Origin of the sequence: Actinomadura alba (assembly GCF_014323705.1) — a bacterium.
Taxonomy (GTDB): domain Bacteria; phylum Actinomycetota; class Actinomycetes; order Streptosporangiales; family Streptosporangiaceae; genus Actinomadura_C; species Actinomadura_C alba.
Genome location: NZ_JABVEC010000010.1, coordinates 1 through 112,766 on the forward strand (window position 1 = coordinate 1; position 112,766 = coordinate 112,766).

General features: G+C 69.0%; 113 protein-coding genes and 2 tRNA genes. 55 read left to right on the forward strand and 60 right to left on the reverse strand.

Annotated elements, in window-relative coordinates:
• Positions 1-164 precede the first annotated feature (164 nt).
• The 6 genes from HKK74_RS14855 (at position 165) to HKK74_RS14880 (ending at position 7,116) form a co-directional block, all read left to right on the forward strand.
• Positions 165-542, forward strand: a complete 378-nt coding sequence (locus HKK74_RS14855; protein ID WP_187243801.1) for a hypothetical protein — start codon at positions 165-167, stop codon at positions 540-542.
• A gap of 20 nt (positions 543-562) precedes the next feature.
• Positions 563-2,533, forward strand: coding sequence for a WD40 repeat domain-containing serine/threonine protein kinase (locus tag HKK74_RS14860; RefSeq protein ID WP_187243802.1), 1,971 nt, complete (start codon positions 563-565; stop codon positions 2,531-2,533).
• A 507-nt stretch (positions 2,534-3,040) separates the two neighbouring features.
• On the forward strand, positions 3,041-3,862 hold the full coding sequence (locus HKK74_RS14865) for a DUF4232 domain-containing protein (RefSeq protein ID WP_187243803.1): 822 nt from the start codon (positions 3,041-3,043) through the stop codon (positions 3,860-3,862).
• 276 nt (positions 3,863-4,138) lie between these two features.
• Positions 4,139-5,749 carry an IS21 family transposase gene (istA, locus tag HKK74_RS14870; RefSeq protein WP_222722284.1) on the forward strand — a complete coding sequence of 537 codons (1,611 nt, stop codon included), beginning with the start codon at positions 4,139-4,141 and terminating at the stop codon, positions 5,747-5,749.
• Positions 5,749-6,591, forward strand: coding sequence for an ATP-binding protein (locus tag HKK74_RS14875; RefSeq protein ID WP_187243805.1), 843 nt, complete (start codon positions 5,749-5,751; stop codon positions 6,589-6,591). The genes istA and HKK74_RS14875 overlap by 1 nt, the downstream gene beginning before the upstream one ends.
• Positions 6,592-6,876: 285 nt before the next feature.
• On the forward strand, positions 6,877-7,116 hold the full coding sequence (locus tag HKK74_RS14880; protein WP_187243806.1) for a hypothetical protein: 240 nt from the start codon (positions 6,877-6,879) through the stop codon (positions 7,114-7,116).
• 21 nt (positions 7,117-7,137) lie between these two features.
• Here HKK74_RS14880 and HKK74_RS14885 read toward each other — a convergent pair whose 3' ends face one another.
• The 4 genes from HKK74_RS14885 to HKK74_RS14900 form a co-directional block, all read right to left on the reverse strand.
• Positions 7,138-7,443 carry a hypothetical protein gene (locus HKK74_RS14885; protein ID WP_187243807.1) on the reverse strand — a complete coding sequence of 102 codons (306 nt, stop codon included), beginning with the start codon at positions 7,441-7,443 and terminating at the stop codon, positions 7,138-7,140.
• 105 nt (positions 7,444-7,548) lie between these two features.
• Positions 7,549-8,121: a hypothetical protein gene (locus HKK74_RS14890; protein ID WP_187243808.1), complete on the reverse strand. Its 573-nt coding sequence runs from the start codon at positions 8,119-8,121 to the stop codon at positions 7,549-7,551.
• Between the two features lie 197 nt (positions 8,122-8,318).
• Positions 8,319-8,561, reverse strand: a complete 243-nt coding sequence (locus tag HKK74_RS14895) for a hypothetical protein (RefSeq protein WP_187243809.1) — start codon at positions 8,559-8,561, stop codon at positions 8,319-8,321.
• Complete coding sequence (locus HKK74_RS14900; RefSeq protein ID WP_187243810.1) at positions 8,558-8,848, reverse strand: hypothetical protein; 291 nt, start codon at positions 8,846-8,848, stop codon at positions 8,558-8,560. Before HKK74_RS14900 ends, HKK74_RS14895 begins: the two co-directional genes overlap by 4 nt.
• Before the next feature lie 146 nt (positions 8,849-8,994).
• On the opposite strand from HKK74_RS14900, the gene HKK74_RS14905 reads away from it, so the two are divergent.
• The 3 genes from HKK74_RS14905 to HKK74_RS14915 are packed head-to-tail and all read left to right on the forward strand — an operon-like array spanning position 8,995 to position 10,875.
• Complete coding sequence (locus tag HKK74_RS14905) at positions 8,995-9,822, forward strand: helix-turn-helix domain-containing protein (RefSeq protein ID WP_187243811.1); 828 nt, start codon at positions 8,995-8,997, stop codon at positions 9,820-9,822.
• The gene (locus tag HKK74_RS14910) at positions 9,819-10,091 is read left to right on the forward strand and encodes a DUF397 domain-containing protein (protein WP_187243812.1); all 273 of its coding nucleotides are present in this window, start codon (positions 9,819-9,821) and stop codon (positions 10,089-10,091) included. Before HKK74_RS14905 ends, HKK74_RS14910 begins: the two co-directional genes overlap by 4 nt.
• 22 nt (positions 10,092-10,113) lie before the next feature.
• Positions 10,114-10,875, forward strand: a complete 762-nt coding sequence (locus tag HKK74_RS14915) for an arginase family protein (protein ID WP_312881491.1) — start codon at positions 10,114-10,116, stop codon at positions 10,873-10,875.
• Between the two features lie 117 nt (positions 10,876-10,992).
• On the opposite strand, the gene HKK74_RS14920 is transcribed toward HKK74_RS14915, so the two are convergent.
• The 3 genes from HKK74_RS14920 to HKK74_RS14930 form a co-directional block, all read right to left on the reverse strand.
• A complete protein-coding gene (locus HKK74_RS14920; protein ID WP_187243813.1) occupies positions 10,993-11,841 on the reverse strand; it encodes an NAD(P)H-binding protein in 849 nt (282 codons plus the stop codon).
• 118 nt (positions 11,842-11,959) lie between these two features.
• Positions 11,960-12,883 (reverse strand): hypothetical protein, encoded by a 924-nt coding sequence (locus HKK74_RS14925; RefSeq protein WP_187243814.1) that lies wholly within the window; start codon positions 12,881-12,883, stop codon positions 11,960-11,962.
• Positions 12,883-13,464, reverse strand: a complete 582-nt coding sequence (locus tag HKK74_RS14930; RefSeq protein WP_187243815.1) for an RNA polymerase sigma factor — start codon at positions 13,462-13,464, stop codon at positions 12,883-12,885. The genes HKK74_RS14925 and HKK74_RS14930 overlap by 1 nt, the downstream gene beginning before the upstream one ends.
• A 253-nt stretch (positions 13,465-13,717) precedes the next feature.
• Here HKK74_RS14930 and HKK74_RS14935 point away from each other — a divergent pair, with 253 nt between their 5' ends.
• Both HKK74_RS14935 and HKK74_RS14940 read left to right on the forward strand, forming a co-directional pair.
• Entirely contained in the window at positions 13,718-13,906 is a 189-nt protein-coding gene (locus HKK74_RS14935) for a hypothetical protein (protein WP_187243816.1), read from the forward strand.
• A gap of 85 nt (positions 13,907-13,991) precedes the next feature.
• Positions 13,992-14,162 (forward strand): hypothetical protein, encoded by a 171-nt coding sequence (locus tag HKK74_RS14940; RefSeq protein WP_187243817.1) that lies wholly within the window; start codon positions 13,992-13,994, stop codon positions 14,160-14,162.
• A 76-nt stretch (positions 14,163-14,238) separates the two neighbouring features.
• Here the strand turns inward: HKK74_RS14940 and HKK74_RS14945 are convergent, their stop codons facing one another.
• On the reverse strand, positions 14,239-14,997 hold the full coding sequence (locus tag HKK74_RS14945; RefSeq protein WP_246491594.1) for a M15 family metallopeptidase: 759 nt from the start codon (positions 14,995-14,997) through the stop codon (positions 14,239-14,241).
• A gap of 105 nt (positions 14,998-15,102) precedes the next feature.
• Here HKK74_RS14945 and HKK74_RS14950 point away from each other — a divergent pair, with 105 nt between their 5' ends.
• The gene (locus HKK74_RS14950) at positions 15,103-15,618 is read left to right on the forward strand and encodes a hypothetical protein (RefSeq protein ID WP_246491595.1); all 516 of its coding nucleotides are present in this window, start codon (positions 15,103-15,105) and stop codon (positions 15,616-15,618) included.
• 15 nt (positions 15,619-15,633) lie between these two features.
• Here the strand turns inward: HKK74_RS14950 and HKK74_RS14955 are convergent, their stop codons facing one another.
• Complete coding sequence (locus tag HKK74_RS14955) at positions 15,634-16,095, reverse strand: MarR family winged helix-turn-helix transcriptional regulator (RefSeq protein ID WP_187243818.1); 462 nt, start codon at positions 16,093-16,095, stop codon at positions 15,634-15,636.
• 402 nt (positions 16,096-16,497) lie between these two features.
• Here HKK74_RS14955 and HKK74_RS14960 point away from each other — a divergent pair, with 402 nt between their 5' ends.
• Positions 16,498-17,682, forward strand: a complete 1,185-nt coding sequence (locus HKK74_RS14960) for a DUF8462 domain-containing protein (protein ID WP_425544367.1) — start codon at positions 16,498-16,500, stop codon at positions 17,680-17,682.
• A gap of 264 nt (positions 17,683-17,946) precedes the next feature.
• Here HKK74_RS14960 and HKK74_RS14965 read toward each other — a convergent pair whose 3' ends face one another.
• Both HKK74_RS14965 and HKK74_RS14970 read right to left on the reverse strand, forming a co-directional pair.
• Positions 17,947-18,978 carry a MauE/DoxX family redox-associated membrane protein gene (locus HKK74_RS14965; protein WP_187243820.1) on the reverse strand — a complete coding sequence of 344 codons (1,032 nt, stop codon included), beginning with the start codon at positions 18,976-18,978 and terminating at the stop codon, positions 17,947-17,949.
• Between the two features lie 3 nt (positions 18,979-18,981).
• Positions 18,982-19,956, reverse strand: coding sequence for a hypothetical protein (locus tag HKK74_RS14970; RefSeq protein WP_246491596.1), 975 nt, complete (start codon positions 19,954-19,956; stop codon positions 18,982-18,984).
• Between the two features lie 329 nt (positions 19,957-20,285).
• Between HKK74_RS14970 and HKK74_RS14975 the strand changes: the two genes are divergently transcribed.
• Together HKK74_RS14975 and HKK74_RS14980 are read left to right on the forward strand one after the other, a co-directional pair.
• Positions 20,286-20,834, forward strand: coding sequence for a SigE family RNA polymerase sigma factor (locus HKK74_RS14975; RefSeq protein WP_312881492.1), 549 nt, complete (start codon positions 20,286-20,288; stop codon positions 20,832-20,834).
• A 226-nt stretch (positions 20,835-21,060) separates the two neighbouring features.
• Positions 21,061-22,785 (forward strand): RNA polymerase sigma factor, encoded by a 1,725-nt coding sequence (locus tag HKK74_RS14980; RefSeq protein ID WP_187243822.1) that lies wholly within the window; start codon positions 21,061-21,063, stop codon positions 22,783-22,785.
• 27 nt (positions 22,786-22,812) lie between these two features.
• On the opposite strand, the gene HKK74_RS14985 is transcribed toward HKK74_RS14980, so the two are convergent.
• A complete protein-coding gene (locus HKK74_RS14985) occupies positions 22,813-24,489 on the reverse strand; it encodes a long-chain fatty acid--CoA ligase (protein WP_222722285.1) in 1,677 nt (558 codons plus the stop codon).
• 235 nt (positions 24,490-24,724) lie between these two features.
• Between HKK74_RS14985 and HKK74_RS14990 the strand changes: the two genes are divergently transcribed.
• Genes HKK74_RS14990 through HKK74_RS15005 form a run of 4 tightly spaced genes read left to right on the forward strand, consistent with a single transcriptional unit; the run spans position 24,725 to position 28,422 of the window.
• On the forward strand, positions 24,725-25,681 hold the full coding sequence (locus HKK74_RS14990) for an ABC transporter ATP-binding protein (protein WP_187243824.1): 957 nt from the start codon (positions 24,725-24,727) through the stop codon (positions 25,679-25,681).
• Positions 25,678-26,532: an ABC transporter permease gene (locus HKK74_RS14995; protein WP_187243825.1), complete on the forward strand. Its 855-nt coding sequence runs from the start codon at positions 25,678-25,680 to the stop codon at positions 26,530-26,532. Before HKK74_RS14990 ends, HKK74_RS14995 begins: the two co-directional genes overlap by 4 nt.
• Positions 26,533-26,569: 37 nt before the next feature.
• The gene (locus tag HKK74_RS41420; RefSeq protein ID WP_187243826.1) at positions 26,570-27,820 is read left to right on the forward strand and encodes a sensor histidine kinase; all 1,251 of its coding nucleotides are present in this window, start codon (positions 26,570-26,572) and stop codon (positions 27,818-27,820) included.
• The gene (locus HKK74_RS15005; protein ID WP_187243827.1) at positions 27,817-28,422 is read left to right on the forward strand and encodes a response regulator transcription factor; all 606 of its coding nucleotides are present in this window, start codon (positions 27,817-27,819) and stop codon (positions 28,420-28,422) included. The genes HKK74_RS41420 and HKK74_RS15005 overlap by 4 nt, the downstream gene beginning before the upstream one ends.
• A 27-nt stretch (positions 28,423-28,449) precedes the next feature.
• On the opposite strand, the gene HKK74_RS15010 is transcribed toward HKK74_RS15005, so the two are convergent.
• From HKK74_RS15010 to HKK74_RS42120, 3 genes are all read right to left on the reverse strand, one after another.
• Positions 28,450-29,394, reverse strand: a complete 945-nt coding sequence (locus HKK74_RS15010) for an asparaginase (protein WP_187243828.1) — start codon at positions 29,392-29,394, stop codon at positions 28,450-28,452.
• A gap of 136 nt (positions 29,395-29,530) precedes the next feature.
• Positions 29,531-30,385 carry an LLM class F420-dependent oxidoreductase gene (locus HKK74_RS15015; RefSeq protein WP_187243829.1) on the reverse strand — a complete coding sequence of 285 codons (855 nt, stop codon included), beginning with the start codon at positions 30,383-30,385 and terminating at the stop codon, positions 29,531-29,533.
• A 59-nt stretch (positions 30,386-30,444) separates the two neighbouring features.
• A complete protein-coding gene (locus tag HKK74_RS42120; RefSeq protein ID WP_246491597.1) occupies positions 30,445-31,416 on the reverse strand; it encodes an ADP-ribosylglycohydrolase family protein in 972 nt (323 codons plus the stop codon).
• A 186-nt stretch (positions 31,417-31,602) separates the two neighbouring features.
• Between HKK74_RS42120 and HKK74_RS15025 the strand changes: the two genes are divergently transcribed.
• Together HKK74_RS15025 and HKK74_RS15030 are read left to right on the forward strand one after the other, a co-directional pair.
• Entirely contained in the window at positions 31,603-32,169 is a 567-nt protein-coding gene (locus HKK74_RS15025) for a hypothetical protein (protein WP_187243830.1), read from the forward strand.
• A gap of 87 nt (positions 32,170-32,256) precedes the next feature.
• Positions 32,257-32,499, forward strand: coding sequence for a tyrosine-type recombinase/integrase (locus tag HKK74_RS15030; RefSeq protein ID WP_281397781.1), 243 nt, complete (start codon positions 32,257-32,259; stop codon positions 32,497-32,499).
• A gap of 52 nt (positions 32,500-32,551) precedes the next feature.
• Here HKK74_RS15030 and HKK74_RS15035 read toward each other — a convergent pair.
• Positions 32,552-32,641: transfer RNA gene (locus HKK74_RS15035), tRNA-Ser, on the reverse strand.
• A 261-nt stretch (positions 32,642-32,902) separates the two neighbouring features.
• A complete protein-coding gene (locus HKK74_RS15040; protein WP_187243832.1) occupies positions 32,903-34,018 on the reverse strand; it encodes a glycerophosphodiester phosphodiesterase in 1,116 nt (371 codons plus the stop codon).
• A 316-nt stretch (positions 34,019-34,334) separates the two neighbouring features.
• On the opposite strand from HKK74_RS15040, the gene HKK74_RS15045 reads away from it, so the two are divergent.
• Entirely contained in the window at positions 34,335-34,988 is a 654-nt protein-coding gene (locus HKK74_RS15045) for a TetR/AcrR family transcriptional regulator (protein ID WP_187243833.1), read from the forward strand.
• A gap of 115 nt (positions 34,989-35,103) precedes the next feature.
• Positions 35,104-35,179 (forward strand) — tRNA-Arg (locus HKK74_RS15050).
• A 90-nt stretch (positions 35,180-35,269) separates the two neighbouring features.
• On the opposite strand, the gene HKK74_RS15055 is transcribed toward HKK74_RS15050, so the two are convergent.
• The 3 genes from HKK74_RS15055 to HKK74_RS15065 form a co-directional block, all read right to left on the reverse strand.
• The gene (locus HKK74_RS15055; RefSeq protein WP_187243834.1) at positions 35,270-35,479 is read right to left on the reverse strand and encodes a site-specific integrase; all 210 of its coding nucleotides are present in this window, start codon (positions 35,477-35,479) and stop codon (positions 35,270-35,272) included.
• Between the two features lie 84 nt (positions 35,480-35,563).
• A complete protein-coding gene (locus HKK74_RS15060) occupies positions 35,564-37,072 on the reverse strand; it encodes a PQQ-binding-like beta-propeller repeat protein (RefSeq protein ID WP_187243835.1) in 1,509 nt (502 codons plus the stop codon).
• Positions 37,073-37,680: 608 nt separating this feature from the next.
• Positions 37,681-38,346 carry a TetR/AcrR family transcriptional regulator gene (locus HKK74_RS15065; RefSeq protein ID WP_312881494.1) on the reverse strand — a complete coding sequence of 222 codons (666 nt, stop codon included), beginning with the start codon at positions 38,344-38,346 and terminating at the stop codon, positions 37,681-37,683.
• Between the two features lie 164 nt (positions 38,347-38,510).
• Between HKK74_RS15065 and HKK74_RS15070 the strand changes: the two genes are divergently transcribed.
• The 3 genes from HKK74_RS15070 to HKK74_RS39925 all read left to right on the forward strand — a co-directional run bounded on the left by HKK74_RS15070 (position 38,511) and on the right by HKK74_RS39925 (position 41,397).
• The gene (locus HKK74_RS15070; RefSeq protein WP_187243836.1) at positions 38,511-38,885 is read left to right on the forward strand and encodes a nitroreductase family deazaflavin-dependent oxidoreductase; all 375 of its coding nucleotides are present in this window, start codon (positions 38,511-38,513) and stop codon (positions 38,883-38,885) included.
• A gap of 90 nt (positions 38,886-38,975) precedes the next feature.
• Positions 38,976-39,560, forward strand: a complete 585-nt coding sequence (locus HKK74_RS15075; protein WP_187243837.1) for a hypothetical protein — start codon at positions 38,976-38,978, stop codon at positions 39,558-39,560.
• A 4-nt stretch (positions 39,561-39,564) separates the two neighbouring features.
• Positions 39,565-41,397 carry a pentapeptide repeat-containing protein gene (locus HKK74_RS39925; protein ID WP_187243838.1) on the forward strand — a complete coding sequence of 611 codons (1,833 nt, stop codon included), beginning with the start codon at positions 39,565-39,567 and terminating at the stop codon, positions 41,395-41,397.
• A gap of 349 nt (positions 41,398-41,746) precedes the next feature.
• Here HKK74_RS39925 and HKK74_RS15085 read toward each other — a convergent pair whose 3' ends face one another.
• Positions 41,747-42,178 carry a hypothetical protein gene (locus HKK74_RS15085; protein ID WP_187243839.1) on the reverse strand — a complete coding sequence of 144 codons (432 nt, stop codon included), beginning with the start codon at positions 42,176-42,178 and terminating at the stop codon, positions 41,747-41,749.
• Between the two features lie 144 nt (positions 42,179-42,322).
• Between HKK74_RS15085 and HKK74_RS15090 the strand changes: the two genes are divergently transcribed.
• The 3 genes from HKK74_RS15090 (at position 42,323) to HKK74_RS15100 (ending at position 45,678) form a co-directional block, all read left to right on the forward strand.
• Entirely contained in the window at positions 42,323-43,528 is a 1,206-nt protein-coding gene (locus tag HKK74_RS15090) for a helix-turn-helix transcriptional regulator (RefSeq protein WP_187243840.1), read from the forward strand.
• Positions 43,529-44,019: 491 nt separating this feature from the next.
• Complete coding sequence (locus HKK74_RS15095; RefSeq protein WP_187243841.1) at positions 44,020-44,751, forward strand: NYN domain-containing protein; 732 nt, start codon at positions 44,020-44,022, stop codon at positions 44,749-44,751.
• Positions 44,752-45,006: 255 nt separating this feature from the next.
• Positions 45,007-45,678, forward strand: a complete 672-nt coding sequence (locus HKK74_RS15100; protein ID WP_187243842.1) for an SDR family NAD(P)-dependent oxidoreductase — start codon at positions 45,007-45,009, stop codon at positions 45,676-45,678.
• 3 nt (positions 45,679-45,681) lie between these two features.
• Here HKK74_RS15100 and HKK74_RS15105 read toward each other — a convergent pair whose 3' ends face one another.
• Entirely contained in the window at positions 45,682-46,176 is a 495-nt protein-coding gene (locus HKK74_RS15105; RefSeq protein ID WP_187243843.1) for an SMI1/KNR4 family protein, read from the reverse strand.
• 294 nt (positions 46,177-46,470) lie between these two features.
• Here HKK74_RS15105 and HKK74_RS15110 point away from each other — a divergent pair, with 294 nt between their 5' ends.
• Together HKK74_RS15110 and ssuE are read left to right on the forward strand one after the other, a co-directional pair.
• Positions 46,471-47,700 carry an SfnB family sulfur acquisition oxidoreductase gene (locus HKK74_RS15110; protein WP_187243844.1) on the forward strand — a complete coding sequence of 410 codons (1,230 nt, stop codon included), beginning with the start codon at positions 46,471-46,473 and terminating at the stop codon, positions 47,698-47,700.
• A gap of 237 nt (positions 47,701-47,937) precedes the next feature.
• Positions 47,938-48,492 carry an NADPH-dependent FMN reductase gene (ssuE, locus tag HKK74_RS15115; protein ID WP_187243845.1) on the forward strand — a complete coding sequence of 185 codons (555 nt, stop codon included), beginning with the start codon at positions 47,938-47,940 and terminating at the stop codon, positions 48,490-48,492.
• 37 nt (positions 48,493-48,529) lie between these two features.
• On the opposite strand, the gene HKK74_RS15120 is transcribed toward ssuE, so the two are convergent.
• Both HKK74_RS15120 and HKK74_RS15125 read right to left on the reverse strand, forming a co-directional pair.
• Positions 48,530-48,823 carry a VOC family protein gene (locus HKK74_RS15120; RefSeq protein WP_187244001.1) on the reverse strand — a complete coding sequence of 98 codons (294 nt, stop codon included), beginning with the start codon at positions 48,821-48,823 and terminating at the stop codon, positions 48,530-48,532.
• Entirely contained in the window at positions 48,751-49,269 is a 519-nt protein-coding gene (locus HKK74_RS15125) for a YbaK/EbsC family protein (RefSeq protein WP_187243846.1), read from the reverse strand. Before HKK74_RS15125 ends, HKK74_RS15120 begins: the two co-directional genes overlap by 73 nt.
• Before the next feature lie 380 nt (positions 49,270-49,649).
• On the opposite strand from HKK74_RS15125, the gene corA reads away from it, so the two are divergent.
• The 3 genes from corA (at position 49,650) to HKK74_RS15140 (ending at position 54,255) form a co-directional block, all read left to right on the forward strand.
• Entirely contained in the window at positions 49,650-50,792 is a 1,143-nt protein-coding gene (gene corA / locus HKK74_RS15130) for a magnesium/cobalt transporter CorA (RefSeq protein WP_187243847.1), read from the forward strand.
• 574 nt (positions 50,793-51,366) lie between these two features.
• A complete protein-coding gene (locus HKK74_RS15135; protein WP_187243848.1) occupies positions 51,367-52,131 on the forward strand; it encodes a chaplin in 765 nt (254 codons plus the stop codon).
• 240 nt (positions 52,132-52,371) lie between these two features.
• Positions 52,372-54,255 (forward strand): CASTOR/POLLUX-related putative ion channel, encoded by a 1,884-nt coding sequence (locus HKK74_RS15140; protein ID WP_222722286.1) that lies wholly within the window; start codon positions 52,372-52,374, stop codon positions 54,253-54,255.
• A 102-nt stretch (positions 54,256-54,357) separates the two neighbouring features.
• On the opposite strand, the gene HKK74_RS15145 is transcribed toward HKK74_RS15140, so the two are convergent.
• From HKK74_RS15145 to HKK74_RS15170, 6 genes are all read right to left on the reverse strand, one after another.
• Positions 54,358-54,729, reverse strand: a complete 372-nt coding sequence (locus HKK74_RS15145; protein WP_187243850.1) for a phage holin family protein — start codon at positions 54,727-54,729, stop codon at positions 54,358-54,360.
• Between the two features lie 193 nt (positions 54,730-54,922).
• Positions 54,923-56,314: a flotillin family protein gene (locus HKK74_RS15150; protein WP_187243851.1), complete on the reverse strand. Its 1,392-nt coding sequence runs from the start codon at positions 56,312-56,314 to the stop codon at positions 54,923-54,925.
• A gap of 35 nt (positions 56,315-56,349) precedes the next feature.
• Positions 56,350-56,550, reverse strand: coding sequence for an NfeD C-terminal domain-containing protein (locus tag HKK74_RS15155; protein WP_187243852.1), 201 nt, complete (start codon positions 56,548-56,550; stop codon positions 56,350-56,352).
• A 162-nt stretch (positions 56,551-56,712) separates the two neighbouring features.
• A complete protein-coding gene (locus HKK74_RS15160; RefSeq protein WP_187243853.1) occupies positions 56,713-57,384 on the reverse strand; it encodes a hypothetical protein in 672 nt (223 codons plus the stop codon).
• Positions 57,363-57,548 (reverse strand): hypothetical protein, encoded by a 186-nt coding sequence (locus tag HKK74_RS15165; RefSeq protein ID WP_187243854.1) that lies wholly within the window; start codon positions 57,546-57,548, stop codon positions 57,363-57,365. Before HKK74_RS15165 ends, HKK74_RS15160 begins: the two co-directional genes overlap by 22 nt.
• Positions 57,549-57,601: 53 nt before the next feature.
• Positions 57,602-58,270, reverse strand: coding sequence for a lysophospholipid acyltransferase family protein (locus tag HKK74_RS15170; protein ID WP_187243855.1), 669 nt, complete (start codon positions 58,268-58,270; stop codon positions 57,602-57,604).
• A 198-nt stretch (positions 58,271-58,468) separates the two neighbouring features.
• Here HKK74_RS15170 and HKK74_RS15175 point away from each other — a divergent pair, with 198 nt between their 5' ends.
• Positions 58,469-60,103 (forward strand): CocE/NonD family hydrolase, encoded by a 1,635-nt coding sequence (locus HKK74_RS15175; RefSeq protein ID WP_187243856.1) that lies wholly within the window; start codon positions 58,469-58,471, stop codon positions 60,101-60,103.
• Here the strand turns inward: HKK74_RS15175 and HKK74_RS15180 are convergent.
• From HKK74_RS15180 to HKK74_RS15195, 4 genes are all read right to left on the reverse strand, one after another.
• A complete protein-coding gene (locus HKK74_RS15180) occupies positions 60,071-60,982 on the reverse strand; it encodes a 5-oxoprolinase subunit C family protein (protein ID WP_187243857.1) in 912 nt (303 codons plus the stop codon). The two genes, HKK74_RS15175 and HKK74_RS15180, sit on opposite strands and share 33 nt — an antisense overlap.
• Positions 60,979-61,596: a 5-oxoprolinase subunit B family protein gene (locus tag HKK74_RS15185; protein WP_187243858.1), complete on the reverse strand. Its 618-nt coding sequence runs from the start codon at positions 61,594-61,596 to the stop codon at positions 60,979-60,981. The genes HKK74_RS15180 and HKK74_RS15185 overlap by 4 nt, the downstream gene beginning before the upstream one ends.
• Positions 61,593-62,342: a LamB/YcsF family protein gene (locus HKK74_RS15190; protein WP_222722318.1), complete on the reverse strand. Its 750-nt coding sequence runs from the start codon at positions 62,340-62,342 to the stop codon at positions 61,593-61,595. The genes HKK74_RS15185 and HKK74_RS15190 overlap by 4 nt, the downstream gene beginning before the upstream one ends.
• A gap of 80 nt (positions 62,343-62,422) precedes the next feature.
• On the reverse strand, positions 62,423-63,115 hold the full coding sequence (locus HKK74_RS15195; RefSeq protein ID WP_312881495.1) for a GntR family transcriptional regulator: 693 nt from the start codon (positions 63,113-63,115) through the stop codon (positions 62,423-62,425).
• A gap of 282 nt (positions 63,116-63,397) precedes the next feature.
• Between HKK74_RS15195 and HKK74_RS15200 the strand changes: the two genes are divergently transcribed.
• Both HKK74_RS15200 and hisC read left to right on the forward strand, forming a co-directional pair.
• Positions 63,398-64,099, forward strand: a complete 702-nt coding sequence (locus HKK74_RS15200; RefSeq protein ID WP_187243860.1) for an NUDIX hydrolase — start codon at positions 63,398-63,400, stop codon at positions 64,097-64,099.
• Positions 64,100-64,141: 42 nt separating this feature from the next.
• Positions 64,142-65,221 carry a histidinol-phosphate transaminase gene (gene hisC, locus HKK74_RS15205; RefSeq protein ID WP_187243861.1) on the forward strand — a complete coding sequence of 360 codons (1,080 nt, stop codon included), beginning with the start codon at positions 64,142-64,144 and terminating at the stop codon, positions 65,219-65,221.
• 48 nt (positions 65,222-65,269) lie between these two features.
• Here the strand turns inward: hisC and HKK74_RS15210 are convergent, their stop codons facing one another.
• The 7 genes from HKK74_RS15210 to purB form a co-directional block, all read right to left on the reverse strand.
• A complete protein-coding gene (locus HKK74_RS15210) occupies positions 65,270-66,193 on the reverse strand; it encodes an EamA family transporter (RefSeq protein WP_187243862.1) in 924 nt (307 codons plus the stop codon).
• 226 nt (positions 66,194-66,419) lie between these two features.
• The gene (locus HKK74_RS15215) at positions 66,420-68,441 is read right to left on the reverse strand and encodes a serine/threonine-protein kinase (RefSeq protein WP_187243863.1); all 2,022 of its coding nucleotides are present in this window, start codon (positions 68,439-68,441) and stop codon (positions 66,420-66,422) included.
• 233 nt (positions 68,442-68,674) lie between these two features.
• Positions 68,675-69,256 carry a hypothetical protein gene (locus tag HKK74_RS15220; protein ID WP_187243864.1) on the reverse strand — a complete coding sequence of 194 codons (582 nt, stop codon included), beginning with the start codon at positions 69,254-69,256 and terminating at the stop codon, positions 68,675-68,677.
• Positions 69,253-70,908: a serine/threonine-protein kinase gene (locus HKK74_RS15225; RefSeq protein WP_187243865.1), complete on the reverse strand. Its 1,656-nt coding sequence runs from the start codon at positions 70,906-70,908 to the stop codon at positions 69,253-69,255. Before HKK74_RS15225 ends, HKK74_RS15220 begins: the two co-directional genes overlap by 4 nt.
• A 197-nt stretch (positions 70,909-71,105) precedes the next feature.
• Positions 71,106-72,434 (reverse strand): transcriptional regulator, encoded by a 1,329-nt coding sequence (locus tag HKK74_RS15230; RefSeq protein WP_187243866.1) that lies wholly within the window; start codon positions 72,432-72,434, stop codon positions 71,106-71,108.
• A 367-nt stretch (positions 72,435-72,801) separates the two neighbouring features.
• Positions 72,802-74,091, reverse strand: coding sequence for a UDP-N-acetylglucosamine 1-carboxyvinyltransferase (gene murA, locus HKK74_RS15235; RefSeq protein ID WP_187243867.1), 1,290 nt, complete (start codon positions 74,089-74,091; stop codon positions 72,802-72,804).
• 447 nt (positions 74,092-74,538) lie between these two features.
• Positions 74,539-75,849, reverse strand: coding sequence for an adenylosuccinate lyase (gene purB, locus HKK74_RS15240; RefSeq protein ID WP_187243868.1), 1,311 nt, complete (start codon positions 75,847-75,849; stop codon positions 74,539-74,541).
• Positions 75,850-76,129: 280 nt separating this feature from the next.
• Between purB and HKK74_RS15245 the strand changes: the two genes are divergently transcribed.
• Positions 76,130-76,579, forward strand: a complete 450-nt coding sequence (locus HKK74_RS15245) for an LppU/SCO3897 family protein (RefSeq protein ID WP_187243869.1) — start codon at positions 76,130-76,132, stop codon at positions 76,577-76,579.
• Between the two features lie 64 nt (positions 76,580-76,643).
• On the opposite strand, the gene purD is transcribed toward HKK74_RS15245, so the two are convergent.
• The gene (gene purD / locus HKK74_RS15250) at positions 76,644-77,894 is read right to left on the reverse strand and encodes a phosphoribosylamine--glycine ligase (RefSeq protein WP_187243870.1); all 1,251 of its coding nucleotides are present in this window, start codon (positions 77,892-77,894) and stop codon (positions 76,644-76,646) included.
• A gap of 360 nt (positions 77,895-78,254) precedes the next feature.
• Here purD and HKK74_RS15255 point away from each other — a divergent pair, with 360 nt between their 5' ends.
• Positions 78,255-79,355 (forward strand): magnesium and cobalt transport protein CorA, encoded by a 1,101-nt coding sequence (locus tag HKK74_RS15255; protein ID WP_187243871.1) that lies wholly within the window; start codon positions 78,255-78,257, stop codon positions 79,353-79,355.
• 18 nt (positions 79,356-79,373) lie between these two features.
• Here HKK74_RS15255 and HKK74_RS15260 read toward each other — a convergent pair whose 3' ends face one another.
• From HKK74_RS15260 to fbaA, 6 genes are all read right to left on the reverse strand, one after another.
• The gene (locus HKK74_RS15260; protein ID WP_187243872.1) at positions 79,374-80,354 is read right to left on the reverse strand and encodes a glycerophosphodiester phosphodiesterase family protein; all 981 of its coding nucleotides are present in this window, start codon (positions 80,352-80,354) and stop codon (positions 79,374-79,376) included.
• A gap of 215 nt (positions 80,355-80,569) precedes the next feature.
• Positions 80,570-81,853 (reverse strand): adenylosuccinate synthase, encoded by a 1,284-nt coding sequence (locus HKK74_RS15265; RefSeq protein WP_187243873.1) that lies wholly within the window; start codon positions 81,851-81,853, stop codon positions 80,570-80,572.
• Positions 81,854-81,962: 109 nt separating this feature from the next.
• A complete protein-coding gene (locus HKK74_RS15270; RefSeq protein ID WP_187243874.1) occupies positions 81,963-82,379 on the reverse strand; it encodes a DUF3151 domain-containing protein in 417 nt (138 codons plus the stop codon).
• 25 nt (positions 82,380-82,404) lie between these two features.
• Positions 82,405-83,025 carry a GNAT family N-acetyltransferase gene (locus tag HKK74_RS15275; protein WP_187243875.1) on the reverse strand — a complete coding sequence of 207 codons (621 nt, stop codon included), beginning with the start codon at positions 83,023-83,025 and terminating at the stop codon, positions 82,405-82,407.
• A gap of 46 nt (positions 83,026-83,071) precedes the next feature.
• Entirely contained in the window at positions 83,072-83,518 is a 447-nt protein-coding gene (locus tag HKK74_RS15280; RefSeq protein ID WP_312881496.1) for a winged helix-turn-helix transcriptional regulator, read from the reverse strand.
• Between the two features lie 183 nt (positions 83,519-83,701).
• Positions 83,702-84,724, reverse strand: a complete 1,023-nt coding sequence (gene fbaA, locus HKK74_RS15285; protein ID WP_187243877.1) for a class II fructose-bisphosphate aldolase — start codon at positions 84,722-84,724, stop codon at positions 83,702-83,704.
• 250 nt (positions 84,725-84,974) lie between these two features.
• On the opposite strand from fbaA, the gene HKK74_RS15290 reads away from it, so the two are divergent.
• Positions 84,975-85,607 carry a DedA family protein gene (locus HKK74_RS15290; RefSeq protein WP_246491598.1) on the forward strand — a complete coding sequence of 211 codons (633 nt, stop codon included), beginning with the start codon at positions 84,975-84,977 and terminating at the stop codon, positions 85,605-85,607.
• A 60-nt stretch (positions 85,608-85,667) separates the two neighbouring features.
• On the forward strand, positions 85,668-86,090 hold the full coding sequence (locus HKK74_RS15295) for a superantigen-like protein SSL4 (RefSeq protein WP_187243879.1): 423 nt from the start codon (positions 85,668-85,670) through the stop codon (positions 86,088-86,090).
• Positions 86,091-86,120: 30 nt separating this feature from the next.
• Here the strand turns inward: HKK74_RS15295 and pyrE are convergent, their stop codons facing one another.
• Entirely contained in the window at positions 86,121-86,657 is a 537-nt protein-coding gene (pyrE, locus tag HKK74_RS15300; RefSeq protein WP_187243880.1) for an orotate phosphoribosyltransferase, read from the reverse strand.
• Positions 86,658-86,708: 51 nt separating this feature from the next.
• Between pyrE and HKK74_RS15305 the strand changes: the two genes are divergently transcribed.
• Positions 86,709-87,242 (forward strand): alpha/beta fold hydrolase, encoded by a 534-nt coding sequence (locus HKK74_RS15305; protein ID WP_187243881.1) that lies wholly within the window; start codon positions 86,709-86,711, stop codon positions 87,240-87,242.
• A gap of 124 nt (positions 87,243-87,366) precedes the next feature.
• Here HKK74_RS15305 and HKK74_RS15310 read toward each other — a convergent pair whose 3' ends face one another.
• The 4 genes from HKK74_RS15310 to HKK74_RS15325 form a co-directional block, all read right to left on the reverse strand.
• The gene (locus HKK74_RS15310; protein ID WP_187243882.1) at positions 87,367-87,936 is read right to left on the reverse strand and encodes a tetratricopeptide repeat protein; all 570 of its coding nucleotides are present in this window, start codon (positions 87,934-87,936) and stop codon (positions 87,367-87,369) included.
• A gap of 67 nt (positions 87,937-88,003) precedes the next feature.
• The gene (locus tag HKK74_RS15315) at positions 88,004-89,167 is read right to left on the reverse strand and encodes an NYN domain-containing protein (RefSeq protein ID WP_187243883.1); all 1,164 of its coding nucleotides are present in this window, start codon (positions 89,165-89,167) and stop codon (positions 88,004-88,006) included.
• Between the two features lie 186 nt (positions 89,168-89,353).
• Positions 89,354-90,940, reverse strand: a complete 1,587-nt coding sequence (locus HKK74_RS15320; protein WP_187243884.1) for an alkaline phosphatase D family protein — start codon at positions 90,938-90,940, stop codon at positions 89,354-89,356.
• Between the two features lie 192 nt (positions 90,941-91,132).
• Complete coding sequence (locus tag HKK74_RS15325) at positions 91,133-92,248, reverse strand: RNA ligase (ATP) (protein WP_187243885.1); 1,116 nt, start codon at positions 92,246-92,248, stop codon at positions 91,133-91,135.
• A 412-nt stretch (positions 92,249-92,660) separates the two neighbouring features.
• Here HKK74_RS15325 and HKK74_RS15330 point away from each other — a divergent pair, with 412 nt between their 5' ends.
• From HKK74_RS15330 to HKK74_RS15355, 7 genes are all read left to right on the forward strand, one after another.
• Positions 92,661-93,497 (forward strand): undecaprenyl-diphosphate phosphatase, encoded by an 837-nt coding sequence (locus tag HKK74_RS15330; protein ID WP_187243886.1) that lies wholly within the window; start codon positions 92,661-92,663, stop codon positions 93,495-93,497.
• A 115-nt stretch (positions 93,498-93,612) separates the two neighbouring features.
• Positions 93,613-93,864: a type II toxin-antitoxin system Phd/YefM family antitoxin gene (locus HKK74_RS15335; protein WP_187243887.1), complete on the forward strand. Its 252-nt coding sequence runs from the start codon at positions 93,613-93,615 to the stop codon at positions 93,862-93,864.
• The gene (locus tag HKK74_RS15340) at positions 93,861-94,232 is read left to right on the forward strand and encodes a type II toxin-antitoxin system VapC family toxin (RefSeq protein ID WP_187243888.1); all 372 of its coding nucleotides are present in this window, start codon (positions 93,861-93,863) and stop codon (positions 94,230-94,232) included. Before HKK74_RS15335 ends, HKK74_RS15340 begins: the two co-directional genes overlap by 4 nt.
• A 251-nt stretch (positions 94,233-94,483) precedes the next feature.
• Positions 94,484-94,825, forward strand: coding sequence for an NAD-dependent epimerase/dehydratase family protein (locus tag HKK74_RS40845; RefSeq protein WP_281397785.1), 342 nt, complete (start codon positions 94,484-94,486; stop codon positions 94,823-94,825).
• Positions 94,798-95,277 carry an NAD-dependent epimerase/dehydratase family protein gene (locus tag HKK74_RS40850; RefSeq protein ID WP_312881500.1) on the forward strand — a complete coding sequence of 160 codons (480 nt, stop codon included), beginning with the start codon at positions 94,798-94,800 and terminating at the stop codon, positions 95,275-95,277. The genes HKK74_RS40845 and HKK74_RS40850 overlap by 28 nt, the downstream gene beginning before the upstream one ends.
• 376 nt (positions 95,278-95,653) lie before the next feature.
• The gene (locus HKK74_RS15350) at positions 95,654-97,573 is read left to right on the forward strand and encodes an HNH endonuclease signature motif containing protein (RefSeq protein WP_187243889.1); all 1,920 of its coding nucleotides are present in this window, start codon (positions 95,654-95,656) and stop codon (positions 97,571-97,573) included.
• Between the two features lie 162 nt (positions 97,574-97,735).
• Positions 97,736-98,302, forward strand: coding sequence for a hypothetical protein (locus HKK74_RS15355; RefSeq protein WP_246491599.1), 567 nt, complete (start codon positions 97,736-97,738; stop codon positions 98,300-98,302).
• A 5-nt stretch (positions 98,303-98,307) separates the two neighbouring features.
• Here HKK74_RS15355 and clpB read toward each other — a convergent pair whose 3' ends face one another.
• The 7 genes from clpB to HKK74_RS15390 all read right to left on the reverse strand — a co-directional run bounded on the left by clpB (position 98,308) and on the right by HKK74_RS15390 (position 106,662).
• Positions 98,308-100,947 (reverse strand): ATP-dependent chaperone ClpB, encoded by a 2,640-nt coding sequence (clpB, locus tag HKK74_RS15360; RefSeq protein ID WP_187243890.1) that lies wholly within the window; start codon positions 100,945-100,947, stop codon positions 98,308-98,310.
• Positions 100,948-101,058: 111 nt separating this feature from the next.
• Complete coding sequence (locus HKK74_RS15365) at positions 101,059-101,499, reverse strand: heat shock protein transcriptional repressor HspR (protein WP_187243891.1); 441 nt, start codon at positions 101,497-101,499, stop codon at positions 101,059-101,061.
• 5 nt (positions 101,500-101,504) lie between these two features.
• Positions 101,505-102,665 (reverse strand): molecular chaperone DnaJ, encoded by a 1,161-nt coding sequence (gene dnaJ / locus HKK74_RS15370; protein ID WP_187243892.1) that lies wholly within the window; start codon positions 102,663-102,665, stop codon positions 101,505-101,507.
• A gap of 72 nt (positions 102,666-102,737) precedes the next feature.
• Entirely contained in the window at positions 102,738-103,457 is a 720-nt protein-coding gene (gene grpE / locus HKK74_RS15375; RefSeq protein WP_187243893.1) for a nucleotide exchange factor GrpE, read from the reverse strand.
• A gap of 91 nt (positions 103,458-103,548) precedes the next feature.
• Positions 103,549-105,414, reverse strand: coding sequence for a molecular chaperone DnaK (dnaK, locus tag HKK74_RS15380; protein WP_187243894.1), 1,866 nt, complete (start codon positions 105,412-105,414; stop codon positions 103,549-103,551).
• A 385-nt stretch (positions 105,415-105,799) separates the two neighbouring features.
• The gene (locus HKK74_RS15385) at positions 105,800-106,222 is read right to left on the reverse strand and encodes a hypothetical protein (RefSeq protein WP_187243895.1); all 423 of its coding nucleotides are present in this window, start codon (positions 106,220-106,222) and stop codon (positions 105,800-105,802) included.
• A 50-nt stretch (positions 106,223-106,272) separates the two neighbouring features.
• Positions 106,273-106,662: a hypothetical protein gene (locus HKK74_RS15390; protein WP_187243896.1), complete on the reverse strand. Its 390-nt coding sequence runs from the start codon at positions 106,660-106,662 to the stop codon at positions 106,273-106,275.
• Positions 106,663-106,867: 205 nt separating this feature from the next.
• Between HKK74_RS15390 and HKK74_RS15395 the strand changes: the two genes are divergently transcribed.
• From HKK74_RS15395 to HKK74_RS15420, 6 genes are all read left to right on the forward strand, one after another.
• Positions 106,868-108,148 carry a DUF418 domain-containing protein gene (locus HKK74_RS15395; protein WP_187243897.1) on the forward strand — a complete coding sequence of 427 codons (1,281 nt, stop codon included), beginning with the start codon at positions 106,868-106,870 and terminating at the stop codon, positions 108,146-108,148.
• Positions 108,149-108,298: 150 nt separating this feature from the next.
• On the forward strand, positions 108,299-108,871 hold the full coding sequence (locus HKK74_RS15400) for an RNA polymerase sigma factor (protein ID WP_187243898.1): 573 nt from the start codon (positions 108,299-108,301) through the stop codon (positions 108,869-108,871).
• Complete coding sequence (locus tag HKK74_RS15405) at positions 108,868-110,040, forward strand: CU044_5270 family protein (protein WP_187243899.1); 1,173 nt, start codon at positions 108,868-108,870, stop codon at positions 110,038-110,040. The genes HKK74_RS15400 and HKK74_RS15405 overlap by 4 nt, the downstream gene beginning before the upstream one ends.
• Before the next feature lie 232 nt (positions 110,041-110,272).
• Entirely contained in the window at positions 110,273-110,710 is a 438-nt protein-coding gene (locus HKK74_RS15410; protein WP_187244004.1) for a CU044_5270 family protein, read from the forward strand.
• Between the two features lie 237 nt (positions 110,711-110,947).
• Positions 110,948-111,622, forward strand: coding sequence for an RNA polymerase sigma factor (locus HKK74_RS15415; RefSeq protein ID WP_312881501.1), 675 nt, complete (start codon positions 110,948-110,950; stop codon positions 111,620-111,622).
• Complete coding sequence (locus tag HKK74_RS15420; RefSeq protein WP_187243900.1) at positions 111,615-112,736, forward strand: CU044_5270 family protein; 1,122 nt, start codon at positions 111,615-111,617, stop codon at positions 112,734-112,736. Before HKK74_RS15415 ends, HKK74_RS15420 begins: the two co-directional genes overlap by 8 nt.
• The last annotated feature ends 30 nt before the right edge of the window (positions 112,737-112,766 follow it).

Here is a 112,766-nt window from a genome sequence, read left to right on the forward strand (position 1 = left end):
CCAAATATGGCCCGGTGTCCTACTGTGGATCTCACCCACCGGCCACTGGTACCTCGTCGGCCCCGACCCCTGATCGGCCACCGGGGACGACCCCGGACCATGCTCCAGCGCAAGTGACCAGAGTGCCTCGGCGCACGCGGCACAATTTGGGCGTGGACCGAAGCGTGCGAGAGCACATCGCCGATCTCGATGGCGGGGGCCGGCGAGTTCGTGAGCTGGCAGCCGCCTATCTGGGTGATTGGCTCATAGGTGCGTGCCGAAGCCGGTCGGATACAGGCGGCGTCGTCAACGCTCTGGTCGGCGCTCTTCTACGAGAGGCCGACGCCGACGTTCAAGAAGAGATCGCTCACTCGCTGGGGTCTCTGGTCGAGTATGGGGTCGTTCCCGATCAAATCGTCGAGCCGTTGGCCACGCGTCTGCCCTCGCTCGGTGCTGGAGCAGCGGAACACATCGCAGGCGTTCTCGAAGCCGCCTCATGGCAGAAGGTGAAGAAGCCCGGACCGCTCGCTGCCGGTTTCTGGTGGAATGTAGCGACGTTGTGATTTTCCGTAGCGGGGGGCCGGTGGCGACGGTGCACAGTGGTTGGGAGTTGGCCGGCCGGTACCGGCTGGAGGCGCCGCTGGGCCGGGGTGGGATGGGCGAGGTGTGGAGGGGGGTCGATCTGCGGCTGCGGCGACCGGTTGCGGTGAAGATCCTGCCGTTGACGATCGCGGCTGAACGAATTGGCGTGGCCCGGTTCCGGCGGGAGGCCGAGATCGCCGCGGCGTTGAACCATCCGGGGGTCACTACGGTGTTCGACATTGACGAGCACCAGTACGGGGACCAGCATCTGCTGTTTCTGGTGATGGAGCTGATGCAGGGTCAGGATCTGTCTGTGGTGCTGGCCGGACATTCCGGCGGGATGCCCGTCGAGCGGGTGCTAGATGTGGCCGCGCAGATCCTCGACGCGCTGTCGGTCGCGCACAAGCAGGGCGTGGTGCATCGTGATATCAAACCGGCCAACCTATTCCTGGTGGCGGGCGGGCGGGTGAAGATCTGCGACTTCGGGATCGCCCGCCTCGCCGACGCCACGAAGATCACCGCCACCGGGTCTTCGGCGGGGACCCCGCTGTACATGGCGCCGGAGCAGATCCAGGGCCGGAAGGTGGACCAGCGCACCGACCTGTACGCCCTCGGCTGCGTCCTGTACGAACTGCTCACCGGGACCACCTGGGTCGAGACCGGCTCCGGTGTCGCCGCGATCCTCTACCAGCACCTCGACCAGCCCCCGGCGCCGCCGAAATCGTTGCGTCCGGAGATCCCCGACCATCTCAACGCGCTGGTGCTGGACCTGCTGGCCAAACAACCCGACGACCGGCCCCAGGACGCCGCGTCCGTCGCCGAACGCCTGCGCCGGTTCTCTGACGAGCCGCATCAGGTGCGGGGAAGCCAATCCGGTCCAGCAGAGGTGATCGACACCCCGGACACGCCTGCGGCAGACGGGACACCGCCCCTGCGTGTACAGCCGGTTGCGCCGCGACCAGAGCAAACCGCCCCTGCGCTGACGATGACAACTCCGCCCGCCCTGGGCCGGATCCGGCGCCGCACCGTTGTCTTCGGTGGTCTCGGGGCAGCCGCCCTCGCCGGCATCCCCGCAGCGTTGTTGCTGCTAGAAACCGAATCCGCCAGCCTCAACGGCCACACCGACAGCGTCAACTCGGTGGCGTTCAGTCCGGACGGCAAGACCCTCGCCACCGCCAGCGACGACAACAGTGCCCGATTGTGGGACGTGGCCACCGGCCGCAACACCGCCACCCTCAACGGCCACACCAGCGACGTCTTTTCGGTGGCGTTCAGCCTGGACGGCAAGACCCTCGCCACCGGCAGCTACGACAACACCGCCCGGGTGTGGGATGTGGTCACCGGCCGCAACACCGCCACCCTCAACGGCCACGCCGGCAGCGTCTTGTCGGTGGCGTTCAGTCCGGACGGCAAGACCCTCGCCACCGGCAGCGCCGACAACACCGCCCGATTGTGGGATGTGGCCGACGGCCGCACCACCGCCACCCTCACCAGCAACATCAACTGGGTGGTCTCTTCGGTGGCGTTCAGTCCGGACGGCAAGACCCTCGCCACCGGCAGCCGGGCCACCGCCTGGCTGTGGGATGTGGTCACCGGCCGCAACACCGCCACCTTCACCGGCCACACCGACCGGGTCTCTTCGGTGGCGTTCAGCCTGGACGGCAAGACCCTCGCCACCGGCAGTTGGGACAACACCGCCCGGGTGTGGGATGTGGTCACCGGCCGCACCACCGCCACATTCACCGGCCACACCGACTGGGTCTCTTCGGTGGCGTTCAGCCGGGACAGCAAGACCCTCGCCACCGGTAGCAACGACAACACCGCCCGGGTGTGGGATGTGGCCACCGGCCGCACCACCGCCACCCTCAACGGCCACACCGACCGGGTCTCCTCGGTGGCGTTCAGCCTGGACGGCAAGACCCTCGCCACCGGCGGTTGGGACAACACCGCCCGGCTGTGGGAGATCAGATGACCACCACCTCACCGTCTGCCCGGGTGCACTCGTGGCCTTTGGAGTCCCCGCAGATTCCATGAAGGCCGGTTTCTGTCCCACATGCCTCGGATCGGCCGGAGACGTAGACGATGCGGTTGCCGGCGGCCGCGAGGGCCTGGACCACGCTGATGACCGGCTGGTCCGGGGATGTCCTCGCCGACGTGGTCCCAGTCGTACGGGCCGCGGCAGCCCGGGGCGGTTTAGTCGCGGAGGGCGACGGGTCCATCGATGTCGACCAGGAACACGCCTGGGGCCGTGGCGTGGGGCGTCGGCTGGTCGAAGTGGGCGGCGCGGACCGCCAGGAGCCACCTCTCCACGGTGTCCTCGTCGGGCCGATCCGGTGCACCCGTTGGCGGCCGGGCTTCTTGGTGTCCGTCTCAGATGCCTGGTTGTATGCCGGTTATGAGGTCTTTGCGTGCGGCACTGATCCTGGCCCTTGGCGTGGCGGGCTGTGGTGACAAGCCGGCGACTGCCCCGTCTGCGACGATGCCCTCTGGTGGAGCGTCTCCCGCAGCGGCCTCCTGCCCCGAATCGGGAGTTGCGCTCTGGTCGCGTGAGCCGTCCACGATGAGGGATCTCAGGTCGCTGAGCATCGAGCTCTACAACTGCGGTCAACGTGTCCAGGTGCTGGCAGGCCATCCGAGGGTCAAGCTGCTGGATGCCCGGCTGAAGCCGATCAAGTTGGCCGTCGGACGCGGGGCGTCGTATGCGGCCACGGCAGAGCCCCACGATGGGCCTACGGCCGAACTGAGTTTGAGACCTGGTGAGGTGGCTGCCGCGCGGATCTTCTGGCGCGATCAGGTGAGACAGGGGCGGAAGGGCACCGCTACCGCTCAGGTCTTGGAGATCGCACCACGGCCGGGAGCACCGTTCGAGCGCCTCTCGGACGTCTCAATCGAATTGGGCACCATCCGTCGGCTCGGCATCGGCCCGTGGGAGAGGGTCCGTGAGGCCAACGGGGCCGAGGTGGGAGACAACGCCCCGCACTATGGCGACAACCACGCCTGGCAGCGGACCGTAGAGGTGGACGCGACCGGTCGGCTGGCAGGTGAGATGGCGGCCAGGAAGATCCGCCCCGCTTTGGAGCAGCTCCGCACCAAGGGAGGATTCACCGTCGACGCGGTGCGCACGACACTGCGGGGTCTGGGATTCTCGGGGAACTCCGATGGCGCGGCCGAGGCAGCGGACGGGGTCGCCTACGCGGTGTACCCGGGAGGAGGCTCCTGCGTCGCCGGTGTGCTCAAGCGAGACCGGTTGACGGTGAAGGTCGGGAGCGTGCGGCTGGAGGGTGGTTGTAGTGAGCCTTGATCGGCCAGGTCCATCAGGGTAGGACGCCTCGCCCTGGGCATCTGATCTCGCTGACCAATGCCATGATCGACGGCTGCCGTGTCGGCGACCCTGTCGCCCGCCAGCGTCATGGGACCACCCTGAGCGGTTTTCTGCCACGGGCATGGGACCACCCGGTTGCCAGTGATGGGACCAGGCGGCGTGTCACGCCTCGGGTCTTGATCACTTTCGGTTACCGATCTCTCCAGGTCGTTGGACGACGTGGGGGTTCGGGGGATGGCGTTCCGGGAGGTTGCCGTGATCGAAGTGCGTGAGGTGCTGCGGGCCTGGCTGTCGGGGGTCGGGTTGCGGAAGGTTGCCGAGCAGGCGGGGGTGGACCGCAAGACCGCCCGCCGGTATGTCGAGGCCGCCCAAGAGGCCGGGCTCGCCCGTGAGGGCGATGCTGGTCAGTTGACCGATGAGCTGATCGGCCAGGTCGTGGAGGCGGTCCGGCCGGCCCGGCCGGGCGGGCGCGGAGCAGCGTGGGAGTCCCTGTCGGTGCAGCATGCCCAGATCGAGGCGTGGGTGAAGAAGGACAAGCTGTCGGTGGTGAAGATCGGCATCTTGCTCGAGCGGCGGGGTGTGTTGGTGCCGTATCGGACGCTGCATCGGTTCTGCGTGGAACGCTGCGGGTTCGGCCGCACGGCTTCGACGGTCCGTGTCGCGGACGGGGAGCCGGGCGCCGAGTTGCAGATCGACTTCGCGCAGATGGGGTTGCTGTTGGATGCGTCGGCGGGACGCCGCCGGAGGGTGCACGCGCTGATCTTCACCGCTGTTTACTCCCGGCACATGTTCGTGTGGTTGACGTTCTCCCAGACGCTGGCCTGTGTGATCGCTGGGTGCGAGGCGGCGTGGCGGTTCTTCGGCGGGGTGTTCAAGGTGGTGATTCCCGACAACATGTCGGCGATCGTCGCCGACGCTGACGCGGTGAACCCGCGGTTCACGGTGGGGTGGCTGGACTACGCCCAGCACGCCGGGTTCGCCACGGACACCACGCGGATCCGCCATCCCAAGGACAAGCCGAGGGTCGAGCGGATGGTGCAGTACGTGCGCGGCAACTTCTTCGCCGGGGAGAAGTTCGCTGATCTGGCCGATGCCCAGGCCCGGGTGGAGGCGTGGTGCCGTGATATCGCCGGGCAGCGCGTCCATGGCACCATCCAGGCCCACCCTGCCGAGGTGTTCCTGGCCGCCGAGGCCGCAGCGCTGCTGGCGCTGCCCGGCCCCTATGACGTGCCGGTGTTCACGAAGGTGAAGGTGCACCGCGACTTCCACATCGAGGTCGGCAAGGCACTGTACTCGGCGCCGGCTGAGTTCCTCGGCCAGCAGGTCGATGCCCGCGCGGACTCGAGCCTGGTGAAACTGTTCCACCGCGGCAAGCTCATTAAGGTCCATCCCCGGCAAGCGCCCGGCGGCCGGTGGACCGACCCGTCCGACCTGCCGGCCGAGAAATCCGGGTATGCGATGCGGGACGTCGAGTCGCTGGTCCGCAACGCCTTCAGGCACGGAGACAACGTCGGGATCTATGCCGAACGGGTGCTGGACGACAAGCTTCCGTGGACCAAGATGCGGCAGGTCTACCGGCTGCTGGGGCTGGTGCGCCGTTACGGACCCGAACCGGTCGACGCCGCCTGCTCCCGAGCGCTGGAGCTCGACGTCGTCTCCGTCACCAAGATCGCCTCGATGCTGGAGAAGGCCACCGAGAACACCGCCCCGCTGCCACCACCGCGGCCGGCCGCTGCCGCCGGGGCCCGGTTCGCCCGCGATCCCGGCGAGTTCGCCGTCCGCGGCGGCACCCAGCTGACCCTCGTCCGCAGCACCCCCGTCAGCGACGGGGCCGGCAGCGGAATCGACGACGGGCAGGCGAGCTGATGGCCACGACCAACAAACCGGCCAAGTCCACAGTGACCGACCCCATCGGCCCGGAGCTCAAGCAGATCCTGCGGCACCTCAAGCTCGGCAAGATGCTCGACACCCTGCCCGAGCGGCTCGCCCTGGCCAAACAGCAGCACCTGGGGCACGCCGACTTCCTCGAGCTCGTCCTGGCCGACGAGCACTCCCGCCGCGAAGCCAAGTCCGCCCAACTGCGGTCCCGCACCGCCGGGCTGGACCCCGGCATGCGCCTCGATACCTGGGATGAGACCGCCGCCGTCCACTACGACCGGCAACTGTGGAACGAACTCACCTCATTGCGATTCCTCGACGGCCCACATGGGGCGCTCGTCCTGGGACCGGTCGGCGTCGGCAAGACACACCTGGCCAGTGCACTCGGGCACATCGCCATCCGGCGACGGCGGACCGTGCACGCCTCCCGGGCCGACAAGCTCTTCAAACGACTCAAGGCCGCCCGCCTCGACAACACCCTCGAAGCCGAGATGCGCCGCCTCGCCCACGTCGAGCTGCTGATCATCGACGACTTCGCGCTCCAAGGACTGGACTCCGTCGAGACCACCGACTTCTACGAGCTGGTAGTCGAGCGGCACCGCAAAGCCGCGACCGTGGTGACCTCCAACCGGGAACCGGCCGAGTGGCTGGCCATGATGGCCGACCCCCTACTCGCTCAGTCCGCCGTCGACCGGCTCACCTCCACCGCCCACGAACTCATCGTCGAAGGCGAGTCCTACCGGCAACGCCAACGACCCTCACACCACAACCAGCCCACCGACACCGGCGTGTTCGTTGACGCCAAGAACGGAGATCACCATGCTCGATGACAGCACCAGGTGGTCCCTTCCTCGTGGCAACCCGCTGGTCCCATCACGCTGGCAAGCGACACGACCCCTCGACAGTCACCTGCTCGGCTGCGAATTCGACGTACACCGGCCGGCCGAACTCACCGAGTATCTGCGCGCACTCGGCGCCCGCCTCACCCGCGCCGCGGGCGGCCGAGCCGGACCCGACGCGAAGCAGGGTTCGCGGAAAAGCCTGACCGGATCGGGCCGATTTGCATGCGCGTCAGGCGATTGTCTCCGCTGAAGTGGGCATCCATGATGTCGACCATGAGTCGAGAAGAACGCCGTCGACGCCTGCAAGCCCAGCGCGACGCGGGGGGAAGGACGTTCACCGACAACCTTCGCCACCTGTTCAGGACGCCGGTTCTGCTGCTCCAGCTCCTCGTGGTCATGGGTGTCATAAGCGCCGTGTGCGTGTTGCTGCTCCCCGCCGACTGGGAAGGCATTGCCATTTCCGCCATCGGCATCCCGGTCACGGCTCTTTTGATCGGACGGTCGGTCCGCTGAACGTACGGTCGTCAGAGTCGCTCAAGAGCCCGGCAGGTAGCGGTAGGCCACGCCATAGGCGATCCAGGTCCCCTCGGGCCGCGCGTTGAGTTCGTCGATCAGATCCGCGTCGATATCGACATCGAGCTCGTCCCGCCGCCCCAGGCGCAATGCCCATTGGGCCGGCGCGAACGCCCGTGCGAACCAGCCTTCGGAATAGGCCTTCACCTCGGCGGTCGTCCGGAATCTCGCCGGATCGATGAACAGCACCTCTCCCGAATCCCGGACGAGGCGCGCCGACGGCGGCAACCAGCCCTCTCCGCTGGTCAGGCTCTCCCTGAAACCCATCAGCTCTTCCTCAAAGCAACGGTGCGCCGTCAGGAACGCGATCCGTGACCCTCATGACGGTGTGTTCTCCGTTCGGCCGATTGAAGAACGCGGGTGCGTCGCCCATCAGCGCACCGAAGCCGCTGCCGCGTACTGCCTCAGCCGCGCCAGCAGTTCCGCGGGGTCACCGTGGACCTGGCGGATGTTGACGCAGAAAGGGGTTCCGGTCGCTTTCGCGGCGGCTCTCGTGTCGCGGACGACGCCGCGATCGGCGCCCGCCTCGGCGAGCTGCGACGGGGCGTACAGGCAGACGTGCCGTACCGAGAACACGCCTTTGGGCACATCGTGCAGTTCGACATGTTGGACCGCGTTCCACGGCAGCACGACCACGCGAGGCCGGCGGAGCCCACCGACCCGTAGCCATACCCGGTGCGCGTCCGCCGCGAGGTACGGGCCGGAGAAGGCGGTCGAGCGCAGCAGGTGCACGTACAGCAGCGTGTTGTAGAAGAGGAGTTGAGCGACGATCCCGATCGCCAATACATTGCCGATCAGGTCGAGATAGAGCACCGACAATACGACGATCGCCAGCGTCAGCAGCGCGGAGATGACGATGTTCGGGCCGAAGATGGCGACGAGGCGGCCGACGCGGGGCCGAACGACCAATGGGGCGCTGTCGGGCACACGATCGGTCACCATCATGGGGCCATGATGTCCGGCACAGGTGTGGCCGACAACCCGGTCCTCGGCCGTTCGCATGGTCGGTCTCGGCGTCGTCCACGCGTATTCGGTCAGTGCTGCGAGGTCGCCGAGGCGTGCTATCGGCTGAATCAGCTGCATGTTCTCGGCCATTGAGAAGAAGGGATGAGGAGCGGGGTCCACCCAGGAGATGCCCACGCTCAGCTCAACTCCGGCGTGCGCGCGGCCTCGATGCGGTGTTGTTCCGCGAGTGCGGCCGCGAGGCGGTCGGCGCAGTCCTCGGCGAGCGTGTGCGCCAGCCCGTCGTACATCTCGTCGGTGGTCAGCACGCGATGGCGCGTGGCCATCCACATTCCGGCGCCGCCGGTGGACGTACGGGCCCGCCAGATGTTCCAGTCCGGATGCGCCGTTCGCAGGGCGGCGATGCCCTCGGCGTCCGTCATCGAAACGACGCCTCCCTGCGGTGGCCGCCGGGGTCGGTCGTGGCCGGGGCCCTCCGCAGCGCGGCGTGCAGCAGGGCCGCGAGTTCGGTCGGCGACGTCGCCTCGACCAGCCGGCCGAGGTACGGGTGGAACGCCCACCAACTGCCCGTGTGCCGCCCCCACCAGACCGATGTCCCGGGGAACCTTCGGGTCAGGTCCGTCAGGAACGCGTATGCCGGGAACCGTCGTCCTGCCGGTTCGCTGGTACGCGGAGACGCGGGCGGCGCCGCTGTCGTGACCGTCGTCATGGGGGGTTTCCTCCTCGGGGTCCATTTCCATGACCAGGCTGGCCCGAGGGCAATACGCTCTGCTATCAACGGTCACCACTCGCAACGCAACCGGCTCGCGCCCGCATGTCAACGCGGTCCGCGAACGATCACGGGAGGCTTCCCCCATGCCTCGTCCCCAGCGGGAGCTCGATCCGAATTCCCTCGTCGGCCACTTCGGCGCCGAGTTAAGGACGCATCGCAACAAGGCGAATCTGTCGATGGCCCAGCTCGCCGCCGCGCTCGGCTGTTCGGCACAGTGGATCGGTCAGGTCGAGTTGGCGGAGAAGCCTCCGTCCGAGCTGTTCGCCCTCGACCTGGACACCTACTTCGAGACCGGCGGCAGTTTCCACAGGTTGTGGAAAGTCATCAAGCGCGCCGGCCGCAGCCAGGTCCTGCTCCCCGGCTTCCCGGCGTATATCGAACTGGAATCACAGGCGGTGCTCATCCGGTCGTTTGTGACACAGCTCGTACCGGGCCTGCTCCAGACCGAGGACTACGCCCGGGCGGTAATTAGTGCCTGGCCCGATCCGGCGCCGGTGGAAGAACGGGTCGCCACCCGCATGGAACAGCAGGCGATTCTTCGGGCTGAAACCCCGCCGTACGCATGGTTCGTGTTGGATGAAGCGGTCCTGCATCGTCCGTTCGGTGGAGCGGACGTGATGCGTGAACAGCTGAAACTGTTAGCGGGACTGGTCACGTCGCCGTACGTCCAGGTGCGTATCCTGCCGTTCGCGTCTATGACATACGCGGGTCTCGACGGGAAATTCACCCTCTTGCGGCTGGGCGACGGCACGGAGATCCTGTATCAGGAGGGGCCGGGCTTCAGCCAGTTGATCGAGGATCCGGGCACGGTAGGTGACTGTGCCGCACGCTTCGATCTCGTCATGGGAGAAGCGCTGCCTCGTGCCGCGTCCCACCAGATGCTCCTGAGAACGTTGGAGAACCTTAAGTGACAAGTCTCGATCTCGCCGCGATGCGGTGGCGGAAGAGCAGACGTAGTGCTCAAGGTGGGCAGGACTGCGTGGAGGTCGCTGCCGCGCGGTGGCGCAAGAGCAGCTATAGCGCTCAGGGTGGGGACGACTGCGTCGAACTCGCCGGGTTGCCGGGCGTGGTGGCCGTGCGCGACTCGAAGAATCCGGACGGTCCCGCGCTGGCGTTCGGGGCGGGTGAGTGGGCGGACTTCGTGGCCGCCGTGAAGACGCGCCGGTACGACCTCTCGTAGCCGACTGGATACGGTGCTGATCGTGTCGATCATTCTGGTGCCCTATCACCTCGACGAACACCTGCCCGACCTGGACATCCCTCTGCCGTCCGGCGACGACGTCACCACGGTGACCGCGACGCTGCCCGAGGCGGACACCTGGACCCGGCTCGGGCGGCTGTACGAGCCGGTGGCCGAAGCCGTCGCCGACGTCGTACGAAACGACAAGGTGCCCGTCGTCGTGTCGGGCGACTGCACGGCGTCGCTCGGTACCGTCACCGGTCTTCAGCGGGCGGCGGTCGACCCCTCGGTGGTCTGGTTCGACGCGCACGGTGATGTGCAGACCGTGGAGACCACCGCCTCGGGATATCTGGGCGGCATGCCGCTGCGCATCCTGGTCGGCTACCGGCCCGAGCTGATCTCCGAGCGGCTGGGGCTGCGCGTCGTACCCGAGGACCGGGTCATGCTGGTGGACGCCCGGGACCTCGACCCGCCGGAGGCCGACTATCTGGCCACCTCGGGCATCCGTCGATGCGGCGTCGAGGAGGTGTCCGCCGACGCGCTGCCGCCGGGGCCTCTGCTGCTGCACATGGACCTGGACGTGATCGATCCCGGCGAGCTCGCGGGCTTGCGATACCCGGCGGCGGGCGGGCCCACGGCGTCGTCGGTGCTCCGCGCCGCCCGCCGGGTGCTCGACACCGGCCGGGTCGTCGCCATGGACATCGGCTGCACGTGGCATCCCGGCCGCGAGGACCTCGGCGACACCCGATCCCGGGTGCTGTCCGCCCTTATCTCGGGTGGGTGAGTGATTCGCCCGCTCCCGTCGGTGGGGCGAACCGCCTGCGGCCTCGAACACGGAAGTCCACGTGGCGCCTTGGAGATCTGATGCCGTGCTCGTGGCCGCACCTGTCGGAACGGGCGGTCACCGGAAGTCGTCGGCGTGGTCGGCCGCCCATTCGGCATAGGTGCGGGCGGGCTTGCCGGTGACCTCTTCGACCGTACGGGTCACCGATTCTGGGTTGGACACCATCGCGGCATGACCGTCGAGGATCGCGTCGGCCATATCGAGCGGCATCCCCTGCTCCTGCATCTGCCGCCGCGCGGTGTCTGGTGACAGTTCCTCGAACCGCAGCGGCCGACCGATCGCCCGGCCGATGGCCTGGACCTGCTCGACCTGCGTGAGCGTCTCGGGCCCGGTGAGAACGTGCTTCGCGCTGCTGTGCCCGTCCTCGACGAGAACGCGGACCGCCACGGCCGCGATGTCCCGCTCATGGATCAGCGACCTGCCGGCCGCTCCGTGGACCCAGCGGACCACGTCGCCAGTGCGGATCTGCGGTGCCCACATGAGGGTGTTGGCCGCGAAGCCGCCGGGCCGCAGAAAGGTCCAGTCCATCCCGGACCGTTCGATGAGGCGCTCGATCATGGCATGGGACCCGAGGATCGACTCGGCCTTCTCCGCCGGATCGTCCGGTACCCCCCGCGCGGACAGGTAGACGACACGGCGCGCCCGCTCGGCGATGGTCTTGAGCGTCGCGGGCGCGGCGTGGTCGGCCGAGAGTGTGGGCCACACCAGGAACACCGACTCGACGCCGGCCAAGGCGGGGCCCAGGTCGCCCGGATCGGCCAGGTCGCCCTGGACCACCTCGACGCCGTCGGGCAGCCTGGCCGATTTCGGGTCGCGGCTCAGCGCGCGCACGGTGGCGCCCGCTTCGAGCAGTCCGGACACGACGTGGTGGCCGACCTTGCCGGTCGCCCCGGTGACGAGAATCATGGCGACGTCCTCCGCCTGTTGCCTGCGTCCGTCTCGAAGATGTCGGACAGATCGCTCAGACCAGCGTGTGACCTCGACCAAGGTTCAGGTCAAGTGGCGACCGGACAAGGATCGGTGGTCACGGAGTCCGGGTGGCCGCCGGGACGGCGGTCTTCTCCTCTTGCGCCTTCTTCACGACCTCCGGTGGCACCGGCCCGGCGCCGTCGATCATGAGCATGACGGTCCCTGGGGAGAACGGCTCGACCCCGCTGACGTTCCAACCGCCGTTCACCTTGGAGCGCGGTGCCTGAATCCCGTATCCGGGGTTCTTCCAGTACACGTTGTAGAACCCGACCTTGAGGCCCTTCCGGGCGAGCGCCGCCTCGGCCTGGGTCACCGTCTTGCCCTCGATCCCCTTGGGCGCATCGGCCGGGTTGGTGGAGACGTACTCCTCGCCCGGTGCCGCCGCCCGGCCGATCACCACGCTCGAGCGGCCCTTGAAACCATGTGGGATCCGCAGGCCGACCGGGCATGCGGCCCGGCTCGCGGTCCGGCAGGACGGGTCGGTGATGACCTTGAGCTTGCCCTGGTCCGGACCCTCGCTCTCCTCCTGGTAGACGATGGTGCCCACGACGCTCGGCGACACCGGTACCAGGGAGAGCTGGATGTCGAAGCCGCGCTGAGCGAAGGCCTCGCTCAATCGCTTCTTGTCCGCGGTTGGGTCGACGATCATCGCTGCGTAATAGTCGCTCTTGCGGTCGATCTGTACGGCCGCTGCGAGCCGCATGGTGCCCTTGGACTCGGGCGCCTTGGCGGTGGGGCTCGCGGGACCTTCGGCGCCGCCCGGTGCGGTCACGGCGATGGCCACCGCCGTTCCCAGCGCGGCGACCCCGACGGCACCGGCCACGAACCGGGGCCTGTGGTGCAATGCCCGGCGCGGCCGTGCCGAGGCCGCCGTGGCACCGGTCCCGTCGGCGGCGGCGAGCAGGCGAGCCCGTCCCTCGGTGACCGCCCGGTCGTCCGGTGGCGGCACGTCGGCGTACATGCGCTTCAGTTCGTTCATCAGTGATCGTTCCCCTCCAGCGGGTCGACCCCGCCCAGCACGTCACGCGTCTTCTTTCGAGCCCGGTTCAGCCGGGAATGGACCGTCCCCCTGGCGATGCCGAGGGCCGATGCGATCTCCCCGGGGGTGAGGTCGCCTGCGGCGGTCAGCAACAGCACGTCACGCTGACCGCGGGGGAGCTTCGCGAGCGCCGCCGCCAGCGCTCGCCGCGACGCCTGCGCGGTGACCCGGTCGGTCACCGGACCGGCCGGTGATTCGACCGCGGGGTCGGCTCCGGTCCGCTGGATGAGCCGCCAGAAGCGGACCTCCGCGCGGCGGTGCTGCCCGACCAGGTTGGTCGCGATGCCGTACAGCCATGGGCGGGCGTCCTCCCGGGCCGCGTCATAGCGGTCTCTCCGGTCGAACGCGATCAGAAAGGTCTCCGCCATCAGGTCGTCGGCGAGGTCCCGCCCGAGCCGGCGTGCGATGTAACGATGGATCACCTCGTGGTGCCGGTCGTACAACTCGGCGAAGCACTCCGGCTCGCGCAGGGACGCCTCGATCACCTCGGCGTCGGTGCGGGCTCGCACATCGCCCCTCACCCCGCGCTCGTTTCGCTCATCGCGACCTCTCAGCCGGCCACGACGCTGCGGTGCGTATCGGCACGTCCACGTGCCCCCTCTCGAATCGGTGGCTCACACCCGTTATTGGGAGAAGTCACCGGACCGCTTCCCCAGGGTCCACCGGCCGACGATGCCGAGCCGGCACCGGTGGGCGGTCGTATGTCAGTTGGCCGGGCAGGGGGCTTCGTGGTCCTGTGGCGCCACGCCGAGTACATCGACGCTCGCCCTGTACGTGGTAACGCGGGTGTTCGTGCTGCCGGGCCTGTTCACCGACGGTGGCTGCGCGCTGTCGGCGGGTGCGATGGGGCCGTGGCCGCGCCGCAGCGCGCGCTTCCTGCGTGGGGAGCGCTATGCGGCCGGCTGCACTTTCATCGGTCTTGGAGCGGCCGCCGCGTTGACCCCCGGGCACCAGAACCGCTGACTCGTTCGCGCGAAACGGTGTTGATCTTAGACATGTTGTCCGAAAGGCGACAGTGACCGTGGAATCCTTCGTTAAGGTCGTTCGCATGTCTGAATACCAGAATGAACCATCAGGGGACACCGAGCAGTTCCGAGCCTTCGCGCGCGGCGGCGAGGCCGAGAGCGCCGCAGGTGGTGGGCCCAACATCGGACTGATCCTCGGTGGCGCCGCCGTCGTCATCGTCCTCATCGCGTTGGTGGCCGTCTTCGCCCTCTGAGTGGCCGCTGCGACGGTCGTCGAGAGGCACAGGATGACGACCGTCCCGGCCCGGGGGCGGGCGGCCGCAGGTGAGGTCAGCGGCCGTTGGAGGAGAAGTGCTGGTAGTCCTTCGTCCCCGACCAGGCGCCGCCCCAGCCCCAGCCGATCGATCGGAACGCCCGGACGGTCTTGTCGCCGGCGCGGATCACGCCGGGGTTGCGCCGGGCGCGGTCGACGTGCTTCCGGCAGTGCTTGTGTGCCGTCTGGCCGCTCCCGGTGACGTACGGGTTTTCGCACGGATTGACGTCGATGGCCAGACCGTAGGCGTGCTGTGACCAGGAACTCGACCCGGTCGCCGCCCGGCAGTTGAACGCGGAGGTGTTGTCGGCGTCGATCGAGGCGAAGTCGCTGCCCTTGTAGACATCGACGAGCTGCATCCGGCGGACGGGGTAGCGCTGGTCGTACAGCCGCCGGAACACCTTGACCACATCGTCGGCGACCCTGGCGTTCACCACCATCTCGCCCGTGTGGGTCCGGCGGTCGAAGCCCCAGTAGGTCATCCGCAGCAGGCGCAACCGCGAGAGCGGAACCGGGCAGCCCGGGCGCCATGAGTACTTCACCGTGTTCCGCGATGGGATCTTGCCGATCGTGCCGCTGAACCTCTGGACGGCGGGGCGCTGTCCGGGTTCCTCGGCGGCCGGCTTCCTGGTCCCCTCAGGGGGCTGCTGAGGCGAGGTCTCGGACGGGGGCTTGCCGGCGGGCCCTCCCCGCTCGCCTTCCCGGCCACATCCGGCCAGCAGGACGGCGACCTCGATGACGAGCACCATGACGGCGAGTCCCGGCTTCCCCCGCATAGCGGCAGGATCGCACAGCGCACACAGATCACGTGCGGCCCCTGGGGGATTTCGCCGGTTTTGGCTACGGTGCGAGCAAACACTCCCGGTCCAGGGAGCCAGAGGATGCCGGACCGTAGAAAGCCGCGCTCGGGTGAGCCGAGCATGGAGCAGCCGGACCCGGGCGGCCGGCCGGGTTCTGACGACCGGCCGGATTCGCCCGAGCGGCAGGGCGCGGGGGAAGGCGGGGACCCCAGCCTCGAAGACGAGCTGTTCGCCATGAAGTCCGGGTCGGTGCCGGACCCGCCGGCCTTGACGTCGGCTCTGGAGCCGGTCCGGCGTGCCCGGCCGCCGTGGCAGAACGCGGACGGGCCGGGGTGCAGGGACCTCGCCGCGACGGTCGCGGGCTTCGGGACGTTCATCCTGGTCGACTGCGTGATGATGTACGCGCCGCTCCAGATGAAGGAGACGCCGAGCCTGCTGCCTCAGATGCTGACCCTGCTCCTGCTGGCCTTCGGCCTGGGCGGTCTGCTCGTATGGCAGATCCGGGGCGCCTGGCGGCCGTTCGGTGTCGGCATGATGCTGGGCTGGCTGTTCATGACCCTGATATCGGCGGGATTTCTCACCGGCCTCAATCCCTGACCGCGGCCCGCCCGGTCACTGTGTCTCGGCGATGCGGTCGGCCACCGCGCGAAAGGCCCGGCCCACCGCTTCGAGGTCGCCCGGCTCCATCACGTCGATGAAGAACTCCCGCACGGTGTTGACATGGTCGCGTGCGGCGAGGTCGAGCGTGGCGAAGCCCTCGTCGGTCAGCACGGCGAACACGCCCCGCTTGTCACCCGGGCAGGTCTCGCGGTGGACGAGCTTCTTGGCCTCCAGCCTGCCGCAGGTGTGCGACAGCCGGCTGCGCGACTGGCTGGCCGACTCGGCCAGCTCGGCCATGCGCATACGCCGCTCCGGCGCCTCGGACAGCTGTACGAGGATTTCGTACTCCGCTCCGGTCAGCCCGTGCTTGGCCTTGAGGTCACGGTCGATCACGTCCCACAACCGCACGCTGCCCTCGAGGAAGGCCCGCCAGTCACGCTGCTGACGAGCGTCGAGCCAACGTGGTTCACCCATATCGTTAGTATACGACATCCATTTAAGTTTCAACTATTCTTTTCGCGAAATTCGCCGCTTCTCGGTCAGGGCTCAAGTCAGGATCTTTTACCCCGGTCGACCCGGGTGTCAACCGGCCGCCGGCCGGACGGTCGACGGGGCGCAGCCGAAAAGATTTTCGAGTCGAACCTTCCGTTCGCGGTGACGCGGGCGCCGGTCGTGGGCTACTGTGTTCGAATTCCTCGAACAGAGATTCGACCTGCGGTTATCCCGCACGGGGAGGCGGGCATGGTGGCTGCCCTCACCACGCCGGAGGCGGTGCGCTGCACCACGCGACGGCGGCGCGCGACACGCCGTAGCACTTTCTATGGAAATCTACGGCCACAGCTATATCGGCTCATAGAGTCCGAGACCGTGGACCCAGTGCGGAATCCTTACGCGCCCGGCGCCGGACAGCGCCCGCCCGAGCTCGCCGGTCGTGACCGGGAGCTGCGGCAGTTCGAGGTCGTACTCGAGCGGGTGGCCCGTGAGCGGCCCGAACGCAGCATGATCATTACTGGCCTGCGTGGAGTCGGCAAGACCGTGCTGCTCAACGCCTTCCGATCCATGGCCATCCAGCACCTGTGGGGCACCGGCAAGATCGAGGCTCGGCCGGATCAGTCGATCCGCCGGCCGGTCGCCGCCGCGCTGCACATGGCGATTCGTGAGCTCGCCCCCCGGCACCGCGCACCCGACCGGATCGAGCAGTTCCTCGGAGTCCTCAAGGCGTTCGCGCAGGCCGGTGAGGACAGCGGCGCCAAGGGCAAGGCGCGGGTGCATCGCTGGCAACCCGGCATCGACGTACCCGCCGCCCGCGGCCGGGCCGACTCGGGCGATCTCGAGATCGATCTGACCGAACTGTTCGTCGACGCCGCTTCGGTCGCCACCGATCTCGGCGTCGGCATCGGGCTCTTCGTCGATGAGATGCAGGACATCCCGCCCGACGACGTCTCCGCGCTCTGCGCGGCCTGCCACGAGCTGTCGCAGACCGGCGGGCCGCTGATCGTGGTCGGCGCGGGGCTGCCGCATCTGCCGGCGGTCCTGTCGGCGAGCAAGTCCTACTCCGAGCGGCTGTTCCGCTACGCCCGCATCGATCGGCTCGACCGCGCGTCCGCCGACCTCGCGCTGCTCGCCCCGGCCGAGCGAGAGGACGTGACGTTCACCAAGGACGCCCTCGACGCGCTCTACGACGCGGCCGACGGATATCCGTACTTCGTGCAGGCCTACGCCAAGGTGGTCTGGGATCTCGCCCCCGAGACGCCCATCACCACAGAGGACATCAAGGTGGCCGCCCCAGAGGCCGAGACCGAGCTGGCCGTCGGCTTCTTCGGCAGCCGCTACGAGCGCGCCACCCCGGCCGAACGCGACTACATGCGGGCCATGGCGATGCTGGGCGACGATCCGGTGGCGACCGCGTCGGTCGCCGACGAGCTGGGCCGGAAGCCGTCGAGCGTGTCACCGGCCCGCGACGGACTGATCAAGAAGGGGCTGATCTACAGCGCCGAACGCGGTCTGGTGGCCTTCACCGTTCCGCACTTCGGCAAGTTCCTACGTGCCCAACCCGCCTAGGAGAGCTGGAAGCACAGGCACGCTGAGACCGCGCTGACCGGGCGACGGCGTGGCGATGTGGTCGCTACAGCTCTCTAAGGATGTCTAGTGCTGCCGCTAGAGAGGGACATAAAGGTACATCGAGTGCCGCGCCGATCGTTCTCTGAGGTTTTCTAGACATCCCTAGCGGCAGCGCTAGAGAGCCTTAGACAGTGCCAGAGAGCCCAATGTCAGAAGGACAGAAGGACAGAAGGACAGAAGGACAGAAGGGCTCAGAAGGACCGGTCAGCGGCTCCGTTCACTGACCCGCGCGGATCGCTGCGCCGTCTGGTTCCGCACGGGGGCGACGGCCAACCGACTCAGGCCGGTGTCCTCGCCCGTATCGCCCTCACCGCCGTCCCCGTCAGGGCCGGGTTCCTCATCCCCGCTCCCGCGTGGGACGCGGCCCTGGCACCCCTCGCCGGTCCTGTCGTGCTCTCCGCCCGCGGCGGAAGACAGCGTGCTCCCGGCCACGGTCGCGCCTGCCGAGCCATCGCGATCAGGGTTCGCCAACACCGCGCCGCGCACGACCGGATGGCGCTCCTCCATCGAGACCGCGAAAACGATCTCGACTTCCCGGCCGGCCACCCGGCCCTCATAGGCGACGAACCGCCAGCACAGTTCCCGCCAGACGTCGACGGGTTCGCGGCCGGCGAGGAGGTTCTCGTGCTCCCGCCAGGCGTCGCTCGCCCGCAGCATGCGGTAGGTCTCGCTGAGAGGAGCGGTGCGCAGTTCGCACGGCGCCGAAGATCGGAGGCGGCCCAGCAGCCCGTCCGCCTCCGGGGACAGGGCGACGAACATGAGGATCTCGGCGGCGAGCACGACGCCGCCCCAGCCGAGGCTCGCCCGGAGCACGTCGATCCCGGTGTACGGCACGCCGAGGGCGATGATCGCCGCTCCGGTGAACAGCGCGGTCCGTACGACACAGCGCATCCCGATCCGGCCGGCGCTCAGTGCGCCGAAACAGCCGCAGCCGTCCTCGGGCCGGTGCGTCCGTAGCTCACTGACCACCCAGGTCGCGGACGCGAATCCCATGATCGTGACCACCCGTACCGATGGATGCGGGGTCACGAGCAGGGCCACGCCCAGAGCACCCTCCGTCAGGGCCAGGCCGACCGCGATCGGCCGGCTGTCCCGCACCGCGAGGACGGGTGGGGACGCCGTGACCCCGTGGATCGTACGGGGACGTGTGCCCGGGTTCGCCAGCTTGGACAGGCAGGCGGTGATGAGCGCGGCGGAGATGAGCAGGAGCTGGCTGCTCTGGAACGCTTCGACCATGGGTCACCCCACCGTGACCGTGGCGTTGAAGCAGCCGTTCTCGAGCTCTCCGCCGAGATCGACGAAGCTCTTGGCGGTGAGCTCGACGATCCGCCCGCGTCTGGACGTACCGCACTCGACGCAACGGTCGCAGTAGAGCGCCGCCGTACAGCCGCATTCGGTCACCGTGACGGTGGCCGACCGCTTGGCGCACTCGTTGCCGACCAGCAGGTCGCTGCCGTGGGAGAGTAACGGCAGACCGGCGCAGCTGGTCGGTGCGTCCGGGCAGCCGCCCGCCTGACCTTCCGGATCGAGGGCGGGGTAGGCGGCTCCGTGGCCCTCCCCGCTGTACCAGGTGGCGGTGCCCCGAAGTTCACGAGACACCGTTCCGGTGGTCTTCGGCGAACCGCCTTCGCCGGCGCGATATCCCGGCTGCGATGTTCCGGGCTGCAGGGCGAGCGGCCCGCTCGATGACCGGATCCCGATCACATCGAGGAGATAGCCCGGCTCGAGGCGCGGATGCCGGACGAGCACCCGGCTCAGCGCCTGCGGGGGGATGGCGACGCGTACGCGTCCGCGATGCCGGCCGGCGTCGACCTCGACGAATCCCTTGGCCGCAACCATGATCGTGCCGGTCACCCGGACGATGTCGACCCAGATCCGGTCGGCCCCGAGGCCGTCGGCGGTGGTTCGTACGATCACCTCACGACCGGGGCGCACGGCGGCCATCCCGGCGGGCCCTCCGTACCAGGCTGTCGTGTCGGACGAGATCCACAGCCGCTTCTCCTGGTGGTCGTGGTCGTGATCACTGTCGTTCGTGCGCAGCACCAGCAACTCCGGCCCGGCCTCGACCACCGTGCCGGTCACGGAGCGTATTGGTGGCCGGTCGATGATCGGCGCCGCGGGGCTCGGGTCGCCCAGCACGGCCGCCCGGCGGCGACGGCGCACCTCACCGATATGACCTGGCACCACTTCGGAGTGACTGCGGGGTTGCGGCATGAGCACTCCCGGCGTGGGTGAGGCGGCCCATGGACACTGCGATCGTGACAACGCGTCAAGCGTTGCTCAAATGCACAAGCCTGTCGACGTTTCTGTCCACATTCGCCAGTGTTGGAGTAGAGGTTCTATGCACTTGGTGGGGAAGTTCCTCCACTGGTTGACCCGAATATGGCTTTTCTGTTGAGCCAGAATTACGATCTTCGTGCGATCGTCAGAGTCATCGGCATGTTGTGCGCAGTGTCCCCGGATGTCGCTCCGGAGGTCGCATGGACACCCGCACGGCACCGTTCGGACAGAACCTCCCTCAATCCCCTGGGGTCGGTGGTGACGTGAGCAAGGCTCAGCACGAGGAGTTCCGCGACTATGTGGCGGCTCGCGGGCCCACCCTGCTCCGGGCGGCGATGCTCCTCACCAGCGACCGGGCCGAGGCCGAGGACCTGCTGCAGTCCGCGCTGGCCAAGACCTACCTCGCCTGGGACCGGATCAACGACCGGGCCGCCGTGGACGGTTACGTGCGCCGCGCCATGGTCAACACACAGATCTCCTGGTGGCGGCGGCGAAAACTGGAGGTCTATCCGACCGACGAGCTCCCCGAGCAACCCGTCGACGATCACACCCGGCGCAGCGAGCTGCACGACGCGCTCGGCCGGGCGCTCGACAAGCTGCCGAAGCGGCAGCGTCTCGCGGTGATGCTCCGCTACTACGAGGACATGTCCGAGGCGGAGATCGCCGACATTCTCGGCATCAGCGTCGGAACCGTGAAGAGCACGGTGTCGCGGGCCATGGCCAAGCTCAGGGAGGACGCGGCGCTGGAGCACGATTTCGCCGGCGCGGTGCCGGCTCCGCACCCGCACGGCGATCACGCCGGAGACGACTGACGAGGTTCCGATCCGGCGTTGATCAACCGGCCCGTGACGCCTACGCTTCCTTTGTCGTCCGCATCGGGTGATATGTCCTGCCGCGAGAATGCGGGCAGGATATGGCGGGGCAACAGTGGCCAGTTGTGATGGTGTTTCGGTGATGCAGTCCAGTTCTGATGATCTAGTTGTGCCGCCAGGTGTGTCTGGTGTAAGCAAGTTGCGCCGCTAGGTGTCGGGAGCGCGCATGTCAAGGTGGTCACCCTTCGACCCCGACGCTGACCGCAGGTTGGTCAGGGGTTTGAACGAAGGCAACGAAGACACCCTTATCGCACTCTACGACACCTACGCAGAGCGACTATACGACTACTGTGTGTCGCTGATCTGCGATTCCAAGGTCGCGGCCGACACCGTCCACGATTGCCTCATCGACGCCTGCCGCCGTGCGCCGCGGCTGCGCGACCGGATGCGCCTGGGAGCCTGGCTGTACGGTGCCGCACGCCGGCGCTGCCTGCAACGCGGGCGCAGCGGCGGCCTGCACTGGGTGTGGACCTCCGACTCGGATTGCGACGCCACTCCCGCGCACGACCCCCTCGGCACCGGAGCGCCCGGTGACGAGGCCGCCGCCGAGGCCGAGGAGACCGACCGTTCCGGCCTCACCCTCGCCGAGCGTCGGGAACTGCTCGAACTGACACTCGCCAGACTGGACTTTCCGGAGCAGGAGGTGCTGCTCCTGGCGCTCCGCCATGACGTGACCGGCTATGACCTCGCCGCGACGCTCGGAGTGTCCGGCCGGCGGGCCGCCGCCCGGCTCGCCCGAGCACGCGCTCAGGCCGAGGCGGCGATGACCGCGGAACTGCGTGTGCTGTCCTGGCAGGGCGCGGGCGAGCGCAGGACCGGGACGCCCCCCACCGGGAAGGTCCAGGCCGAGGTCGCGGAGCAAGGTGACTCCGGCGAGTCAGACAAGACGATCATCGAGCCGGCGGGCAAGTCGCTGCCGGCCACGCCGTCCGCGGGCGAGGGGTCTCATCCGGGCGGCGCCGACCTGGCCGGCCTGGCGGGCCTTGCGGGGCGCCGCAAAGACACGGGCCGCCCGCACAGTTTCGGCCGATCGGGCCGCCGCGGTCACGATTTCCGTTCCTATCGCTCCGATCGTTCGGACCGCTCCGCCCGAGGGGCGGGGGAACGGCGTCACCAGGTGTCACTCACCGCCCTGCTCGACCTCGGGCAGGCACTCGCTCCACCGGCCGCGCTCCGCCGCCGGGTCGTCCACACCGGTACCGACCCGGAGCTGGCGGGCTATCGCGCGGACATCGCCGGCCGGGGCGGCAACCTCACCACGCAGGGGCTGCCTCGCCAGCCGGACGTCACGCCGCCGTTCGCCCGGCGGTGGATGTTCGCGGCGGGCGGCATGGCCGGAGCGTTGATCACGGCGACCGTCGCCGTACTGCTGATCGGCCCGGATCTGCCGGGTCCGCAGTTCTACTGGCCGACCGGGCCGAAGCCCAAGACACCGTCGCCGCCCGGTCCGACGCAGTCCATGCCCAACCGGATGCCGGCGTCCCCTCCCGGGTCGGCGGATCCCGGCGGACGTCCCCCCGTCGCGGCACCGCAGACCGAAGGCAGGTTGAAGACGCCTTCGCCAGGGCCGCGGACTCCGAGCACGCCGCCTCAACCGGGCCGCCTGCGGCTCAGCGCCACCCAGGTCATCCTTGGCCCCGGTGAGCGGGAGACCCACCTCGACCTGTTCGCGTCCATGGGGGCCGTGACCTGGAGCGCGCAGGCGTCCAGCCCGCAGCTCACGCTGTCCGCCACGAGCGGACGGATTTCCAAGAACGGCCGGGTACGGCTCGGCATCGAGTTCGACCGTGCGCTGATCCAGTTGCAGGGAGAGGCCACCGTCACGATCAACAGTACGGGCGGCCGCTCCTACTCTGTCGCGGTCAGCTGGGCGGGCTCCGTGCTCACCTGAGGCACGAGCCGGAAGCACCCGGTGTCGCTAGGGAACCGTTGGGATGTCCGGTCGAGTGATCGGCGCCCGGGGCCTGTCGGCCGGAGCATCGCTCCCCAGATGAATCACCTCGAACTCACCGTCGGCGTACATCCGCCGGAGAGTTGTTTTGGAGAACTTGCCGACGCTCGTCTTCGGTACCTCGCTGATGAAGGTCCACCGCTCCGGTATCTGCCATTTGGCGACCCGTCCCGCGATGAACCCGCTGAGCTCGTCCGCCGTCACGGTCGACCCGGAGCGCAGCACCACGGATGCGAGCGGACGCTCCTGCCAGCGGTCGTCGGGGACGCCCACGACGGCGGCCTCGATGACATCGGGGTGTGCCATCAGCTGGTTCTCGAGATCCACCGACGAGATCCACTCGCCACCGGACTTGATGACGTCCTTCGCCCGGTCGGTCAGCACCAGGAACCCGTCGGGTGACAGCGTGCCGACGTCGCCGGTGCGCAGCCAGCCGTCGTGGAACCTGCTCGGGTCCTCGTCCTTGTAGTACGAGCCCGTGACCCATGGACCGCGTACCTCGATCTCACCGACAGATTCGCCGTCCGACGGCAGCTCGGTGTCGCCGTCGCCCACCACCCGCGCCTCGACCCCGGCCATCCTGCGGCCCTGTGTCATCCGGTAGTACCACGCCTGCTCCTCCGAGGCGCCGACCGGCGGGTGCGCGATCGACGCGAGCGGCGAGGTCTCGGTCATCCCCCACGCGTGCACGATCCGTACGCCGACCTCGTCGAAACCACGCATCAGCGACTCGGGTACGGCCGACCCGCCGCAGGGCACCATCCGCAACGAGGTCAGGTCCGAGCCGTGCTCCTGGGCATATCGCAGGACCTCGCCCCAGATGGTCGGCACCGCGCCGGAGATGGTGGGCCGCTCGGCCTCGATCAGCCGTACGAGGGCCTCACCCTGCAGGAACCGGTCGGGCATCAGCAGGGAGCTGCCCGCCAGCAGCGCCGCGTACGGCAGCCCCCACGCGTTGGCGTGGAACATCGGCACGACCGGCAGCACCTTGTCGGAGCCGGTCAGCCCGAACGCGTTGCCGGTGCACACCGACATCGAGTGCAGGAACGCCGAGCGGTGGGAGTAGACGACACCTTTCGGGTGGCCGGTGGTGCCGCTCGTGTAGCACATCGCGGCCGCCGATCGCTCGTCGAGGTCCTCGGGCCAGTCGAAGGAGTCCGGCGCCTCGGCGAGCAGTTCCTCGTACGAATGCAGTTCCTTGCCGGCCGGCGCGAGTGGCGTGACATCGGCCTCGCCGACCACGATGACGTGCCGTACGGTCTCCATCCGCGGCAGGACGGTCGCCAGCAGCGGCACGAGCGAGCCGTCGGCGATGACGATCCGGTCCTCGGCATGGGTCGCGATGTAGACGAGCTGGTCGGCGAAGAGCCGGATGTTGAGCGTGTGGAGCACCGCGCCCATGGAGGGGACCGCCAGGTAGGCCTCGAGGTGCTCGGTGTTGTTCCACATGAAGGTCGCGACGCGCTGGTCGCCGTCCACGCCCAGCCGTCGCAGCGCACCGGCGAGACGGGCGGCGCGCTTCCCGAGTTGCGCGTACGAGGTGCGGCGGAGCCCATCACCGGTGAAGGTGGCGACCTCGCCCGTACCGTACGCCGACGTTCCGTATCTCATGATCGAGGTGACCGTCAGGGGAAAGTCCTGCATCGTGCTCCACACAGCGCCTCCATGTCCCGGAAGTCTTAGAACGGGATTCTTGCGCTGCGGCCATTCGTTGTCACTGGCCTCTTGGCCGCCCGTGCGTTCCGCATGGTGACGGTCCTCGCTCCGCCGCGCGGCCGGCGGTCGATGACAGATGTCATACCGGTGACATGACAGGCGCGGCCACGGGTGGTGACAGCGACGTCTACTGGCCGGCCGGCAGGTCCACGAAGGTGGGGGCATGCATACGGGAAGCGCCATAGAGGTGGCGGATCTGCGGCAGCGGTACGGCGATTTCGAGGCCGTACGAGGCGTGTCGTTCGAGGTGCGGCCAGGGGAGCTGTTCGCCCTGCTCGGCACCAACGGGGCCGGGAAGACGACGACGCTCGAGACTCTCGAGGGCTACCGGTCCGCACATGCCGGGACGGTGCGCGTGCTCGGCCATGACCCGCACGGCGACCGCCGTAAGGTCCGGCACAACATGGGCGTCATGCTGCAGGAGGGCGGCTTCTTCAGCGATCTCAATGTCGCCGAGACCATCGACCTGTGGCGAGACCTGACGCCACGACGACGTGATCGCGCCGAGGTCCTGGAGCTGACCGGGCTGCGGGAGAAGGAGAAGGTACGGGTCCGTCAGCTGTCCGGTGGCCAGAAGCGCCGCCTCGACCTGGCGCTGGCGATCGTGGGACGGCCGGAGGTGCTCTTCCTGGACGAGCCGACCACCGGCATGGACCCCGAGGCCCGCCGTGCCACCTGGCAGGTCATCCGGGATCTGGTCGCCGACGGCACCACCGTTCTGCTCACCACGCACTACCTGGAAGAGGCCGAGCAACTCGCCGACCGGCTGGCCATCATGCACCACGGCCGGATCGAGGTCGCCGGCACGGTGGGGGAGGTGCTGGCCGGCCACGGTGACCGGATCGGCTTCCACGTCCCCGCGCAGGTGCCGGTGGCCGAGCTTCCTCCGCTCGCGCTGCCCGGCCGCAGCGTCGAGGCTCAGGTCGCCGTGAACCGCGGTCAGACCGTCGCGACCTACACGCTGACCGAGGCGGCCGCCCTGCAGCGCGCGTTGGGCGAGCTGCTGAGCTGGGCCGACGGGCGTGGCCTGACCCTGGCCGGGCTGCAGGTGCGCAGCGCGTCCCTCGAAGACGTTTTCCTGCACGTGGTGGGGCAGACCCCCGGAGAGGACGACCGATGAGCCTCCTGAAGTCCCCCGAGCTCGGCTCGCGGAACCTGATTTTGCAGCCGGTGCATGTGCGGTATCTGCTGCGCATCGCCCGGCTCGACCTGACCCTGTTGTGGCGCAACCGCACGGCGCTGTTCAGCGTGATCGGAGTGCCGCTGTTCTTCGGGGCGATGCTGCTGATCTCCCGTGACAACGGGAACAAGACCGCCGGGCTGGACGCGGTGCTCTACACCGCCACCGGCGACATCGCCTTCTTTCTGATCTTCCCGGTGTTCATCAACCTGGTGAACGTCTTCACCGCCCGGCGGGAGGAGCTCACGCTCAAGCGGCTGCGCGGTGGCGCGCTGTCCGACATCGAGATCCTCGGCGGCAGTGTGGTGAGCGCTGCGTTGCTCTACTTCGCCCAGGTGAGTGTGGTCATCGTCATCATCGCCACTGCGCTGGGCGCCGGTGCCCCCGCCAACCCGCTCCTGCTCGTGCTGGCCATGGTCCTCGGCACGGTGGTGTTCGCCCTGCTGGCGCTCGCGCTGTCCGGGGTCACCCCCACCACGGAACTGGCCCAGATGACAGTCCTGCCCATCATGATCGTCTGTATCGCCGGGTCCGGTTTCATGTTCCCGTTGGGCAGCCTGCCCGACGCCCTCCAGCCGATCGCGAGAGCGCTCCCCCTCACTCCGGTCGTCGATATCGCCCGTACCGCCTATCTCGGCCAGGACTTCACCTTCGGCGGGGGGCGGGAGCAGCTCGGGTTCGTCGAGTCGTGGGCCGCGTGCGGACGGGGCCTCCTGCTCCTCGTGGTGTGGATCGTCACGGGCACGTACGCGGCCCGGCGCTGGTTCCGCTGGGAGCCCCGGAAGGCCTGACCAGCGTAAGGTTACGGGACTGGGAGGATTCGGACTTGTGAGTGCGCAGACGTCGGCCGGCATAGCGGCGCATGCGACACGGCGGCTGGAGAAGGCCCGCCGGGTGGTCTTGTCGACGTTCGTGTCCGCGGTGTTCGTGATCGCCATGGTGCTGGGCATGGCCTTGGCGTCGGCCTATGGCGAGGGCGGCGCCGGTGTGCCGCTGAGCCTCCTCGCCACCGCCGGGCTGGTGGCGTTCCTCGTCTTCTACGTACGGATGAGCGGCACCGTGCTCACCGGCCGCATGCGGCTCGGGGACGTCGTGGCGAGCGGCGTGCTCGCCGCGGCGCTCAGCGTCCTGGTGGTCACGGATACCCGGTGGATCATCATCGGGCCCGCCTGGGTGTCGATCGTCGCCCTCGGCATATCGTCGCGCCGAAAGGTCATCGCGCTCTGCGCCGGGGTCGCGGCGGTGGGCGCGCTGCTGTCACTGCCCGCGTCGGAGGTACCGCCCCACTGGTACATGTGGCCGGTCATGTTCGGCCTTCTCCTGGCGGTCTGCGCTGCCATGGTGGGCGCCAACTATCTGCAGAAATGGCTGTGGGACCTGATCCAGGAGGCCTACGCGGCCCGGGAGGCGCAGACCCGGCTGGCGGTCACCGAGGAACGGCTGCGGTTCGCCCGCGACCTGCACGACCTGCTCGGGCACAACCTGTCGCTGATCGCGGTCAAGAGCGAGCTGGCCATCCGGATGGCCGATGGTGACGCCGCCCGCGCCAAGACCGAGATGAGCGACGTGCGCAACGCCGCTCGCGAAGCGCTGCGTGAAATGCGCGCCGCAGTGCGCGGCTACCGCGTCGTCGAACTCGACGCGGAACTGGCCGGCGTACGAGGCGTACTGGAGGCGGCGGGGGTGCGCTGCACGGTCGCCGAGCCGCCCGCGGATCTGCCGCCCGACGTGCGCGGTGTGCTCGCCTGGGTGGTACGCGAGGGAGCGACCAACATCCTCAAGCACAGCGACGCGCGGCGCTGTGAGATCTCCTTCACGGCCTTCGCCGACTCGGTCGTACTGGAGATGGTGAACGACGGGGCGCATCCGGCGGGTGGCGAGGCCGGCAGCGGGCTGACCGGGCTGAGCGAGCGGGTGACGAAACTCGGTGGCACGATCACCGCCGAACACGCCGCTCAGAGCCGGTTCCTGGTGCGCGTGGCGATGCCACTGCCCGAACCGCTCCCCCGTCCCGGGCACCCGGGGTATCCGGCGGAGACCGAGGAGCTGACCACGGGCAGGGGGGAGAGGGTGGCGTGATCCGCATCCTGCTGGCCGATGACGAGCACCTCATCCGCGGTGCGGTGGCCGCGTTGCTCGGCTTGCAGCCCGACCTCGAAGTGGTGGCCGAGGTCGGACGTGGGGACGAGGTCGCCGACGCCGTCGAACGGAACGATCCCGATGTGGCGGTTCTCGACATCGACATGCCCGGTGCCGACGGGCTCACCGTTGCCGAGCAGCTGAGGGACACCGGCGCCCGATGCGCCGTGTGCATTCTGACCAGCCTCGGCCGGCCCGGGTATCTGCGCAGGGCGATGGCGGCGGGCGTCCGAGGCTTCGTCGCGAAGGACGCCTCCGCGGACGTCCTCGCGGCGGCCGTCCGCAAGGTGCACGCGGGCGGCCGTTACCTGGATGCGGACCTCGCCGCGACCGCGATGGCCGCGGGCGACAACCCGCTGACCGAGCGGGAGCGCGATGTGCTGCGGCTCACCGGCAAGGGCGTTGACACGGGCCGGATCGCCCGTACCCTGCATCTCTCCGAGGGAACGGTCCGCAACTACCTCTCCGGGGCCATGGCCAAGCTCGGCGAGTCCAACCGGCTCGGCGCCGTCCGTGCCGCCGAGAAGATGGGCTGGATCTGAGCTGGGCCGCCGCCGCGCCAGGTCCCCTCAGGTGGTGGTGCGGGGGACCCGGATCCGGCCGACAGGGCGGCCGCCGCCGAGAACCGGCACGGTTCGCAGTGACGCGGCGCCGGAGACGTCGGCTCCGAGTTCGCTGAGGGCGGCCAGCGCGATGGCCGTGGTGGCGCGAGAGCCGCCATCGGCCACCTTGACCGCCGCCACATGGCCTTCGGGCGTGGCGGTGAGCAGAACGCCCTCCGCGCCGCCCTTGGCGATGATCCCGGGCTGCGCGCGCATCAGCTCGGTGTCGACGTGCCCGATGCCGGCGACGTACTCGGGATGCTCCCGGATGGCCTGGGCCACCGCGTACGCGGGTCCATCGGTGGCGGCGACCAGAGCCTGAGCGGCCCGCGCAAGGCCGAGCAGCGAGAGCCCGAACAGCGGCGCGCCGCACCCGTCCACCGCCACGGGTTCCGGGTGTTCACCGGCCACCTCCGCGAGCGACGTACGCACGAGCCGCTGGAGGGGGTGCGACGGCTCCAGGTAGGAGCCGACGGGCCAGTCGTTGACCACGCAGGTCGCCAGCATCGCGGCGTGCTTGCCGGAGCAGTTCATGTACTCGCGCCGCGGGCCGTCGCCCGCTCGGATCACCGACGCCTTGGCCGAGTCGTCCATCGGCAGGCTCGGCGGGCACTGCAGAGCGTCGAAGCCGAGGCCCGCGTCGCCGAGAACCGCCTCTGCGGTCTTGACGTGGAACTCCTGGCCGGTGTGGCTGCCCGCGGCGATGGCGAGCCGCTCACCGGTGAGCGGGGCGCCCGCCACGAGGAAGGCCGCCGCCTGGAACGGCTTGACGGCCGACCGGGGCAGCATCGTCGCTTCGACGTCTCCGCGTGCGTACGCGAGGGTCCCGTCCGGCGCCAGCCCGGCGACGGCGCCGAAGTGCACGCTCTCGACGAAGTCGTTGCGTACGACCTCGGCCAGCAGTTCATACATGGTGCGCTCCAGTGTCCGGACGGCCTTGGTGAGTCGGCGTCGTTGACCAGGTGACGCGCCGCCAAGACAAGATAGGCCCGCACGGTTGGAACGTTGTAACCGAGGTGCCGGATATCGGTTCGACAGGACTGTGCCTTCAGGACTCCCGCGCGACGGTGCCGAGCTCACGCCACTGATCGCGCTGCAGCTGCACCCGGTCGTTCGTGATCACCTGCAGGGCGATGTGGTCGGCCCCGGCATCGAAGTGCGCCGCCATCCGATCACGTACCGCATCGAGATCACCGCACGCGAAGATCTCGTCGATGAGCCGGTCGCTGCCGCCGTCGAGCAGGTCCTCCTCGGTGAAGCCGAGCCGCAGCAGGTTGCCGGTGTAGTTGGGCAGCTGCAGGTACAACTCCAGATGGCCGCGGGCGGTGTCGCGCGCCCGGCCGAGGTCGGTGTCGAGCACGACCTTGACCTCGGGAGCCAGCAGCGGCCCGGCGCCGAGGATCTCGCGCGCCGTCCGGGTGTGGTCGACGTTGATCAGGTACGGGTGGGCGCCGGCCGAACGGTCCCGGGCGGCCGCCAGCATCTTCGGGCCCAGCGCGGCGATCACTCGCTCGGACTGCGGCACTCCCGCCGTGTCGAGCCGGTCCAGATAGTCGATCATGGCGCCGTACGGGCGGCGGTAGTCGTCGCCGACGAGCATGCCGTGGCTCACGCCGAGGCCGAGGAGGAAGCGTCCGGGATGCTCCTTGACCAGCTGGAGGTGCCGCGCGGCGACGTCCGCCGCCTCGTACTCCCAGATGCTGAGGATCCCGGTGGCGATCACGATCCTCGACGTGGCCTCGATCAGAGGTACGGCGTGCTGCACGCCGGGGCTGCCGCCGAGCCAGATCGTTCCGTACCCGAGTTCCTCCAGTTCGGCGATCGCCTCCGCGATCTCACCACGCGCCTGCGGATCCTCCGAGTGAAGCCCGACGTTCCAGATGCCCACGCGTCCGAGATCCATGCTGTGCCTCCGCGACCTGGTCGACCCTGTGATGGATGACAACCGGCTCAGGCACGAGGCTATTTCAACGCGCCGGGCACGGTTTCAACGCGCCGGGCACGGCGCGGATTGTGCGCGTGCCTTACCGCCTGTCGTCGCTCGTCAGTCCCGGCCCGGCCCACCACGGCAGGGGTTCCGCGGCATCCATCCACGCCTTCGGGAGGTCGTCGGGTCGCAGGCGGGCGGCGACGATGCCTGCGACGATGGCGCAGGTGGTGTCGATGTCGCCCCCGGCCTGGGCGGTGTCCCAGACCGCGGCTTGGAAGTCGCGCAGGTGGGTGGCCGCCGCCCAGATGGTGAAGGGGAACGGTGTCCTGGGCACTGACCTCACGTCCGTTGCCGAGCTCGTCGGCGACGGTCCTGGGGTCGCGGAGGGTCAGCAGCCGCCGGGCCTGAAGCAGCCCATCGTGAACGCGTCCCGGCGGCACGTGCCGGACGACCGCGTCGATCAGTGGGCCGGGTGAGGTCTCGCCGCCCGCGACGAGACAGGCGGCGACGGCCACGGCCATCGCGCCGGCGACCGCTTCGGGATGAGTGTGCGTAACGGTCGCCGACAGCATCGCCTGATCGGCGGCCGCCGGGGGATCACCGGCGTGGTAGGCGCCGAGGGGAGCGACGCGCATGGCGCCGCCGTTGCCCCAGGACCCCTGCCCGTCGAACAGCTCGTCCAGCAGGCGGCGCCAGTCCTCGCCGTCCCGTACCCGGCGCAGGAATCGGTTCGTCGACGGCCCGTAGCCACGGTCGAAGTCGTAGTGCTCGGCGAACCGGGCGATCAGCCGGTCCTGATTCATCCGGCCGTTCGCGGCGGCCAGCTCGGCCACCACGGCACAGGCCATCTCGGTGTCGTCCGTCCACGACCACGGAGCCGGGGGAAGCGTCCGGGCCATCAGGAGGGGGCGGTTGGCGGGAACGAAGAACTGGGAACCGAGCGCGTCACCCAGGGCGAGGCCTTGCAGGGAGACGTACGCCCGCTCAAGACGATCTGTAGCCATTGATCAACACTCTTCCAGAGCATGAGCGCGATCGCCGGAGATGGCCGGAAGCGGTGGCTCATCGCCAGAGGCGGCCGGGACCCGGGCCAGGCGAAGAGCGCCGAAATCCACAACGGACCAAGACAGTAGACAGGCCTGCTCAACTTCTTCTACCTGGACAGCGACTCCGAGCAGCGCGACCCCGCCGTGTGGGACCTGGTAGACAAGTTCGACACCAGCGACCCGCAGGTGGGGAGGGTGATAGCGGCCCGTACGGCGCACGCCGTTGGGACGAACCCACCGGCCCGGTCGAGTGTCTTCGCGCCGGTCGCTTGGGCAGCATCGCCCGGATTCGCCTTCCCCGACACCTGGGACCCGGCCTGGGACACCCTCGACCTTGGACCCGAGGCCAACGAGACAACCAGGGCCAGGGCCATGCGCGGCCAATACGACGAAATACCCAGGGCCATGCGCGGCCATTACATCGAAGGGTTGCTCACCGACTGGTCTGAACGGCCGGGCGCGCTCGACTCCGAGGACATCGCCTTCGGCCGACCGGCGGGAGGCTCACCGATGGGGGCACTGCCAAGGGGTGAGGACCCCAACGACTATCACCACCTACTCCAACTGTCCGGAGGCCTCCAACCGTCCGGAGAACAGCGGTACGAATGGAGTATTGGCGGCGACGGCGGCGATATGCACTGGTCGATCCCCACCGAGGCGTTGCAGGCAGGCGACTTCAGCCGGGCGATCCCAACCCCGGACATCGGCTGACCGCCGGGACGCTGATGACCTAACGGCGGAAGATCGGCCCTATCAAGATCAAAGCCCAGGTCCGAGATCGCGTCCCTGGCCTGGCCTTTGGTCGGGAGCAGGGTTCGTACCGCAGCGCGTCAAGCAGCCGGAACGATGTTGATCGAGCAGGGTGTCAACATCCGTGTCGTGCAGGAGGTCCTCGGGCACACTCGCGTGACCACCACCCAGCGCTACACCCACGTGGCCGCCGCCCAGGTCCAGGACGCGGGCAACCGGATGGCCGCCGCCTGTGGGGCGAGGGGTGGCAACTGCAACGGGAACTGCAACCGGGGCCTCAAGACCCCATAGACGATCAAGGGCCTTCCTCGGCGTGTACATGAGGAAGGCCCTGATCAGTGGGCGGAGGATCGGGGATTTGAACCCCGGATGGGCGGTAAACCCAAACCGCATTAGCAGTGCGGCGCCATAGACCGGACTAGGCGAATCCTCCTGGATGCCATCAGGCCGCACACAGGTTACCGGTCCGCGGGCCCCCCGGCAAAGCGTGCTTGCGAGAGCGTGTTCAGAACGCCGATCTCGGTGGCCTCGCCGGAGTGATCTCGCCCTACGGCACCAGGGGCGGAGACGGGCGCGTCAGGATGCTGGGCTCCTTGTCGAGGATGGAACCGAATGAGCTTGAGGCCGGTATTCCGCCGAGCGGACTCCTCCGGTAGGGAGAACAGTCCCATTCGGTTCCATCCCTGACGCGGGCCTAGGACCCGAACACCTCCGTACGGGCGGAGACGCCGGTCGAGGGGTCGTCGCAGAAGACGCCGTCCACACCCAGCCGGTAGAGCTTGGCGAGCCAGCCGTTCACGTCGCCGATGGCCCGCTCGTAGCCCGGGGCGCTCGAGTTGCCCTGCCGGAAGTCGGCCGGCAGCTGCTGGTTCTCACCGCGGATCGTCCACGTGTGGACGTCCAGCTTGAGGCGGTGGGCGTCACGGATCAGCGTGGTCGGCGTCCCGAGGTTCCCGGAGGCGTCCACCGGGACGATCCGGGAGGTGTTGGCGCCGATGCCGTCGGCGTAGGAGGCGATGAACTTCAGCCCCGTCGGCTTGACCAGGTCGGAGTACGTACGGGGGTCGTTGTTCTTGACGAAGTCGTACGGGGCACCGGCGCCGTCGATCAGCTGGATCAGCCGCAGCTTGGTCTTGGGCCTGAGGTCCCGCAGGTTGGCGGTCTCGAACGACTGGATGAAGACCTTGTCGTTGCGGTCGTCGAGACCGTACTTCTTCAGCAGCGCGAGCAGCGGCTCCTCCATGGAGAGCCCGATGCCGTCGAAGTAGGTCGGGTGCTTGGTCTCCGGGTACACGCCGACGTTGTTCGCGCGGGCGAGCTTGATCACTTCTTCGACGGTCGGGATCGTGTCGATCCCGTTGAAGACCGCGTTGTTCGGGCGCAGCGCCGGGATGCGCTCCTCGGTGCGCAGCGTACGGATCTCGGCGAGCGTGAAGTCCTCGCTGAACCAGTCCGTCCGGCTCACGCCGTCGATCGTCTTGGTCTTCTTACGGTCGGCGAACTGCGGGTGGTTCTCGACGTCGGTCGTGTCCGCCAGCCAGTTGTCGTGCCGCGCGACCAGGATGCGGTCCTTGGTCGCGACGACGTCGGGCTCGATGTAGTCGGCGCCCTGCGAGATCGCCACCTTGTACGCGCTGAGCGTGTGCTCCGGCCGCAGGCCGCTCGCACCGCGGTGGCCGATCACGACGGGGGTACGGGCGCCCTGCTCGGCGACCGCGGGGGTGCTGCCGCCGGTGAGCCCGACGTACGCGCCGGCCGCGGCGACGACTGCGAGGCCACCGGCAAGGACGCGCTTCCTAACATGGAACATGTACGTAACCTCCAGGTCGAAATGCGGCTCGACACTACGGTTCGGATCTTGCCGTTAACGGTCGAGCGGCGGAACATCTGACCAAGAGTGTTCTTTGTGCTCCCAAGCCTCATACGGCAACTGGTTGCCCTTTTTCATTGGATGTCGGTACTGTCGATAACGGTCACCAGGGGGCCCGCGGATGGGGTTGAAGGACTGCGAGTACGGAATACGTGCTGGTCTGCCCCTTCGCCATCTGATCGTCGTAGGCGCACGCCGCAAGGACACGAGGCAGTCGCCTCACACCGGCCATGACGGAAGCCAGTGAGGGGGCACGATGTCGGTACGGTCGGCACAGGCCGAGCCGGAGCTCCGGGAGCAGATGCGAGAGCGGATCTTCACTGCGGGGTTGCAGATCCTGGTCGAGAAGGGCTACCACGACGCCACGTTCTCCGACATCACCGCCCGCGCCGGCGTATCGCGCGACCTGATCACCTACTACTTCCCGGACAAGCGCGCCCTCGTTGAGGAGATCCTCGACCGGAACCTCGACAGCTTCGCCGACCTGGTCGAAGTGAGCGGAACCCCCGACGAGCGGCTAGCAGCGATCATTGACGGCGTCTTCCTGACCACGGCGAACTCCCGTCCCATGCAACGGCTCGCGCTCAGCCTGGTGATCCACCCAACCACCCATCCGCTGTTCGCGCAGGCGGAGAAGCGGAAGCTGGCCCGGTTGACCGGTCTGGAGGACGCCCTCCGAGCCCTGTTCGCGGCCCGCGGCGCCGCCGACCCGGCCCTGGAAGAGATCATGTTGCGCAGCGTCCTCGAAGGCATCATCTTCAAGGCCGCCGTGTACCCGTACGAGTATCCGCTGGAACGGCTTCGCTGCCGGCTCCACGAGATGTACGGGCTGCCCAGCCCACAGCAGTTCCTCATCGAGGCCGACCCGCCGCCGGCCGGCCGCATGCGCGCGGCCGCGGAACACACCTAGATCGACGCGACCGACCCGCCACCTCCGTGGGCGGCGATGTGCGGCGGTCTGACGTACTCGCCCGGCAAACCGATTCGTCGTTGTGCCCGGGCAACCGGTACACTCAACTCCCGTTGCAGCCGTAGCTCAACGGATAGAGCACTTGACTACGGATCAAGAGGTTGGGGGTTCGAATCCCTCCGGCTGCGCCAGCTTCATGCAGGTTAGAAGGGCTTCGGATCTTGTTTCGAGGCCCTTCTTTTGATCTTGAAGGTCGATGGGAGCCGAACGGGGAGCCACCGTCACGCGACTGACGCGGACTTCTGGGTGTTCCTCTTCGTTACGGGCTCGGTCTTCTTCTCGCCGAACACGGCGTTGATCGCCTCGGCACCCTTGGTGATCACGGGCTTGAGCTGATGCCGGTAGACCTCTTCGGTGACCGCCGTGGACGAGTGCCCGCAGAGATCGGCGATGTTCTCGATGGGCACGCCGCTGTCACTCATGATGGACACGAACGAGTTCCGTTGTTCCTCAAGAGCCGCAGTACCTCCCAGGATGCTGATCTAATTCGGGAAGCGGTCGCTCCCCAGGTGCCGCTAGACGGTTGAGCAGTCCAGAATGCGCCCGTCGCTTGTGCCGATGAGGAGGCTGCCTGGCCCGCCGATCGTGAGGGCTGTGGGTACTGCGGAGACCGCGCCGACGGTGAGATTCTGCCGCCAGCGCACAGTGCCGTCGTGGAGCTTGAGCGCGACGATCTCACCGTCGTCGTAGGTGACGTAGGCGACGTAGGCGGTGTTGGCGTCGGCGTCCAACGCCGTGGCCGGTCTGTCGGTCCGAAATACCCAGTGTGGTGTCCCGTTTGTCAGCGGCCGCCGCACGACGAATGACCCGCCGGGCTGTAGCCCATGTCCGTCGTACACCGTCCCGGCGTGGACCAGGGTTTCATCCGTCGTTTCCACGCCGGGTCCGCCGAAGTGCGTCTCACCAGGTGCCCAGGAGTAGGGAAACAGTGATCGAATCTCGGCTTCGAGCGGCTCACTGGGCTGCCGCGCCGCAAGCGTGGGCAACGCCACGGCAACAACCCGCGCGCGGGCGGCGCCGCGTTCCTCGTCCTCTGGCTTGATGAAGTAGAGGTGGCTGCCGCGCCGTACGGGGAACGCCCCACGAGACCGGTCCCCGTGTCTGCAGGGCGCGAGTGCCGGCCGGTCGTCCGCGCAGCGCACCAGGGAGGCAGGGGCGGACGGGACGACATGGTCCAACTGGGTTCCGTTCGAGAGCGACAGCTGGACGACGGACTGTGGACGCTCTTGCCATTCGGGTCGTTCCAGTGCGACCCAGGCCGTCGTCTCGTCCGCAGCGACGACGATCTCGCGTCCGCCCTCTTCATCTGGAACCGCCCATTCTCGCTCTCCTGACGGAAGCCAGGACTCCAGCTGTGTTCCGCCGAGTGCGGCCAGGATCCGGCCGTCGCTCAACCGTTCGACGGCACGGACATCGCGGCGCGGTTCCCAGTCCGCGCTCAGCTGCGTAACTGCCTCGCGAGCAGCCTCACGGCCGTCACGGCGCGGCGCCGATACGCGCGGTCCGGCTAGGTCGTGGCCGGTGAGTGACCTGGCGGGCACGGCGTTCCAGTCGGGTCGGCGCACCACGGCGACATGTCCATCAACATGTGCCTTCTCGTCTTGCCAGTCGTCCGGCGGCGCCATCAGCACGCGAAGTGCCTGCGGGGCAAGCCACTCCAGTCCCAGCACCTGGCGGCCGAAATGGCCCTCGATGAGCGAGATGGTCTTGCCCGCCTCCAGGTGCAGAATGAGAAGCTCGCCCCTAAAGAAGTAGCCGCCGTCGTACATGCCGGTGCCGACCGCCAACAGCGGAAGTGTGGGATGGAAGGCCATCGCGTGGACCGGATAGCGCGAGCGGAACAGGGCTCTGCAGGTCAGGTCACCAGTGCCATAGACACCGACGGGCACTCTACGGCCGAACCCGGACGCGCCAGCCACGGCAAGCAGCCCACCGTGCTCGTCAGCGACAGCAAGCGCGGGATCGCTGATCTCAGCGAAAGGCCGGTCACCGAAAATCCGGTCGACCACCAACGACAAAGGCATACCGGCGATCTTCGCAGGGAAAACCACTGAAGGCCCACAAAGAACCAGTGCGATCCACTACGCGCCCAGACCGCTGCCCAAGCACTCCGGCGTTGCAGATCGGCACCCGGTGTGGGCTGGTGAATGGCCCAACCGGCATGCCCCGCAAAATAGGCCCGACCCACCAGTAACCTATCCACAGTGATCAATCCGTTACAAGACGAGCGCCACCAGCCCCAGCCGGGCGCATCCGAACGGTGGTTGGCGTTATCTCACCGCCCGGCGGCCCGCTATCGCCAATGAGCGTTCCGTTGTTCCCGACGGGCCGTAATCACGAGTGCCGACCTGCCTGCCAAGCCCGCGGACCGAGCACCGTTGGGCGAGTTCTTCGGCGCTGCCCCAATGGCACTCGCAGTTGTGCTCGTCCGGGTGAGTGGTCATCGCTGCGAAGGTGGATGCCAGTGCGTTGAGCGCAGCGTCTAGGCGAAGTTGTGCGGGCGTCTTGTCGGGCTTCATCATGAGTACCTTTGAGTACTCCGGAAGGCTGCGCCAGCCGAAGATCACGACCTTACAGCTTCGAACAACCGGCGACCACCGATGAAGCTCAGCGCCACCCGGTGTCGGGGGCTCTACCTCCGGCGAGCTTCGAGCGCATCCAGAATCAGGTCCAGGCCGTAGCTGAACTCGCTCGTGTGGTCGTAGCCCGGCCGCAGGGCGTGGTCGACGATCATCTCTGTGAGGTACGGCAACTCCTCCGCCGGCAGGTGCTCGAGGATGCTGCCGGCTACTTCCTCGACATCGTCCGGTGTCGTCACAGGTAGGTTCGCCTCCTGGAGGACGAACCCGCCGATGTAGCTGTCGATGAGCGAGACAGCGTGCGCGGCCATCGGCAGCGTGAACCCCGCCTCCCGGAGGACACCGAGGACGGCGTCGTGGTGGCGTAGCGTCGCCGGGCCCGGGTTGCGACGGGAGTCCATGAGGCCGAGAGCCCAGCTGTGCTGCGACAGGACCGCACGTGCAGAGGAAGCGCGCGCACGGACCGCATCGCGCCAATCGTCGTACTCGACACTGGGTAGCTTGATCGCCGCGAACACCATGTCGACCACGCCGTCGAGGATCGCGTCCTTGTTCGGTACGTGGTGGTAGAGCGACATCGCCTCCACGCCCAGTTCCTGCGCCACCCGTCGCATCGTGATCGCCTCCACGCCGCCGCGATCCGCGACCCGGATCGCGGCTTCCAGCACGAGATCTCTGCTGAGCGGTTGCCGTGGCGGTAGCGGTGGTGGTGGTGACACGACGGCTCCGGGGGATGGGCGGATTAACAATCTTACAAGTGTAAGCCAGCCTTACATGCGTAAGTCGCCTTACTGATGTAAGTCCTCCCGGGTTGCATCAGCTGGGGGCTCGGCGAACGTCTGACCTACGACGCGCCCCGCCGGGGCGAGAGAAGGAGATCCCGATGCCGATGCCGAGGTGGTGGGGGCACGTGAACAAGAGGGTGTTCAATCCTCGCGCCATGGCGGGCGGGGCGTGGCCGGTGCTGATTCACGTCGGTCGCATCTCTGGCGCGACGTACCGCACGCCGCTCGATGCGCATCCTGTCGACGGCGGCTACCTGTTCGTTCTGGTGTATGGATCGCGCTCGGACTGGGTGCAGAACGTCCTGGCAGCCGACGGTGCGTGGCTCCGGGTCGACGGGAGGGAGGTGGAACTCGCCGCCCCACGCCTCGTCGGGGAAGACGAGGCGTTCCAGGCCCTCCCCGATGAGGTGGCACGCCCACCGAGGCTGCTCCGCATCACCGAGTTCCTCCGTATGGACCTGGTCGCAGGCTGACGATCGACGCCCAGCAGCGTGTCGCTCCACCTCGTACGAGTTGGGCAGAATCTCTGATTTTGTCGGGGTGTGCTACTAGGGTCGCACACCGTGATCAATTGGCATGAGACGAACGACGACCTCGACACCATCTGGAAACGGCTGGTGGACGCCCTCGACCTGGGCCTCGCGGGCCCTTTGCCACCCGAGGTCCGCGCGGATCTCGATGGGTTCATCTTCGGAGCCCTGCAAGGTCACGGCTACCAGCTCAACATGGGACGCGGCGCGACCATGCGCACCCCCTCCGGCCTTGTGATCGGCGAGTACATGGAGGCCTTGTCCGAGCCCTCTGTCGACTACGCCTACGACGACGACTCCGTGAGCACCGCGTTGAACGCCATGTTCACGGAGGCCAAGGGCAAGGCGGCGGAACTCCGCTGCGTCTGCCTGGCGTACTACGTCCGGATGGCCATCCCGGGAGGTGAGCCGCGCGAGATCACGATCCGTCGGACGACCGAGTGGCAGAACAAGGATGCCGTCGCGCCGCCCGGGACGATCGAGGCGCTGGCCATCGACCTGGAGCACCGCGCGGGCTTCGCCATGGCCGTCTACCTGCCCTACAACTGGGACGACAGCGACAAGCTCCATGTCGGCGACCTGATCGCCGGGCCGTCCCACCGCCGGATCTGGGGTTGAGCGCATGTCCACCGACATCTACGGCGCCCGCGTCCTCGACGTCGACCGCGACCGCCGCGAAGTCCGCTTCCGCGTGTTCGTCGTCTACTACGACTCCGCGTCCCAGCAATACCTCTCGCCGCCCGAGCACGACTGGAGCTTCTTCCTCGGCCTGCTGTGGGAGTCCGGCCGGTGGAATGCGCCCATCGGCCAGGCCATCGACGTCGACCAGATCCTCGACGACGACTGGACCTCCGCCAACGCCCGCTGGATCGTTGAGGACGTCCAGCTGACGGCCCGCCGCAACGACCCCCCGAGCCCGGACGACTGGGAGCACATCCAGGACTTCTACTACGAACGCGACGGCCGCTGGTCCAACGAGGACAGGCTCGTCCAAGCCGACTACATCGTCCGCGTCACCCACCCCTGCTGGGTCGAGCACTTGGACGCGGGAGATGCCTGGGGCACCACGAAGTACCCACGATTCGCCGACCAACCCGAGGCCGATGACCTGCCGCGCATCCCCGACCTGCGCTCCCCGGCCACCGTCCTGACACCCTTCGAAAAGCCCGACATCGATGGCCTGGGTTTCTCGGACGATGGCCGCTACCTGTCCGTGATCGACGACGACGGGGCCCTCGTGGTGTACGAGACCGCCGACTGGTCGGAGCTCGTTCGCGCTGAGCCGGAGTCCGAGGTCTCTGCGACACGGCTGGTGTGGGTGCCGGGCAGCCATGTGGTCACCTACAAGGACTTCTGGAACGAAGATCGGCAGTTCGCGTTCGACGTGGACGCGCGCACCTGGGTCGACGTCCCCCTCGAACGCGGCCGTACGCACTCGCGCACCGGACTTCACCGGATCGAGTACGGCGTGGCGTACGGTGTGGAGTTCCTCGATGGCCCGACCGTCCTCGACGCCGAGGACCCCGGCATCACCATCGAGGCGGCGGCCTTCACCGCCGACGAGTCCCGCCTGTTCGCCGCCGGGATGTCGCCGGACGTGTTCGTGCTGGATCCGTCGACCGGTGAGGTCCTCGACACTTTCGCCGACGCCGACGAGCGGGTGTGGACGCTCGCGGTGAGTCCGGACGGCGCGTTCCTGGTCACGTCGGACCCCGCTGGGCACACGGCCCAGCCCAGGTCCGAGATTCGCGTCCGCCGCACGAGCGACCATCAGCTCGTCGCGTGTCATCAGCTGGACGGATATGTCTCGACGCTGGCCTGGTCGCCGGACGGCCGCTGGGTGGTCGTCAAAATCACCGATTCCGGCCCCGGCGGCAATGGCGAAGTGCACGTCCTGCCCGTCGGCCTGCCCGTCGAGCCGCCAGAGAAGCTGCGCCCGGTGGAGCGTGCCGCCGCCCAGCCGGCCGAATCCGGGATCGACCCGGACATGGTCCGCGACATGGCGCTCGCCTCCGACCCCGTCACCCAGGACGAGCTCAACGACCTTGCCGCGGGGCACCGCCGCTGGCTGGAGACCGGCGGCGGAGGCGGAACCTGGCAGGTGCTGAAGGTCGGGTCGCTGCCCCTCGCCATCTACAACGGGCCGTCCGGTGCCGAAGGCACACGAGCGGAGCTCCGCTACCGGCGGTTCGAGAAAGGCGCCGACCTGCGCGGCCTCGTGCTCTCCTGGGCCGACCTCACCGGCCTCGTCGGCGAGTGGATCGATCTGCGCGGCGCGGACCTGCGCAACGCGACCGTCACCGACGCGCAGCTGCGCGGGGCCCAACTGAGCGGCGCCGACCTGAGCGGTGCGGATTTCTCCCGCGCCGACCTGTCCGGCGCCGACCTGATGGGAGCCGACCTGACCGGCACCGACTTCGAGAACACCGACCTGACCGACGCCAAAAGGATCTAGCATCGGCGCATGAACGAGCCCACGGTCCCGAACCGGATATGACGGTCAGCGTGCGCGTTCGGTAAGACATCATCATCGATCCCGAGCGTCTCCTGGCCGCCGCGCGCCGGGTGTTCCGTGAGCTCATCCCAGAGGTCTCCGAGGCCGGGCGGTTGAAACCCGCTTCTGTGGTCGTACGGCCCGGTGCCAGGAACACCCCTCTAGCGCCGGGCCGTACGAGCGCAGGACGGGCCGCGGGGGCTGGGCCCGTCCTGCGCCTTCCCGGGCACCACCGGCCCGGGGGACTGTGCGGACGTGCCGACCGCGCCCCGGCACGTCCGCGTCTGCAAACCCAGGAGATGCCCACAGGTCACCGCCACCTGTTCGTAGTAGTGGCGGTGGTGGTCTCCTCGAGCCGCTCTTTGCGGGCCTGGATGTCGACCAGGCCGGTCGCGATCGCCTCGGGCGGGATCGCGTCGCCGAGGACCTGTCCGGGGTCGGTGAAGACCGGCCGGAGTTTGGTCCACGTGGAGGGCGGTGGGATGTCGTCCCACACGGCACCCTCGCGGCCGAGCCGGCAGCGGGCGACCAGGCCCTCGTAGACGTACGCCGCGCGGTGGTAGCTCAGCGAGACCCGGTGCACGAGGCCACGCGCGCCGGCCGGGGCGCCTGCGAGCGCGTCCACGACCTCGTCCAGGGCGAGTCCGTAGTCATCGGTGACGCCAATGGAGCCGGCGCCGGCTCCGCTGACCACGGTCCACGAATAGAGCCGTGGCGGTTCCCAAGGTCGTTGTGCGCGCACCGTGAGCGACTCCTGTCTGCGGGTAGCGATTCGGTCACGCCAAGTCGACATCGTGCGAATAGCTCGGCGACAGATGAGAATGGATGAGACGAACCCTGAGACTTTGAAGTCTCAGGGTGGTCAGGGTCGAGCGAATGGTGCGCGATGACCGGACGAGTACGCCCGCAGTGGGCGGTGCGGCTCCAGACCGAGCGGGAAAAACGCGGCTGGAGCAAGGCAGAGATGGCACGTCGACTCCGTGACGCCGTCGGTGCGGTTCGCACTCCGGTCGCATCGATCAACCGGCAGGTCTACGACTGGGAGCACGGGAAGCACTTCCCGCGCGAGTGGGCCGCTGCTTATGCCATCGCTTTCGGCCTGGACGAGGCCGATCTGTTCGGCGTACAGGCTCCGGCTCGGCAACCACCGCCGGTCAGCCTGGTGCTCGGCAGTGCTGACGTCCTAGGGCTGAACGGCCGGCCGGTTGACGCCGACTACGTCGATGCGATCCGGGAGACCAACCAGGCCCTCGTGCGGCTGGACGCACTATGGGGCGGGGATGAGGTGTTCCCGCTGGCGTTGCGCGTCTTCCGCACGGCCCACCCCAAGCTCGGTGCTAGAACCTACGCGCCTGAGGTCGAGAGGGATCTCATGGCCGCCACCGGCGAGACGGGCGAGGTCACCGCGTGGCTCGCCTACGACGCCGACCGGCAGGACGCCTCACGGCAGCTCATCCATGAGGCGATGCTGCTGTCCCGGCAGGCCGGTGACCGCGACATGGAACTGTTCGAGTTGTCCCACCTGGCCATGCAGTCGCTGTATCTGCTCCGTCCTGCCGAGGCACTCCGGATCACCGACGAGGTCCTCGAAGGCGGCAGGCTCGTCCCCCGGGTGGCCGCTCTGTTCGAGATGCGGCGCGGCCGGGCGCTCGCGCAGATGGGCGACGAGCGGCGAGCCCTTGACGCACTCGACAGGGCAAGCGCCGCGCTGTCGGACGGGGTCGGCGGTCGAGACCCGCACTGGACATGGTGGGTGGACGACACGGAGATCACCAGGCACAAGGCAACGGCCCGCGCTCAGCTCGGTCAGTGGGGGCAAGCGGTCCCGCTCTTTGAGAGCGCGGCCGACGACTGCCGCGGCGGCAGCTTGTACGGGAAGCTCGACCTCGCCCAACTACTGCAGGCCCTGGTCGAGGTGGGCGACTGGCGGCGAGCCGAGGACATCATCACGGAGGCCTGCGGCCTCGCGGGTTCCATCGGGCCGGGCCGAGCCGCGAATCTCTTCCGTGAGGTCGTCGCCCGCATTGTCCGCGATGACGACGCTCCGTCGACCGTCTCGGACACGGCCGAGCATCTCCGGCGCCTGCTGTGAAGAGCCGGGCCAGGATTTCCGCCCGACCCTACGCTGATCCTCTGTGCGGGCGCTGCTGTTCGAACGAGCCGCCTGGATGTACGCCCCATGTTGGAGTAGTGGGCGGTCCCGTCGATCGAGATCGCGCGGCCGTTGGCGACGGTGCGGGTGAGGCGTTCGGCCATGCCGATGTGGTCGGGCGAGTCGATGGCGCCGTTGATGGCCAGTACGGGAACGTCGATTTTGGCGACGCGGTCCCAGGTGTCGCGCACCGGGACGAGCAGTGTTCAGAGAAGCAGGCGTTCGAATGGTCACAGCAGTTGCTTAGCGTCCGGGGTGGCGTAGTCGCGGTTCGCTTGGGTGTCCCCACGGTCCCGCCGCGCCGGATTGGTCGCCGGCCAGCGCACAGAAGATGCCGCAAGGCATGCAAGCTCAGCCGAGTTACTCGGATCTCAGTTCCTCCTTGCCTTGTTTCGGCTCTCCGCTCGTTTGGAGGCTGCTATCTTTGAGACGTGCGAATCGGTGTGTACGTCGATGCATTCAACCTTTATTACGGAGCCCGTGGGCTGTGTGGAAAGAGCACACCAGGGTGGCGCTGGTTGGATATCCGTGCACTTGCCCAGACGTTGATCAGCGCACGAACCAACTGGTCGGGGGCACAGGTAGACCGAGTCGTGTACTGCACGGCTCGCATCGACGGAGCTAGCAACCCGTCCGGCCAAGCGGATCAGGATGTGTACCTGAAGGCCCTGCGCGACTCTGGCAGTGTCGACCACATCGAATATGGTTACTACGTTGCACGGGTCAAGTCGGCTCCCCTGGCTACCAAGGGTCCGCGCGGGCGGCCCCAACTAGTGAGCCCGCAGTGGCCCGTAATGATCCAGGATGGCAACAGCGCTCAAATCTCTAATGCCAGTTTTATGGTCTCGTACGCCAACCGCGAGGAGAAGGGGTCTGACGTCAACGTTGCGTCTCATCTCCTTTTGGATGTTCTGGCAGGCGCAATCGATGGCGCACTGGTGATCTCCAACGACAGCGATCTTCGCTTCCCCATCCAGGAAGCTCGCAAGCGAGTGCCTGTCGGCTTGATCAATCCTTCCCGGAACCAGCTCGCCGGTGCTCTGCGGGCTGAGTCCACAGTTGGAGCTGGGAACCACTGGTGGCGGCAGTTGACCGCTACAGACTTCAAGGATCATCAACTGCCGGACCCAGCGGGCAAGTACTCGCGCCCAGTGGGATGGTGATCCATCTCTCCGGAAGATGACTGAAGGCGGGAACGTTGGGTATAGTGCAGGCATATACCACCCGGCTCCTCGTGGGCCGGGTTTTTTCATGCCTAGATCACCGAGACTCCCCGCTAGGTGTCGGCGTGCACCATCTGTTCGCCCCCGTCGCAGCGGCGAGCTCACCGATCGCATGCTCCCTCGGGTTGACCCTCACACTGATGTGAGGCCTTAACGTCTCCTTGTTCCTGGTCGAGCAGAACTGAGGAGACACAGATGTCCGGAGCGGTGATCATCGGTGCGGGTCCGGGGATCGGTCAGGCGGTCGCCCGGCGCTTCGCCCGGGAGGGCATGCCGATCGCTCTCATCGCGCGCAGCGACGAGACGTTGAAAGCCGCGGCCGAAGCCGTCACCCCCACCGGCGTACGGGTCCTCACCTTGGCGGCCGACAGCACCGACGAGCATGCGTTGCGCTCCGCCCTCGACGCGGCAGCCGGTGAACTCGGCCAGCCGGATGTCGTCGTGTACAACGCGGCGATCATTCAGGCCGACGCGCCGGGAGAGCTGTCAGTGAGCGCGCACCTGGACGCCTGGGCGGTCAACGTGGTCGGCGCGCTCACCGCCGCCGCTCACGTCGCGCCCGCCATGGCGCGGCGCGGCAGCGGAACGTTCCTCATCACCGGAGGCATGCCCGAGCCCAAGCCGCAGTACGTGAGCCTCTCACTGGGCAAGGCGGGAGTCCGAACCCTGGTGACATTGCTCGACCAGGCGTACGGGACCTCCGGTGTTCACGTCGCGAGTGTCACCGTGGCCGGCCCCGTCGCCGCGGGCACGGACTTCGACCCCGACGACATCGCCGAACACTACTGGCGGCTGCACACCCAACCGCGGCATCAATGGGAACGAGAGGCCCTCCACACCGGGCGGTCGGCGTTGACGGGCGAATAAGCCCTACTCGGGTGAGGCGGGAGCGAGTCCTTCGACGAATGACCGGAAGTCCGCCGCAAGGGCGACTTCCGTCTGAAGGTCCGCGTCGAACCAGGTGACCGACGGCTCGTGCCGCGGTCCGCCCCGTCGGTAGTCCAGCCCGATCCAATAGTGCCCATCGCCGGAGAGCAACACGACCGGCGAGGGCAGGCCCCACTCCTCGACCAGGTACGGAGTGTCGAGGAGAGAAAGCACGCCTTCGCCGTGGCCGATGCCGAGCAAGTGATCGAACGGGACCTCATCATCACTCCACGAAGTCCGCCTGCCGGTGGGGAAGGCGCACCATTCGTCTGCCACCCCACCGCCGTTCTGAGCTCGCAAGAGATCGAGTAGCGGAGAGGGAAGCGTCACTCCGAGCACGGCCTCGGCCTCCCGCACCGATTCGTCGGTCACAGGCGCCAAGGCGCCACGGGATTCGTCGTCCCAGAACGTCGCCTTCACGTCATCGAATCGCGGCACGTCAGCATGTTAGGACCATCCGGGCGGGTAGCCCGGCGACGGTGGTGAGACGCCGGTACGAAGCGTGCGCGGAGCGACCCGCGAGCCGTGATCGGGTGTCATGGCCACCCGGTCATCCCTACGTTTACAGTCGACTTTACGGTAGATTGCCGCGAGGTGTGATCGTTATCCGGTTCCTGTATGTCATGCGTCGCCCCACCGCCGGGTTCGTCGCCGCGTCCCCGGGCCGGTTCGCCGTTCATCGATGACCGTCCGGCCCGGACCCTGACGGGCGCGTACCTGGAGGTAGCCGACATGACAACGCCCGGTCTCGTGGGCACCGCACACGTGATCGCTGACGGCGCGGAAGCGATCGCGACCGCTCGGCGGCTGTCCGCGGAGTTCGCCGCGGGCGCCGCTGAGCGGGACGCGGACCGGGTGCTGCCCCGTGCGGAGCTCGATCGGCTCTCGGCCAGCGGCCTTCTCGGCATCACGGTGCCCGCGGAGCACGGGGGCGCCGACGTCTCCACCGAGGTTCTCGCCGAGGTGTTCCGGCTGCTCGCCGCCGGCGATCCCAACATCGCACAGATCCCGCAGAGCCACATCGTCTACGTCAACGTGCTGCGGCAGCAGGGCACGCCGGAGCAGCGGGAGTTCCTCTTCGCCGAAGTGCTCGCCGGCAAGCGCTTCGGCAACGCCCAGTCCGAGGCCGGCACCAAGCACGTTCAGGACTACCGGACCCGGCTGACGCCGGCCCCGGGCGGTGGTGACGGTGACGGTGCGGACGGCGGCTTCGTGCTCAGCGGGACCAAGCACTACAGCACAGGGGCGCTGTTCGCGCACTGGATCCCGGTGCTCGCGCGAGGTGTCGAGGACCGGCTCCACGTCGCGTACGTGCCGGCCGACGCGCCCGGGGTCGAGGTGGTCGACGACTGGGACGGCATGGGCCAGCGCGTCACCGCCAGCGGCACCGTGCATCTGAGCGATGTGCCGGTCCCGGCGTCACGTGTCGTGCCGCACCACCTGACCTTCACCGGCCCGCAGCTGCACGGCGCGATCGCCCAGTTGCTGCACGCCGCGATCGATGTGGGCATCGCCGGTGGCGCACTCGCCGAAGCGGTGGAGTTCGTACGGACCAAGAGCCGGCCCTGGTTCGAGAGCGGCTACGAGACCGCGGCCGAGGACCCACTGCTGATCCAGCGGTTCGGTGAGCTGGCGATCGAGCTGCGAGCCGCCGAGGCGCTGCTGGCGGAGGCCGGACGGCAGATCGATCTGGCCCGGAGCGACCTCACCGATGACACCGCCGCAGCGGCCTCCATCGCGGTCGCGACCGCGAAGGCGTACGCCGACCGTGTCGCGGTGGAGCTGTCCAGCGCGGTGTTCGAGGTCTCGGGCACCCGCTCCGCACTGAACCGGCTGAATCTGCACCGGCACTGGCGCAACGCGCGGACTCACACGCTGCACGATCCCGTGCGCTGGAAGGTGCAGCACATCGGCCGGTACGTGCTGAACGGCACCCATCCGCCGCGGCACGGGCTGCTGTGACGCGAGCCTTCCGCCGATCCTCGGTGCGGCCCGCCATCTGATCACGCGGGTGGGTATTTCCTAGTTAAACGGTAGGATTCATTGACATAGCGTGTGGTCACGTGTTTGTATCGGGGAGTGCTGGTCCAGCCCCTCCTCACCCGCCGCCGACATGTCGATCTCCTGCGGATCGCCGCCGACCTTTGCCCGCGCTGATGACTCGAGTCGGTCTTTTGTGCGTTGTGTGAAAGGTGCTCGATGGCAACGATTCTGGCGATCTCTGGCAGCCCGTCGACGGTCTCTCGTACCCGGGGAGTGCTTCAACACGTGGAGGCCCGCCTGCGCGACGACGGGCACACCGTGACGTCCGTGGCGGTCCGGGATCTACCGGCGGCGCCACTGCTCGCGGGCGACAAGACCGATCCCGCGATTCGCGCGGTGGTCGACGGCATCGCGGCCGTGGACGGTCTCGTCGTGGCGACGCCGATCTACAAGGCCGCCTACACGGGGCTGCTGAAGGCGTTGCTGGACCTGCTTCCGCAGTACGCCTTCGCGGAGAAGTCCGTGCTGCCGCTCGCCACCGGCGGGACCACCGCGCACGTTCTGGCGATCGACTACGCGCTGCGTCCGGTACTGACCTCGCTCGGAGCCGCCCACGTCGCTCAGGGGTACTTCGTGCTCGACCGGTTCCTGACGGCGGCGGACACCGGTGAGATCGTGATCGATCCGGCCGCCGCGACCGCCCTGTTCGACATCGTCGACCGTTTCTCGTGGTCGCTGCGCGCCGGCCGATCCCTCGATCCGGTCGGCTGAGCCGAGCCGAGCCCCGCGGAGCCGGCGACGGCCGGTGTCAATCCACGAGGGATCGATGCGGCCTGAGCGCGCAGAACTCGTTGCCCTCGGGATCGGCGAGGACGATCCAGCTCTTGTCCGTACCCTGCCCGACGTCGGCGGGACGGGCGCCGAGGGCGATGATGCGCTCGACCTCGGCGATCTGGTCGTCCGGGTCCAGGTCGATGTGCAACCGGTTCTTGGTCGGATCGGTCCGGCCCGCCAGAACGCCCGCCGGCCCTACTGGGCCAGCGCGATGACCTCCGCCTGCGGCAGATCGGCGAGGGCCTTGCCCGGCAGCAGGAGCTTCGATCGCCGCAGCCCGCTGCCGATCACGACGTACGCCTCATCAGCCACCGCGGTGTCGACCAGGACCGGCCAATCCTCGGGCAGGCCGATCGGCGTGATGCCGCCGTACTCCATGCCGCTCAAGGCCGTCGCCTGGTCCATCGGCGCGAACGAGGCCTTACGGGCACCGAGGTGGCGACGTACGATCCCGTTCACGTCGGCCCGCTGCGTGGCGAGCACCATGCAGGCCGCGTGGGCCACCTCGCCGCCGCGCTTCGCCGTGATGATGACGCAGTTGGCGCTGATCCCGAGCGGTACGGCATAGCGCTCGCAGAACGCGGCGGTATCGGCCAGTTCGGGGTCGATCTCCGCGACCTGCGCTTGCGTGTCCTCCCGTACGGCCCGGGCAACCGGGTCGGCGAGCAGGTCTTGCCTGCCCATCGCGGAGACCCAGTCGAGGCTGCCGATCATTCGCACCACCCATCATGGACGCACGGACGTCGTGTCAGATCCTATGACCGGCACGGCGGGCCGTGGTCCGGGGTCGGCGGTACCGAGCAGATCTTGTGCGGGTGCCCCACGTACGACGCGCTTCTCTTTGGATCGTCGTGGTTCCGCACTCAAGGGAACGCTCCATTATGGGTGCTAGTGTGCTAATAGCTCCGTATGGGATTCACTGCGACGCAGGACGAGGAGGTGAGGCTTGTCATGGACGGCCAACCTCCCAGTTGCCCCTGAAGGCCCGACGCCGTCCGGCCGCATGCGACCCGCTCCCGTGTGAGCGCACTATCGCCGGCCGCCGTGGGGCCACCGCATCCAGTGCTCGACCCGCCTCGCTCCGGAGATCTGTCATGTCCGATTGGCGTGCACGCGCGTTGCGACCCCTCAAGCGCGCCGCTTCGCGTCCCGGTGACCACCACGCCGTACGGCGCGCGGCCCCGGAACGGTCGATGGATCCCCGTGTGGGAAACGACCGGCCCGCTGAGAGCAGCGTGATCGACGCCGCCATCTATGTGGACGGCAGACCGGGGACCCTCGCGGACACCTACCGGTCCCTGCGCGACACCGAGAAGTCCATGGCCTGGATCGGGCTCTATCGCCCGACCGAGGACCAGCTGCTGTCGCTCGCCGAGGAGTTCGGGCTGCACGAACTGGCCGTCGAGGACGCCATCGTGGCCCATCAGCGGCCCAAGCTGGAACGCTATGGCGACACCCTCTTCGTGGTGCTGCGGGCCGCCCGCTATGTGGACGATCTCGAAGAGGTCGATTTCGGCGAGCTGCACGTCTTCGTGGGCAGCGACTTCGTCCTGACCGTCCGCCACAGTGAGGCTCCGAACCTGGCGGTGGTGCGGAGCCGGGTCGAGGAGGATCCGGAGCTGATCGCGAACGGGCCCGAGGCCGTGCTCTACGCGATCCTGGACGCCGTCGTCGACGGATACGCCCCCGTGGTGGCCGGGCTGCAGAACGACATCGACGAGATCGAGACAGAGGTGTTCGGCGGGGATCCGAAGGTGTCCCGGCGCATCTACGAACTGTCTCGCGAGGTCATCGAGTTCCAGCGGGCCACCCGCCCGCTGCTCGGGATGCTTGAGGCGCTCACCGCCGGCTTCGAGAAGTACGGCACCGACGAGGAGTTGCGGCGCTATCTGCGCGACGTCGAGGACCACGCGACGACCGTGGTCGAGCGCGTGGACGGGTTCCGCCAGATGCTGCAGGACATTCTCACCGTCAATGCGACGCTCGTGAGCCAGGCTCAGAATGAGGAGATGAAGCACCTCACCCGTGCCAACTATGCCCAGAATGAGGAGGTCAAAAAGATCTCCGCATGGGCGGCCATTCTGTTCGCGCCCACCCTGATCGGCACGATTTACGGCATGAACTTCACTGATATGCCGGAGTTGGACTGGATGCTGGGCTATCCCTTCGCGATCGCACTCATGGCCGTGGTCTGCACCAGCCTGTACTTGATCTTTAAGCGCCGTGACTGGCTCTGACCAGCGCTGACGGTGCCGACCGCACTGGGGGCTCAGACCGGTACTGAGGGATCAGGCCGGCACTGACGGCGTCTCGCGCACGCGCTCACCGCCCAAGCCGCGCCGCGCCACGCGCTTTTCCGGCTGAGCCCAGCGATCCGTGTATATCCCGGACATCGACCCAGCGGTCGCGATGACGTGGCTCGTCGTGAAATGGTCGCTGAACCGGGTGGTCGGGCGGGCCGCCCGTTGGTGCCAATGGGATCTCACGTAACCGCTCCCAGTTTCCGGGAAAGGTAAGTTTGAGGTCGAGTAAGTGTCGGCACTCCCATGATCCGTGGTCGGTGCCCTGGCGCGGTGATAGCTTGCGCAATGCCGAGGTGAGCAGGGGCGTTCATTGGCCCGTACAGACAGTTCCGGTAGATCTGACCAATCCCGCTTCGCAGCTTGCACGACACGCCGACGAGTGACGAGGAGTACTCGCTGCGACGGGTAGTGATAGACCAGTTATGACTCGGCTGAAATCATCGCTGTCCGCCACGTCCGAATGGGGCAGTGGCTCATCTCGGTCCAAAATCAAGAAACAGGAGAAGAAATGCGAAACTGGATGAAGAACGCTGGGCACGTTGCCCTCGTCGGGGCGGGATTCTTCGCCATCGGCTCTGGAATCGCCAGCGCCGACGTGAGCGACAACCACGACAGTCTTCTCAGCGGCAACCAGGTCGAGGCTCCCATCTCCGCGCCCATCAACGTGAGCGGGAACGCCCTCGGGCTGCTCGGGGGGAGCGCCAGTGCCCAGGGTGGCGGCCAGCGTCTCGTCGGGCTGGGCGGGAGCGAGCGGAGCGCCATGCTGAGCTCCAACCGCCACAGCGTGCTCAGCGGCAACCAGGTCAAGGCGCCCATCAGCGTCCCGGTCAACGTCTGCGGCAACGCGATCGCTGGGCTGAACAGCGCCGCCCAGGCGGCCTGTGGGTCGAGCACGCAGTCGAGCACGCAGTCGAGCACGCAGTCGAGCGCACCGGTACGGACGTGCGGCAGTGCCTCCATGACCTGGAGCGCCCCGAAGTGGACCTGCCACCACGTTCCCGCGACTCCGCCCCAGGCCCCGACTGCTCCGGAGGCTCCCGTCAGCGCCTGCCAGCCGGCCACCCCGGTGGTGAAGGCACCGTGCGAGGAAACCTCCTCGATCCGGACCCTTCCCGCCACGGGCCCGTTCAGCGTGACGAGCATGGCGGTGCCGTCCCGTAGGCACCACACGGCCGCGCAGGAGGTCACGACCTACGAGAAGCTGACCAACGTCCGTCAGGCCGCCGGGGCGGTCGTGGACGGTCAGACCATCGTCGCGCCGGGGTCGGAGTGAATCCGCTCGACTAGCGGTCGGCCATTACCGTGGCACGACTCGGGTGTTCGGAAAGTCGTCGTGCCATAAGTTGCGGGTGTCGAGCCAAAAGCCGGCTCGGCACCCGCATCGTTATGTCCGCGCTGAATTCCCTGAATTGAGTCGATCACCCTCGCCCGGTCACCCCATGCTGATAGTTTTTCAGCGTTTTGGTGGTGTTCCGCCATAATCTGGCGACGAACCGGGTGGGGAGAGGTTCGGTTGGCTCGGGTCAGCTGGCGGAATCGGGCACGTTATTGGTTCGACAACACGATGTCGAAGGGCACGCCGGCCCTGATCGGATGGCTGGCACTGGCCTCGGCGGTGCTCATCCTGGTCGTCGCCTCGCTGGTGACCGTACTGGCGCCAGGGGACGCGGACGAGAACGGCAACTGGCCGGGGGTGTTCTGGCGCAGCCTGCTGCGCACACTCGACCCGGGCACCATGGGCGGCGACACCGGGACGGCACCGTTCCTCGCGCTCATGCTGATGGCCACGGTGGGTGGCATCTTCATCGTCAGCGCCCTCATCGGTGTGCTGACCACGGGCTTGGAAGCAAAGATCACCGAGCTGAGGAAGGGCCGCTCGATGATCGTCGAGCGCGATCACACAGTGGTGCTCGGGTGGTCGGATCAGGTGTTCACCGTCGTGGCACAGCTGGCTGAGGCGAATCAGAGCCGGCGCCGGTCGTGCGTGGCGATTCTGGCCGACCACGACAAGGTCGACATGGAAGACGCGATCAAGACGCGGATGCCCGACGTCGGCAGCACCAGGGTCGTGTGCCGCAGGGGGAATCCGCTGAAGGTCGCCGATCTCGAGCTGATCAGCCTGGGAACCGCACGCTCGATCGTCGTGGTGGCCCCGCCCGTCGAGGACCCCGACACGCATGTCATCAAGGTGCTGCTCTCACTGGGTGCGCGCACCTGGGGGCAGCGGCGCCCGCACGTGGTGGCCCCGGTGTCGAAGACCGCGAACCTGCCCGCCGCCCGGCTGGCCGGCGGCCCCACGGCTCACGTGGTGGACGCCGACGACATCGCGATCCGGTTGATCGTGCAGTCTCACCGCCAGTCCGGGCTGTCGTCGGTCTTCACCGAGCTGCTGGACTTCGCGGGGAACGAGTTCTACCTCGTGTCGGAGCCGGCCGTGGTCGGCATGACGTACGGGGAGGCGCTCCTCACGTACGAGCTCGGCATCCCGGGAGGGCTGCGGCACGCGGACGGCAGGGTGTCGGTGAACCCGCCGCAGGACACCGTCGTAGAGCCCGGTGATCAGCTGATCGTCCTGGCGGAGGACGACCTGCTCATCCGCCTGGCCAGAGAGCGGCCACCGATCGTTCAAGAGGCGATCACCGCCGCCACACCGCGACCTCCGGCCCCCGGGCGCACGCTCATGATGGGCTGGAACAATCGCGCACCGAAGATCATCAGCCTGCTCGACAGCTTCGTGCAGCGGGGCTCGGTACTCGACGTCGCGGCGCTCTGCGACGACCCGCGGCCGGCGTTCGAGGAGCTACGGAACCTGACGAATCTGACGATCGGCTTCACCGCCTGCGACCCCACCGATCGCACCCGGCTGGAGGCTCTCGACGTGGGCTCGTACCAGAACGTCATCGCGCTCTCCGACGACTCCTTCGACCCGCAGCACGCCGACGCCCGTACCCTCGTCACCCTGCTCCACCTGCGCGACCTGGAGGAGCGCCTCGGGGACCCCTACTCGATCGTCAGCGAGATCAACGATGACGCCAACCGAGAGGTCGCCCAGGTCACGAAGGTCGACGACTTCGTGGTCAGCGCCAAACTGATCAGCCTGCTGCTGACCCAGCTCAGCGAGAGCCGGTACCTCTACGACGTCTTCGTCGACCTGCTCGACCCCTCGGGGTCGGAGCTCTATCTCAAGCCCGCCGGCGACTACCTGCGGCCGGGCACGCCCGCCAACTTCGCCACAGTGATCGAGAGCGCCAGAAGGCGCGGTGAGACTGCGTTGGGCTACCGGCGGGGCGCGTCGTTCCGCGAGCCCCCGTCGTACGGAATGGTGCTCAACCCGGACAAGGGGGCGGCGCTCACGCTGTCCGCAGAGGATCAGGTGATCGTGCTCGCCGAGGACTGAGTCAACGGGGTTCGGAGAACCGGCCGAGGAACTCGGCGTTGCCGAACATCCGCGCGGCGGCGGGTGCCCGGTGCCCGCCGTCCGGTGTACGGGTGTTCGCGATCAGTCGTCGTGGACGAGGAGGCTCAACAGCCAGCTCACGACGCCGACGACGATGGCACCCCAGAAGGCCGCCCAGAAACCGGTCACCTCGAACGGCAGCTCCAGCTGCTTGGCGACCCAACTGGTCAGCCAGAGCAGCAGGCCGTTCACCACGAGGGCGATCAGACCCAGCGTGAGGATGTAGAAGACGCAGCCGACCTTCTTGACGATCGGCTTGAGGAACGCGTTGACGAGACCGAAGATGACGGCGACCACGAGCAGCGTGCCGATGCGCTTGCTCGTCGTATCGGTGGTGATGTTGATGCCGGCCACCACTGCGGTCGCCACCCAGAGAGCGATCGCGGTGACGATCACGCGTATCAATGTCTTCACAGGACGATCCTCACACGACGCCGATCAGTCGGAACACACCAGGTGGTCACGGGCGGAGGTCCCGGCCGGACCGGCGACGCCGGCCGGGTCTCCCCGCAGTGGATACGGCGAATAAGTGCATGATCACGACGGAGAGATCCCGGCCGTGATCATGCACTTATTCGTGCACCGGCCACAAGGGAAGCTCGTGTCGTTATTCCTTGGTGGAGTCCGGTCCCGATTCCGGCACCGGGGTCTGTACGGGCACGACGACCGCGTTGGCCTTGCCGTTCTCCGTGGACGGGTTCGGGGACATGGTCGACAGCAGGTGGCGCGCGACGCCGAGACCGGTGCCGCCCAGGGTGAGCGCCTTGGCCAGCATGTCCTCGATGCCCTCCGCACCGTTCAGCACGACCATGTGGTCGACGTTGCCGAACGCCTTGGAGCCGGCTTCGACGATCTCGGCCCAGTTCTCCGCGAGCTGCTGTGCGATCACGGCCTCCTGGTTCTGGGCCAGTGCCTCCGCGCGTGCCTTGATCGCGTCGGCCTCGGCCAGACCCTTCGCCTTGATCGCCTCGGCCTCGGCGAGCCCCTTCGCACGCGCCGCCGACGCCTGCGCCTCACCGCTCACCCGGATCGCCTCGGCCTCGGCCTGTGCGCGCTTGATCTGAGCTTCGCGCGCGGCCTCGGCGAGCGTGACGGTTTCGTACGCCTTGGCGTCGGCCGGCTTGCGGATCGAGGCGAGCAGCTGCTTCTCCGCCCGCTCCGCCTCGAGCTCGGCCGCCCGGGTCTCCTGGATCACGACGTTCTGGCGGGCCTCGGCCTGGGCGAGCGGACCCGCCTGCTCCTGCCTGGAGGTGGCCGCGTCGACCTCGGCCTGGGCCGCCCTCTGCTTGATCGCGCTGTCCCGGATCGCGGCGGCGTTCAGGGCGGCGGCCTCCTGCTCGCGCTGGGTCGCCTCCTGGTTGCGCTCCGCCTCGGCGATACGGGCGCTGGACGCTATCTTCGCGGCGTGCGGGCGCCCCAGGTTGGTGATGTAGCCGGTCGAGTCGTCGATCTCCTGGATCTGCAGTGAGTCGACGATCAGTCCGAGCTTGCTCATTTCGTCGGCGGCCGATCCGCGCGCCTCGCTGGTGAGGCGCTCGCGGTTCAGGATGAGGTCCTCGACGGTCAGGTTGCCGATGATCGACCGGAGATGACCGGTGAACAGCTCGTGGATGGCCCCGTCCATCGACTTCTGCTGCTCCAGGAACCGCCGTGCCGCGTTGGCGATGGAGACGGTGTCGTCGCCGACCTTGTAGATCACCACACCGCGCACGTGTACGGGGATGCCCTGCTGAGTGACGCAGGAGACCTCGAGATTTGCGGCGCGGCTGTCCAGGCGGAGCCTGCGCGAGCTCTGAAAGCCCGGGAGCACCAAGGTGCCCTTACCGCTGACGATCTTGAAGCCGAGGCTGTCGGCGGTCTCGATGTTCTTGGAGCGAGCGCCCAGCCCCGAGATGATCAGAGCCTCGTTCGGCTCGGCCACCCGCCAGACCAGCTTGAAGATGATGATGAGCGCGATGAGCCCAACGGCACAGATCGCTGCGATCACGACAACCGGCATCGCTCCTCCTGTATGGGGTTATGTTCCGCACGTCGTCAAATAGACGTTGGAGCGACGTAAACGGTTCGCGGTGGGTGATATTCGATGACCACGATGATCGAGCCCACGATGATCTCGTCTCGCGGATCGACCGAATGGGCGTAGAACGCCTCGACGCCGCCCCGGATCGGGATCATTACCTCACCGACCAGGCCGGGACCGATCTTTCCGGTCACCCTGCCCTGTTTCCCGACCACAGCGTCTCCCGCATTCTGTTTTCGCACCGCCCACGGCCGCCCTCGACGCGATGCTCATCTCATCGCCCTCGGTCGCTCGCCCACGCGCCCCGGCCCGGCCCCGCCGCCTTACCTGCGTATTGGGCACGCTATCTGTAACAGAACATTCCGCGCGACCGTGAGCTACGGGAGAATGCGTTCAGCCTGCAGGTGGGCCTGGCGGGCGATCTGTTCGGCCTCGGCGCGGGTGACGTTCGGTCCGTACAAGGTGATGGTGGCGAGGTACCCGCGGGCCTTCAGCACGACGTACCACGTCTTGACGTGGGAGGTTCCGCTGGTGGTGGCCACGCCGACGGTCCGCGAGCCTTCCCCGAGCCGGCCCCGGGCCTCCACCACCCGGTGCGTCGACCACTGGTCGCCGACGTGGGCCCGGAAGTTGCGGCAGGACGGCGGCACCCTGATCCGCACCTGGCGATCCGCCGTCTCGGCCGAGACGCGGATCAGCGTCTCGGTGACATTCTGACCGTTGTTCTTGGCGAACGTGGTGATCGCCGCCGGGGTGGCCTGCTGGGTCGTGTCGAAGTTCTGGGTCGTGTTCGCGCACTGGGGCTTGTCCAGCCGCACCTGGCCCTGCAACCGGTTGAAGTTCTGGATCGCATCGAGCGCGCCGTACTCGCCGGAGTCGGGTTCGCCCGCGCGTTGATAGCCGGGCAGTTCGGTGAGAAGCGCCTGCTGGAGCTGGTCGGAGGTGTAGCCGGTGCCCGGTGGAGGGTGGGCCGCGGTCTCTCCGGAGGGCGGGGTGTCCCCGCCACCGCATGCCGCCGCGCCCACGCTCACGGCCAGGACGGCGGCCACGACCCCGAGGCGACCCGGCCGGAAACGAACCGGCCGATGGCGGTCAGGCTGAGGACGAGCCTGCTGGGAGCGGCCAGGCTGGGTGAGATCAGGCTGGGTGAGATCAGGCTGGGTGAGATCCGGCTGGAGGGGACACCGCATGGCGCGACCCTACGTGGATCCATGATCACCCCACCGATGCGACACGCACCCGCCCGAAGCCCATGGCCCGGAGCCGTCAGCGGCCTGCCGCACGCTCGTTGTAGACGCCGGCGTACTCCTGGCCGGAGAGCTTCTGGATCATGGTGACGATCTCGTCGGTGATCTCGCGTCGGGCCTTCGCCGGCGACACGTCCTGATACTGGGAGAAGTCCATGACGGGCCCGATCCGCACGGTCGCGCGGACGCCGATCCGCGGCCACTTGGCGCCGACCGGCTGGATCCGCTCAGTGCCCTCGAGGCCGATCGGCAGAACACGGGCGCCGGACGCCAGCGCCAGCCAGCCCACGCCGGTGCGACCCCGATAGAGGCGGCCGTCCTCGGAGCGGGTGCCCTCGGGGTAGATCGCGAAGGCGCCGCCGGCTTCGAGGATCTCGACCGCCTGCTCGAGCGCGCCCAAGGCGGCCCGCTGCGCCCCGCGCTTGACCGCGACATGGCCGAGGGAGCTGAGGAACCAGCGTACGAACCGGCCCTTGATCCCCTTGCCCTCGAAGTAGGACGCCTTGGCGATGAAGGTCACCGGCCGCGGGATGGCCAGCGGAATGATGAAGCTGTCGATGAACGACAGGTGGTTGCTGGCGACGATCAGCGACCCGTGGGCCGGGACGTTCTCGGCTCCCTCCACACGGGATCGGAACAGCAGCCGCAGGATGGGGCCCACCACTCGGCGCAGGAACGTCTCGAACACACAGCCTCCAGGATCCGCATGGTCACCCTAAGGGCGACTCACGAGTAGGTGATAAGCCTGGCGGCTACTTCCGGAGCGTGACGGCACAGGGTGTGTTTTTGGTCAAAATCGGACTATCATCATCAAACGGTGGCAAAACACCGGCTACGGAGGATCTGCCCCACGGACGGCCCCGCCGCACGCGAGCGAGGAGGAACGATGGCCCTGACCGATCGGCTGCCCACCCTGCCGTTCCGGCTCCCACGAGCCCGGGGTCTGATCTCCGTGGAACGTGACATCCCCGTGCCGATGGCCGACGGGGTCACGCTGCTCGTCGACCGCTACACGCCCGCCGGCGGCGAGCGCGCACCGGCGGTCCTCGTCCGTACCCCCTACGGGCGGCGCGGGGTCGCCGGACTGATCAACGGGATTCCCTTCGCCTACTGCGGTTACCAGGTCGTGGTGCAGAGCGCCCGCGGCACCTTCGGCTCCGGCGGGGAGTTCGATCCGCTGGCGGAGTACGACGACGGCCTGGCCACCGTCGACTGGCTCAAGCGGCAGCCGTGGTTCAGCGGCTCCTTCGCGACGTACGGCGCCAGTTACCTCGGCTACTCCGCGTGGGCGATGGCGGCCGCGGCCGGTCCCGAGCTCAAGGCGATGGCCACGTCGGTGTCGGCCTCCCAGTTCCGCGAGGCGGCGTACATCGGCGGGGCCTTCGCCCTCGAGTCGACCCTCAGCTGGATCGACATCACGGCCCGCTCCGAGCAGCCGTTCGGCCTGCTCTCGGCCGGGCTGATGTCACGCCGCCGGGCCGGCCGCGCGGCCCGGTCGGGCCGGCCGCTCGCCGAGCTCGACGCGCTGACCACCGGCACCGAGGTCCCCTTCTTCCAGAACCTGCTGACCAGCCACGAGCCGGACGCGTCCTTCTGGGACAAGCGGGACTTCAGTCATACGGTGCGCGACGTCACCGCCCCCGCCAGCATGGTGGGCGGCTGGTACGACACCTTCCTGCCCTGGCAGCTCAAGGACTACGAGGCACTGCGCAAGGCCGGCCGCCGGCCGTACCTCACCATCGGCCCGTGGTGGCACTCCGACGCGCGCCACGTCATGGTCTCGATCCGGGAGTCCATCGGCTTCTTCCAGGCCCACCTGCGCGGTGACTTCTCCAGGATCCGGGCGAACCCGGTACGCGTGTTCGTCACCGGCGCCGGAGAGTGGCGCGAGTATCAGGACTGGCCGGTGCCCGCCATGCGCCCGCAGCGCTGGTTCCTGCAGCCCGGCCACGGGCTCGGCGAGAGCGGCCCGGTCGAGTCGACGCCGGACACCTACCGGTACGACCCGGCGAACGCCACGCCCTCGCTCAGCGGGCCCACCCTCATGGGCAGCGCCAAGCCGGCCGACCACCGCTCGCTGGAACGCCGCCCGGACGTGCTGGTCTACTCCAGCCCGGTGCTGCGCTCGGATCTGGAGATCATCGGGCCGGTGACCGCGGATCTGTTCGTACGGTCCGACCGTGAGCACACCGACTTCGTGGTCCGGCTCTGCGACGTCTCCCCGGACGGCGCCTCGCACAACGTCTGCGAGGGCGGCCTGCGGCTGCGGCCCGCCGAGCCCGCGGCCGACCGCGACGGCGTACGCAGGATCCACGTGGATCTCTGGCCGGCCGGGCATCGCTTCAAGCGCGGCCACCGGGTCCGGGTCCACGTGGCCAGCGGCGCCTATCCCAAGGTGGCGAGCAACCCGGGTACGGGGGAGCCGCTGGGCACGGCGGCCGTCATGGTGACCGCGGACCAGGAGGTCTTCCACGACCCCGACCGCCCCTCATCGATCACGCTCCCCGTGGTTCCCGCCTGACCCGTCCCTCGCCGCGTCGTGGTCCGGCGGGTGGATCGGGATGAAGCGGACCCGGGCGCCGGGGCGGGCCTGCGCCGCGGCGGCGAGGTCGGCGACGGGCACGACGCCGATGACGGGATACCCGCCGGTGGTCGGATGGTCGGCCAGGAACACCAGCGGGCACCCGTTCGGCGGCACCTGTACACCGCCGAGCACCATGCCCTCGCTCGGCAGTTCCCGGTGGACGGCGCGCTCCAGGGCGGTGCCCTCGGTGCGCAGCGCGATCCGGTTGCTGGCGGCGGCCACCTGGAAGCGGGCCGTGGCCAGGACCTCCAGCGCGGTGTCGGTGAACCAGTCGTGGCGCGGGCCGAGGACCAGCCGCAGCACGAGGTCGCGGGCGGGCGCCGACACCGGGACGACGTCGACCGCCGCGGGCGGGCCCGCGGCACCGCCGAGCGGGAGCCGGTCGCCGTCGGAGAGACGAGGCGGGCCCAGGCCGGAGAGCAGGTCGGTGGAGCGGCTGCCGAGCACGGGCGGGGCGTCCACCCCGCCGGAGAAGGCGACGTAGCTGCGCAGCCCGTGGGCGGCGGTTCCCACGTCGAGCACCGCGCCCGCGGGCACGTGGACCGGGGCGCCCCAGGCGACCGGGCGGTCGCCGACCCGTACCGGTGCGGTGGCCCCGGTCACGGCGACGGTCGCGGGCGCGTCCAGCCGCACCGCCGTACCGGTGAGCGTCGTCTCCAGGGTGGCCGCCGACTCGGGGTTGCCGACGAGCCGGTTGGCGAGCCGGTGCGCCGGCTCGTCGAGCGCGCCCGAGCGCGGCACGCCGAGGTGGGCGACCCCATGCCGGCCGAGGTCCTGGACGGTGGTCAGCGCACCCGCCCGGACGACCTCGATCATTGGTCCACCGGCACGAAGCGCACCCGCGTGCCGGGCGTGAACAGCGCGGCCGGCTCGCGCTCCGGATCCCACAGCACCAGATCGGTACGGCCGATGAGCCGCCAGCCGCCCGGGGACGAGCGCGGGTAGACGCCGGTGTACCGCCCGGCCAGCCCGACCGACCCGGCGGGGACGGCGGAACGCGGCGTGGCGAGGCGCGGCATGGCATAGCGCTCGTCGAGCCCGGTCAGGTAACCGAAGCCGGGGGCGAATCCGCAGAAGGCCACCCGGAACTCCACGGAGGCGTGGATCCGGGCCACCTCGTCGACCGGCACCTCCCAGTGCGCCGCGACGTCCGCGAGATCGGCGCCGTCATACCGGGTGGGCACCTCGATGAGGTCGCCGGCGTCGGCCGGCTGCTCGGGGACGTCCCAGCTCGGCAGCTCACGCGCGAGATCGCCCGGGTCGTCCAGCCCGTCCAGCAGTACGGTGCGGGCGGCCGGGACGACCTCGCCGACGGGCGGCAGCGAGCCGGCGGCGCGGCGGCGGGTGATCTCGGCGTGCAGGGCCTGCACCTCGCCGTCGGAGTCGAGCTCGACCAGCAGCGCGTTCGTGCCCACTCGCAGTACTTTCACGTGAAGGGCTCCACGGCGGTACCGGCCTCGGACAGCGCCGCGTGGATCCGGCGGGCGAGGCGCGCGGCGGACGGCGTGTCGCCGTGGACGCACAGCGACCGTGCCTCGACGGGCACGAGCTCTCCGGTGATGGCGATCACCTGGCGCTCACGCGCCATGCGGACCGAGCGGGTCACGACCTCGTCCTCGTCGTGGAGGACGGCCCCCGGTTCGCGCCGCGACACCAGCGTCCCGGCGGCCGTGTATGCGCGGTCGGCGAAGGCCTCGGTGACCGTGGGCGTCCCTGCGGCCTCGGCGGCACGGTGCAGCGCCGAGCCGGGCAGGCCCAGGACCGGCAGTGACGGGTCGGCCCGCCGGATGCCCTCGATCACGGCGGCGGCCTGGCCCTCGTCGGCCACCACGCGGTTGTACAGGGCTCCGTGCGGCTTGACGTAGGTCACCCGGGAGCCGGCGGCGCGGGCGAAGACCTCGAGCGCGCCGATCTGGTACGTCACCTCGTCGGCGAGTTCCTCGGGCGGCATGTCGATCGCGCGGCGGCCGAAGCCGGCCAGGTCGCGATAGGAGACCTGCGCGCCGATGCGCACTCCGCGCTCGGCCGCGCGTGCGCAGACCCTGCGCATGATCGATGGATCACCGGCGTGGAAGCCGCACGCGACGTTGGCGCTCGTGACGATGTCGAGCAGGGCCTCGTCGTCGGTGAGGGTCCACCGGCCGAAGCCCTCGCCGAGATCGGCGTTGAGGTCCATCACGGCCTGCCCGGATCCGCGGCCGCTCGGGGCCGGGCGGCCACGGTCGTCCGGCCGCTCGTTCAGGCGATCATTCGCCTTCATCTCGGACCTCCCGCATCTCGGACCTCCCGCATCCGGTCGGTGATCTGGGCCTCCGCGTTGTCAAGGTAGTCGGTGAGCTCCCGCTCAGCGGCCGGCAGGTCTCCCGCCGCGAGCAGGTCGGCGATGACCCGGTTGCGCCGCAGGTACGGTCCGTGGAACTCGCGCGGCGACGGCATCACATGGAACGCCGGCCGCAGCTCGGCCAGCAACCGGCGCATGAACTCGTCGATCCGGTCGCTGCCGGCCAGCCGGGCCAGTGCCCGGTGGAAGTTCAGGTCCGCGGTGGCGACCGCGGACCACTCCTCCCGCGCGGCGGCCCGCTCGCCCTGCGCCACCGCTTCGTGCACGGCCGCGAGCAGCCTCGGCTCGGCGGCCGCCGCGTTGCGCAGCCCGGCCGCCTCGAGCGCCAGGCGCGCCTTGTAGGCGTCGGTCACGTCGCGCACGGTCAGTTCGCGCACCGCCACTCCGCGGTTCATCTCGTACGTGAGCAGGCGCTCCTGGATGAGCAGCCGGAACGCCTCACGCAGCGTGTTGCGGGAGATGCCGAGGATGGTCGCGATCGACGCCTCGGACAGCCTCGTGCCCGGGGCGAGGGTGCCTTCGGCGATGTGCGTGCGAAGCACGTCGGCGACCCGGTCGGCGGTGCTGGTGCGGGCGAGGAGGTGCCGATCCGCGGTCAGGCCCTCCACGGCGCTCGGGGTGGGTCCTGGCAGGGCGGTATCTCCTTTCGGGCCGGGCTGACACGTCGCATCCTTGTGGGATTGTTGAACAATACTTCAGCCTCTCGATCAACTTCCCGCCGAGGCGCAGCCGACCGCCGGAGTGCCCCAGGTGACCGCGGGCGACCTCACCGGCGACCACTGGCTCGCCACCTTCGCCGTCATGGTCCTGGACGCCGCCGATCCATCGCGAAGCCGATCGCGGAAGGGATCTGGGGGTACAACGCGTCGCGGCGCACTAACGTTTTGAATATGACCGTTCCCCGGGTCGCCGTCACCGTCGATCTCGTCGTCCTCACCGTGCGCGAACAGCGCCTGTGCGCGCTGACGTGGCGGCGTGATCGTCCGCCGTTCGACGGCTGCTGGTCGTTGCCGGGCGGATTCATCCAGCTCGACGAGGACCTGCCCGGGGCGGCGACCCGGCTGATGGCCGAGCGCGCCGGGCTCGCCGACGTACGGATTCATCTCGAGCAACTCGCGACGTACGGCTATCCGGACCGCGACCCGCGCCAGCGGGTGGTGAGCGTCGCCTACCTCGGCCTGGCGCCCGATCTGCCCGCCTCGAGTCGGGCCCAGGTGCTGTGGATCGCCGTTGACGATCTCGCGCAGCGCGACCGCGCTGCCTTCGACCACCGCCGGATCCTGTTCGACGGGGTCGAGCGCGCCCGCGCCAAGCTGGAGTACACGTCGCTGGCCGCGGCCTTCTGCCCGCAGGAGTTCACCGTGGCGGAGCTGCGCCGGGTGTACGAGATCGTCTGGGGCACCCCACTCGACCCGCGCAACTTCCACCGGAAGGTGACCGGCGCCGACCGGTTCCTGATCCCCACCGGCCGTAGGACAACGCGCGACGGAGGCCGCCCGGCACAGCTCTACGCGCGCGGCGACGCCGAGCAGCTCCGCCCCCCCATGCTCCGGCCCAGGACCTGTCTCCCCGAACGGACCGGCACTCCGTAAAGTGGGGGCTGACCCACGTCATGCTCCCTGGGAGGAACAAGGGTGTCCGAGGAAGTCAGCCCCCGTTTCCGTACCGTGCTGGAGCGGATCGTCGCGTACAAGCCCGGCCGGATGGTCGTATCGCCGGGTGGCAGGTCGTTCAAGCTGTCGTCCAACGAGTCGCCGTACGGCCCGCTGCCCTCGGTGGTCGAGGCGATCGCCGAGGCGGCCCTGCAGGTGAACCGCTATCCCGACAACGGCTGCACGGAACTGATCGCCGCCCTGTCCGCCAGGTACGGCGTGCCCGCCGACCACATCGCCGTCGGGTGCGGCTCGGTGGGCGTGGCACAGATGCTGCTCGAGGCGGTGGGCGAGCCGGGCGCCGAGATCCTGTACGCGTGGCGGTCGTTCGAGGCGTACCCGCTGCTCGTCGACCTGGTCGGCGCCACCTCGGTGCAGGTGCCGCTCGTGGATGAGAAGCACGATCTGTCCGCGATGGCCGAGGCCATCACCGAGCGGACCCGCCTGATCTTCGTCTGCAACCCCAACAACCCCACCGGCACGGTGGTCCGGAAGGCCGAGTTCGAGGCGTTCCTCGACCAGGTGCCGGGGGACTGCCTGGTGGTGCTCGACGAGGCCTACCGCGAGTACCTGCGCGACGACGAGACCGTCGACGGGCTGGACCACTACGGCGACCGGCCCAACCTGGCGATCCTGCGCACCTTCTCCAAGGCGTACGGCTTGGCCGGGCTCCGGACCGGTTACCTGATCGCCCACCCGGCGGTCGCCGAGGCGGCCCGCAAGACGTTCCTGCCGTTCAGCGTCAACAGCATCGCGCAGGCCGCCGCCATAGCCTCGCTGCGCGCCGAGGGCGAGCTGCTGGAGCGGGTCGAGGCCACGGTCAAGGAACGCGACCGGGTGCGGGCCGCGCTGCTGACCCAGGGCTGGACGGTGCCGCCCACCGAGGCCAACTTCGTCTGGCTCCGGCTCGGTGACGACACCCTTGACTTCGCGGCCGCGTGCGAGGAGGCCGGGGTCAGCGTCCGTCCATTCGCGGGCGAGGGGTCCCGGGTCTCGATCGGCTCACCCGAGGACAACGACGCCTTCCTGACCGTCGCTGAGGCCTATCCGCGCCGGCACTGACCACGCCGGGTCACTTCGGCGGGCTCGCGCACGGGCCCGCCTAGGTCGTCATTTCGTGGCGGGTTCGGGTTCGGGCGCGGCGACCGGTGCGGGCCTCTTCGCCCGGCGCTCGGTCGAGACGACCATGCCGACCCCGGCGATGATCACCGCGCCGCCGGCGAGGATTGGCCAGGTGACCTGCTCGCTGAGCACGATGGCACCGAGTAGCACGGCCACGGCCGGATTGACGTAGGCGTACGTGCCGACGAGTGAGATCGGCGCGTTGTCCAGCAGCCACACGTACGAGGTGAAGGCCAGCAGCGAGCCGAAGGTGATGAGATAGGCCAGCGCCACCCAGGACCGGGTGGAGACCTGCCCGAGGTCGAAGCTCTCACCCCGGGTCGCGCTGAGCACGGTCAGGGCGAGCCCGCCCGCGGCCATCTCGTAGACGCTCGCGACGAAGGTGTTGCCGGGCATGGGCAGCCGGCTCGAGAGGAACGAGCCGATCGACCACGACAGCGCTGCCACCAGGATGATGACGACGCCGACGACGCTCCCGGAGCCGCCCTCGCGCAGCAGCGAGAGCAGCGCCACCCCGGTGAAACCGATGACCACGCCCGCGACGGTCTTGACCGGCGGCCGGTCGCCGCTGCCCGCTCGGAAGATGACCAGCCACAGCGGTACGGACGAGACCAGCAGCGCCGCCATCCCCGTCGAGATGTGCTGCTCGGCGATCGACACCATGCCGTTCCCGAAGGTCAGCAGCAGCAGCCCGACCAGAGCGGCCGAGCCGAGCCGGCGGGGCGAGACCCGCAGTACTCCCGGCCCGTACCGGATCATCAGCGCGATGCCGAGCAGCACGGCCGCCGCGATGAACCGGATGGCACCGCCGAGCAGCGGAGGGATGGTCTCGATGACGATCCCGATGCCGAGGTAGGTCGACCCCCACACGATGTAGACCACGATCAGAGCGGCCCACGCGACGGAACTCATGTTTCGGGTGGTGTCAGGAGCCGATGACGTCATGGCTCATTACCCTAGGGGATGACCACGACAGTTCCCCAGCGGGTTTCGGCCCGGTCCATATCAAGCTGGGCGACTGGCGGGTGAGGTCACCTGACCGTGCTCCGCACTATTGACCACGAAGAGCCCCCAGAGCGCGGTGCTGGGGGCTCGACGCTGTGCCGCTACGACGTTGTGCCGCTACGACGCTGTACCGCTACGACGCTGTACCGCCGGCCGACGGTGCGCCGCACTCCGCCGCCGGGATCGTCGCCGTGCGCGTGAGCCCGCCGGGCCGCGCGGTCACGACGATGGTCCAGTCCTCGCAGTCGGTGGTGAAGGTCTGCGTGACGCCGAAGGTGTACGACCTCGCGCCGGAGAGGCGCTTGGTGGTGGCGGCCACCGACGTGCCACCGGAGGTGTACGAGATCGACACGTTGATCGGGCCAGTGCCGTCGGCCGTGACCGTGATGCTCGCGGAGCCGACCTGCCCGCTCCGCGTCCACGAACCGATGGACAGACCGGTGGCGGTGGTGGCCTTCGGCGGCGGCGTGGAGTGTTGCGGCTGCGTCGGCGGCTGTCCCGGCCGTGTCGCCCTGGGCCGTCCAGCGGGCTGGGAGCCGTCGCTCGTGCCCGGGGCCGGGCTCGTCTCGTCGGGAGCGGTCGGGGTACCGGAGGCGGCCGCGCGGGTCCGGCCTGCCGCCGGCTGCCCGATCTGCGGCGCGTCCTGTTCCGAGGGCACGGTGGCCGACGGCTCTCCGGCCGGCGATTCGGCGATCGCGGCGGGCCGCCCCTCGCCGGTCTTGCCGACGAACGTCACCAGCCCACCGCCCAACAGCAGCAACGCCATCGCGGCGGCGGCGATCATCCAGCTCTTGCCGCCCTTCTCCCGGTCGGCGACGGCCTCGTACGGCGCCCGCGGGTCGTGCCGGCCGGGTGGGATGCGCGGCTCCGGAACCTGCGGGGATCGAACCTGTGGGGTGTACGAAGCCTGCGGCTTGTACTCCCGAGGCTGTTCGCGATGCTCGCCGTACTCGTGGCCGCCGTACGGGGTCGGTGCGGCCGGAGCCGGCTCGGGCGCGCGCGTCGGAGCCCGTACAGGCAGCGGCGGCGGTGCGACGGCCGGGGCGGACCCGACCGCTGTGGGCGCGTCGTCGGGTGCGCCGGGTGCATCGCCGTCCTCGACCGGGACCGCTCGGATCAGCTGGACGGGCTCCACCGGCTCGATGGGCTTGACCGCCTCGATCGGCTGGGTCATCGCCGCGGCCGCAATGGCGCGCCGAGCCGGCTCGGTGAGCATCATCTCGGTCTCGGCGGCACCGGGGGTGTCGGCGGGCACCTTCGCAGGCACGTCGTCGGTGTCGTCACTCCGCGGCGTGGGCCCGCGGAGCGCGAGGAGCCCGGCGAGCTGGGCCAGATGGACCATGCCGAGGCGGACCCAGCCGTCGCCGTACTCGGCCTCGGCCGTCTCGTCCACCATCGCCAGCATCTCCGCGGCCGACGCGGGCCGCTCGCCCGGATCCTTGGCCAGGCCGCGGGCGACGATCTCGCGCAGCGGTCCGGCGATCCACTCGACGGGGACCTCTCCGGTCAGATGCGCCTCCGCGAGCCGCGCCACCTGCGCGGTCTGGAAGGGGGGCGCTCCGGTCACGCACTCGTAGAACACCGCGGTCGCCGCGTACAGATCGCTGGCGAGGGTGGCGGGGCCGCCCTCCCACAACTCGGGGGCCATGTACGCGGGCGTGCCCGCGACCGGGGTGCCGACGGTCCGGACGGCGATGCCGACGTCCGTCAACTTGCTGACCCCGTCGCTGCGCAGGAGGACGTTGCCCGGTTTGCAGTCGCGGTGCAGGACGCCGGCGGCGTGCACGGCACCGAGGCCCAGCAGCGTGCCCTTCAGCACGGTGAGCGCGGCCTCGGGACGGATCGAGCCCTCGGAGGCGATGAGGTCGGCAAGGGTGATGCCGTTGACCAGCTCCATGACCACCGCGCCGCCGACGGGCGACTCGGTGTACTGCAGAAAGCGGACCAGGTGGGGTTGCCGCATCTCGGCGAGCCGCCGCGCCTCAGTCCGGAAGCGCTCGGCGAACTCGTCGTTCTCGTACATCTGGTCTGAGAGATATTTGATCGCTACCGGGGTGTCGGTCGCCTCGTGCATCGCCAGCACGACCCTGCCGGTCGGGCCTTTCCCGAGCTCCCGAAGGTGGCTGTATCCGGGAAGCGTCCCATCGCCGTGCACGGGGTCTCCTCTCCGTGATCACGTGACTGCGGTTTCGATAAGTGGCGACCCTATCCGGCCTTATATGGCGCGCATATAACGTTTCGTGAAATGTTTGCCACGCGCAGTCAGTTCGAGACCCTGGTCACCTCGCAGTGACCTGGCGAGATGGGCGTGCGACGTGAGATGGCTCTCAAAGCGCCGGGCCTGGCCGTGCGGCGGTCGCCGCTGACCGGGACCCGGCCGGGCCCCGGTCAGTGGCAGGAGTAGCCGAAGGCCGACGACGCCTTGTCGGCGGTGCTCTCCGGCGCGACCAGTTCCAGGGTGGCGGTGAAGCGGCGGTCCCCCGTGCCCTTGATGGCCCAGCTCAGATGGACCGTGACGTCCCGCTTGCCGGCCTCGACGGTCTCGTGCAGCAGACCGGAGTTGTGGCCGTCGCTGCGGACCCACCGGTAGGTGATCCGCCCCGCCTCGCCGTTGGTGGTCAGCACGCCGGTGACATCGACGGTGGCGTCGCAGGTCTGAACCTGCTCAGGCGTCTGAACCTTGATCGCCGTGACCTCGACCTCCTCGCCCTGGCCGCGCAGCAGCAGCCACAGCAGAAAGCAGACCAGCAGGGCCGCGGTCACGAGCCAGCCGATGAGGCTGCGCATCAGGCGCCGACGGCGGCGAGGCGGCTGGGCCCGCCCCGACCGCCACGTCTCGATCAGCTCGTCGGTGGGCTGTACGCCCGGCCCGAACCGCACCAGCTCGTCCGGACCGCTCGACCGGCCGGTGGATGAGTCGCCCGGCCGCCCGGCCGACTCATCCCCCGGCCGCGGTGATCCTTGCGTCACGTGAGCCTCTTCTCAGCGGCGGGCGACTGGGTGTCGCATCGCTCGCGCGGGATCGTGGCTTCGCCGTACGCGCTTCCGGGCTTTGCGCTCACGGTCACTATCCAGTCCTCACAGGGCGACTTGAAGTCCGCCGAAAAGGTCTCGGAGTACGACCTTTGCCCACTACGTGTAAAGCTGTTGGTCTGTCCGGAGGAGAAGGAGACGGTGATCGTTACGGGGTCCGTACCGCTGGTGGTCACGGTGAACTCGACGGTTCCGGTGTACTGCGACTCTCCCCTGGACCACGAGTCGATCGTCGCACCGGTCGCCGTCGTCGGGGGCGGTTCGGGATTGGGCTCGGGGTTGCCGCCTCCGTTGCCGGGGGCGGGGTTGCCGCCGGGGGCCGGATCGATGCGCGGCCCTGAGGCGACGTTGCCGGCCGCGGGTCCCGCCGGGCCGCCTCCCGAGGGAGTGGTGTCATCGAACTCGGGCGAGGCCGGGGTATCCGGAGCCGACTCGGTCGGCGATGGCGAGGGCTCCACGCTGGGATCGCCGGACGGGTCGACCGACGGCTCGGCGGAGGGATCGACCGGTACCGAGGGGCCGGCGAGCGGTGGCTTCTTCGGCTTGTCGTCACCGCGGTTGGCGGCGTAGACGGCCACGCCGCTGCCGGCGAGGACGACCGCGGCGACCCCGGCGACGGTCGCGACCAGACCCCGGCTCATCCCCTTCTGCCCGAGGCGGGCGAGCCGGGTGCCGAGCTCGGTGACGGCGAGCGCCGTGGCGCCCTGCCCTTCCTGCCGCGAGGACGGCAGCCGCAGGGCCAGGATCGCCGCCCGCTCGGCGAGGCGGTTGCGGCCGTCGCGCTCCCATTCGGTGCCGTACTCGTTGAGGGCGATCGTCTCGAGCCGGGTGAGGAACTCCGCCGCGGAGGCCGGGCGCTCGGCGGGGTTCTTCGCCATCCCCCGCAGCACCAGACCGCGCAGCGGCTCGGGGACCTGGGTCACCGGGATCGGCGCGTTGCGGTGCGCGACGGCGAGCTGCGGGAGCGTCTTGGCCGGGTAGGGACGTTCTCCGGTGAGGCACTCGTAGAACACGGCGGTGGCCGCGTAGACGTCGGCGGCGGCCGTCACCGGGATGCCGCGCCACTGCTCCGGTGCCATGTAAGCGGGCGTGCCGGCGGCCGGCGCGTCGATTCCGGCCCGTACGGCGATGCCGAAGTCGGCGAGCTTGCTGACACCGTCGCCGCGTACGAGCACGTTGCCGGGCTTGAAGTCCCGGTGGACGACCCCGGCGGCATGCGCGGCGCTGAGACCCAGCAGCGCCCCCTTCAGCACCAGGAGCGCCGCCTCGGGGCCGGTCGCGCCTTCGGCTTTGATCAGTTCCGCGAGGCTGGGGCCATTGATCAGTTCCATCACGATCGCGGCGCCGTACCGCGTCTCGACATATTCGTAGAAACGGACCAGGTGGGGGTCTTCGATCTCGGAGAGCAGCCGCGCCTCGCCCCGGAACCGCTGGGTGAACTCCGAATCGGCGTACAGCCGAGTGGACAGATACTTGATCGCTACCGGGATCTCGGTGTCGTCGTGCACGGCGAGCATGACCCGGCCTGCGGAACCTTCTCCCAGCTCCCGCACGTGGGTATAACCGGAAACCGTCCATTCAAGGGACATTTGGTCCCCTTTCTCCTGGTCACCTCGCGGTTACCGTCGGACCCCCGAAACCGGATGACTACTGACGGTATTACCGAGAGAACTCGCATGCCCTACGGTTCGTGAAATACGAGCCACATCGAGTCAGACGCGCGACATTTCCCGGTGGTTGTCGAAGTTGCTGAAGTTTCAAGAGTTGTCAGCGTCAACGACCCACCTCAGGAGGACGACTTGGGGCCCAGCTTCTCGACGATCAGCCGGTAGAGCTGCCGCGGACGGCCCGGCTGTGGTGTGCGGTTGGGCGGCAACGGCCAGGCGAGGCCCTCTTCGACGAGGGTGCGCAGCAGGCGCCGCGCCGTGCGCGGGGTGACGCCGAGCATCTTCCCGGCGTTCTCGGCGTCGACGATGAGCGGCTGCTCCTGGTCGCCGAGCCGGTCGGCGAGCCTGGCGAGGATCTCCAGCCCCTTCGGCTTGATCTGTGGTTGGGTGCGCGGCGGTGTCCGCGGGGCGGGCACCAGCGCACGGCCGTCGCGGTCGAGCGCGAAGCCCTGGGCCCGCTGCGAGCTCTGCGCCCTGGCGAGGGCCGCCCGCGCGTGGGTCTCGGCCTCCTGGGCGGTGCGCCCCATGCCGATGCCGACCTCGATGGCCAGCCCGAGCTCGTCACGGACGCGTTCCACGAACGGCGGCGTACGGAACCCGTCGGTGATGCCGGCCACCGAGCCGCGGGTCGCGATGATCAGGTAGCTGTGGTCGTCGAGGGGCCACACCGAGGCGCTCATCCGGTGCGCCTCCTGCAGCAGGACACGGTGCAGCGCCAGCTTGAGCTCGTCGCGCCAGTAGCGGGGGGTCACCCGGCGCGGCGTCTCGCGCAGTGTCGGGACGTCGACGAGCACGACGACGAGCTGTGACTCTTCCAGCCGGTGGTGCGCGCCGAGCAGCGCCGCGGTCTGCAGCGCGCTGCGGATGGCGGCGCCCGTGGGACGCACCCGGATGGTGGGCACCCCGCCGAGCTCCATGCGTTCGGCGGTCGCGTGCACGCAGGTGATCGCGACAGTGGTGGCGCCGCGGCGCCACAGGCGTTCGTGGAAGGCCGCGAGGGTGCCCGGCCCGGCCGCCTCCTCGCGCAGGTGGACGTGTTCGGTGCCCAGTTCGATCTCGCTGTAGGCCTCTTCGACCTCGGCCCGGCCGAGTACGTCGATGCTCACCTTGGACGGGTCGAACCGGTCGTCCAGCGCCGCCCTCAGCAGCGCGCCCTGCAGGGCCGCGCCGTTGAGGGGGACGTAGGTCGCGGGCATGGTGAGCACACCCGCCTTGCGAGCGAAGTCGTACGGCACCGGGCTGGCGAACAGGCACACGTCGACGCCGGCCCCCAGGCGTACGACCTTGTCGGCGGCCTCCTGCTCGTCCCGGTAGGCCGCCGCCACCAGACGGCTCGGCACCGGCGTCGGACCATGGCCCATGAGCATGACGCGCTCGACGAGGTCATGCGGCCCCACCACTCCGATGGTCAGGTCGGGACCCACTGATCCCGACCTCGGCCCCGTCATGGGAGGTCGCTTTCCGGGTGAGCGCGTGCTCTGCCCAACGGTTGACTCATGGCTCGTCGCCCCTGCCTTCTGGCCAAGCACCGCAGTTCCCGTGCGATTCGTTTCTCATCGGGCAGATCGGATCAGGACCACTAGACGTGACGGCCCGACGCGAAACGAATCAAGAGTGCTGCAAAAAACTAACCCATGGGAGGCCTAAGCCAGTAATTTGTCACCATCCGGCCAGTCACGATCTGGTGACTCAGCCTGTCCGAAGTCTCTCTTGGACCAAACCGCTGACACCAAAACCGGGCAAACCCCTAGTTTGGGGCGTCCGGATCGCGATCGGCAGATGCCTGGCCATTTCGGCCTGGCCATATTGGCCGAGTCAGCCGACCTCACGCTCGATATCGGCGCCGAGCATGGACAGCCGCTCGGCGATGTGCGCGTGACCTCGGTCGAGGTAGTAGGCGGAGGTGATCGTCGTCTCACCCTGGGCGGCCAGCCCGGCGAGCACGAGGGCGCTGCCCGTACGCAGATCGTGGGCGACGACCTCGGCGCCGCGCAGTGAGGCCCCGCCGTGCACCTTCGCCCGGTTGCCGTCGACGTCGATGTCGGCACCCATTTTGGTCAGCTCGTCGGCGAGTTTGAACCGGCCGTCGAAGATGCGCTCGTAGATGTAGCTCGGACCGTCGGCGAGGCAGGAGACCGCCATGATGGGCGACTGCAGGTCGGTGGCGAAGCCGGGGTACTCGTCGGTGACGACGTTGATCGGCCGCAGCGGCCGCTTGCGCCGCACCTGGAGCACCGCGCCGTGCTGGGCGAACTCGACGCCCATCTGCTCGAGCTTGTCGGCGGCGACGCCGAGGTGCTCGAGCGAGGCGCCGACCAGGCTGATCTCGCCACCGGTGATGGCGGCGGCCATGACGAACACGCCCGCGTCGATCCGGTCTGGCATCACGGTGTGCTCGACCGCCGTGAGCTCGTCCACGCCCTCGACGGTGATGAACCCGGTGCCGCCGCCCTTGATCTTGGCGCCCATCCGGCTCAGCAGCTCGATGACGTCGAGCACTTCGGGTTCGAGTGCGCAGTTCTTGATGAGCGTGGTGCCCTTGCCGAGCGCCGCCGCCATGAGCAGGTTCTCGGTGCCGGTGTGCGAGGGCGTGTCCAGGTAGAGGGTGCCGCCGCGCAGCTCACCCGCCTTGATGTGGATGGAACCCTCTTCACCGCTCACCTGCTCGGTGACGGTGGCGCCCATCCGCTTGAAGCCGTTGTAGTGGAAGTCCAGGTTGCGGCTGCCCAGGTTGCAGCCGCCGACGCCCTCGATGACCGCTTCACCGAGACGGTGCAGCAGCGCGGGGACGAACAGGAACGAGCCGCGAAAGCGCGAGGCGATCTCGGCCGGCAGCACCGGGCTGCTCAGGGTCGAGGCGTCGATGACCAGGGTGCGCTCGGCCTCGTGCAGCTCGGCCTTGGCCCCGATGGCCTGGGCGAGCTCGACCGCACGCCGTACGTCCTCGATGATCGGAACGTTCCGGAGGACCGTCCGGCCCTTCGCCGCGAGCAGCGAGACGCCGATCATCGGCAACACTGCGTTCTTGGCGCCCTGGACGAAGACGGTGCCGCGCAGCTGCCGGCCCCCACGCACGCGATAACGAACCTCGTGGCCCATGCTCATAGCCGCCTGTGCTCCTTAGGATGCGGATCTTTCGGACTGTCTGCCCGCTCGAGAAGGTCGGCGGGTCATGAGTGCCAGGCGCGCCGAGGCACGCGCGATCTTCAGTATCGCATCGGGTGACCTCTGCGCTGACCGGCTCGTCCCGTCATGAGGACAACTTGGACATATAGATCCTGATTTCCGACCAAAGGTTCATGGAGATGTCCACTATGTTGTCCGGGCATGAGCGATTCGGCTCGGGCAGGCGCGAGCGGGCCGGTGACCGAGGCGGCGGGCTGGGCGGCGATCGACGAGGCGCTCGCGCGGATCTACGGGGACGCCGAACCTCTGCACTGGGGCACGCTGCACAAGTGGTCGCCGGGCGGGCCGGACCCGCTGGACGGGATCAGCTCGTGGGCTGACGGGTGGTGCCGACGGGTGGCGGGGCGGCGTCCCGGGTCGGCCCGGTCAGCTCAGGGCGGTGAGGCGGTCGAAGACGGGGCCGAGCCGCTCGACGAAGCGCTCCGGGCGGCAGACCTCGTCGAGCCGCGCCTCGTCCAGCGTCTGCCCCGCCTGCGCGGCCTGTGCACGCAGCGTCTCGCGGAACGGGACCCCGGTGCGCCAGGTCTCCATCGCGGCCTTCTGCACGAGGGGATAGGCCTGGTCGTCCCGGGACATGCCGGCCTCGACCAGCTCCAGCAGCACGGTCGAGGTGTAGATCAGGCCCCCGGTCGAGTCCAGGTTCGCCCGCATCCGCTCGCCGTCGACGACGAGCCCGGAGACCAGCCGGGTGGTGAGGTGCAGCAGATAGTCCGTGGTGATCGAGGCGTCCGGCAGGGCCACGCGCTCGACGCTGGAGTGTGAGATGTCGCGTTCGTGCCAGAGCGGGATGCCCTCCATGACCGGCACGATCTGCCCCCGTACGACGCGTGCCAGGCCGCAGATGCGCTCGGAGAGGATCGGATTCTTCTTGTGCGGCATGGCCGAGGAGCCCTTCTGGCCCTTGCCGAACGGCTCCCACAGCTCACGTACCTCGGTGCGCTGGCCGTGCCGCACTTCGAGGGCGATGGCCTCGCAGACCGTCGCCATGATGGCCAGGGCGCCGACCCATTCGCTGATGCCGTCGCGGATGACGACCTGCGTGGACACGTCGGCGGCCTTGAGCCCGAGCTCGCGGGCGACGTGCCGCTCCACCGCCGGGTCGATGTTGGAGTACGTGCCGACCGCGCCCGAGATGGCCATGACGCCGACGGCCTCGCGGGCCCGCCGGAGCCGATCCCGCGACCGGGCCATCGCGAACGCGAAGTCGGCCACCCGGTGCCCCCACACGTCCGGCTCACCGTGGATGCCGTGCGTGCGGCCGACCCGCAGGGTCGCACGGTGCTCCAGGGCGTGGTCGCGCAGCGCCGCCACCAGTGCGTCGGCCTTGCCGAGCAGGATGTCGGTCGCCTCGACCAGTTGCACAGCCAGGGCCGTGTCGAGCAGGTCCGACGAGGTCATGCCGAAGTGGACGAACGCCGCGGCCTCGCGGGGCTCGGTGTTGTCCGCCCACGCGCTCAGGAACGCGATCACATCGTGCTGGGTGACGGCCTCGATCTCGTCGACCCGCTCGGGCGTGGGCGGCGCGGCCTTGCGGACGGGCTCCACGACGTCGGCCGGGATCGTGCCGGCCTCCGCGTGGGCCTCGACCACCAGGGTCTCCACCTGGCACCACAGCTCGTACTTGTGCGCGTCGCTCCAGACGCGGCCCATCTCCGGAAGTGTGTAGCGCTCGATCACGTCGACGATTCTCGCAGGTCGGCCGCGATGAACCGCACGCGCGTGTACCGATCGCCGACGCGATGTAGATCTCTTCTCGTAACGGACTGTCCGGGTGAGCCGGATAACGGTACGTCCTTGACGTCTTGCGACCAAAGCTCATGCACATGACACCTGAGGTATCCATATGACGAACCCCCCGGGCGGCGGGCCACAAGACCCCCAGCCGGCCCGAAACCCGCAGTACGAAGGCTCCCAACACCAACATCCCCAGTATCAACACCCGCACTACCAACAGCCCATGGCTCAGCAGCCGCCCGCTCACCAGCCACAAGCCGCTCCCTTCCAGCACCAACCCGGATATCAGCCGCCCCACCCCCAGTACCCCGGACCACCTCAAGCCGGGCGCCGCTCCGGGAGGCTCCGGGGCATCCTCATCGTTGTCGCGGTTCTGGGCCTTGGCGGGATCGGCAGTTATGCCTGGGACGTCATGACGGGCGATCCGGACACCGCCGAAGTGGGCGACTGCCTGATCGATGATCGACACCCGGAGGATGTCAAGATCGTGAAATGCGACGACCCCAAGGCCGCTTTCAAGGTCGAAGGCAAGGTCGAGGACGTCGCAGAGAGGACCTTCGATGCCGATGCCGACAATACGGTCTGCAAGGACCACCCGGCCGCGGAGACCAGTTTCTGGTCAGGTTTCAGAGGCCGCTACGGCACCGTGCTCTGCCTCAGCAAGGTGAAGTGACGGCGACGCCGTAGGTCCGTTGCGGGCACGTCCGCGTCAGCGCGTCAACGGAAGAGTGACCCGGTCAGGACGGCGACGCTGTCGCTTTCGCGGCGATATCGGAGCGGTAACGCATCCCGCGCATGCGGATCTTGTCGACCGCCTCGTACGCGGTCGCGCGGGCGGCGGCGAGGTCGGGACCCGTACCGACGACGTCGAGGACGCGGCCGCCGGCGGCGACCAGCAGCTGCTGGGAGTACTTGGTGCCCGCGTGCAGCACGTAGGCGCCCGGCACCGCGTCGGCCTCCTCGATCCCGGCGACGACGTCGCCCTTCACCGGATCCGCCGGGTAGTTCTCCGCGGCGACGACGACGGTCACGGCGGCACCCGGCTTCCACTCCAGCCGGGTGTTCTCCGGCAGGCCGCCGATCGCGCAGCTCTGCAGCAGCGTGGCGAGCGGGGTGGCCAGCCGGTCGAGGACGACCTGGACCTCGGGATCGCCGAACCGCGCGTTGAACTCAATGACCCGGATGCCGGCCGGCGTCAGCGCGAGCCCCGCGTACAGCACGCCGACGTACGGCGTCCTGCGGTTCCGCAGTTCGTCGATCACGGGCTGTACGACGGTGGACATCACCTCGTCGACCAGGCCGGCGGGTGCCCACGGGAGCGGGGTGTAGGCGCCCATCCCGCCGGTGTTGGGGCCCTCGTCGCCGTCGTAGGCGCGCTTGAAGTCCTGCGCGGGCAGCAGCGGCACCGAGTGCGTGCCGTCGCTGAGCGCGAAGAGCGAGATCTCGGGGCCCTCGAGGTACTCCTCGACGACCACGCGCCCGCAACTCCCGGCGTGCTCTTCGGCGGCGGCCCGATCCTCGGTGACCACGACGCCCTTGCCGGCCGCGAGCCCGTCGTCCTTCACCACGTAGGGCGGGCCGAACAGGTCCAGGGCGGCGCGTACCTCGTCGTCGGACTCGCAGACGCGGGAGGCGGCCGTCGGGACGCCCGCGGCCTCCATGATCTCCTTGGCGAACGCCTTGGACCCCTCGATCCGCGCGGCCGCGGCATCGGGCCCGAAGCAGGGAATGCCGGCCCGCCGTACCGCGTCGGCAACCCCGGCGATCAGCACCGCCTCAGGGCCGATCACGACGAGTTCGGGGCGGATCCGCCGGGCGAGCTCGACGACCGCGACCGGATCGGTCGGATCGAGGACGTGGTTGTCGGCGATCTCGGCGGTGCCCGGGTTGCCGGGGGCGCAGTGCAGCGCGGTGACCGCGGGATCGAGACGCAGAGCGCGGGCGATGGCGTGCTCGCGGCCGCCGGACCCAAGGAGGAGGACTCGCACGCGACCTGACCCTATCTGGCCGACGGCGCCGATCCACCCGCAGGAGTACGGTCTCTCGGGCCGGTGTCGCGGGCCTGGAAACCGGTGATCGGCCGGGGGATCGCATCCGGCGGTGATAACCTGTCGATGCTCGACCGCGTGTGCTCTGACGCCTAGCCGCGAAGGGAGGTGGCCGGAATGGGTACTGGTGATCCTAGTAGTACCGCCGAGATCCCTCATAGTCCCGACCGGACTGATCCGTCCGCCTCGATCCGGCGTCCGGCCGAGCCCCTTCTCGTACGCCTTCGTTCTTAGGGTGTTCCCGCCCAGCTGACCTGGGCGCGTGCGAGCGCGGCCGGCCGGCGGGGAAGGAGCCCCCCAATGGCCATGACCCGGGTTCGCCCAGGCATCGCAAGCAAGGCACTGTTCAAGCCGCTCGGCCGGCCCGCGCGCCCGGCCGCCTCCGTCAGGCGCGAGCGCGAATCAGCGATCATCGACTGGGCCGTGTACGTCGACGGCCACCGAGTCCCCACCGACAGCGTCGCCGAGGCCGTACGGCTGGTGCGGCCGGAGGCCGAGGGCGGCGACGCCCCGGCCAAGGGCTTCGTGTGGGTGGGTCTGCACGACCCCGATGCCGCCGAGCTCGAGCGGCTCGCCGAGGTGTTCGGCCTGCACCCGCTCGCGGTCGAGGACGCCATCCACGCGCACCAGCGGCCCAAGCTGGAGCGCTACGACGGCGTCCAGTTCTTCGTGATGAAGACCGTCGGCTATGTCGGGCGCGCCTCGGGGATCGAGGCGGTCGAGACCGGCGAGATCATGATCTTCTGTGGTCCCGACTTCGTGGTGACCGTACGCCACGGCGCGCACGGTGAGCTGAGCCCGGTGCGGCGCCGGCTGGAGGCCAGCCCCGAGCGGCTGGCCCTCGGACCGGCCGCGGTCGTGCACGCCGTCGCCGACCGCATCGTTGACGACTACATGTGCGTCGCCGACGGGGTGCAGCAGGACATCGACGAGGTCGAGGAGGCGGTCTTCTCGCCCGAGCGCGGCAACGAGGCCGGGCGCATCTACCGCCTCAAGCGCGAGGTCATCCACCTCAAGCGGGCGGTCGGACCGCTCGCGACGCCGCTTCGCGCGCTCGCCGGCCGGCGGTTCGTGCCGACCGAGATCCGGGAGTACTTCCGCGACGTCGAGGACCACGTCACCCGGGTCCGCGAGCAGGTGGAGTCCTGCGACGAGCTGCTCACCCCGATCCTGCAGGCACACATGACGCAGGTGACGGTCGAGGACAACCAGGACATGCGCAAGATCTCCGCCTGGGGCGCGATCCTGATGGTGCCCACCGCCATCGCCGGGATCTACGGCATGAACTTCACCCACATGCCCGAGATGGAATGGGCCTTCAGCTACCCCGTGGTCATGTGCTTCATCGCACTGTCGTGTCTGCTGCTGCACCGCGGCTTCCGCCGCAACGGCTGGCTCTGACCGGCGGCGCTCACCGCTTCAGACCGCCTCGACGGACGTACGGGGGCCATGGCACGGTGGGAGCGGCAGCCCGCGTTCGGCCATGACCAAGCGCAGGCGGTCCGGATGGTCGGTCACGATCCCGTCCACGCCCATCTCGATGAGCCGGGCCATCTCGGCCGGCTCGTTCACCGTCCAGACGGTCACCGCGAGCCCCAGCCGATGCGCCTCGCCGATGAGTTCGGGCCGGACGAGCGTGCGCTCGGGTGACAGCACGGTGGCTCCGGCCGAGATCGCTCCGGTGAGCAGTCGGGTCCACGCAGTGCCGTCGAGAGGATCGGCGGGCTCGGGCGGGACGACCCCGGCCAGCCACGCCGAGCCGGGCTTGAGCGTCTCGGGCTCGATCAGGGCGACCCGTCCGGCGGCCTGCGGCGCGAGCCGGCGAGCGTGGCCGAGGACCCGCCAGTCGAAGCCGAGCAGCCGGGTCCGTCGGGTCAGCCCCCAGATGTCCATGACGTCCGCGACCGCCTCGACCAGCCGCGCGACCTCGTGGTCGGGCCAGCCGGGATCGGTCTTGACCTCGATGGCCAGATCGGTGGTGTGCGCGTCGAGCCGTACGACCAGGTCGCACACCTCGGCCAGCGTCGGCACCCGGGTTCCGACGATCGGCAGCTGGGTCAGCACGAACGGATCGGTGTCGCTTGCGCGCCGCATTCCCGCGTCAACGGTTTTGATCTGCGCCAGCGTGAGATCGCGGATCGGCTTGCCGACATAGGGGAACATCGGATCATCGGCCCGGGAGGGTGCGGTGTCGCGGGCGGTCAGTGCCGACAGGGCTTGGTCATGGTGGACGACGACCTCGCCGTCCGCCGTCAGGCCCACGTCGAGCTCTATGACGTCGACGCCGAGGGCGAGGGCATGCGCGAACGCCGGCAGCGTGTTCTCCGGCCGCAGGCCGCGCGAGCCTCGATGACCATGCGCTTCGACCCTGTCTAGCAGTGTCCTTCCCCCTCCGGCCATGCGGTGTCGCGGACGTGCGCCGGTCGCCGCCGGCCAAGCGGGGACCTTACGGAACGTGATTGACCGTTCGCCGATTCGCCGGTTACGGGGTCGGCAACATTGAAGGTCACGATGGTGAACGGGGGTCTCGGGGGCATCGCGTCGGGAGCATCGCGTCGGGGGTATGGTCGCGGCGCCGGCGTGTTCAGACGCTCACGGCGGCGCCGAAGACGGGCTCAGATCAGCGGTCGCAGTGTGAGGGTCTGGTCGCGGCCAGGGCCGACGCCGATCGCCGAGATCCGGGCACCGGAGATCTCCTCGAGCGCCCGGACGTAGGCCCGCGCGTTGTCGGGCAGGTCGCCGAACGTCTTGGCGCCGCTGATGTCCTCTTTCCAGCCGTCGAAGTACTCCAGCACCGGCTTGGCGTGGTGGAACTCGGTCTGCGACGCGGGCATTTCGTCATGGCGCACGCCGTCGACGTCGTACGCCACGCAGACCGGCACCTTGTCGAGCCCGGAGAGCACGTCGAGCTTGGTGAGGAAGAAGTCGGTGATGCCGTTGACGCGGGAGGCGTACCTGGCGATCACCGCGTCGAACCAACCGCAGCGCCGGTCGCGGCCGGTCGTGACGCCGTACTCGCCGCCCGTCGTCCGGAGGAACTCGCCCATCTCGTCGAGCAGCTCGGTGGGGAACGGTCCCGAGCCGACCCGGGTGGTGTAGGCCTTGAGGATGCCGATCACTCGGGTGACCTTGGTCGGGCCGATGCCGGAACCCGCGCAGGCGCCGCCCGCGGTCGGGCTCGACGACGTAACGAACGGGTAGGACCCGTGGTCGACGTCGAGGAGAGTGCCCTGGGCGCCCTCCAGGAGGACGACCTTGCCCTCGTCGAGGGCCTGGTTGACCACCAGGCCGGTGTCGGCCACATAGGGCTTGAGCCGCTCACCGTAGGCGACGTACTCGTCGACGATCGGAGCCGCCTCGATCCGGCGGCGGTTGTAGACCTTGGCGAGGACCTGGTTCTTCTCGCGCAGTGCCAGCTCGATCTTCTGGGTCAGGATGCTCGTGTCGAACAGGTCCTGGACCCGCACACCCATCCGGGCGATCTTGTCACCGTAGGAGGGGCCGATGCCGCGCCCGGTGGTGCCGATGCGGGCCTTGCCCAGGTACCGCTCCGAGACCTTGTCGAGAGCTCGGTGGTGCGGCATGATCAAATGCGCGTTCGCCGAGATCAGCAGGCGTTCGCACGTCACGCCCCTGGCCTTGAGCCCGTCGATCTCATCGAGCAGCACGCCGGGGTCGATCACGACCCCGTTGCCGATGACCGGAACGACGTCAGGGGACAGCACGCCGGAGGGCAGCAGGTGGAGCGCGTAGCTCTTGTCCCCGATGACCACGGTGTGCCCGGCGTTGTTGCCACCCTGGTAGCGAACGACGTAGTCGACATCACCGCCGAGTAGGTCAGTGGCCTTGCCCTTGCCCTCGTCACCCCACTGTGCCCCCACAAGCACGATGGCCGGCATCAGGCGGCCTCCCTCTCTCAACGACGAAGACCCAGGTCGCAAGCACGACCGGGGCCTCTTGCGATCCGATGGTACCCGGACATCCAGTGCGAAGGAACCGGCGAGCGCTCTAGGAGAGGGCCTCCGCCGCGGTGGCGCTGCTGTCACGCAGGAACGTTTTGCATCGCTCCGCCTCCTGCTCCTCACCTATCGCACCGGCGGCGCGTCCGAGCGCGTGGAGGGCGGTCAGGAAGCCGCGGTTGGGCTCGTGCTCCCAGGGAATCGGCCCGTGTCCCTTCCAGCCCGCACGGCGCAGCTGGTCGAGCCCGCGGTGATAGCCCGTACGGGCATAGGCGTACGACTCGATGACGTTGCCGCCCTCGAACGCACGGTCGGCGAGCCTGGCCCACGCGTCCGGGTAATCGGGGAAGCGAGCCGCCACCTCGACCGGATCGACGTCGTTCTCCAGCGCCTCACGTGCCTCGGCGTTGTCCGGTAGCCGGGTGGGAGGCGGTCCGCCGAGCAGATTCTGGGTCATGAGGCCCATCGTAGGGCGGGAGTGACAACAGAGGTCAACCGGCCGAGGCCGGTGCCGGCCGTCGCGACGGCGACTCGACGACCGCGCCACCCCCCTCGTGATCTCGCGGTCGTTCGCGCATCGCGGGTACGGGCGGCGCCAGCGGAAGGCGGAACCGGGCCGCCCCCTGGTCGCGCCGTGGCCGGGCGGCCGGCCAGCCGGCCTTGACGGCGGCCAGCGCGGCGGCATTGCCGAGCATGACGTCGGCGCTGAACTCGGTGATGCCGCGCCGCTCGGCCAGGTGGCTCAGGTACCGCACCAGGCGACCGGCCACCCCGTGCCGCTGCCAGGAGTCGGCGACCAGAACCGCGATCTCGGCGCGCGCCGGGTCCTCGCGGTCGCGCACGTACTCCGCGATTCCGACGATCTCGTCGTCGATCATCGCGACCAGTGCGTCGTGATCCCAGTGGTCCATGGCATGCATCGCCCGGACGTAGACCTCCGGGATCCACGGCGTGCCGGCGAAGAACCTCGAGTAGAGGCTCTGCGGGGACAGCAGCGCGGACATCCGGCGCAACCGGTCGCGGTCGTCGACCCCGTACGGCCGCATCCGCAGATCGGCCAGTCCCGCCTCGGCCCGCGTGTCCAATGGCCGTACGCCATCGAGTTGCGTCATGCAACCTATTGGACAGGGGATCAGTTGCGTCATGCAACTCTTATTCTCAGATCCCTGGACCCGGCCGGGGTTCGATGTCGTTCGGTTGGAGCGAGACGCCGCACTTGTCGCAGGTCAGGGCACGGGTGAGCTCGCCACCGCAGCCGCGATGCGTGACGAGGACCGGCGGGCCGTTCTCGGCGTAGTGCCGGTCGCCCCACAGCATGATCGACATCATCACCGGCCAGAGCTCCACGCCCTTGCGAGTGAGGCGGTACTCATAGCGGTCCGGCCGCTCCTGGTAGCGATGCCGCCGCATGACGCCCTCGTCGCAGAGGCGGCCCAGCCGGTCGGTCAGGACGTTGCGTGCCACACCCAGTTCGGACTGGAAGTCGTCGAAGCGACGGACGCCCTCGAAGGCCGTGCGGATGACGAGCAGCGTCCATCGGTCGCCGACGACCTCGAGGCCTCGCGCGATCGAGCAGTTCTGGGTCTGGTACGTCCGCGGTAGCACGCCTTCATGGTAAGCGGCGAGTTGCATGACGCAATGCGCTCACCGGTCACGCCGTGATCATGCGGTTGTGCGTATGCCACGGGCGGGTTCCGGCGGGTCTCGGGCGCGGTCCCGCGAACAACTGCATGATCACGGCAGGGGTTTCGCTGTCGTGATCATGCAGTTGTCTCCCGCTGGGTCCAGCTACTTGATCTTCTGGCCGGCGGAGAGCAGGTTCTCGCAGGCGGTCTTCACGCGCTCGGCCATGCCGGCCTCGGCGCTCTTGCCGTAGGAGCGCGGGTCGTACTGCTTCTTGTTGCCCACGCCGTCGTCGACCTTGAGCACACCGTCGTAGTTCCGGAACATGTGGTCGGCGATCGGCCGGGTGAAGGCGTACTGCGTGTCGGTGTCGATGTTCATCTTGACCACGCCGTACGACAGCGACTCGCGGATCTCCTCCAGCGACGAGCCCGAGCCGCCGTGGAAGACGAGCTCGAACGGGGCCTCCTTGCCGTACTTCGCGGCGACGGCCTCCTGGATCTCCTTGAGGACCTCGGGGCGGAGCTTCACGTGGCCCGGCTTGTACACGCCGTGCACGTTGCCGAACGTGGCGGCGAGGATGTAGCGGCCCTTCTCGCCCAGCCCGAGCGCGTCGGCGGTGGCCAGCGCGTCCCCGGTCGTGGTGTAGAGCTTCTCGTTGATCTCGTTGGCGACGCCGTCCTCCTCGCCGCCGACGACACCGATCTCGATCTCGAGGATGATGTTCGCCTTGGCGCACTCCTCGAGCAGTTCCCTGGCGATCTGGAGGTTCTCGTCGAGGGCCACCGCCGAGCCGTCCCACATGTGCGACTGGAACAGCGGGGGCTCACCGCGGGCGACCCGCTCCTGGGAAATCTTGATCAGTGGCCGGACGAAGCCGTCGAGCTTGTCCTTCGGGCAGTGGTCGGTATGCAGCGCGATGTTGACCGGGTACTTCTCGGCGGCCACCCTGGCGAACTCGGCGAGGGCCGTGGCCCCGGTGACCATGTCCTTGACCGTCGATCCGGACAGATACTCGGCGCCACCGGTGGAGACCTGGACGATCCCGTCGCTCTCCGCCTCGGCGAACCCGCGGAGCGCGGCGTTCAGGGTCTGGCTCGATGTCACGTTGATCGCGGGATAGGCGAAGCCGCCCTGCTTGGCGCGGTCGAGCATCTCCGCGTAGACCTCTGGGGTCGCGATCGGCATGTTCAACATCCTTTCTAGCGCGTGTCCACAGTGCCGGCCGGCGCGACTTCGGCGCACCGGCGCTCGCATGCAGTGAGGCTCCAGGCAGCACAGGACCGGGCGCAGGGTGCCGCCCTGTATCCCAGTATCCCGGAGTTCACCTCGGGCGGGAACGCGCACCGCTGGCGGGTACGCTCAGGGCGTGGATCTCGCTGTGAATGGGGTGGACCCGGCTTCCCTCATCACGGCGTTCGGCGTCTTCGGCATCCTGTTGATCATCTTCGCCGAGACGGGCCTGCTGATCGGGTTCTTTCTCCCGGGCGACACGCTGCTCTTCAGCGCCGGTCTCTTCACGACCGTCGCGGGCGCCGAAAGCGTCGGGATCGAACGGCTCTCGCTGCCGACGCTGTTGATCATGGCGCCGATCTTCGCGATCGCCGGCGCGCAGTTCGGTCACTACCTCGGTGACCGCTATGGCCGTAGATTCTTCGAACGTCCGAATTCGCGGCTGTTCCGGCGGGAGCATGTCGACAAGGCGGAGCACTACTTCAACAAGTTCGGCCCTGCCAAGGCCGTGGTGCTCGCGCGCTTCATCCCGATTGTTCGGACTTTTCTGAACCCGCTCGCCGGAATGCTCGAGATGAGCGCCCGCCGGTTCTTCGTGTGGAACGTCATCGGGGCGATCATCTGGACCGACTCGTTCCTCCTACTGGGCCACTACCTGGGCAATCAGGTCGAAGGCATCGACCAGTACGTGCTGCCCGTGATCGTCGTCGCGGTGATCGTCACGGTCGCCCCGGTGCTCCGCGAGCTGTTCAGGAGGCGGCGCTCAGGTGGCAACAATCCGGAGAAGAACGACTCTGAAGCGTCGCGTCCGTCGCTGAGTGGTGACAGTTCCCGCTAACCTCCCCATGTGGGACGTCATCGGCCGGATCCTCGCGGACACGCGCGAATAATGATCGCAGTGCTCGCCGTGGTGCTGGCTCTCGTGCTGCTCATCGTAGGTGGGCTCGCGCTTTTCGGCGCGCTCAGCTCGGATGCGGCACCGGCCAGCGCCCCCCAGGCGACTCCGGCAACCGGCACGTCCGAGGCCTCGGCCCGGACCCGATCCGCCGATACCCCGTCGAAATCGAGCGTTTCAACTCAGCGATCGCTCGAGATCAGGGTTACCGGCGCGCCGACCAAGGTCTTCGTCACCGTCTCCGGGAACACCACACAGGTACTCGAGGACGGCGTACTGAACACCGGAGACATCCGGCAGTACGACGAAGCGCCCCTGGACGTCGTCGTCACCGACGGCAGCGCTGTCGACGTGTACATCTACGGCAAACGGCAGGCGAAGAGCCAGCCGGGCCAGCGAGGTCGGTGGCACGTGGCCGAACGTTGAGCCGAGCCTGACCCGCACCACCCCGGCCGGTCAGGCGAGATCGAGATCTTCCAGGGTGAACGCCGAGCGATAGTCGAGCCCCTCGCCGCGGATGCGGTCCGCCGCGCCACGCTCGACGATGGTCGCAACTCCCACGACCTCGGCTCCCGCCGCGCGCAGCGCCTCTACCGCGGTGAGCACCGAACCACCGGTCGTGGAGGTGTCCTCGACGGCGAGCACTCGTCGTCCCGCGACGTCCGGGCCCTCGACCCGCCGCTGCAGCCCATGGACCTTGTCGGCCTTGCGCACGACGAACGCGTCGAGGCGGCGACCTTGGGCGGCCGCCGCGTGCAGCATCGCCGTCGCGACCGGATCGGCGCCCAGGGTGAGCCCGCCGACGGCTTCGTAGTCGAGGTCGGCGGTGAGATCGAGCATGACCCGGCCGGCCAGCGGAGCCGCGGCCCCGTCCAGCGTGATGCGGCGCAGGTCGACGTAAAAGGACGCCCGCCGCCCCGACGACAGGACGAAGTCGCCCTCGACGACGGCCTTGCTCTTGATTGCCTTCAGCAGATCCTCGCGATCGGTCACGGCAGGAAGCCTATGCGGGATGCCGGGGTGGGGTGCTGGCAGGGTTGGCACATGACGCCCGGCACTCTGGTCCTCCTGCACGCCCCCCTCGCCACCGCGGCGGTCTGGGGCCCGATCCCCGAAACGCTGCGCTCCCACGGGGCCGATGTCGTGGTGCCCGAGATCCACGATCAGATCGGCGATCACGGTGACGATCACAACGGTGCTCAGCGGCCTCCGGGCACGGGTCGCTATGTCGCCCGGGCCGCCCTGGAGATCGCGGCGCACCGGCCCGCTCAACCGCTCGTCCTCGTCGCGCACGGCGCCGCCGGCGCGGTGCTGCCGAAACTCGGCGCCGCGCAGCGGGCCGCGCATCGCACAGTCGGCGGCTACGTCCTCGTCGACGCGGAGTTTCCCGAGCCCGCGGAACTGCGCGGGGATTGGCCGGACGCCCCGTGCGGCTACCTGCGCACGGCCGAGCCGTACGAACTCGAGGCTCGCCAGGCGCGGCTGCGCGGCTGGCCCGTGCGGGAGCCGGCGGGCGGGCACGCCGGAACGCTCGCCGACGCTGCGGAGGCGCTGCGGGAACTCATCGCCGCGCTCTGACGGCGGTCGACGGCTCTCTGGCGGCTCTCTGGCGGCTTTCGACCGCTTAAGACGGCGTCAGACGGCTTTCGGCGGCGTTCGCCGGGTGGCTCGTCCTCGGGCGAGATCGGTTCCAGGGAGGTCGTCAGTTCTTGAGGAGATCGTCCAAGAGGTTGTCGTACTCGTCCTCGGGCTGCCCCAGATCGACCCGGGCGCGATAGCGGAGCCGCAGGAGCGCCTCGAGGCTGTCCTCGGCCGAACTGCGGTCGCCCTGGTCGCGGATCGCCAGCACGACGTCGGCTCCGGCCGTGGCCCAATCGTACGTGCCGGACACGTCGCCCTGCTCGTAGAGCACCTCGGCGACGGTGCGATAGACCTCCGGATCAGTTGGGACGTCCGCGCGGATCTGCTCGACCAGCGCCTGGGCCTCGTCTTTGCGTCCCAGCTCGAAGAGGGCGTCCGCGAGATAGGCCCGCGGATCCCCATAGGCGTCGCCGCCGTCCTCTATCGCCCGCCGATAGAGTTCCGCCGCCTTGGCGTGGTCGCCCGCGTGCTGCCACTGTTCGCCCGCCCGCAACAGCACCTTTGCCCTGGACACCCCACCCGACACCGACTCGGCCAGTGCGGCGAGCCGCTCCGCCGCCGACGTGTGATCGCCGGAGCGCAGCGTGTCGAATTCCAGGTCGTCGAGATCGTCTTCCGTAACATGCGTCACGCTCTAGACGCTACCCGTCAGTCGCCCGGCGAAGCGGGCGATTACGGATGATCGGAATTCCCGTGTCCTACCGGCGGGAACGTTCGAGTGCGTCCCAGAATCCCCGCCGAAGCGCGTGTCGCACTTCGTCGTGCAGCAGGAAGTCGATGGGCAGTGAGGAGCCCTGCAGCAGCCGCGCCTCGAGATCCGACGGCATTCGGGGCTTGCGGGCGAGCACCGCCTCGAGCCACAGCGCCGGTGCGTCCCTCGCGACCGACTCGCCGAAATCCTGACCCTCCTGGTGCGCGGACTTGACCGCGTCGGACAGGGTCGGCGTGTTCTGCTGCGCCGGCACCGGGGAGATCTGCTGCGGGCCGGTGTAGGGGCCGTGCTGCTGTGGCGGTGGTGAGACGTACTGCGAGGGGGTCGGCGAGTGCACCGAGGCCGGGGAGTGGGTGGGCGTCGACGTCTGCGCGGGAGTCGGCGCGGCGTGTATCGGCCCGGTCACCGGCTTCTGCGGTGCACTGGCGGCGGTGTGCGACGACGGCCCCACCCGGGCCGGGGCGGGCAGGTGCGACCGGGACGGCGTGCCAGTGATCGGCGACCCCGGCGGCGGGCCGCTGTGCGGCCCGGTCTTGAGCGGGCCGATCGTCGAAGCGGACGAGGTCGAGTGTGTCGAGTGCCCGTTGGACAGCGGTCCGGACGAGCTGTCGCCCCCGGTCAGCGCGTTGACGTACGGGCGCAGATGACCGGCGCCGATCTCGATGAGGTCGTCGCACTCCTGGCGCAGCACCCGCGAGATGGTCCAGTTGCCGTCGACCGAGACGTGCACCAGCGTCACCCGTACGCCGAGGGCCTGGGCGTCGCACACGATCTGGGCCAGGTCCTCGTCGCCGCTGACGACGACCGCGTCGGCGATGGCGCCGTTGCGGGCCAGCGTGGTGAGGTCGCGGTGGATCTCGGTGTCGACGCCCTCTCGGCGGCCCGGCCGGATGCGTCCCAGCCGCAGCTTGAGCCCGGGCAGGTCGGCCAGCGCGTCGTGCTCGGCACCCCGGCGGCCCTCGATCGTCGCCTCGTACCAGTAGCAGCGCAGCAGCGGCAGCCCGGTGCGCTCACGGGCCAGGTTGCTCAGGAGCTGGAGCAGCCCGCCGAAGTCCCAGGACACGGTCTCTCGATGGCGGGTTCCGTGCACCGCCATCGCGCCGTCAGCCAGCAGGTAGCCGGCATCTACGAACAGCGCGCTGCGATCCACGCGACACCGCCTTTCGTCAACACGAGACCATCTCGACCCACTGTGCGGTAGACACGAGCCATCGAAGGACCCCGGGCACCCATAGCGTAGTGAAGTCTCAAACGGCCGTAAGCCAATACGGCGATTCGTCACTCTTCCCGGAAAGTATGGAGTATGGGCGGCTGTAGCCGTAGGTCTGCGGCCCGTTCAGGTGGAAAGCTCGGCGCGGCCGAGCTCCGCCAGTGAGGTGGCTCCGTCCGGCGTCTCCCACACGACCGTGGAGACGCGGCCGCGAATCTCGATCGTCGCTATCGCGTTGTCGAACCATGGCCCCTTGGTCATCCGCCACCTGATCGGCGGCCTCGGCACCTTGGCGCTGCGGGCGAGCGCTCGCAGGGCCGAGGTGAGCACGCCGTTGCACGCCAGCTTCTGGGCCAGCTTGAACTTCCCCTCCAGTGGGTTGCGCAGTGGTGAGCACACCACCTGTGAGATCGGGGTTCCGCCCGAGGGTGTGGTGACGCGGGCGAGATAGGAGTAGTGCACGTCGCCGGACAGGAACGCGATACCGGCCGGTGCCCGGCCCTGCTCTCCGCGCGCCACCTTCAGGATGTCCTCGGCGACGGTGCGGAACGAGGTCTCGAAGGCGGCCCAGTGCTCCAGGTCCGCGCCCTGCCGTATCTTCTCGCCGATGCGCGCCGCCCGCTTGCCCCAGGCGCCCTCCGCCACCGCCTCGTTCCATGCCTCGGCGTGGTGGATCGAGGCGGGCAGCAGGTACGGGAGGGAACTGGCGATCAGGAGGTGGTCGAAGTCGCCCGCGCACTGCTCCTCGAACCACTCCAGTTCCCTGTCGTCGAGCATGGCCCTCCGCTCCGCGGTGAGCAGCCGGGAGCTACGGCTGTCGACCACGACGAGGCGCGTGTCGCCGTAGTCGTGCGCGTAGCTCCAGCGACTGGTCTCGGGTGCCTCGTCGGCGCGCTCGGCGAACTCGTCCAGCAGTTCCCCGCCGTCGGCGGCCGCCCGTACCTTCGCGTACAGCGGATCCTCGGCGCGGTCGCGCGCGGAGAGGTTCCCGAGGTGCTGGTAGATCCAGTACGTGCCGAGCCCGCCGACGATGCGTTCGCGCCACCACGGCTGTGACCACATCTCCTTGCGCCAGGTGTACGAGGTGTTCCAGTCGTCGCGGATGTCGTGGTCATCGAAGATCATGAGGGTCGGCACGGTCGACAACAGCCAGCGCACGGCCTCGTCCTCGCCCCAGGCGAGCCGGTAGAGGTGGCAGTACTCCTCGAAGTCGGAGAGCTCGCCCCGCGGCTCCTGGTCGCCGCGGCGGTCGGTGATGAACTTCCGCATCTTGTCGCCGAGTTCGTCGGCGTAGACCTGGTCACCGATCATGAGCAGCACGCTGGGCGGGTCGCCGCCCTCGGCGAGCCGGTGCGCGTACGCGATGAGCGTGTCGGTCCCGTAGGCGGTCTCGGCCGCCGGCGACCGGCGGCATGACCCGAACGCGAGCCGCAACTCGTCGTGGCCCCCGATGGTGCGGATCCGGCTCGGGGGGAAGGGCGAGTCCGGCTCGGGCCAGACCTTCTCGCCGTCGAGCGCGACCTCGTAGGGGGTCTCCGAACCCGGCTCGAGCCCGTCGACCTCCACGAGGGCGTAGTGGTGGCCGTGGACGGTGAAGGTGTGCGCTGTGAAGTCGAGGACCCGCACTTCACCTGGAAGGTCGGTCTCCACCCAGATGGTCGCGCAGCGGTCGTCGACGTGGCGGAGCAGGGGGCCGAGCACCAAACGCGTCATAAAGGGCATCTCTATCCGACCCAGCGCGGCGCGTCCACCTGCCGGGGGTTACCGGCCTCGGAACATCGCCGTGTCCGCGCCGCCGGAGGTCACCGTGCGTGCGCGCGGACTCCGTCGGCCGTCCCCGCCCCCGAGGGAACGGCCGGCGAAGCGCCCGTGGCCTTCCACGTCGCGCGCTCGGCGGGCGCGCGGTCACTCGTACTCCGTGCCGCCCTTGCGGGTCAGGTACGCCGGGGACACGAACTTGGCGATGGCGCGGCCGCCGGTCACCGTGCTGTAGCGGCTCGTGGCCGACCGGACGACCAGGCCCTCGCGCAGGTGCTCGGACGCCCCGGACACGGTCTCGCGGCCGGTCGCCAGCTCGATGAGCGCGGCCTCGTCGTACGGTCCCTCGTACAGGCGCGGCACGGCGGGCAGTCCGACCTTCTCCAGCACGTCGGCCAGCTCGGCGGGGTCGAGCCACCGCACGACGCCGGGCATCTGAACGGCGACGTCGAAGACGGCGTAACCCGGCCTCTCACCCCCGGCGGTCGTGCCATAGGCCAGGTCCTGCACGCCCTTGCCGAAGACCTCGCCGAAGACGCCGACCCGCTCGGTGTCGAACAGCTCGGCGATCCGCGCGGCCGCCTTGAGCACGCCGTGGCCTTCGATCGCGCGCCAGTACAGGTTCTTGGCGTCGTGCGCGATCGCCAGGCGCTTGGGGCCGAAGCCCTTGGAGGAGACGAAGTAGTCGCCGGTCACGGAGCCGTCCGCGCCGGTGGCCACGCCGCGTTCGTCGAGCGCGAGCGTGAACAGGCACGCCGTGCCGTGCACCTTCTCGGTCGCCACGACCGGTTCTCCGGGCTCGAAGATGGTGGGGTAGCGCTTGACGTCCTCGATCTCGATCCACGGGATCAGGTCGGGCGCAGGGAGCATCTCCCCGGCCATGTGCACGGGGATCGGCGGCACCCACTTGGTGACGCCGAGTTCGGCCGCGAAGTCCCGGTCGTCGGCGTTCGCGGCGGCGAGGTCGATGTCGTCCACAGCCTGTGGATTGCAGATGATGCCCTGGGACAGCTCGCCGCGCAGCCGTACGGCCTTGACGCGATTCTTCTGCGAACCCGCCAGCCTGCCGGTGAGCCCGAGCTCCTCGATCAGCTCAGCCGGCAGCAGGGAGCCCTCGGGGATGTAGAGCGCCCAGTCGCCGGTGCGGTACCGCCCCTTGGCGACGACGGCCCGGTACAGCCCGACCTGGGCCAGTTCGAGCGCGTCGGCGTTCTCGTGGGGGTGGATGGTCAGCTGTTCCGCGGCCACCCGCAGCGTGGACATGCCATTCCCTTCGTGAAAGGTGCCGATAAAGCACGTCCTGGCAAGAGTGGCAACCCGCCTGAACCCGGGCAACGCATTTATCAAGCCACGGTGGCCCGTTCTCGTGTCGGCAGAGTGCACCCGGGCTTGGCCGGAAGCTGTTTCGCCGAGGGCCATGATGATCCGTTCGGCCGTACGAGCGTGCCCGACCGAAGTAAGGTGCGCTCGGTGCCGATAGTGAGTTTTGCCGATCTGGCGACGATCAGTACGGTCTCTGCTGGCGCCGACGAAGTTCCTCGATCCGGGCGTAAGCGTCGCGGGGCTTCATGTCTGCGGCGCGTACCTCTGAGCAGAGCAGCGAGATCAGTCCGGTTGCGGTGGACGACCGTACCCGCGGCATGGCATACACCGATGAACCAGTAAGAGGGTCACCTTGAACATCCTGGAAGCGGTCTTCCTCGGCGTCGTGGAGGGGCTGACCGAGTTTCTCCCGATCTCCAGCACCGGGCACCTGACGATCCTGGAGAGTCTGCTCGGCCACTCCCCCGACGACCCGGATATCACGGCGTTCACCGCGATCATCCAGGTCGGCGCCGTTCTGGCGACCTTGCTCTACTTCCGCGCCGACTTCGCGCGGCTGATCGGCGCAGGGGTGCGAGGCGTGATCCGCCGCGAGCACCGGGGCAATCTCGACTACCGCCAGGCATGGGCGGTGCTCCTCGGCGCGATTCCGATCGGCATCGTCGGCCTGCTGTTCAAGGACCAGATCGAGACGACGCTGCGCAACCTCTGGTTCGTCGGATCGGCGCTGATCCTGTGGAGCGGGGTGATGTACTTCGCCGACAGGACCGCCACCCAGTCCAGGGACGAGAAGGACGTGACCTGGAAGGACACCCTGGTCATCGGGCTGGTCCAGTGCCTGGCGCTGATCCCGGGGGTCTCCCGCTCGGGCGCGACGATGTCCGCCGGTCTGCTGCGCGGCCTCGACCGGGTCACGGTCACCAAGCTGTCGTTCTTCCTGTCGGTCCCCGCGCTGACCGCCGCCGGCGCACTCCAGATCGTCGACGAGTTCGATGCGATATCCAAGGGCGTCGGCTGGCCCGCGACGATCACCGCCACGGTGGTGAGCTTCTTGGTGGCCTACGTCGCGGTGGCGTGGCTGCTCAAGTTCATCGCGAAGCACACCTACACCGTCTTCATCGGCTACCGGGTGATCCTCGGTGTCGTCGTGCTCACGCTGGTCGCCACCGGACTGGTCTCGGCCTCCTGACCACCGCGGTCGTATCGACCCGTGGAAACTGAGGGCGCATGGTCGGACGCACGCGGTCGCAGCGGAAGGTGAGCTGGCGAACTAAACTAGACTTAGTTCACAGGAGGTGCCGGTCATGGAAGCGGCTGAGCAGTACAACATCCACGAGGCCAAGACGCAGCTTTCGCGCATCATCGAGCGGGTCGAACAAGGCGGCGAGGTCGTCATCAGCCGGGCGGGCAAGCCCGTGGCCAAGGTGGTGCCCCTGCGCGCCGAGATTCATCGCACCGGCCGGGGGTCGCTGCGAGGTCAACTCGTCCTGGCCGATGATTGGGATTCTCCCGAGACCAACGCATCCATCGCCACGGATTTCGGGATGGAGCCGTGAGGCTGCTCCTGGACACCCACGTGGTCCTGTGGTGGCTGGCGGACGATCCTGGTCTGACCGAGGACGTCAAAGTGATGATCGATACCGAACTCGACGTCTTCGTCAGCGCCGCGAGCGTATGGGAAATCGCGATCAAGCAGGCGCTGGGAAAGGTCGGGCCGGCGGACCTGCCCGAACGAGTGGCCGGTAGCGAGCTTCGGGAATTGCCGATCACCTCTCGTCACGCCCTCACCGCCGGTCGGCTGCCATCTCTGCATCGCGACCCCTTCGACCGCATGCTCGTCGCGCAGGCACTGTGCGAAGGCCTGACCCTCGTCACCCGGGACAGCGAAATCCAGAAGTACGACGTTTCCCTGCTGCTCGCCTGATTGAGATCGGTGCGCCGAATCCGAGCAGCGGGTCGCGTGAGGCCTTCGGCCGGGCCCTGAACCGGCCGGGCGGCGAGATCGGCGGTCGAGGACCGATGTCGATCAAGGATCAGGGCACCTGGAGGTGCTCCGATCCTTGATCGAATCCGGCCGGGACGACGAGGACGAGATGAGTCGGCGCCTTCCCCGGTTGTCCGCGCTGTTCCTCTGAGGGCCCGGATCTGTCGGCGGGCCATGAGAGAGTGCCCGCCATGTCCCTTGGAACCGTGGTGATGACAGGCGCCGCCGGGCTGGTCGGGTCGGCGTTGCGGGCTCCGTTGCGCGCTGAGGCCGAGCGGCTGGTCCTGGTCGACCGGGTGCCGATGGCCGCCGAGTCGCCCGTCGAAGTCGTCAGGCGGGTCGACCTGTCGAGTGCCGAGGTCGCGGCGGAGGTCGTCGCGGGTGCCGACGCGGTCGTCCACCTCGCCGGCGTCGCCGACGAGGCACCGCTCCCCGACCTGCTCGAAGGCAACGTGCTCGGTGCTCATCACGTGCTGGAGGGGCCCGGCGCACCGGCGTCGGCCGCGTGGTGCTGGCCAGCAGCAACCGGCTGACCGGCTGCTACCCGGCCGCCGAGATCGTGGCGCCCGAGATGCCGCCGCGACCCGACGGCCTGTACGGCGTCAGCAAGGTCGCGGTCGAGGCACTGGCGCGGCTCTACGCGGACAAGTTCGGCCTGAGCGTGGTGTGCCTGCGCATCGGCAGCCTCGAGGACGAGCCCGGCGAGGTCCGTCACCTGGCGACCTGGCTGAGCCCGCGCGACTGCGCCGGTTTCGTCCTGGCCTCGCTCACCGCTCCCGACATCGGCTTCGCCGCGTTCTACGCCGTGTCGGCCAACTCCCGCCGGTTCTGGAAACTGCCCGACGAGATCGGCTACATGCCCCGCGACGACGCGGAGCGCTACGCCGACCGGTTTCCCGATGCCGACGCGTTCTTCGCCGGGCGGGGGCCACAGGGCGGCGACTACGCCGCCGCCGACTACACCCTGCGCCACATCACGTCCTGAGGCGCGACCGGCCTCATGTGCGGGTCGTCCGGCGCGCGTTAGCGTCACGCCATGACCGTAGAGGCGTCAAGGGCACCGACGAGTTCGTACATGCCCTCCGCGGCCTCGCGACAGTCGTCATTCATTAGCCAGTGGCGTGTCACGCAACGTCGGTCGGGTAATTGATCTCGGCAATTTGCCGGATAGGTGATGTGTTTGTTCGGTGGCGGGTCCATGGCGTTCAGAGGTTTTGGAATAGGCATTGAATCTCGAACACCTGTGCGATAAGTTTATTGCATAAGCCTCGCGGCGAGCCGCGTCCCTCCCAGTCTTGGAGACCCTTGTGTCTGGTCCATGTGCTGCGTCTTCGCCGTCGTGTGCGGTGGAGGCGTTGGCGATGGTCGAGGCGGCGTGGGATTTCCTGAACAGTGATGATCTGCCGACTTTGCCGGTATTGACGCAGGCGGAGTTATTACATGCGTGGTCGCGGTTGCAGGCCAAGGAAAGTGCCGCGTACGCGAGCTTGATCGGCGCGTTCCATTCCGCCAATGGCCCCGCTGCGGATGGGCAGCGTTCGGTGGGGGCGTGGCTGGCGAGGTTCACTCGCTGTACCCCGGCCGCGGGCAAGCGGTTGGTGGGGTGGTCGTTGCGGCAGCTGCGTCACGCGCACGTCCACCAGTCTCTCGCCGATGGGCAGGTGACGGAGTCCGTCGGTCAGTTGATCACCGACCTGGTGAAGGAATTCGAACCGGCCGACCGCGACACGATCGAGGAGATCTTGACCGAGGCCGCCAGCTCGGGCGCCGAACTCGATGATCTGGTTGAGATCCACAACGCCGCTCTCCGCCGGCTCCGTCCGAATGGCCTGGAGGATGAGGAGGCCCGGCGGGATGCCGAACGTAACCTGACGCTGTCGAAGACCTTGGGTGGGGTGGGCCGACTCAATGGGGATCTGACCGCCGAGGGAACGGCGTTGACCGAGACGGTGATCGAGGCGCTCGCGGTCAAGCAAGGCCCGGAAGACACCCGCACCAAGACCCAGCGTCGCCACGATGCCCTGGTCGAGGCCATGCGCCGCTTGGCCGCCTCCAATCTGCTCCCGGAACGGGGTGGGTCCAAGCCCCAAGTGAAGGTCGGCATGGACCTGGCCACTCTGCGGAACCTGCCCGGTTCCCGCCAGGCCGAGCAGGAATGGGTTGAGCGCACCGCCGCCAACCTGGCCCGCCGCCGCTTTCACGGCGACACCACCAACGACCTGCTTATAGACGACGACCCGGCACCCGGGCCGCCGTCCGGGCCGCCGACCGAGTCTCTGCCCAAGACGGCGTCCGGAGACGATACGCGGACCGGCGACGAAGCCGACCCCTACGCCAACGAACTCGACGGTGGACCGATCGAAGCTTCTGACGCCGACGTTCCGGTGCGTCCGGGAGGGCGGGTCCAGCGTTCGGTGCAGCCTGAGTTGCCGGGGCTGGGTGCTGGCGCGGTGCTGGAAGGCATCGGAGCCATCAGCGACACCCTGGCCGCCGCAATCGCCTGCGACTCGACCCTCACTCCAACCGTGATTGCCAACATCGATTACGACGCCCTCAACGCCATGACAGACGAATGGCTGAACCACCACCTAACGCAGTCCACGACGGGTGCCACGTGCAGCGCCTGCGCCGGTCACACCGCTGAGCAGAACACCCGTTCGCACGAGCCTGACCCTCCCGATAAGGGACACGCGCATGACTGCCAGCCTGTGAGCGGTCCAGTTCGCGACAGCGACTGCGGCTCTACTTGCGGCCCTGGCCCTGGCCCCGACCGTGGCTGCGGGTGCGATGGCAGTAGCTTTGAGCATGCACGGCGACCCCTGGATGCGGACAGCTATGCCTGTTTGCAGGCCGGGATGCTTCGCTGGGCCGTCGCCGTTCTTTCCGGGCCGGGCGGGCTCGCCTCCTACCTCCGCACCCGACTCCTCGACCGCCCGCTCGCCGGCCCGAGCATTGTGCTCGACGCCGGAAAAGACGACAAGACCGTCCCCGCCGCACTGGAAAGGCTCGTACGGCGCAGGGACCAAGGGTGCCGCTTCCCCGGGTGCCACCACACGGCACCACTGTCACAGGTCCACCACATCATCCCCAGGTCGAAGGATGGGCCGACCGAGCTGTGGAACCTGCTGACCCTGTGCAGCTTTCACCACCTCATCGCCGTGCACAGCTGGGGCTGGGACATACAGCTCAACCCCGACGGCACCACCACCGCCACAGCACCCGACGGACGCGTACTGCACGAACACCACCCACCCGGAACACCACCCCTGTGGGCCGCCTGAGACAACGAGGCGCCGCCCGACCCTCACGATCGACCGGCTGTCGAGGAGGGGCGACAGCGTCGTGGCGGCCGGGCCGACTCCCAGCCGAGCCGGCGTGGTCACCGGGCGCGGCGGTGGAAAACCGGTCGCGCTTCCCAGGCCGCTCGCCCTAGCGTCTGCCCGATGGTGAGCCCATCACGGCCGGGGGAGTTCGCCGAACCCGAGCCCCTCCCGCCGCCCGCGAACCGGCGCCGATACCGCTATGTCGGCCCGGCCGATCTGCTCGACCTGCCGGGGGCGGCGGACCTGATCACCGTCATCGGCTCGCGGGCCGACCTCGACCGGGGGCTCCGGGCCCTCGGCCGCGTCCAGGACCTCGACGAGCCGTTCACCTTCGTCGTCGGCCTCGATGGGCTGTTGCGGCTGGCGCCGAGGCGCAGCGAGCACGTCGCGTGCGCCGGCGGCCGGGACGTGCTGGCCGCGGGTGAGATCCGGTTCGCCGGTACGGCCGGTGAGGGGACGGTGGCCGAGGTCAGCAACCAGTCGACGGGCTACTGTCCCGACCCGGACTCCTGGCCGGCGGTGGCGACCGCACTCGAAAGGGCCGGCCTGCACCACCCGGGCGACTTCACCGACAAGCTGCTGTTCCGTCGTTGCCCGGGCTGTGACGAACGGAATGTGGTCAAGGACGGCTACTTCTACTGCGCGCTCTGCGGTGTCGAGCTCCCGGCGCACTGGAATTTCGCCTGAGGTCGCTACTCCTTGTCGAAGGACACCGTCTCGGGTTGGGCCGCCTTCACCGTGAGCGTGTCGGCGGCCTCGTCGACGTCGACCACCACCTCGTCGCCGTTGCGCACCTTTCCCGCGAGCAGTTCGCGGGCCAGTTGGTCGCCGATCCGCGTCTCGATGAGGCGGCGCAGCTCCCGCGCTCCGTACAGCGGGTTGTAGCCGGACAGCGCCAGCCACTCGCGGGCGGCGGGGGTGACGGTCAGCGTGAGCCGCCGGTCCGCGAGCCGCTTGGCCAGCCGTGCCGCTTGCAGGTCGACGATCTGGCTCAGCTCCTCGGTCTCGAGCGGGTCGAAGATGATGGTGGCGTCGAGCCGGTTGATGAACTCCGGCTTGAAGCTCGCCCGCACCGCCTGCATGACCGCCTCGCGCTTGGCGTCGCCCTCCATGTTGGGGTCGATCAGGAACTGCGACCCCAGGTTCGAGGTCATGATCAGGATGGTGTTCCGGAAGTCGACCGTACGGCCCTGGCCGTCGGTCAGCCGGCCGTCGTCGAGCACCTGCAGCAGGATGTCGAAGACCTCGGCATGGGCCTTCTCCACCTCGTCGAGGAGCACGACGCCGTACGGGCGGCGGCGGACCGCCTCGGTGAGCTGGCCGCCCTCCTCATAGCCGATGTAGCCGGGGGGAGCACCGACCAGCCGGGCCACGTTGTGCTTCTCCCCGTACTCGCTCATGTCGATGCGGGTGATGGCACGCTCGTCATCGAACAGGAAGTCGGCGAGGGCCTTGGCCAGCTCGGTCTTGCCGACCCCGGTCGGGCCGAGGAACAGGAACGAGCCGGTCGGCCGGTCCGGGTCGGAGACGCCCGCGCGAGCCCTCCGCACCGCGTCCGACACGGCCTGCACGGCGGCCGCCTGACCGATCAGCCGGCGGCCGAGCTCCTCCTCCATGCGCAGTAGCTTCGCGGTCTCGCCCTCCAGCAGCCGGCCGGCCGGGATCCCGGTCCACGAGGCGACCACCTCGGCGACGTCGTCGGCGCCGACCTCCTGCTTGACCATCGCGTCGGCCTTCAGCTCGTCGGCCTTCTGCGCGGCCTCCTCGATCTCGCCCTTCAGCTGCTCGATGTCCTCGTAGCGGAGCTTGGACGCCTGCACCCGGTACTGCTCTTCGCCGGTGCGCTCGAACTCCCGGATCGCCTGCTTCTCCCGCACCTCCAGGTCGTCGAGCTGCTTCTTCAGCTCACCGACCCGGTTGAGGCCGGCCTTCTCCTGGTCCCAGCGGGCGGCCAGGGCGTTGAGCCGCTCCTGCTTGTCGGCGAGCTCGGTCTTCAGCCGCTCCAGCCGCTGTTTGGAGGCGTCGTCGGACTCCTTGGTGAGCGCGAGCTCCTCCATCTTCAGCCGGTCGACCGTACGCTGCAGCTCGTCGATCTCCACCGGCCGGGAGTCGATCTCCATGCGCAGCCGGGACGCCGCCTCGTCGACCAGGTCGATGGCCTTGTCCGGCAGGAAGCGCGCGGTGATGTAGCGGTCGGACAGCGTCGCGGCGGCGACCAGGGCGGCGTCGGAGATCTGCACCTGGTGGTGCGCCTCGTACCGGCCCTTCAGCCCACGCAGGATCGCGATCGTGTCCTCGGCCGACGGCTCGCCGACGAAGACCTGCTGGAAGCGCCGCTCGAGGGCGGCGTCCTTCTCGATCCGCTCGCGGTACTCGTCCAGCGTGGTGGCGCCGATCATGCGGAGCTCGCCGCGGGCCAGCATGGGCTTGAGCATGTTGCCCGCGTCGAGCGAGGAGTCGCCCGCCGAGCCCGCGCCGACGACGGTGTGCAGCTCGTCGATGAACGTGACGATCCGCCCGTCGCTCTCCTTGATCTCGCCCAGTACGGCCTTGAGCCGTTCCTCGAACTCGCCGCGGAACTTGGCACCGGCCACCATGGCGGCGAGGTCGAGGGCCACCAGGCGCTTGTCGCGGAGCGACTCCGGCACGTCTCCGGCGATGATCCGCTGGGCCAGCCCTTCGACCACCGCCGTCTTGCCCACGCCGGGCTCGCCGATGAGCACGGGGTTGTTCTTCGTCCGGCGGCTGAGGACCTGGATCACCCGGCGGATCTCGGTGTCGCGGCCGATGACCGGGTCGAGCTTGCCGGCGCGGGCGCGCTCGGTGAGGTCGAGTCCGTACTTCTCCAGCGCCTGGTAGGTCGCCTCGGGGTTCTCGGTGGTCACCTTGGCGTGGCCGCGTACCTTCTCGAACGCGTCCAGCAGGGCCTTTGGCGTGGCTCCGGCGGCCTGCAGCAGCGAGCCGGCCGCGTCGCGGTCGTTGTCGGCCAGCGCGACCAGCAGGTGTTCGGTGGAGACGTACTCGTCCTCGAGTTGCTTGGCGCGGTTCGCGGCGGTGTTGATGGCGACCAGCCACGGGCGGGAGTACTGCGGCGCGCCCACCGTCGACCCGGCGGCCTTGGGCAGGCCGGCGAGCCGTTCCTCGGCCTGGGTGCGCAGCGTCCGCCAGTCGGCGCCGACCGCCTCGAGCAGGGGCCCGGCGATGCCGTCGCTCTGACCCAGCAGCGCCACCAGCAGATGGACCGGCTCGACGTGCGGGTTGCCCTCGGTGGCCGCCCTGCGGACGGCGGCCGACACCGCCTCTTGGCTTCTCTGCGTCAGCTTGTAGTCCACGCGTATCTCCTCCGGTCCCCACCCGCCGAACCCCCGGCATCTCCCGCGTGACCGGGCCGGCTGCTCAGCGCACGGCGTGCGCGGCCTCGGTCCCGGCCTCCGAGCGTGGGATCAAGTGTTGTCGTTATGTTGCCGCCACAGCACGACGCTGGTCGTCTGGCGGATCGGTACGAGGTCCTGCCTGCCCGGGTCGGGCTCGTGCCGCAGCTTGGCCAGCCGCGCCGCCACCGCGCGGGTCGACTCCAGCTCGTTGCCGAGGTGGCCGAGCAGCCCACGGAGCCGTACGACCTCGTCGCTCAGCCGCGCGGCCTCACGCTGAAGCTCGAGGATGTGCTTGATCCCGGCGAGGTTGATGCCCTCCTCCTGGGACAGCCGCTGGATCTCGCGCAGCATCTCGATGTCGCGCATCGAGTAGCGCCGGCCGCGGCCCGCCGTACGACCTGGTGAGACGAGCCCCATGCGGTCGTAGGTCCGCAGCGTCTGTGGATGCAGGCCGGACAACTGCGCCGCGACCGAGATGACGTAGACGGGAGCGTCGTCTGCGAAGGTCATGCCGTTCACCCCTCCCGGGCCAACTGGAGCAGCTCACTGCGGAGGTCGTCACCACTGCCCGAGGCGCGGAGCCGTTCGAGCGTCTCGCGTGTGGTGTCGTCGAGCTTCTGCGGCACCTGCACGTCGACCGTGACGAGCAGGTCGCCCTTGGTGCCGTCGCGGCGGGTCGCGCCGCGCCCGCGCACCCGGAACGTACGGCCGTTGGGCGTGCCGGACGGGATCCGCAGGGTCACCGGCTGGCCGCGGTGGGTCGGCGCCTTGATCTCGGCGCCCAGCGCGGCCTCAGGGAACGTGATCGGAACCGTGATGGTGAGGTTGTCGCCGCTGCGCCCGAACACCTTGTGCGGGCCCACCTTGACGATGACGTACAGGTCGCCCGCGGGCCCGCCGGCCTCGCCGGGAGCACCCTTGCCCTTGAGCCGGATCTTCTGGGAGTCCGAGACGCCGGCCGGGATGCGGGCCTGGATCGTACGGGTGCCGGTGGCCCGGCCGCTGCCGTGGCAGATCGGGCACGGATCGTCCACCACCAGCCCGCGGCCGCGGCACTCGCGGCACGGTTCGGCGAACGAGAAGTTGCCCATGTTGCGGTTCTCCTGCCCGGTGCCCTCGCACGACGGGCAGACGCGCGGCACGGTGCCGGCCTTGGCGCCGGTGCCCCGGCAGCCTGCGCACGCGGCCTCACTGGACAGCCGGAGCGGGACCGTGATGCCGTCGAGGGCCTCGCCGAACGACAGCGTCACCTCAGACTCGATGTCGGCACCGCGCCTGGCCCGCCGGCCGGTCTGCCGGGTGCCGGCACCCCGGTTGAACAGCCCGCCGAACAGGTCGCCGATCCGTTCACCGGTGCCCGTGCCCTGGCCGGGCTGGTTGCCGAACAGGTCGCCCAGGTCGAAGCCGAAGCCGCCGCCCGGCTGCGACCGGAAGCCGCCGACGCCGAACTTGCGCGCCTCGTCGTACTCCTTGCGGCGCTTGTCGTCCGACAGGACGTCGTAGGCCTCGGAGATCTCCTTGAACCGGTCCTCGGACTCGCTGTCACCCTTGTTCGCGTCGGGGTGGTACTTCCGTGCCAGCTTGCGGTAGGACTTTTTGATCTCGTCCTGGGTGGCTGTCTTGGAGACGCCGAGGACCTTGTAGTAGTCCTTCTCCAGGAAGTCCTTGGTGCTCACGGCGCCTCTCTTCTCGATTGCCGGTTCTTCGTCGTCCGGGCGATCCCGTGGGCCGGGACCGCCCGGACGGTGTCACTTCTCGGTGCCCGTCGCGTCGCCGCCCGTGCTTTCGCGTGCGCCCGTGTCGTCGCCCGCGCCCGCGGCCGGAGCCGTGGCCGACACCGCGTCGGCACCCGGTGCGGCGTCCTCGCTGGGCTCGGCCACCGCGACCCGGGCGGCCCGCATGACGCGGTCACCGATCCGATAGCCGGGCTGCAGGACGTCGACACAGGTGGGCTCGGTCACATCGGCAGAGTACGAGTGCATGAGCGCCTCGTGAACGGTGGGGTCGAACGGCTCGCCCTTCTCCCCGAACCGCACCAGGCCGAGCTTCCCGACCGCGGTCTCGAGGGTCTCGGCGACGGACTTGAACCCGCCGGTGAGCTCCTCGTGGTCACGGGCACGACCGATGTCGTCGAGCACCGGCAGCAGTCCGGTGAGCACGTTCGCGAGCGCCTGCTCGCGTACGGCCACCCGGTCGCGCTCGACCCGCTTGCGGTAGTTGGAGTACTCCGCCTGCAGGCGCTGCAGATCGGTGGTGCGCTCCTCCAACTGGGCCTTCAGCTTGGCCACCTCGGCTCCCTCGGTGTCGGCTCCCTCGGTGGAATCGGCGACCCGGCCGGGGGCGGGGGCGGACGTCGAACCACCGGATGCCGCCGCCGCGTCCCGCACCTTGCCGGTCTTGGGGTCGATCCGTCGTTTGTCACGGATGACCGGGCCGGTGTTCTCTTGATCCGGCTGGCGCTCCGTCACAGTCCCTCCTCACCCAGAGACTCGGGGAGGCGGGCCGCGGCATGCCGTCGCGGACGGCTCACCCCGGTCCTCACCTCGCTCGTCGGTTCGGTCACGCGGCACCGCCCTTGACGTCCTTGTCGTCGTCGACGATCTCGGCGTCGACCACCTCGTCGTCCTGCTGGGTGGCGTCCTGCGTCGCCGCGTCCGGCCCGGCGTCGCCCTGGGCCCCGGCCTCACCCTGGCTTTGGGCGTACATCGCCGCGCCCATCTTCTGGCTCACCGTGGCGAGCTTCTCGGCGCTGGTGCGGATCGCGTCGGTGTCGGTGCCCTCGAGGTTCTTCTTGACCTCGGCGGCGGCCTCCTCGACCTCCTTCTTGAGGTCCTCGGGGATCTTGTCGCCGTTCTCGCGGAGGAACTTCTCGGTGGAGTAGGACAGAGTGTCGGCCTGGTTGCGGACCTCGGCCTCCTCCTTGCGCTTGCGGTCCTCGTCGGCGTACTCCTCCGCCTCGCGCATCATCCGGTCGATGTCGTCCTTCGGCAGCGCGGAGCCGCTGGTGACGACGACCTTCTCCTCCTTGCCGGTGCCCAGGTCCTTCGCCGACACGTTGACGATGCCGTTGGCGTCGATGTCGAAGGCGACCTCGATCTGCGGCACGCCGCGCGGCGCCGGGGGCAGCCCGGCGAGCGTGAACTTGCCGAGCTTCTTGTTGTACGCCGCGATCTCACGCTCGCCCTGGTAGACCTGGATCTCCACGGACGGCTGGTTGTCGTCGGCGGTCGTGAAGGTCTCGGACCGCTTGGTCGGGATCGTGGTGTTCCGCTCGATGAGCTTGGTGAAGATGCCGCCCTTGGTCTCGATGCCGAGGGACAGCGGGGTGACGTCGAGCAGCAGGACGTCCTTGACCTCGCCCTTGAGCACACCGGCCTGCAGGGACGCGCCGACCGCGACGACCTCGTCGGGGTTGACGCCCTTGTTGGCCTCCTTGCCGCTAAGCAGCTCCTTGACCAGCTCCGACACCGCGGGCATCCGGGTCGAGCCGCCGACCAGGACCACCTGGTCGATGTCGCGGACGCTGACCCCGCCGTCCTTGATGACCTGCTGGAAGGGGTTCCTGCAGCGCTCGAGCAGATCGGCGGTCAGCTTCTGGAACTCGGCCCGGTTGAGCTTCTCGTCCAGGTGCAGCGGCCCCTCGGCCGAGGCCGTGATGTAGGGCAGGTTGATGCTGGTCTCCGCGGAGGACGACAGCTCGATCTTCGCCTTCTCGGCGGCCTCGCGCAGCCGCTGCAGCGCCATCTTGTCCTTGGACAGGTCGACGCCGTTGGCGTTCTTGAACTTGGTGACCAGCCATTCGACGACCTTCTGGTCCCAGTCGTCGCCGCCGAGGTGGTTGTCGCCGCTCGTGGCCTTGACCTCCACGACGCCGTCGCCGACCTCGAGCAGGGAGACGTCGAACGTGCCGCCGCCGAGGTCGAAGACGAGGATGGTCGCCTCGTTCTCCTTCTCCAGGTGGTAGGCGAGCGCCGCCGACGTGGGCTCGTTGATGATGCGCAGGACGTTGAGGCCCGCGATCTGGCCGGCCTCCTTGGTGGCCTGCCGCTGGTGGTCGGAGAAGTACGCCGGGACCGTGATCACGGCGTCGGTGATGGTCTCACCGAGGTAGGACTCGGCATCCCGCTTCAGCTTCTGCAGCACGAACGCGCTGATCTGCTGGGGCGTGAAGTCCTTGCCGTCGATGCTGGTCTTCCAGTCGGTGCCCATCTCACGCTTGACCGAGCGGATCGTGCGATCCACGTTCGTCACGGCCTGGCGCTTGGCCACCTCGCCGACGAGGACCTCACCGTTCTTGGCGAAGGCGACGACGGACGGCGTGGTCCGCGACCCCTCCGCGTTCGCGATGACGGTGGGCTCGCCGCCCTCCAGAATCGCGACGACCGAGTTGGTCGTCCCGAGGTCGATACCGACCGCTCGTGCCATTAGCTCGTCCTCCGTCGATGTATTGCCCGGCCGCGAGAAGGCGGCCGCTGTGCCTTGTCAGTCCTGTCAGTCCTGATGCCTCCGGCGCGACTGCCCGCGGGGGCCGGTGGCGGCCTCATCCTCGGGGAGATCTCCTCGCCCTCGGTTCCGGCGCCGCCCGTCCGCCGGCGGATTCAGTCGTGCAGTCGAATGATTGCCTCGACGCTCGACTGTTGTCAAATGACTTGAGTCGCCCTGACGCAACTTTGCTGACGCCCGCTAGAACGTGCGGGATCCCCGCCGTGTTCCCGGATCCAGAAGGCGTTGTCCGTTCGGGGCCAGGCCACAGACCGCTTCGCCGGCGGCTACGTCGAGAAGGTCGGCTGAGCCGAGATCACTCAACTGCTCAGACGACGGAACGCCGGCTCCGAGACCGCCTGGCGAGCGAACCGGCCAACCCCGCGAGCCCGAGCACGGCGAGAACGAACGTCCCCATGGAGTTGGCGATAGTCGAACCCCACTCGGGCGGGCCTCCCCGCGCCTGGACGAAAGGGCCGACGTTCAGCACGCGGACCCGTTGTCCCGCCTCGATCGAGTCCTCGTCCCCGCCACGCAGTTCGATCTCCCGGTCATCGATCCGGCCCTCACCGTCCGCCGTGAAGGTGCCGTACCAGGAGCAGCTCTTGGAGCAGCGCCGATTCTCGGCGACGAATGTGCCCGGTCGTCCCTCGCCGGCGGCGGCACGGCGGGTGGCGGTGCCCTGCGTGATCGCGCCCGTCAGGCAGTACCCCGACCCGGCGAGCAGCACGACGGTCAGGATCCAGCTCATCGCCGATGAGACCCGAGGTCGGTGAGTCCGTATGGGCTCAGGCCCGGACATCACCGGCCGACCCACTTGTCCAACCCGTTGCGGACGGAATAGTCCCAGCCGGCTAGACCGCCCGCGCCCGCGATCATGAAGAAGCCGGCGACCAGGCGTGCCTCCAACGTCGAGCCCACCCAATTACGCGGGCCGTCGAGAGCGGAGGCGTACGACGGGTCGACCATGACCATCAGGCCTCCGAGCAGGACCGTCGCGGGCAGGATCCACGCCATGGCCGCACAGAGCCGAATCGCCCACCCGTTGAAGGCGATGCCGAACAGCAGGATGGGTACGCCGAAACCGATCCACAGCACGATGGAGCGCCAGTCACCGTCGAGGTCGCCGAACACCGCCCTGCCGAGGAGGAAAGCGCCGAGCACCATCAGGGCCCACCCGATGACGCGCATGCAGCCATCAGGCTGCTCAACCCCCTCCGCAGCCGTTCGGCCCTCCTGCCGCCGTTTCCGTCGCCTCGCTCGCCTCTCCTGCCTGCTCACAAACCGTACTATCTCGTGCCTTCGGTCCTTTGGTCCTTCGGGCTTCGACTTCGGTCGACGGAGCGTGGCCGGGTGGCCGATGCCCCGCCGGTCCACGTGTTCCTAGCGTCGAGCCATGCGACGACTCACTGAGCGGGCCGTGGTGGCGCGCGGCCCCGTACGGGCGGGAGAACGGTCACCGGCCCCCGACCTGGCGCGCGGCATCATGTTGCTGCTGATTGTGCTGTCCAACACCGTCTTCTACCTGTACGCGGCGCGGCAGGGGGCGTCGGGATGGCACCCGTACGAGGGATCGGCGCTCGACCGCGCCGTCCAGTTCCTGATGATCACCATGCTGGATCTGCGCGTCTATCCGCTGTTCTCGTTCCTGTTCGGCTACGGGATGATGCAGCTGTTCCTGCGCCAGACGGCGGCCGGGGCGGAGGGGCGAGCGGCGGTGCGGCTGCTGCGCAAACGCAGCCTGTGGCTGATCGTCTTCGGCCTCCTGCACGCCACGCTGCTGATGGCCGGGGACATCATCGGCTCGTACGGCGTCGTCAGCCTCATCCTCGGCTGGCTGTTCCTGCGGCGCGGCGACCGCACCCTGCTGGTGTGGAGCGGGGCCGCGGCCGTACTCACGACGCTGTTCGCGGCCGGGGCGATCTGGGCCTTGGTCACGGGTGATCTCGGAGCGCTCGGCAGCTCGACCACGGAGCCGACGACCGAGGTCTACGCCTCCGGGGAGGAGAACGTCTTCGCCGCCGCCCGCACCCGGCTGGAGACCGGGCTGTTCGTGACGTTCGTCGCCGGGCTCTTCTCGGTCGCGGCGCCACAGTTCCTGCTGGGGTTCTGGGCCGCCCGGCGGCGCATCCTGGAGGAGCCGCACGATCACCTCCGGCTGCTGCGCTGGACGGCGGTCATCGGGATCACGATCGGCTGGCTGGGCGGCCTGCCCGCAGCGCTCGCCCACATCGGCGTGCTGGACGTGCCGCCCGCGGCGGTCTCCGAGGAGGGCGTGCTGTCGCAGATCCGGGGGCTCACCGGGATCCCTTGCGGGCTCGGCTACGTGGCGTGCTTCGCGCTGATCGCGCACGCGATGTCGCGGCGGGTACGGGAGAGCCGGCCGGTGGTCGCGGTCGCCGCCGTCGGCAAGCGCTCCCTGTCGTCCTACCTGGCCCACTCGCTGGTCTTCTCGCCGCTGCTGGCCGCCTGGGGGCTCGGTCTGGGAGCGAAGCTGAGCAGCAGCACCATGGCGCTCTTCGCCGTGGGCGTCTGGCTGGTCGTCGCCGCCGGTGCGTACGCGCTGGAACGCGCCGGTTGCCGCGGGCCCGCCGAGGTGCTGCTGCGCCGCCTCGTCTACGGAGCCGCGCGATCCCGCTCGGCGAGCACTCCCGCGCCCGGGGCAGGAACGAGCTGATACTCCACGACTCCTTACCGGCCCGCATACGCCTACAGAAAACATGCCCGTTCACCACGGCCTGCGGGAGTTTCGTGCGGCGGCCGGTAAGAAGTCGTGGGCAGGCGTCACTTCAGTGGTGATGGCGCACTTCACCCAAGGAGGCGACGCATGGCCGAGCCCGATCCACGGGAACGGTTCACTGTCCTGTACGACACCTACCATCCGCGGGTCCACGCCTACGCGGTGAGCCGAGCGGGCCGGCAACTCGCCGAGGAGGTGACCAGCGAGACGTTCTGCGTGGCCTGGCGGCGGTTCGGCGACCTGCCCGACCCGCCGTTGCCCTGGCTCCTCGGCGTCGCCCGCAACGTGCTTCGCGAATCGTTCCGCGCACAGGTCCGGCAGGACTCACTCACCGCCGAGCTCCGGGCGTGGACGTCCGCGGCGGAGGCCGCCCACGGCGACGTCGGTGACGCCGTCGTCGAACGCGCGACGGTGCTGCAGGCGCTGGCCGGGCTCTCCGAGGACGACCGCGAACTGCTCACCCTCGTCGCCTGGCACGGCCTGTCCCCCCGGGAAGCCGCCAAGGTCGTCGGCTGCTCGACCGCGACCTACTTCGTACGTCTGCATCGCGCCCGAAAGCGGTTGGAACGCGCGCTGTCCGGTGCCGCCCCGGCCGCCCGCGTTCACCATTCGGCCGCACACGTCTCTGCTCTGACCAGCGGAAGAGGTTCCACGCGATGATCAACAAGAGCGACGTCATGGATCGTCTTGCCGCCGCCCGTCCGGCGAGCCTGGACCCGGTGCCCGGCGCGGGGAGCCGCGCCCACGACCTCGCGGCCGCCATGGAGCAGCCGCCAACCGTCACTCCGCACATCCGGCGGCGCGCCGCGGTGCGCACCGCTCGTTTCACCGGCCTCGGCCTCGGCCTGGCCGCGGGCGTCGCCGCAGTGGCGTTGGCCGTCACCTCGGCCGGCTCGGGCGCGGACTCCCCGCGGTCCACGGACGCCCCGATGGCCGCCTATCCGGGGACACCTCCTCCGGGAACCACCGGCGAACTCCCGGTGAACGCCCGCAAGATGCTGCTCGCCGCCGCCACGAAGGCCGAAAACGAACCCATGGGCACCGGCCGGTATTGGCACACCAAGAGCCGGATCTTCGACCTCAGGACCGTCGGCGACAAGCAGGGCGAAACCTATCTGGTGAGCAATCCGGCCCGCTACGAGCGGTGGCTGGCCCGCGATGCCCGTGATAGCGGCTGGACCCTGGAGCAGGCGCTCGGCGCCAAGCCGGCGACCCCGGCCGACGAGGCGGCGTGGAAGCGTGCGGGTTCGCCGTCCACGTTCACCGAGGCGACGTCCGACGAGGTCAATCCGCAGTTCTCCGCCACCCCGGGCAAGCCGACCGTCGACTCGGTGACCCAGGCCACGGTCGACTACGGCCACCCCTTGACGACGCAGGAGGCGCAGTCTCTTCCCTCCGATCCGGGCAGGCTCAAGGCAGCTTTGCGTCAGTACATCGTCCGGGCGGGCGGAGTCGACATGGTCAGCGATTCCGACATCTTCTATTGCGGTGTCAACCTGATCCTCGACTATCCGCTGGCGCCGAAGGTCCGTGCGGCCACGTATCGCATGCTCGCCGGTCTGCGCGATGTCAAGACGGTCGGCCGCGTCCAGGACCAGACGGGCCGCCAGGGCATCGCGGTCGCGATGCTCAACGGAGTCGACTCGGAGAATGTGGAGAGCGACCTCCGATTGATCGTCGACTCCTTGACCGGGCGCCCGCTCGCCAGCGAGTTGGTGGTGGTGAAGTCGGGGTCCGGTGCGGCGCGCCGCTTCAAGCCTGGGATGGTTATGTCGTCCTCGGTCCTGCTGGGGGTGGGCTGGACGAACACACCGCCGTCCAAGCCGTAACGCGTGGCGTTCGGGGACGAGGTTGGCAGCAGCGGCGGCGTCGTCACTGAGCGGCGGCTGGTCGTGGATCCTTCCACCAGTGCCCCCTGAGTCCTGTGGCATCAGCTCCTGTCCGCGTACAAGCGCAAGATCACGCCAGAAACTGCCGTGATCTTGCGCTTGTAGCGTTGGGGAACCCCTTCGCACCGCACCCGGTGAGGGAAGGCTCGTCAAGGTTCAGCGCGGTGGCTTCCTGGTCGCCGGCCGCGAACTCACCTTCGCGCAGCTCCAGCGGCTGCCGGCCGACCCGGTCGCACTGAGGACATGGATCCAGGCGAGGGTCGAAACCGGGGACGGCTCGTTGTCCAGCCGGCACGCGGCCGTGACCGATGCGCTCGCGAACCTCCTGATGTACGCGCCGGTCCCGCCCCAGGTGCGCGCGGCCGCCTACCGGGCGCTCGCGGGGATGCCCGGAATCAAGAGCACAGGCAAGATCCAGGACAGGCGTGGCCGCGAGGGAATCGGTATCACGTTGCCTGTTGCGGTGGGTGGCGAAAACCGCGGTGATCCGCACTTCATCTTCGACCCGAAGACGGCCCTGATGCTGGCCCGGCCTCGCCTCGGCGCCGGGGCCCTGGTGCTGGAGGCAGGCTGGACGAACGTCGCGCCCCGGATCCCGGCGCGGCCCTGACCTGGCTGCATCGGCCCGGACCTTCTGGCCCGGATCCGGTGGCCCGACTGCTCTGGCATCCCGCGAACGACGCCATCCCGCGAACAACTGCATGATCACGGCGGGTGGGACCTCCCGCCCGTGATCATGCAGTTGTTCGCGTTTGCGCGGCGTCCGTGAAAGTGGATCGGCGGTTCGGGTGATACACAGGCGACCGCCATCCGCCACGGAAAGGCAACCGATGAACGGGAGCCCCTCGTGACCGTCACGCGCCGGGTCAGCGACCCCGCGCGAACGGACGACCGCCGGGCCGACGATCCCGCGCTGACGGACGATCGCCGGGCCGGTGATCCCGCGCGAACGTACGAATCCACTGTGATCGAACTGTCCCGGGAACATCCGGAGCGGTTCGGTGAGATCTTCGACGCGCATTTCGCGGAGATCTATAGGTACGTGGTGAGCCGCCTCGGGCCGGGACCGGCCGAGGACGTCGTCGCCGACACCTTCCTGACCGCGTTCCACAAGCGGGCCCGCTACGACGCCGGCCGGGCCAGCGTGCGCACCTGGCTGTACGGCATCGCCACGAAACTGGTCGGCAAGCACCGCCGCACCGAGATACGGGCTCTGCGCGCGATCGGCCGCCGCGGCCCCGATCCGGATGACGGAGGGCACGAGGACAGGGTCATCACGCAGGTCAGCGCACAGGGCCTGCGCCCGGAGATCGCCGCCGCGGTCGCCGCGCTGAGCCGGGGAGAGCGCGACGTCCTGCTGCTCGTCGCGCTCGCCGGGTTCAGCCACGACGAGATCTCCGCGGCGCTCGGGATCCCGTACGGAACCGTCGGCTCCCGGTTGAACCGGGCCAGAAGGAAGCTGCGCGATGCGCTGGGCGGCACCAATCCAATGCTCGATCGGGAGGACCCAAGTCGTGGATGAGATCAGGATGGTGCGCGAGCTGTACGCAGAGACCCCGCCGAACCCGCACCTTGAAACGAAGATCCGTGGCCGGCTCGCCCAGCAGAGCGGCAACCGGCGTGGCAGGATCCGCGGGTCCCTTTGGCCGGCGTTGCTGATCGGCGGTGCGGCCACCGTCGCCGCGGCCACTGCCGCGGTGGTCGCCCTGGGCGGGCTCCCTGTTCTCGGCGGCGACGACGGTGGTACCGGCCCGGCCGGCCGGCCCGCGGTGGCTCCCGAGACCATCGACGCGCGCGGCTTCCTGCTGACCAGCGCCGAGAAGGCCGAGCGCGCCCCGGCCACCTCCGGACGCTACTGGTACACGCGTGTGCGCACGACCGAACCTGCGGGCCCGGTCGCAGGCAAGGAAGGCCGGAAGCCGAGGCGCGCTGTGGCCAAGTCGCCGTTCGCGGCCAACGTCTCACACAGCCAGGAGAGCTGGACCGCCAGGGAGCGGAACGACCGTACCCGTACGATCGTCGGCATCGACCGCAAGTACGACTTCTCCGTTCCGGCCGACGAGGCCAAGTGGAAGGCGATGGGGTCGCCGCAGCTGGGGTGGGTCCCGGCCGAGCCCAAGGTCAACAACTACGACATGCCGATACGGTTCACGATCGGTCAGAAACAGCTCACCATGCGCGCGCTGGCCGAGTTGCCGACCGACGCCGACGAGCTCGGGACCGAGATGCGCCGGCGGTACAACGCCGACGTCAACGACCCGAAGTATCCGCTCCAGGGCGGCTACCTGCAGTACGTGTGGTCGACCGCCCAGGACCTGCTGGCCGGACCGATCACGCCGGGCACGAAGGCCGCGCTCTACCGCCTACTCGCCCAGCAGAAGGGGATCGAACTGGTCGGCAAGGTCACCGACTCGCTGGGCCGTCCGGGTGTCTCGCTCGCCATGGACGTGGGCATGGAGAAGCCGAGAATCAGGGGCGGGCGCCCGTTCGAAGCCCGCTTGATCATCGACCCCAAGAGCGCAGAGTTGCTGGCCTATGAGGCCCATGCCGTGGACGATCGCGGGCGGCGGGAGGTCCAGCTGTCGATGGCCTATCAGTCCATGGGCTGGGTGAACAGCCTCGGCGCTCGGCCCTGACGATCGCGGTCCGCCCCGTACTCGCTGCTC

What these genes read in the sequence shown, in the direction of transcription:
- HKK74_RS14865 (WP_187243803.1), top strand. Translation starts at nt 3,041, where the DNA reads ATGCCCTCTGGTGGAGCGTCTCCCGCAGCGGCCTCCTGCCCCGAATCG.
- HKK74_RS14875 (WP_187243805.1), top strand. Translation starts at nt 5,749, where the DNA reads ATGGCCACGACCAACAAACCGGCCAAGTCCACAGTGACCGACCCCATC.
- HKK74_RS14880 (WP_187243806.1), top strand. Translation starts at nt 6,877, where the DNA reads ATGAGTCGAGAAGAACGCCGTCGACGCCTGCAAGCCCAGCGCGACGCG.
- HKK74_RS14885 (WP_187243807.1), bottom strand. Translation starts at nt 7,443, where the DNA reads ATGGGTTTCAGGGAGAGCCTGACCAGCGGAGAGGGCTGGTTGCCGCCG.
- HKK74_RS14890 (WP_187243808.1), bottom strand. Translation starts at nt 8,121, where the DNA reads ATGATGGTGACCGATCGTGTGCCCGACAGCGCCCCATTGGTCGTTCGG.
- HKK74_RS14895 (WP_187243809.1), bottom strand. Translation starts at nt 8,561, where the DNA reads ATGACGGACGCCGAGGGCATCGCCGCCCTGCGAACGGCGCATCCGGAC.
- HKK74_RS14900 (WP_187243810.1), bottom strand. Translation starts at nt 8,848, where the DNA reads ATGACGACGGTCACGACAGCGGCGCCGCCCGCGTCTCCGCGTACCAGC.
- HKK74_RS14905 (WP_187243811.1), top strand. Translation starts at nt 8,995, where the DNA reads ATGCCTCGTCCCCAGCGGGAGCTCGATCCGAATTCCCTCGTCGGCCAC.
- HKK74_RS14920 (WP_187243813.1), bottom strand. Translation starts at nt 11,841, where the DNA reads ATGATTCTCGTCACCGGGGCGACCGGCAAGGTCGGCCACCACGTCGTG.
- HKK74_RS14925 (WP_187243814.1), bottom strand. Translation starts at nt 12,883, where the DNA reads ATGAACGAACTGAAGCGCATGTACGCCGACGTGCCGCCACCGGACGAC.
- HKK74_RS14940 (WP_187243817.1), top strand. Translation starts at nt 13,992, where the DNA reads ATGTCTGAATACCAGAATGAACCATCAGGGGACACCGAGCAGTTCCGA.
- HKK74_RS14945 (WP_246491594.1), bottom strand. Translation starts at nt 14,997, where the DNA reads ATGCGGGGGAAGCCGGGACTCGCCGTCATGGTGCTCGTCATCGAGGTC.
- HKK74_RS14950 (WP_246491595.1), top strand. Translation starts at nt 15,103, where the DNA reads ATGCCGGACCGTAGAAAGCCGCGCTCGGGTGAGCCGAGCATGGAGCAG.
- HKK74_RS14955 (WP_187243818.1), bottom strand. Translation starts at nt 16,095, where the DNA reads ATGGGTGAACCACGTTGGCTCGACGCTCGTCAGCAGCGTGACTGGCGG.
- HKK74_RS14965 (WP_187243820.1), bottom strand. Translation starts at nt 18,978, where the DNA reads ATGGTCGAAGCGTTCCAGAGCAGCCAGCTCCTGCTCATCTCCGCCGCG.
- HKK74_RS14970 (WP_246491596.1), bottom strand. Translation starts at nt 19,956, where the DNA reads ATGCCGCAACCCCGCAGTCACTCCGAAGTGGTGCCAGGTCATATCGGT.
- HKK74_RS14980 (WP_187243822.1), top strand. Translation starts at nt 21,061, where the DNA reads ATGTCAAGGTGGTCACCCTTCGACCCCGACGCTGACCGCAGGTTGGTC.
- HKK74_RS14985 (WP_222722285.1), bottom strand. Translation starts at nt 24,489, where the DNA reads ATGCAGGACTTTCCCCTGACGGTCACCTCGATCATGAGATACGGAACG.
- HKK74_RS14990 (WP_187243824.1), top strand. Translation starts at nt 24,725, where the DNA reads ATGCATACGGGAAGCGCCATAGAGGTGGCGGATCTGCGGCAGCGGTAC.
- HKK74_RS14995 (WP_187243825.1), top strand. Translation starts at nt 25,678, where the DNA reads ATGAGCCTCCTGAAGTCCCCCGAGCTCGGCTCGCGGAACCTGATTTTG.
- HKK74_RS15010 (WP_187243828.1), bottom strand. Translation starts at nt 29,394, where the DNA reads ATGTATGAACTGCTGGCCGAGGTCGTACGCAACGACTTCGTCGAGAGC.
- HKK74_RS15015 (WP_187243829.1), bottom strand. Translation starts at nt 30,385, where the DNA reads ATGGATCTCGGACGCGTGGGCATCTGGAACGTCGGGCTTCACTCGGAG.
- HKK74_RS42120 (WP_246491597.1), bottom strand. Translation starts at nt 31,416, where the DNA reads ATGGCTACAGATCGTCTTGAGCGGGCGTACGTCTCCCTGCAAGGCCTC.
- HKK74_RS15040 (WP_187243832.1), bottom strand. Translation starts at nt 34,018, where the DNA reads ATGTTCCATGTTAGGAAGCGCGTCCTTGCCGGTGGCCTCGCAGTCGTC.
- HKK74_RS15045 (WP_187243833.1), top strand. Translation starts at nt 34,335, where the DNA reads ATGTCGGTACGGTCGGCACAGGCCGAGCCGGAGCTCCGGGAGCAGATG.
- HKK74_RS15060 (WP_187243835.1), bottom strand. Translation starts at nt 37,072, where the DNA reads ATGCCTTTGTCGTTGGTGGTCGACCGGATTTTCGGTGACCGGCCTTTC.
- HKK74_RS15070 (WP_187243836.1), top strand. Translation starts at nt 38,511, where the DNA reads ATGCCGATGCCGAGGTGGTGGGGGCACGTGAACAAGAGGGTGTTCAAT.
- HKK74_RS39925 (WP_187243838.1), top strand. Translation starts at nt 39,565, where the DNA reads ATGTCCACCGACATCTACGGCGCCCGCGTCCTCGACGTCGACCGCGAC.
- HKK74_RS15090 (WP_187243840.1), top strand. Translation starts at nt 42,323, where the DNA reads ATGACCGGACGAGTACGCCCGCAGTGGGCGGTGCGGCTCCAGACCGAG.
- HKK74_RS15100 (WP_187243842.1), top strand. Translation starts at nt 45,007, where the DNA reads ATGTCCGGAGCGGTGATCATCGGTGCGGGTCCGGGGATCGGTCAGGCG.
- HKK74_RS15110 (WP_187243844.1), top strand. Translation starts at nt 46,471, where the DNA reads ATGACAACGCCCGGTCTCGTGGGCACCGCACACGTGATCGCTGACGGC.
- ssuE (WP_187243845.1), top strand. Translation starts at nt 47,938, where the DNA reads ATGGCAACGATTCTGGCGATCTCTGGCAGCCCGTCGACGGTCTCTCGT.
- HKK74_RS15125 (WP_187243846.1), bottom strand. Translation starts at nt 49,269, where the DNA reads ATGATCGGCAGCCTCGACTGGGTCTCCGCGATGGGCAGGCAAGACCTG.
- corA (WP_187243847.1), top strand. Translation starts at nt 49,650, where the DNA reads ATGTCCGATTGGCGTGCACGCGCGTTGCGACCCCTCAAGCGCGCCGCT.
- HKK74_RS15135 (WP_187243848.1), top strand. Translation starts at nt 51,367, where the DNA reads ATGCGAAACTGGATGAAGAACGCTGGGCACGTTGCCCTCGTCGGGGCG.
- HKK74_RS15150 (WP_187243851.1), bottom strand. Translation starts at nt 56,314, where the DNA reads ATGCCGGTTGTCGTGATCGCAGCGATCTGTGCCGTTGGGCTCATCGCG.
- HKK74_RS15165 (WP_187243854.1), bottom strand. Translation starts at nt 57,548, where the DNA reads ATGGATCCACGTAGGGTCGCGCCATGCGGTGTCCCCTCCAGCCGGATC.
- HKK74_RS15175 (WP_187243856.1), top strand. Translation starts at nt 58,469, where the DNA reads ATGGCCCTGACCGATCGGCTGCCCACCCTGCCGTTCCGGCTCCCACGA.
- HKK74_RS15180 (WP_187243857.1), bottom strand. Translation starts at nt 60,982, where the DNA reads ATGATCGAGGTCGTCCGGGCGGGTGCGCTGACCACCGTCCAGGACCTC.
- HKK74_RS15190 (WP_222722318.1), bottom strand. Translation starts at nt 62,342, where the DNA reads ATGGACCTCAACGCCGATCTCGGCGAGGGCTTCGGCCGGTGGACCCTC.
- HKK74_RS15200 (WP_187243860.1), top strand. Translation starts at nt 63,398, where the DNA reads ATGACCGTTCCCCGGGTCGCCGTCACCGTCGATCTCGTCGTCCTCACC.
- HKK74_RS15210 (WP_187243862.1), bottom strand. Translation starts at nt 66,193, where the DNA reads ATGAGTTCCGTCGCGTGGGCCGCTCTGATCGTGGTCTACATCGTGTGG.
- HKK74_RS15225 (WP_187243865.1), bottom strand. Translation starts at nt 70,908, where the DNA reads ATGTCCCTTGAATGGACGGTTTCCGGTTATACCCACGTGCGGGAGCTG.
- HKK74_RS15230 (WP_187243866.1), bottom strand. Translation starts at nt 72,434, where the DNA reads ATGACGGGGCCGAGGTCGGGATCAGTGGGTCCCGACCTGACCATCGGA.
- murA (WP_187243867.1), bottom strand. Translation starts at nt 74,091, where the DNA reads ATGAGCATGGGCCACGAGGTTCGTTATCGCGTGCGTGGGGGCCGGCAG.
- HKK74_RS15245 (WP_187243869.1), top strand. Translation starts at nt 76,130, where the DNA reads ATGGCTCAGCAGCCGCCCGCTCACCAGCCACAAGCCGCTCCCTTCCAG.
- HKK74_RS15255 (WP_187243871.1), top strand. Translation starts at nt 78,255, where the DNA reads ATGGCCATGACCCGGGTTCGCCCAGGCATCGCAAGCAAGGCACTGTTC.
- HKK74_RS15260 (WP_187243872.1), bottom strand. Translation starts at nt 80,354, where the DNA reads ATGGCCGGAGGGGGAAGGACACTGCTAGACAGGGTCGAAGCGCATGGT.
- HKK74_RS15265 (WP_187243873.1), bottom strand. Translation starts at nt 81,853, where the DNA reads ATGCCGGCCATCGTGCTTGTGGGGGCACAGTGGGGTGACGAGGGCAAG.
- HKK74_RS15270 (WP_187243874.1), bottom strand. Translation starts at nt 82,379, where the DNA reads ATGGGCCTCATGACCCAGAATCTGCTCGGCGGACCGCCTCCCACCCGG.
- HKK74_RS15275 (WP_187243875.1), bottom strand. Translation starts at nt 83,025, where the DNA reads ATGACGCAACTCGATGGCGTACGGCCATTGGACACGCGGGCCGAGGCG.
- fbaA (WP_187243877.1), bottom strand. Translation starts at nt 84,724, where the DNA reads ATGCCGATCGCGACCCCAGAGGTCTACGCGGAGATGCTCGACCGCGCC.
- HKK74_RS15305 (WP_187243881.1), top strand. Translation starts at nt 86,709, where the DNA reads ATGACGCCCGGCACTCTGGTCCTCCTGCACGCCCCCCTCGCCACCGCG.
- HKK74_RS15320 (WP_187243884.1), bottom strand. Translation starts at nt 90,940, where the DNA reads ATGACGCGTTTGGTGCTCGGCCCCCTGCTCCGCCACGTCGACGACCGC.
- HKK74_RS15325 (WP_187243885.1), bottom strand. Translation starts at nt 92,248, where the DNA reads ATGTCCACGCTGCGGGTGGCCGCGGAACAGCTGACCATCCACCCCCAC.
- HKK74_RS15335 (WP_187243887.1), top strand. Translation starts at nt 93,613, where the DNA reads ATGGAAGCGGCTGAGCAGTACAACATCCACGAGGCCAAGACGCAGCTT.
- HKK74_RS40845 (WP_281397785.1), top strand. Translation starts at nt 94,484, where the DNA reads ATGTCCCTTGGAACCGTGGTGATGACAGGCGCCGCCGGGCTGGTCGGG.
- HKK74_RS15350 (WP_187243889.1), top strand. Translation starts at nt 95,654, where the DNA reads ATGGTCGAGGCGGCGTGGGATTTCCTGAACAGTGATGATCTGCCGACT.
- HKK74_RS15355 (WP_246491599.1), top strand. Translation starts at nt 97,736, where the DNA reads ATGGTGAGCCCATCACGGCCGGGGGAGTTCGCCGAACCCGAGCCCCTC.
- HKK74_RS15365 (WP_187243891.1), bottom strand. Translation starts at nt 101,499, where the DNA reads ATGACCTTCGCAGACGACGCTCCCGTCTACGTCATCTCGGTCGCGGCG.
- dnaK (WP_187243894.1), bottom strand. Translation starts at nt 105,414, where the DNA reads ATGGCACGAGCGGTCGGTATCGACCTCGGGACGACCAACTCGGTCGTC.
- HKK74_RS15385 (WP_187243895.1), bottom strand. Translation starts at nt 106,222, where the DNA reads ATGAGCTGGATCCTGACCGTCGTGCTGCTCGCCGGGTCGGGGTACTGC.
- HKK74_RS15390 (WP_187243896.1), bottom strand. Translation starts at nt 106,662, where the DNA reads ATGCGCGTCATCGGGTGGGCCCTGATGGTGCTCGGCGCTTTCCTCCTC.
- HKK74_RS15395 (WP_187243897.1), top strand. Translation starts at nt 106,868, where the DNA reads ATGCGACGACTCACTGAGCGGGCCGTGGTGGCGCGCGGCCCCGTACGG.
- HKK74_RS15400 (WP_187243898.1), top strand. Translation starts at nt 108,299, where the DNA reads ATGGCCGAGCCCGATCCACGGGAACGGTTCACTGTCCTGTACGACACC.
- HKK74_RS15405 (WP_187243899.1), top strand. Translation starts at nt 108,868, where the DNA reads ATGATCAACAAGAGCGACGTCATGGATCGTCTTGCCGCCGCCCGTCCG.